This is a genomic window from Stenotrophomonas sp. PUT21 (assembly GCF_052232875.1).
Classification (GTDB): domain Bacteria; phylum Pseudomonadota; class Gammaproteobacteria; order Xanthomonadales; family Xanthomonadaceae; genus Stenotrophomonas; species Stenotrophomonas maltophilia_N.
Window position 1 is genome coordinate 4,306,128 of the sequence record NZ_CP197645.1, and the last position, 101,051, is coordinate 4,407,178.

General features: G+C 67.1%; 92 protein-coding genes, 1 tRNA gene and 1 pseudogene (1 of these 94 only partly in view). 48 read left to right on the forward strand and 46 right to left on the reverse strand.

What is annotated here, in order from left to right:
- The 4 genes from ACTT2I_RS19210 to ACTT2I_RS19225 all read left to right on the forward strand — a co-directional run.
- Positions 1 to 435, forward strand: partial view of a class I SAM-dependent methyltransferase gene (locus tag ACTT2I_RS19210; protein WP_421100119.1) — the final stretch only. The gene continues 639 nt to the left of window position 1, outside the view; only the last 435 of its 1,074 coding nucleotides appear in the window; its start codon lies beyond the left edge, outside the window; the stop codon is at positions 433 to 435.
- Positions 436 to 463: 28 nt separating this feature from the next.
- The gene (locus tag ACTT2I_RS19215) at positions 464 to 1,000 is read left to right on the forward strand and encodes a lipocalin family protein (protein ID WP_293985007.1); all 537 of its coding nucleotides are present in this window, start codon (positions 464 to 466) and stop codon (positions 998 to 1,000) included.
- Positions 1,001 to 1,144: 144 nt separating this feature from the next.
- Positions 1,145 to 3,034 (forward strand): RpoH suppressor, encoded by a 1,890-nt coding sequence (locus ACTT2I_RS19220; RefSeq protein ID WP_421100120.1) that lies wholly within the window; start codon positions 1,145 to 1,147, stop codon positions 3,032 to 3,034.
- 106 nt (positions 3,035 to 3,140) lie between these two features.
- Positions 3,141 to 3,578: a hypothetical protein gene (locus tag ACTT2I_RS19225; protein ID WP_088432486.1), complete on the forward strand. Its 438-nt coding sequence runs from the start codon at positions 3,141 to 3,143 to the stop codon at positions 3,576 to 3,578.
- 15 nt (positions 3,579 to 3,593) lie between these two features.
- On the opposite strand, the gene ACTT2I_RS19230 is transcribed toward ACTT2I_RS19225, so the two are convergent.
- Entirely contained in the window at positions 3,594 to 4,964 is a 1,371-nt protein-coding gene (locus ACTT2I_RS19230; protein WP_421100121.1) for a helix-turn-helix domain-containing protein, read from the reverse strand.
- 111 nt (positions 4,965 to 5,075) lie between these two features.
- Between ACTT2I_RS19230 and ACTT2I_RS19235 the strand changes: the two genes are divergently transcribed.
- From ACTT2I_RS19235 to mmsB, 5 genes are read left to right on the forward strand one after another with little or no spacing between them, the layout of a single operon-like run.
- On the forward strand, positions 5,076 to 6,581 hold the full coding sequence (locus ACTT2I_RS19235) for a CoA-acylating methylmalonate-semialdehyde dehydrogenase (protein WP_421100122.1): 1,506 nt from the start codon (positions 5,076 to 5,078) through the stop codon (positions 6,579 to 6,581).
- A 37-nt stretch (positions 6,582 to 6,618) separates the two neighbouring features.
- Entirely contained in the window at positions 6,619 to 7,773 is a 1,155-nt protein-coding gene (locus tag ACTT2I_RS19240; protein ID WP_443096743.1) for an acyl-CoA dehydrogenase family protein, read from the forward strand.
- Complete coding sequence (locus ACTT2I_RS19245) at positions 7,770 to 8,567, forward strand: enoyl-CoA hydratase (protein ID WP_088432482.1); 798 nt, start codon at positions 7,770 to 7,772, stop codon at positions 8,565 to 8,567. The genes ACTT2I_RS19240 and ACTT2I_RS19245 overlap by 4 nt, the downstream gene beginning before the upstream one ends.
- The gene (locus ACTT2I_RS19250; protein WP_421100123.1) at positions 8,564 to 9,739 is read left to right on the forward strand and encodes an enoyl-CoA hydratase/isomerase family protein; all 1,176 of its coding nucleotides are present in this window, start codon (positions 8,564 to 8,566) and stop codon (positions 9,737 to 9,739) included. The genes ACTT2I_RS19245 and ACTT2I_RS19250 overlap by 4 nt, the downstream gene beginning before the upstream one ends.
- On the forward strand, positions 9,736 to 10,626 hold the full coding sequence (gene mmsB / locus ACTT2I_RS19255) for a 3-hydroxyisobutyrate dehydrogenase (RefSeq protein ID WP_421100124.1): 891 nt from the start codon (positions 9,736 to 9,738) through the stop codon (positions 10,624 to 10,626). The genes ACTT2I_RS19250 and mmsB overlap by 4 nt, the downstream gene beginning before the upstream one ends.
- A gap of 108 nt (positions 10,627 to 10,734) precedes the next feature.
- Here the strand turns inward: mmsB and ACTT2I_RS19260 are convergent, their stop codons facing one another.
- Positions 10,735 to 11,160 carry an organic hydroperoxide resistance protein gene (locus ACTT2I_RS19260; RefSeq protein WP_421100125.1) on the reverse strand — a complete coding sequence of 142 codons (426 nt, stop codon included), beginning with the start codon at positions 11,158 to 11,160 and terminating at the stop codon, positions 10,735 to 10,737.
- Between the two features lie 110 nt (positions 11,161 to 11,270).
- Here ACTT2I_RS19260 and ACTT2I_RS19265 point away from each other — a divergent pair, with 110 nt between their 5' ends.
- Positions 11,271 to 12,107, forward strand: coding sequence for an AraC family transcriptional regulator (locus tag ACTT2I_RS19265; protein ID WP_421100126.1), 837 nt, complete (start codon positions 11,271 to 11,273; stop codon positions 12,105 to 12,107).
- 21 nt (positions 12,108 to 12,128) lie between these two features.
- Here the strand turns inward: ACTT2I_RS19265 and ACTT2I_RS19270 are convergent, their stop codons facing one another.
- Complete coding sequence (locus ACTT2I_RS19270; RefSeq protein ID WP_421100127.1) at positions 12,129 to 13,085, reverse strand: cation diffusion facilitator family transporter; 957 nt, start codon at positions 13,083 to 13,085, stop codon at positions 12,129 to 12,131.
- A 168-nt stretch (positions 13,086 to 13,253) separates the two neighbouring features.
- Between ACTT2I_RS19270 and dusA the strand changes: the two genes are divergently transcribed.
- The 4 genes from dusA to ACTT2I_RS19290 all read left to right on the forward strand — a co-directional run bounded on the left by dusA (position 13,254) and on the right by ACTT2I_RS19290 (position 17,053).
- Positions 13,254 to 14,270 (forward strand): tRNA dihydrouridine(20/20a) synthase DusA, encoded by a 1,017-nt coding sequence (gene dusA / locus ACTT2I_RS19275; RefSeq protein ID WP_421100128.1) that lies wholly within the window; start codon positions 13,254 to 13,256, stop codon positions 14,268 to 14,270.
- Positions 14,271 to 14,482: 212 nt separating this feature from the next.
- Positions 14,483 to 14,851, forward strand: a complete 369-nt coding sequence (locus tag ACTT2I_RS19280) for a hypothetical protein (RefSeq protein ID WP_088432428.1) — start codon at positions 14,483 to 14,485, stop codon at positions 14,849 to 14,851.
- A gap of 77 nt (positions 14,852 to 14,928) precedes the next feature.
- The gene (locus ACTT2I_RS19285) at positions 14,929 to 15,612 is read left to right on the forward strand and encodes a response regulator transcription factor (RefSeq protein WP_019185514.1); all 684 of its coding nucleotides are present in this window, start codon (positions 14,929 to 14,931) and stop codon (positions 15,610 to 15,612) included.
- 16 nt (positions 15,613 to 15,628) lie between these two features.
- On the forward strand, positions 15,629 to 17,053 hold the full coding sequence (locus tag ACTT2I_RS19290) for an ATP-binding protein (protein ID WP_070474511.1): 1,425 nt from the start codon (positions 15,629 to 15,631) through the stop codon (positions 17,051 to 17,053).
- Positions 17,054 to 17,065: 12 nt separating this feature from the next.
- Here ACTT2I_RS19290 and ACTT2I_RS19295 read toward each other — a convergent pair.
- Positions 17,066 to 17,854: pseudogene (locus tag ACTT2I_RS19295) on the reverse strand (zinc-dependent peptidase); the annotation flags it as partial.
- On the reverse strand, positions 17,821 to 18,096 hold the full coding sequence (locus tag ACTT2I_RS19300) for a hypothetical protein (RefSeq protein WP_088432426.1): 276 nt from the start codon (positions 18,094 to 18,096) through the stop codon (positions 17,821 to 17,823). The gene ACTT2I_RS19300 and the pseudogene ACTT2I_RS19295, both read right to left, overlap by 34 nt.
- A gap of 128 nt (positions 18,097 to 18,224) precedes the next feature.
- On the opposite strand from ACTT2I_RS19300, the gene birA reads away from it, so the two are divergent.
- The 7 genes from birA (at position 18,225) to ACTT2I_RS19335 (ending at position 22,644) form a co-directional block, all read left to right on the forward strand.
- A complete protein-coding gene (birA, locus tag ACTT2I_RS19305; RefSeq protein WP_421100129.1) occupies positions 18,225 to 19,190 on the forward strand; it encodes a bifunctional biotin--[acetyl-CoA-carboxylase] ligase/biotin operon repressor BirA in 966 nt (321 codons plus the stop codon).
- The gene (locus tag ACTT2I_RS19310) at positions 19,187 to 19,924 is read left to right on the forward strand and encodes a type III pantothenate kinase (protein ID WP_421100130.1); all 738 of its coding nucleotides are present in this window, start codon (positions 19,187 to 19,189) and stop codon (positions 19,922 to 19,924) included. Before birA ends, ACTT2I_RS19310 begins: the two co-directional genes overlap by 4 nt.
- 9 nt (positions 19,925 to 19,933) lie before the next feature.
- Positions 19,934 to 20,761, forward strand: a complete 828-nt coding sequence (locus tag ACTT2I_RS19315) for an SPOR domain-containing protein (RefSeq protein ID WP_421100131.1) — start codon at positions 19,934 to 19,936, stop codon at positions 20,759 to 20,761.
- Between the two features lie 41 nt (positions 20,762 to 20,802).
- A tRNA-Thr gene (locus ACTT2I_RS19320) sits at positions 20,803 to 20,878 on the forward strand.
- Between the two features lie 93 nt (positions 20,879 to 20,971).
- On the forward strand, positions 20,972 to 21,892 hold the full coding sequence (gene rocF, locus ACTT2I_RS19325) for an arginase (RefSeq protein ID WP_088432423.1): 921 nt from the start codon (positions 20,972 to 20,974) through the stop codon (positions 21,890 to 21,892).
- Between the two features lie 191 nt (positions 21,893 to 22,083).
- On the forward strand, positions 22,084 to 22,221 hold the full coding sequence (locus ACTT2I_RS19330; protein WP_019185522.1) for an entericidin A/B family lipoprotein: 138 nt from the start codon (positions 22,084 to 22,086) through the stop codon (positions 22,219 to 22,221).
- 201 nt (positions 22,222 to 22,422) lie between these two features.
- Positions 22,423 to 22,644, forward strand: coding sequence for a CsbD family protein (locus ACTT2I_RS19335; RefSeq protein WP_019185523.1), 222 nt, complete (start codon positions 22,423 to 22,425; stop codon positions 22,642 to 22,644).
- Positions 22,645 to 22,734: 90 nt separating this feature from the next.
- On the opposite strand, the gene ACTT2I_RS19340 is transcribed toward ACTT2I_RS19335, so the two are convergent.
- The gene (locus ACTT2I_RS19340; RefSeq protein WP_421100132.1) at positions 22,735 to 23,535 is read right to left on the reverse strand and encodes a hypothetical protein; all 801 of its coding nucleotides are present in this window, start codon (positions 23,533 to 23,535) and stop codon (positions 22,735 to 22,737) included.
- Positions 23,536 to 23,642: 107 nt separating this feature from the next.
- Between ACTT2I_RS19340 and ACTT2I_RS19345 the strand changes: the two genes are divergently transcribed.
- From ACTT2I_RS19345 to ACTT2I_RS19360, 4 genes are all read left to right on the forward strand, one after another.
- Positions 23,643 to 24,932: a tryptophan--tRNA ligase gene (locus ACTT2I_RS19345; protein WP_421100133.1), complete on the forward strand. Its 1,290-nt coding sequence runs from the start codon at positions 23,643 to 23,645 to the stop codon at positions 24,930 to 24,932.
- A gap of 118 nt (positions 24,933 to 25,050) precedes the next feature.
- The gene (locus ACTT2I_RS19350) at positions 25,051 to 25,380 is read left to right on the forward strand and encodes a hypothetical protein (protein WP_121044217.1); all 330 of its coding nucleotides are present in this window, start codon (positions 25,051 to 25,053) and stop codon (positions 25,378 to 25,380) included.
- A 40-nt stretch (positions 25,381 to 25,420) separates the two neighbouring features.
- Positions 25,421 to 26,353, forward strand: a complete 933-nt coding sequence (locus tag ACTT2I_RS19355) for an MBL fold metallo-hydrolase (protein ID WP_293983735.1) — start codon at positions 25,421 to 25,423, stop codon at positions 26,351 to 26,353.
- Positions 26,354 to 26,424: 71 nt separating this feature from the next.
- Positions 26,425 to 28,077 carry a M28 family metallopeptidase gene (locus ACTT2I_RS19360; RefSeq protein WP_421100165.1) on the forward strand — a complete coding sequence of 551 codons (1,653 nt, stop codon included), beginning with the start codon at positions 26,425 to 26,427 and terminating at the stop codon, positions 28,075 to 28,077.
- A gap of 19 nt (positions 28,078 to 28,096) precedes the next feature.
- Here the strand turns inward: ACTT2I_RS19360 and ACTT2I_RS19365 are convergent, their stop codons facing one another.
- Both ACTT2I_RS19365 and ACTT2I_RS19370 read right to left on the reverse strand, forming a co-directional pair.
- Entirely contained in the window at positions 28,097 to 28,537 is a 441-nt protein-coding gene (locus ACTT2I_RS19365) for a hypothetical protein (protein WP_343238167.1), read from the reverse strand.
- Positions 28,521 to 29,855, reverse strand: a complete 1,335-nt coding sequence (locus ACTT2I_RS19370; protein WP_019185530.1) for an MFS transporter — start codon at positions 29,853 to 29,855, stop codon at positions 28,521 to 28,523. Before ACTT2I_RS19370 ends, ACTT2I_RS19365 begins: the two co-directional genes overlap by 17 nt.
- Before the next feature lie 177 nt (positions 29,856 to 30,032).
- On the opposite strand from ACTT2I_RS19370, the gene yedA reads away from it, so the two are divergent.
- On the forward strand, positions 30,033 to 30,935 hold the full coding sequence (yedA, locus tag ACTT2I_RS19375; RefSeq protein ID WP_179460465.1) for a drug/metabolite exporter YedA: 903 nt from the start codon (positions 30,033 to 30,035) through the stop codon (positions 30,933 to 30,935).
- Entirely contained in the window at positions 30,932 to 31,852 is a 921-nt protein-coding gene (gene rarD / locus ACTT2I_RS19380) for an EamA family transporter RarD (RefSeq protein WP_088432416.1), read from the forward strand. Before yedA ends, rarD begins: the two co-directional genes overlap by 4 nt.
- A 777-nt stretch (positions 31,853 to 32,629) precedes the next feature.
- Here the strand turns inward: rarD and ACTT2I_RS19385 are convergent.
- The 5 genes from ACTT2I_RS19385 to ACTT2I_RS19405 all read right to left on the reverse strand — a co-directional run bounded on the left by ACTT2I_RS19385 (position 32,630) and on the right by ACTT2I_RS19405 (position 40,510).
- The gene (locus tag ACTT2I_RS19385; RefSeq protein WP_421100134.1) at positions 32,630 to 35,452 is read right to left on the reverse strand and encodes a TonB-dependent receptor plug domain-containing protein; all 2,823 of its coding nucleotides are present in this window, start codon (positions 35,450 to 35,452) and stop codon (positions 32,630 to 32,632) included.
- Between the two features lie 441 nt (positions 35,453 to 35,893).
- Positions 35,894 to 37,204: an ABC transporter permease gene (locus ACTT2I_RS19390; RefSeq protein ID WP_421100135.1), complete on the reverse strand. Its 1,311-nt coding sequence runs from the start codon at positions 37,202 to 37,204 to the stop codon at positions 35,894 to 35,896.
- Between the two features lie 10 nt (positions 37,205 to 37,214).
- Positions 37,215 to 38,375, reverse strand: coding sequence for an ABC transporter permease (locus ACTT2I_RS19395; protein ID WP_421100136.1), 1,161 nt, complete (start codon positions 38,373 to 38,375; stop codon positions 37,215 to 37,217).
- A gap of 14 nt (positions 38,376 to 38,389) precedes the next feature.
- Positions 38,390 to 39,079 carry an ABC transporter ATP-binding protein gene (locus ACTT2I_RS19400; protein WP_088434423.1) on the reverse strand — a complete coding sequence of 230 codons (690 nt, stop codon included), beginning with the start codon at positions 39,077 to 39,079 and terminating at the stop codon, positions 38,390 to 38,392.
- A 195-nt stretch (positions 39,080 to 39,274) separates the two neighbouring features.
- Positions 39,275 to 40,510, reverse strand: a complete 1,236-nt coding sequence (locus ACTT2I_RS19405) for an efflux RND transporter periplasmic adaptor subunit (RefSeq protein WP_293978861.1) — start codon at positions 40,508 to 40,510, stop codon at positions 39,275 to 39,277.
- Between the two features lie 296 nt (positions 40,511 to 40,806).
- On the opposite strand from ACTT2I_RS19405, the gene ACTT2I_RS19410 reads away from it, so the two are divergent.
- Both ACTT2I_RS19410 and ACTT2I_RS19415 read left to right on the forward strand, forming a co-directional pair.
- Positions 40,807 to 42,042: a sensor histidine kinase gene (locus ACTT2I_RS19410; protein WP_421100137.1), complete on the forward strand. Its 1,236-nt coding sequence runs from the start codon at positions 40,807 to 40,809 to the stop codon at positions 42,040 to 42,042.
- A complete protein-coding gene (locus tag ACTT2I_RS19415; protein ID WP_088434426.1) occupies positions 42,039 to 42,641 on the forward strand; it encodes a response regulator transcription factor in 603 nt (200 codons plus the stop codon). Before ACTT2I_RS19410 ends, ACTT2I_RS19415 begins: the two co-directional genes overlap by 4 nt.
- A 30-nt stretch (positions 42,642 to 42,671) precedes the next feature.
- On the opposite strand, the gene ACTT2I_RS19420 is transcribed toward ACTT2I_RS19415, so the two are convergent.
- The 10 genes from ACTT2I_RS19420 to ACTT2I_RS19465 all read right to left on the reverse strand — a co-directional run bounded on the left by ACTT2I_RS19420 (position 42,672) and on the right by ACTT2I_RS19465 (position 51,363).
- The gene (locus ACTT2I_RS19420) at positions 42,672 to 43,238 is read right to left on the reverse strand and encodes a cytochrome b (RefSeq protein ID WP_421100138.1); all 567 of its coding nucleotides are present in this window, start codon (positions 43,236 to 43,238) and stop codon (positions 42,672 to 42,674) included.
- Positions 43,235 to 44,347 (reverse strand): catalase family peroxidase, encoded by a 1,113-nt coding sequence (locus ACTT2I_RS19425; RefSeq protein WP_421100139.1) that lies wholly within the window; start codon positions 44,345 to 44,347, stop codon positions 43,235 to 43,237. Before ACTT2I_RS19425 ends, ACTT2I_RS19420 begins: the two co-directional genes overlap by 4 nt.
- A 158-nt stretch (positions 44,348 to 44,505) precedes the next feature.
- Positions 44,506 to 45,873 carry a leucyl aminopeptidase family protein gene (locus ACTT2I_RS19430; protein ID WP_293978872.1) on the reverse strand — a complete coding sequence of 456 codons (1,368 nt, stop codon included), beginning with the start codon at positions 45,871 to 45,873 and terminating at the stop codon, positions 44,506 to 44,508.
- A gap of 28 nt (positions 45,874 to 45,901) precedes the next feature.
- A complete protein-coding gene (locus ACTT2I_RS19435) occupies positions 45,902 to 46,612 on the reverse strand; it encodes an HAD family hydrolase (protein WP_088434430.1) in 711 nt (236 codons plus the stop codon).
- A gap of 64 nt (positions 46,613 to 46,676) precedes the next feature.
- Entirely contained in the window at positions 46,677 to 47,153 is a 477-nt protein-coding gene (locus ACTT2I_RS19440) for a hypothetical protein (protein ID WP_421100140.1), read from the reverse strand.
- 98 nt (positions 47,154 to 47,251) lie between these two features.
- Entirely contained in the window at positions 47,252 to 48,343 is a 1,092-nt protein-coding gene (locus tag ACTT2I_RS19445; RefSeq protein ID WP_088434432.1) for an AI-2E family transporter, read from the reverse strand.
- Positions 48,344 to 48,479: 136 nt separating this feature from the next.
- Entirely contained in the window at positions 48,480 to 48,953 is a 474-nt protein-coding gene (locus ACTT2I_RS19450; protein WP_088434433.1) for a protein sip-5, read from the reverse strand.
- Positions 48,950 to 49,450, reverse strand: a complete 501-nt coding sequence (locus ACTT2I_RS19455) for a phage holin family protein (protein WP_443096744.1) — start codon at positions 49,448 to 49,450, stop codon at positions 48,950 to 48,952. The genes ACTT2I_RS19450 and ACTT2I_RS19455 overlap by 4 nt, the downstream gene beginning before the upstream one ends.
- 8 nt (positions 49,451 to 49,458) lie before the next feature.
- Positions 49,459 to 49,824, reverse strand: coding sequence for a hypothetical protein (locus ACTT2I_RS19460; RefSeq protein WP_019185548.1), 366 nt, complete (start codon positions 49,822 to 49,824; stop codon positions 49,459 to 49,461).
- 111 nt (positions 49,825 to 49,935) lie between these two features.
- Positions 49,936 to 51,363 (reverse strand): Do family serine endopeptidase, encoded by a 1,428-nt coding sequence (locus ACTT2I_RS19465; RefSeq protein ID WP_088434434.1) that lies wholly within the window; start codon positions 51,361 to 51,363, stop codon positions 49,936 to 49,938.
- A gap of 556 nt (positions 51,364 to 51,919) precedes the next feature.
- On the opposite strand from ACTT2I_RS19465, the gene ACTT2I_RS19470 reads away from it, so the two are divergent.
- The 4 genes from ACTT2I_RS19470 to ACTT2I_RS19485 all read left to right on the forward strand — a co-directional run bounded on the left by ACTT2I_RS19470 (position 51,920) and on the right by ACTT2I_RS19485 (position 56,270).
- Complete coding sequence (locus ACTT2I_RS19470) at positions 51,920 to 52,939, forward strand: histone (RefSeq protein WP_421100143.1); 1,020 nt, start codon at positions 51,920 to 51,922, stop codon at positions 52,937 to 52,939.
- Positions 52,940 to 53,557: 618 nt separating this feature from the next.
- Positions 53,558 to 54,748, forward strand: a complete 1,191-nt coding sequence (locus tag ACTT2I_RS19475) for a reverse transcriptase family protein (protein WP_421100144.1) — start codon at positions 53,558 to 53,560, stop codon at positions 54,746 to 54,748.
- A complete protein-coding gene (locus tag ACTT2I_RS19480; protein WP_421100145.1) occupies positions 54,741 to 55,484 on the forward strand; it encodes a retron Ec48 family effector membrane protein in 744 nt (247 codons plus the stop codon). Before ACTT2I_RS19475 ends, ACTT2I_RS19480 begins: the two co-directional genes overlap by 8 nt.
- Before the next feature lie 102 nt (positions 55,485 to 55,586).
- Positions 55,587 to 56,270, forward strand: a complete 684-nt coding sequence (locus ACTT2I_RS19485) for a hypothetical protein (RefSeq protein ID WP_421100146.1) — start codon at positions 55,587 to 55,589, stop codon at positions 56,268 to 56,270.
- Between the two features lie 16 nt (positions 56,271 to 56,286).
- On the opposite strand, the gene ACTT2I_RS19490 is transcribed toward ACTT2I_RS19485, so the two are convergent.
- Positions 56,287 to 56,646, reverse strand: a complete 360-nt coding sequence (locus ACTT2I_RS19490) for a DUF1428 domain-containing protein (RefSeq protein WP_088432366.1) — start codon at positions 56,644 to 56,646, stop codon at positions 56,287 to 56,289.
- Between the two features lie 660 nt (positions 56,647 to 57,306).
- Between ACTT2I_RS19490 and ACTT2I_RS19495 the strand changes: the two genes are divergently transcribed.
- Complete coding sequence (locus tag ACTT2I_RS19495; protein WP_088432365.1) at positions 57,307 to 57,879, forward strand: OmpO family porin; 573 nt, start codon at positions 57,307 to 57,309, stop codon at positions 57,877 to 57,879.
- 132 nt (positions 57,880 to 58,011) lie between these two features.
- A complete protein-coding gene (locus ACTT2I_RS19500) occupies positions 58,012 to 58,437 on the forward strand; it encodes an NUDIX domain-containing protein (RefSeq protein WP_421100147.1) in 426 nt (141 codons plus the stop codon).
- Positions 58,438 to 58,447: 10 nt separating this feature from the next.
- Here the strand turns inward: ACTT2I_RS19500 and ACTT2I_RS19505 are convergent, their stop codons facing one another.
- From ACTT2I_RS19505 to ACTT2I_RS19530, 6 genes are read right to left on the reverse strand one after another with little or no spacing between them, the layout of a single operon-like run.
- A complete protein-coding gene (locus ACTT2I_RS19505; protein ID WP_421100148.1) occupies positions 58,448 to 59,551 on the reverse strand; it encodes a sugar kinase in 1,104 nt (367 codons plus the stop codon).
- Complete coding sequence (locus ACTT2I_RS19510; RefSeq protein WP_421100149.1) at positions 59,548 to 60,729, reverse strand: GDSL-type esterase/lipase family protein; 1,182 nt, start codon at positions 60,727 to 60,729, stop codon at positions 59,548 to 59,550. Before ACTT2I_RS19510 ends, ACTT2I_RS19505 begins: the two co-directional genes overlap by 4 nt.
- A 30-nt stretch (positions 60,730 to 60,759) precedes the next feature.
- Positions 60,760 to 61,515 carry an SDR family NAD(P)-dependent oxidoreductase gene (locus ACTT2I_RS19515; protein WP_088432361.1) on the reverse strand — a complete coding sequence of 252 codons (756 nt, stop codon included), beginning with the start codon at positions 61,513 to 61,515 and terminating at the stop codon, positions 60,760 to 60,762.
- 43 nt (positions 61,516 to 61,558) lie between these two features.
- A complete protein-coding gene (locus tag ACTT2I_RS19520; protein ID WP_019185568.1) occupies positions 61,559 to 62,851 on the reverse strand; it encodes an MFS transporter in 1,293 nt (430 codons plus the stop codon).
- Positions 62,848 to 65,082: an oligoalginate lyase gene (locus ACTT2I_RS19525; RefSeq protein WP_443096745.1), complete on the reverse strand. Its 2,235-nt coding sequence runs from the start codon at positions 65,080 to 65,082 to the stop codon at positions 62,848 to 62,850. The genes ACTT2I_RS19520 and ACTT2I_RS19525 overlap by 4 nt, the downstream gene beginning before the upstream one ends.
- The gene (locus ACTT2I_RS19530; RefSeq protein WP_443096746.1) at positions 65,079 to 67,262 is read right to left on the reverse strand and encodes a polysaccharide lyase 6 family protein; all 2,184 of its coding nucleotides are present in this window, start codon (positions 67,260 to 67,262) and stop codon (positions 65,079 to 65,081) included. Before ACTT2I_RS19530 ends, ACTT2I_RS19525 begins: the two co-directional genes overlap by 4 nt.
- Positions 67,263 to 67,585: 323 nt before the next feature.
- Here ACTT2I_RS19530 and ACTT2I_RS19535 point away from each other — a divergent pair, with 323 nt between their 5' ends.
- Together ACTT2I_RS19535 and ACTT2I_RS19540 are read left to right on the forward strand one after the other, a co-directional pair.
- Positions 67,586 to 70,477 (forward strand): TonB-dependent receptor, encoded by a 2,892-nt coding sequence (locus tag ACTT2I_RS19535; RefSeq protein ID WP_443096747.1) that lies wholly within the window; start codon positions 67,586 to 67,588, stop codon positions 70,475 to 70,477.
- 33 nt (positions 70,478 to 70,510) lie between these two features.
- On the forward strand, positions 70,511 to 71,254 hold the full coding sequence (locus tag ACTT2I_RS19540; protein WP_088432357.1) for a FadR/GntR family transcriptional regulator: 744 nt from the start codon (positions 70,511 to 70,513) through the stop codon (positions 71,252 to 71,254).
- A 21-nt stretch (positions 71,255 to 71,275) separates the two neighbouring features.
- On the opposite strand, the gene ACTT2I_RS19545 is transcribed toward ACTT2I_RS19540, so the two are convergent.
- Positions 71,276 to 71,665: a DUF6165 family protein gene (locus tag ACTT2I_RS19545; protein ID WP_088432356.1), complete on the reverse strand. Its 390-nt coding sequence runs from the start codon at positions 71,663 to 71,665 to the stop codon at positions 71,276 to 71,278.
- 235 nt (positions 71,666 to 71,900) lie between these two features.
- Here ACTT2I_RS19545 and ACTT2I_RS19550 point away from each other — a divergent pair, with 235 nt between their 5' ends.
- Positions 71,901 to 72,539: a TorF family putative porin gene (locus ACTT2I_RS19550; RefSeq protein ID WP_421100166.1), complete on the forward strand. Its 639-nt coding sequence runs from the start codon at positions 71,901 to 71,903 to the stop codon at positions 72,537 to 72,539.
- 162 nt (positions 72,540 to 72,701) lie between these two features.
- Here ACTT2I_RS19550 and ACTT2I_RS19555 read toward each other — a convergent pair whose 3' ends face one another.
- Positions 72,702 to 73,877 (reverse strand): MFS transporter, encoded by a 1,176-nt coding sequence (locus ACTT2I_RS19555; protein WP_088432355.1) that lies wholly within the window; start codon positions 73,875 to 73,877, stop codon positions 72,702 to 72,704.
- Positions 73,878 to 73,976: 99 nt separating this feature from the next.
- Between ACTT2I_RS19555 and ACTT2I_RS19560 the strand changes: the two genes are divergently transcribed.
- Positions 73,977 to 74,912 (forward strand): LysR family transcriptional regulator, encoded by a 936-nt coding sequence (locus ACTT2I_RS19560; protein ID WP_421100153.1) that lies wholly within the window; start codon positions 73,977 to 73,979, stop codon positions 74,910 to 74,912.
- On the opposite strand, the gene ACTT2I_RS19565 is transcribed toward ACTT2I_RS19560, so the two are convergent.
- Entirely contained in the window at positions 74,878 to 75,348 is a 471-nt protein-coding gene (locus ACTT2I_RS19565; protein ID WP_088432353.1) for a DUF1456 family protein, read from the reverse strand. The genes ACTT2I_RS19560 and ACTT2I_RS19565 overlap by 35 nt on opposite strands.
- 157 nt (positions 75,349 to 75,505) lie before the next feature.
- Here ACTT2I_RS19565 and ACTT2I_RS19570 point away from each other — a divergent pair, with 157 nt between their 5' ends.
- Together ACTT2I_RS19570 and ACTT2I_RS19575 are read left to right on the forward strand one after the other, a co-directional pair.
- The gene (locus tag ACTT2I_RS19570; protein ID WP_253247625.1) at positions 75,506 to 75,985 is read left to right on the forward strand and encodes a hypothetical protein; all 480 of its coding nucleotides are present in this window, start codon (positions 75,506 to 75,508) and stop codon (positions 75,983 to 75,985) included.
- A gap of 97 nt (positions 75,986 to 76,082) precedes the next feature.
- A complete protein-coding gene (locus tag ACTT2I_RS19575) occupies positions 76,083 to 76,832 on the forward strand; it encodes an SDR family NAD(P)-dependent oxidoreductase (RefSeq protein WP_019185578.1) in 750 nt (249 codons plus the stop codon).
- Between the two features lie 107 nt (positions 76,833 to 76,939).
- Here the strand turns inward: ACTT2I_RS19575 and ACTT2I_RS19580 are convergent, their stop codons facing one another.
- The 3 genes from ACTT2I_RS19580 to radC form a co-directional block, all read right to left on the reverse strand.
- On the reverse strand, positions 76,940 to 77,806 hold the full coding sequence (locus ACTT2I_RS19580) for an SPOR domain-containing protein (protein WP_421100154.1): 867 nt from the start codon (positions 77,804 to 77,806) through the stop codon (positions 76,940 to 76,942).
- Positions 77,807 to 77,824: 18 nt separating this feature from the next.
- Positions 77,825 to 79,513: an arginine--tRNA ligase gene (gene argS / locus ACTT2I_RS19585; protein WP_421100155.1), complete on the reverse strand. Its 1,689-nt coding sequence runs from the start codon at positions 79,511 to 79,513 to the stop codon at positions 77,825 to 77,827.
- A 102-nt stretch (positions 79,514 to 79,615) separates the two neighbouring features.
- On the reverse strand, positions 79,616 to 80,305 hold the full coding sequence (gene radC / locus ACTT2I_RS19590; RefSeq protein ID WP_421100156.1) for a RadC family protein: 690 nt from the start codon (positions 80,303 to 80,305) through the stop codon (positions 79,616 to 79,618).
- A gap of 195 nt (positions 80,306 to 80,500) precedes the next feature.
- Here radC and coaBC point away from each other — a divergent pair, with 195 nt between their 5' ends.
- The 3 genes from coaBC to ACTT2I_RS19605 are packed head-to-tail and all read left to right on the forward strand — an operon-like array spanning position 80,501 to position 84,591.
- The gene (gene coaBC / locus ACTT2I_RS19595; protein WP_421100157.1) at positions 80,501 to 81,760 is read left to right on the forward strand and encodes a bifunctional phosphopantothenoylcysteine decarboxylase/phosphopantothenate--cysteine ligase CoaBC; all 1,260 of its coding nucleotides are present in this window, start codon (positions 80,501 to 80,503) and stop codon (positions 81,758 to 81,760) included.
- Complete coding sequence (gene dut, locus ACTT2I_RS19600; protein ID WP_046272982.1) at positions 81,757 to 82,230, forward strand: dUTP diphosphatase; 474 nt, start codon at positions 81,757 to 81,759, stop codon at positions 82,228 to 82,230. Before coaBC ends, dut begins: the two co-directional genes overlap by 4 nt.
- Positions 82,231 to 82,242: 12 nt before the next feature.
- Positions 82,243 to 84,591, forward strand: coding sequence for a phosphomannomutase/phosphoglucomutase (locus ACTT2I_RS19605; RefSeq protein ID WP_421100158.1), 2,349 nt, complete (start codon positions 82,243 to 82,245; stop codon positions 84,589 to 84,591).
- 30 nt (positions 84,592 to 84,621) lie between these two features.
- Here the strand turns inward: ACTT2I_RS19605 and ACTT2I_RS19610 are convergent, their stop codons facing one another.
- The 8 genes from ACTT2I_RS19610 to pyrE all read right to left on the reverse strand — a co-directional run bounded on the left by ACTT2I_RS19610 (position 84,622) and on the right by pyrE (position 94,140).
- Positions 84,622 to 85,341 (reverse strand): response regulator transcription factor, encoded by a 720-nt coding sequence (locus ACTT2I_RS19610; protein ID WP_088432346.1) that lies wholly within the window; start codon positions 85,339 to 85,341, stop codon positions 84,622 to 84,624.
- The gene (locus ACTT2I_RS19615; RefSeq protein WP_088432345.1) at positions 85,322 to 87,982 is read right to left on the reverse strand and encodes a sensor histidine kinase; all 2,661 of its coding nucleotides are present in this window, start codon (positions 87,980 to 87,982) and stop codon (positions 85,322 to 85,324) included. The genes ACTT2I_RS19610 and ACTT2I_RS19615 overlap by 20 nt, the downstream gene beginning before the upstream one ends.
- Positions 87,983 to 88,019: 37 nt before the next feature.
- On the reverse strand, positions 88,020 to 88,682 hold the full coding sequence (gene kdpC / locus ACTT2I_RS19620) for a potassium-transporting ATPase subunit KdpC (RefSeq protein WP_421100159.1): 663 nt from the start codon (positions 88,680 to 88,682) through the stop codon (positions 88,020 to 88,022).
- Positions 88,679 to 90,730, reverse strand: a complete 2,052-nt coding sequence (kdpB, locus tag ACTT2I_RS19625) for a potassium-transporting ATPase subunit KdpB (protein WP_421100160.1) — start codon at positions 90,728 to 90,730, stop codon at positions 88,679 to 88,681. Before kdpB ends, kdpC begins: the two co-directional genes overlap by 4 nt.
- 11 nt (positions 90,731 to 90,741) lie before the next feature.
- Entirely contained in the window at positions 90,742 to 92,460 is a 1,719-nt protein-coding gene (kdpA, locus tag ACTT2I_RS19630; protein ID WP_088432342.1) for a potassium-transporting ATPase subunit KdpA, read from the reverse strand.
- A gap of 12 nt (positions 92,461 to 92,472) precedes the next feature.
- Positions 92,473 to 92,565 (reverse strand): potassium-transporting ATPase subunit F, encoded by a 93-nt coding sequence (locus ACTT2I_RS19635; protein WP_019183961.1) that lies wholly within the window; start codon positions 92,563 to 92,565, stop codon positions 92,473 to 92,475.
- A gap of 234 nt (positions 92,566 to 92,799) precedes the next feature.
- Positions 92,800 to 93,462, reverse strand: coding sequence for a hypothetical protein (locus ACTT2I_RS19640; protein WP_088432341.1), 663 nt, complete (start codon positions 93,460 to 93,462; stop codon positions 92,800 to 92,802).
- 18 nt (positions 93,463 to 93,480) lie between these two features.
- A complete protein-coding gene (pyrE, locus tag ACTT2I_RS19645; RefSeq protein ID WP_046272987.1) occupies positions 93,481 to 94,140 on the reverse strand; it encodes an orotate phosphoribosyltransferase in 660 nt (219 codons plus the stop codon).
- A gap of 207 nt (positions 94,141 to 94,347) precedes the next feature.
- On the opposite strand from pyrE, the gene ACTT2I_RS19650 reads away from it, so the two are divergent.
- From ACTT2I_RS19650 to ACTT2I_RS19660, 3 genes are all read left to right on the forward strand, one after another.
- Complete coding sequence (locus tag ACTT2I_RS19650) at positions 94,348 to 95,148, forward strand: exodeoxyribonuclease III (protein WP_019183958.1); 801 nt, start codon at positions 94,348 to 94,350, stop codon at positions 95,146 to 95,148.
- Positions 95,145 to 96,440: an AmpG family muropeptide MFS transporter gene (locus ACTT2I_RS19655; RefSeq protein WP_293979457.1), complete on the forward strand. Its 1,296-nt coding sequence runs from the start codon at positions 95,145 to 95,147 to the stop codon at positions 96,438 to 96,440. The genes ACTT2I_RS19650 and ACTT2I_RS19655 overlap by 4 nt, the downstream gene beginning before the upstream one ends.
- An 81-nt stretch (positions 96,441 to 96,521) precedes the next feature.
- The gene (locus tag ACTT2I_RS19660) at positions 96,522 to 96,749 is read left to right on the forward strand and encodes a hypothetical protein (protein WP_293979455.1); all 228 of its coding nucleotides are present in this window, start codon (positions 96,522 to 96,524) and stop codon (positions 96,747 to 96,749) included.
- A 65-nt stretch (positions 96,750 to 96,814) separates the two neighbouring features.
- On the opposite strand, the gene ACTT2I_RS19665 is transcribed toward ACTT2I_RS19660, so the two are convergent.
- Positions 96,815 to 97,942 (reverse strand): anhydro-N-acetylmuramic acid kinase, encoded by a 1,128-nt coding sequence (locus tag ACTT2I_RS19665; RefSeq protein WP_421100161.1) that lies wholly within the window; start codon positions 97,940 to 97,942, stop codon positions 96,815 to 96,817.
- A 66-nt stretch (positions 97,943 to 98,008) separates the two neighbouring features.
- Entirely contained in the window at positions 98,009 to 99,472 is a 1,464-nt protein-coding gene (locus ACTT2I_RS19670; RefSeq protein WP_088432340.1) for a M23 family metallopeptidase, read from the reverse strand.
- Positions 99,473 to 99,640: 168 nt separating this feature from the next.
- Here ACTT2I_RS19670 and tyrS point away from each other — a divergent pair, with 168 nt between their 5' ends.
- Positions 99,641 to 100,852 (forward strand): tyrosine--tRNA ligase, encoded by a 1,212-nt coding sequence (gene tyrS / locus ACTT2I_RS19675; RefSeq protein ID WP_088432339.1) that lies wholly within the window; start codon positions 99,641 to 99,643, stop codon positions 100,850 to 100,852.
- Positions 100,853 to 101,051: the final 199 nt, after the last annotated feature.

Sequence of the window (101,051 nt, forward strand, 5' to 3'; positions counted from 1 at the left end):
TACCCGCAGCTGCTGCAGCGCATCCACCGCTGGCTGCGGCCGGAGGGGAAGCTGTTCGTGCATATCTTCGTGCACCGCACGCTGATGTACCCGTTCGAGACCGAGGGCGACGACAACTGGATGGGCCGCCACTTCTTCACCGGTGGCCTGATGCCCGCGGCCGATACGCTGCTGTTCTTCCAGCAGCACCTGCAGCTGCAGCAGCGCTGGCTGCTCGATGGCACCCACTACGAGCGCACCGCCAATCACTGGCTGGCCAATCAGGATCGCGAGAAAGACGCGGTGATGGCCGTGCTGCGTCAAACCTACGGCGATGCCTCTGCCGCGCTGTGGCACCAGCGCTGGCGCATGTTCTGGATGGCCTGCGCAGAGCTGTTCGGCTACCAGCAGGGCCAGCAATGGCAGGTCGCCCACTACCTGTTCAACCGACCGTGATCACCCCACGTTACTGGAGCAAGCCGTCATGTCGATCCGTGCTCTCATCCCTTTGCTGGTCGTCGGCATGATGCTCGGCGGCTGCAGCGGCAACACCCGCCCGATCCCGCCGGTGGCGCATGTCGATGTGCCGCGCTTCATGGGCGACTGGTACGTGATCGCACATATTCCCAGCCGGCCCGAGCGCGAAGCGTTCGACGCGGTGGAATCCTATGCACTGCGCCCGGACGGCCGTATCCAGACCACCTTCCGTTATCGCAAGGGCAGCTTCCAGGCACCGGTGAAGACCATGCACCCGATCGGCACGGTCAAGGAAGGCACCGGTGGCGCCATCTGGGGGATGCAGTTCATCTGGCCGATCCAGGCCGAATACGTGATCGTGGACCTGGATCCGGAGTACCAGCAGACCATCGTCGGCCGCAGCAAGCGCGACTACATGTGGCTCATGGCCCGTACCCCGACCATCTCCGATGCCGACTATCAAGCCGCCATGACCCGTATCGCCGCACTGGGCTACGACCTCTCCCAGGTGCGGCGCGTGCCGCAGTCCGGCAAGGCCGAATAAGCCGTTCCGTGCCGCGCTTCTCAGGCCCTGAGAAGCGCGCAGGCGATACTGTCGTCATCGAACTTCTTGGCCCCTGCATCGTTGCAGGGACAGGCGAGGAGGGTGCGTGGATCGGCCGCGCACGGGCGGACAGAGGGCGGCAACGTGGCGGACAAGTACTGCGATCTGGTCATGAAGGGCGGCATCACCAGCGGCATCGTGTATCCCAATGCGGTGCTGTCGCTGGCCCGCGAGTACCGCTTCAAGAGCATCGGCGGCACCTCGGCCGGCGCGATTGCCGCCGCCGTCGCCGCTGCGGCCGCGCTGGGCGATCGGCGTCGCCACGCGGGTGAACCGGTGGCGGACGCGGTGGGCTTTCCCGGGCTGGCCGAGGTCTCGGCGCAGCTGTCGCGGCAGGGCTTCATCCACAGCCTGTTCCAGCCGGCGTATGGCGCGCGTACCGCGTATCGCCTGCTGGTGATGCTCACCGGCAAAGCCGGCCTGCTGCGCAAGATCGCCTGCCTGCTCGCCGCGGTATTCGCGATTGCGCCGCTGGAACTGCTGGTCTCGCTGGCCGGCCTGCTCGGGATCGGATACCTGGCCGGTGGCATCGACGGCATCTGGGCGACATTGCTGCCCTCGCTGCTGTGCGCCTACGGGGCCGGTGTGCTGGCCTCGGCGCTGCGCGTGGCGCGCGTGGCGCGCCGCAACCTGCTCGGCCTGTGCAATGGCAGCACCCAGCCGAGTGCCTCCTCACCGGCGCTGACCGATTGGCTGCACACCCGGCTGCAGGCATTGGCCGGCAAGCCGGATGACCAGCCATTGACCTTCGGGGATCTGCATGCCGCACCACGTTATCCCGGCGAGCCCCGCGGCGCGCACGCGATCACGCTGCAGATGATCACCACCTGCATCTCGCACAGTGAGCCGCGCACCCTGCCGTTCAACGCGGCGCACTTCTGGTTCCTGCGCGAGGAATTCGCGCAGCTGTTTCCGGCCAGCGTGGTCGCGTGGCTGGTCGCGCGCGCTGGCGCACCGGAGCGGGTCGATGGGCGCAATTACTATCGTCTGGTCGATGGCGAGGATCTGCCGGTGCTGGTCGCCACGCGCATGAGCCTGAGCTTCCCGCTGCTAATCAGCGCGGTGCCGCTGCATGAGCCGGCCCGCCGTGAGCGCCGCTGCGCGCCGGTCGCCGATGCCGAGCCCCGACGCGACAACACCAACGTGGCCGACAGCATGGAAGGGCTCACCAGTGGTGGCCAGAGCTGTGGCCCGGTGATCACCGCGTTCCGTGTGTGCTGGTTCTCCGATGGCGGGATCAGCAGCAACTTCCCGATCCATCTGTTCGACGCCGCGCTGCCGCGCTGGCCGACCTTCGGCATCAATCTGGTGTATCCGCGCCACGCCGAGGCGGTCAGCGTGCTGGCCCACGGCGATGCGCATGCGCGGGCGGAGAAGGCGGTCTTCCTGCCGACCGAGAACCGCCATGGCTGGCAGCGTACCTACCAGTCCATCGCGCAGCCGCTGGCCGCCGCGGAGATGTCCGGCTTTCTGTTCTCGATCGTCTCGACCATGCAGAACTGGCGCGATGTGCTGCAGGCCCGCGCGCCGGGCTACCGTGACCGCATCGTGCATGTGGCGCTGGAGGGCGACGAAGGCGGCATGAACCTGGACATGCCACAGGCCGTGCTCAGCCGCATCGCCGACAAGGGCAGCATTGCCGGCGAGCGCTTCTGCGATTTCTCGTTCGCCAATCACTACTGGATCCGGTGGCGCAACCTGGCCTCGGCCTACCAGCGCTACACGCTGGATGTGGCGCGCACCGACGACCCCGCGCAGCGGGTGGCGGCGTACTCGGATGCGTATCAAAGTGTGGCCACCGGCTCGCCGGTACCGCCCTCCTACCGCCTGAGCTCGGAAGACAAACGCCGCGAATCGCAGCAGTTGTGGCGGCACATGGTCGAACAGGGCCAGATCTGGGAAGACCTCGGGCCGGACCTTACCGACGGTGCGCCACGGCCGCTGCCGCAGATGAAAGTGACGCCGATCTACTGAGACATGGCGCCACGCCACCCTGCGGATGAGCGCGCTGTTGGATGGCAGCTGCGCATGGCCAGCGGCTATGCTCGCCTTCGCACCGTACGCAACCGGAAGGAACGACATGACGCCGCGTCAGGTTTTGCTGCAGACCCTGGAACACCTCGATACCCTCGATCCCGACCATCTGCCGGTGGTGCCGCTGGAGGCGTACTTCGTCGGCAACGATCAGGAGGAATCGATCGCGCCGAACCAGTGGGGCTATGGCCGTCCGGCGATCCGCGACCTGCACGCGCACTTCCAGGCCATTGCCGCCAGGCCGGAGGTGCAGGGCGTATACGTCGGCCTGCATCAAGGCTGGGGTGAGGCGCTCGACAGCGACGACGAATGGCCGGCGGCGGAGAACATCCACATTCTCACCTCGGCCGATGAGCCCACCGTGCTGTCATGGCTGGAGGGTCTGGAATCGGACGGTGCCACGGTGGGGTGGCCGTATGGTCAGCACGCTGCTGCGCCGGTGCCTGCAGCCGGTGCCCAGGTGTTTACCGTCTACTGGGATTAGAGCGGTACGGCCGCATCAGCCGCGTCCCGGCAGCTGCGGGAACGCGCGCTGCATGCAGTCTTCGCGCGGGCACACCCGGCAGCCCGGGCCGATCGAGACCGAGTTGCCCGGGCTCTGGATATCCAGCCCACGTGTGTAGATCAACCGCTCGGCATGCTGCAGATCGCAGCCCAGCGCCACGGCGAAGGTCTTGCGTGGCTGGCCATGCCCGATCGGGCCGCTGCTCACCTGCCGTGCCAGCCAGAAGTGTCGGCGCCCGTCGGGCATGCGTGCGGTCTGGGTCAGTACGCGCCCCGGCTGGTTGAAGGCCTCGTACACGATCCACAGCGGGCACGAGCCGCCCACCTGCGAGAAGTGGAAGTCGGTGGCCGAGTGCCGTTTGGAGACATTGCCGGCGCGGTCCACGCGGATGAAGAAGAACGGCAGGCCCGGTGCACTACGCCGGGCCAGCGTGCTCAAGCGGTGGCAGACCGCCTCGAAGCCCACGCCGAAACGGTGGGCCAGGGCATCGATGTCGTACGCGCTGTGCTCGGCCGCGCGCAGGAACTGCGCATACGGCATCACCAGCGCGCCGGCGAAGTAGTTGGACATGCCGATCCGCGCCTGCGCGATCTGCTCCGCTTCGCCGAACCCCGCGCGTGCGATTACCGCATCGATCTGCGCCGCATACCCGAGCAGGGCCAGCTCGGCCGCCATCTGGAACGCCTGCTGGCCCGGCTCCAGGTAATCGGGCAGCCACAAGGTGCGGCTGCCGCCATCGTAGACGCGCTTCTCGCGCCCGGCCTGCAGCGGCCCCACTTCCACCAGCACGCCATGGCGGTCGGCCAGCAGCTGGCGCAGGCGCGGCGCCACGTGCCCGGCCACCAGCCCCCATTCGCCGAACAGCTGCTCGGCCAGCTCGTCCAGCTCCGGGATGTGGTTGTGCATGCGGTTGAAGAAGTCGCGGACCTGGTCACCCGCCGGCAGCGCCTGCCCGGCATGCACATCGCCCAGCTGGAACTCCAGCGCGGCGGCGTGCTCGCGCAGCATCAGGTGGCGGCGGTGCAGGTCGAGCAGGGCGCGGCTGATCTGCGGCAGGTTGCCGGCCATCGCGCGCAGCTCGGTGCTGCTGACATCGGCCAGACCGAGATCGCGAAGGGTCTCGCCCAGCGATTCCTGCAGCGCGCCGGGGTCATCCACTTCGAACAGCTCGCTGACGTCACCCAGCACCTCGCGCAGCTTGGCCTGCACCGCCGGGGTCAGCGGCCGCTTGTTGCGCTCGATCTGGTTCAGGTAGCTGGCCGACAGCCCCAGGGCCTTGGCCAGCGCCAGCTGGCTGTAGCCACGCTGCTCGCGCAGCTTGAGCAGGCGCAGGCCGATCTGGCGTTGGACGGGCTGGCTATTCACAGAATTAACAAGAATCGTAGCGGGCATTGGCCAGATTAAGCGCATACAGGCCGGAAATCGAGGGTGGCACTGTGAATAATGCCAACAACTTTCGACCCGCCGGGATTGTCCATGACTGTTGTAGCGCCCCGTATCCGCATGTTGATCGATGGCCAGTTCATCGAATCGGCCAGCTCGCATTGGCAGAACGTGGTCAATCCGGCCACCCAGGACGTCCTGGCCCAGGTCCCGTTCGCGACCCCCAGCGAAGTCGACGCCGCCGTCGCCTCGGCCAAGGAAGCGTTCAAGACCTGGCGCAAGACCCCGATCGGCACCCGCGCGCGCATCTTCCTGAAGTACCAGCAGCTGATCCGCGAGAACATGAGCGAGCTGGCCCACATCCTCAGCGCCGAGCAGGGCAAGACCGTGCCCGATGCCGAGGGCGATGTGTTCCGCGGCCTGGAAGTGGTCGAGCACGCCGCCGCGATCGGCAACCTGCAGCTGGGTGAGCTGGCCAACAACGTGGCCAACGGCGTGGACACCTACACCCTGCTGCAGCCGCTCGGCGTGTGCGCGGGCATCACCCCGTTCAACTTCCCGGCGATGATTCCGCTGTGGATGTTCCCGATGGCCATCGCCACCGGCAACACCTTCATCCTCAAGCCGTCCGAACAGGACCCGATGGTCACCATGCGCCTGGTCGAACTGGCGCTGGAAGCCGGCATCCCCAAGGGTGTGCTGAACGTCGTCCACGGTGGCGAAGACGTGGTCAACGCGATCTGCGATCACCCGGACATCAAGGCCGTGTCGTTCGTGGGTTCCACCCGCGTCGGCACCCACGTGTACAACCGCGCCTCGCTGGCCGGCAAGCGCGTGCAGTGCATGATGGGCGCCAAGAACCACGCCGTGGTGCTGCCGGACGCCAACAAGGAACAGAGCCTCAACGCGATGGTCGGTGCCGCCTTCGGTGCGGCAGGCCAGCGCTGCATGGCCGCCTCCACCCTGGTGCTGGTCGGCGAAGCGCGCGAGTGGGTGCCGGACCTGGTGGCCAAGGCCAAGACGCTGAAGGTCAGCGGTGGCAGCGTGGCCGGTACCGATGTCGGCCCGGTGATCTCCTGCGCCGCGCGTGAGCGAGTCGAAGGCCTGATCGCCTCGGGCGTGGAGCAGGGCGCCAAGCTGGTGCTCGACGGCCGCAATCCGCAGGTCGATGGCTTCGAAAAGGGCAACTTCGTTGGCCCGACCATCTTCGCCGGCGTCAAGCCGGGCATGCGCGTGTACGACGAAGAAATCTTCGGGCCGGTGCTGGTGATCCTGGAAGCGGACACGCTGGAAGACGCCATCGAACTGATCAACGCCAACCCGAACGGCAACGGCACCGCGCTGTTCACCCAGTCCGGCGCAGCCGCCCGCAAGTTCCAGGAAGACATCGACGTCGGCCAGGTCGGCATCAACGTGCCGATCCCGGTGCCGGTGCCGCTGTTCTCGTTCACCGGTTCGCGTGCCTCCAAGCTCGGCGACCTGGGCCCGTACGGCAAGCAGGTGGTGATGTTCTACACCCAGACCAAGACGATCACCTCGCGCTGGTTCGATGACGAGACGCTGGGTCATGGCGTCAACACCACCATCAGCCTGAAGTAAGCAACAGCAACAACGGAGTTCGACCATGAGCCACTCGATGACGACGGAACTCGACGAAGCGCAGCAGGCCTATAGAGAGGCAGCGCGTGACTTCGCCCAGGCCGAACTGGCGCCGCACGCCGCGCGATGGGATGCGGAGGGCATCTTTCCGCGCGAGGCGATCGCCAAGGCAGGGGAACTCGGGTTCTGTGGGTTGTACATGGACCCCGAGGTCGGCGGCAGCGGCTTGAGCCGTCTGGACGCCGCCGTCGTCATCGAGGAGCTCGCCAATGTGGATCCGTCCACGGCGGCCTATGTCAGCATCCACAACATGGCGTCGTGGATGGTGGCCAAATGGGGCCAGGAGAGCCTGCGTGCCGAATGGGGCGCAGACCTTTCGTCCGGCATCAAGCTGGCCTCTTACTGCCTGACCGAGCCGGGTGCCGGCTCGGACGCGGCCTCGCTGAAGACCAGCGCGGTGCGTGATGGCGACCACTACGTGCTCAACGGCTCCAAGGCTTTCATCTCCGGCGCCGGTGCCACCGAGTTGCTGGTGGTGATGGCACGCACCGGCGGCGCCGGTGCCGGTGGCATCAGCGCGATCGCGGTGCCGGCCGATCTGCCCGGCATCAGCTACGGCCGCAAGGAAGAGAAGATGGGCTGGAACAGCCAGCCGACTCGCGGCATCACATTCGAGAACGTGCGCGTGCCGGTCAGCCATCTGCTCGGCGAGGAAGGCAGCGGCTTCAAGCTGGCCATGAAGGGCCTGGATGGTGGCCGCATCAACATCGCCGCGTGCTCGCTGGGCGCAGCCCAGGGCGCCGTGGATGCCGCCCGCCGCTACATGGGCGAGCGCCGCCAGTTCGGCAAGGCGTTGTCCGAGTTCCAGGCGCTGCAGTTCAAGCTGGCCGACATGGCCACCCAGCTGGTCGCCGCACGGCAGATGGTGCACACCGCCGCGCGCAAGCTCGATGCCGGCGCCAGCGATGCCAACGTGTGGTGCGCGATGGCCAAGCGCTTCGCCACCGATGCCGGCTTCAACATCTGCAACGACGCGCTGCAGATCCATGGCGGCTACGGCTACATCCGTGAATACCCGATTGAACGGCTGCTGCGCGACTCGCGCGTGCACCAGATCCTGGAGGGCACCAACGAGATCATGCGTGTGATCGTGGCCCGCCACCTGCTCAACACTGAAGAGGAACTGCGATGATGGAGTGGCGCCAGCATGATCACGTCGGCCTGAAGGTCGAGGCCGATGGCCACGTCGCGGTCATCACCCTCAACAACCCGCCGGCCCATACCTGGACCGTGCACAGCCTGTCCGCGCTGCGCGATCTGGTCGGCGCGCTCAATGCAGACCGGGATATCTACGCGCTGGTGATCACCGGCGATGGCGAGAAGTTCTTCTCCGCCGGCGCCGATCTGAAGCAGTTCGCTTCCGGCGACAAGGCCGCCGCACGCGAAGCGGCACGTCGCTTCGGCGAAGCCTTCGAAGCGCTGTCCGGTTTCCGTGGTGTCTCCATCGCGGCGATCAACGGCTACGCGATGGGCGGCGGTCTGGAATGCGCGCTGGCCTGCGACCTGCGCATCATCGAAGAACACGCCCAGGTGGCGCTGCCGGAGGCCACCGTCGGCCTGCTGCCGTGCGCCGGTGGGACCCAGAACCTGCCGCGTCTGGTCGGCGAAGGCTGGGCCAAGCGCATGATCCTGCTGGGCGAGCGCATCGATGCGGACACCGCACTGCGTATCGGCCTGGTCGAAGAAAAGGTGGGGAAGGGCGAGGCCAAAGCACTGGCCCTGGCATGGGCGCACAAGGCTGGCAAGCAGAGCCCGACCAGCATCGCCGCGTGCAAAACCCTGGTGCAGGCCACCCGCACCGGCACCCACGCCTCGGCGCTGGTGGCCGAGCGCGAGGCCTTCGTCGATCTGTTCGACAGTGCCGACCAGGCCGAAGGCGTGAACGCCTTCCTGGAAAAGCGCGCCGCGCAGTGGAAGAACGCATGAGCACCGTCGTCGCCAACGACGAGGCGCCGGTGCTGTTCGAAGAGCGCGCCGCCGCCAATGGCACGCGCATCGGCATCGCCACGCTCAACGCAGCGCGCACCCTCAACGGGTTCTCGCTGCCGATGGCGCACCTGCTGCGCGAGCGGCTGGAGGCCTGGGCCGATGATGACGGCATCGCGCTGGTCGTGCTGCAGGGCGCGGGCGAAAAAGCCTTCTGCGCCGGCGGCGACCTGCACAGCCTGTACCGCAGCATGGTCGACTACCGCGAGCGCGGAAAGACCGACATCCGCGACAACGCCTACGCCGCCGAATTCTTCGACGTGGAGTACCGCGTCGACTACGCGATCCATACCTATCCCAAGCCGATCCTGTGCTGGGGCCATGGCATCGTCATGGGCGGCGGCATCGGCCTGATGTCCGGCGCCAGCCACCGCGTGGTCAGCGAGCGCTCCAAGCTGGCGTTTCCGGAAATCACGGTCGGTCTGTTCCCGGACGTGGGCGGCAGCTGGTTGCTGCCGCGCGTACCCGGCCACGGCGGGCTGTTCCTGGCCCTGACCGGTGCACCGCTCAACGCTGGCGATGCGATCTACGCCGGGCTGGCGGATATCCACATCGCCGAGGCGCAGCGCGAGACCGTGTTCAATGCGCTGGCGGACGTGCACTGGAGCCGCGAGGCCAAGCGCAACCACGAACAACTGACCGCACTGCTGCAGCAACACGCCAGCGATGCGGCCACCGGCCCGCTGCTGCGCAATGCCGCCACCGTCGATGCGCTGTGCACTGGCGACGACGTTGGCGCCATCGTCGAGGCGATTCTCGCCTTGGAGACCGAGGACGCCTGGTTGAAGACCGCGCAGGCCACGCTTGCCGCCGGAGCGCCCGGCTCGGCGCGGCTCGCGTTCGAGCTGCAGCGCCTGGCCGAGGGTGCCTCGCTGGCCGAGGTCTACCGCATCGAGTACATCGCAGCCCTGCACGCGGCCGCCCATGGCGATTTCGCCGAAGGCATCCGCGCGCTGCTGATCGACAAGGACCGCACCCCGCACTGGCAGCCGCGTACGCTGGCGGACGCCACGGCCGAGTGGGCCCGCACCTTCTTCGTTTCGCCGTGGTCCGCTGCCGCGCATCCGCTGGCCGACCTCGGTGCCACCGTCCCTGAAAGGAGCCACGCATGAGCCGTATTGCATTCATCGGGTTGGGCAACATGGGTGGCCCGATGGCCGCCAACCTGGCCAAGGCCGGTCACGCCGTGCGCGTGTTCGATCTGGTGCCTGCCGCCGTGCAGGCCGCCGTCGATGCCGGCGCGACCGCTGCCACCTCGGCGCTGGATACGCTGACCGGCGCCGAGATCGTCATCTCGATGCTGCCCGCGAGCCGCCACGTGGAAGGTGTCTACCTCGGTGATGAGGGCCTGCTGGCCGATATCCCCGGCGGCGCGCTGGTCATCGACTGCAGCACGATCGCGCCGGCCACCGCCCGCAAGGTCGCTGAAGCGGCCGCCGCGCGCGGGCTGCAGATGCTGGATGCCCCGGTCTCCGGCGGCACCGCCGGTGCCCAGGCCGGCACGCTGACCTTCATCGTCGGTGGCGAAGCCGAAGCGCTGGAACGCGCCCGCCCGCTGCTGCAGGCGATGGGCAAGAACATTTTCCATGTCGGCGCCAGCGGTGCCGGCCAGGTTGCCAAGCTGTGCAACAACATGGCGCTGGGCGTGATCATGGCGGTGACCGGTGAATCGATTGCCCTGGGCGTCGCGCACGGGCTGGACCCGAAGGTGCTCTCGCAGATGATGGCGGTCAGCACCGGCCGCAGCTGGGCGACCGAAGTGTGCAACCCGTGGCCCGGCGTGCTCGAAAACGCCCCGGCCTCGCGCGGCTACAGCGGCGGTTTCGGCAGCGACCTGATGCTCAAGGACATGGGCCTGGCGGTGGAAGCGGCGATGAGTGTCGGCGCCTCGATCCCGCTGGGCGAGCTGGCCCGCAACCTGTATTCGATGAATCACCAGGCCGGCCGCGGCAAGCTGGATTTCTCCAGCGTGGTGCAGCTGATCACGCACGACGAATAAAGGCCGGCACTGCCAGAACAAGATGCATCCCGTGGTCAGCCACGGGATCCACCGCGGTGGGATGGGCGGTTGCCAGACGTTTGCGTCAGGCAGCCGCCCATTTTTTTTTCAGACCACCGTCAGCGTCACGTCGATGTTGCCGCGGGTCGCGTTGGAGTACGGGCACACGATGTGCGCCTTCTGCACCAGCGCTTCGACCTGCTCGCGCGGCAGGCCCGGGACCGAGATGTCCAGCGCCACTTCGATGCCGAAGCCGGTCGGGATCTGGCCGATGCCGACCTTGCCGGTGATCTGCGTTTCAGCCGGCAGAGCGACCTTGGCCTGGCCGGCCACATACTTCAGCGCGCCCAGGAAGCAGGCCGAGTAGCCTGCGGCGAACAGCTGCTCCGGGTTGGTGCCCGGGCCGCCCGCACCGCCCAGCTCGCGCGGGGTGGAGAGCTGGATGTCCAGCACGTTGTCGGAAGAAACGGCGCGGCCGTCGCGACCGCCGTTGGCAGTGGCCTGGGCGGTGTACAGAACGTTGGCAATGGACATGGGAATCTCCTGCGGAGTGAAAGGGGTGGGCCAGATGGCAGGTGTACTTTGCGCGCCTGGGCCGTACTTGTGGCAACATTTCGTCCATAAAACTTGATCTGGAGTCCGACATGGTCGACCGACTGCAATCCCTGCTGGACCGCTTCGCGGTGTCGGCCGAGGTGTTCCATGCCGGCGCCCTGTGCGGCATCAACGATCTGCCCGCCGACGGCGAGCGCGGCCAGCTGCACCTGATCCGCGAGGGCGAGGTACGCGTTGAGCACCCGGATGGCAGCACGCTGCAGATCACCACGCCCAGCGTACTGCTGTACCCGCGCCCGCTCGCGCACCGCTTCGTCACCGATCCCACGCGCGGAGCGGATTTCGCCTGCGCCAACCTGCAGTTCGAAGGCGGCGCCAACAACCCGGTGGCCGCAGCATTGCCGCCGATCGTCTGTCTGCCGCTGGAAGGCCTGTACGGCGGCCAGCCGGTGCTGTCGCTGTTGTTCGAAGAAGCCTTCGCGCAGCGCTGCGGCCGCCAGGCGCTGCTGGATCGCCTGTTCGAAGTCGTGCTCATCCAGATCCTGCGCGCGCTGATGGAAAGCGGGCAGATCCGCGTCGGCCTGCTTGCCGGCATGGCCCATCCGCGCCTGCGTCACGCGCTGGTGGCGATGCATGAAGCGCCTGCCGACGAGTGGACGCTGGAGTCGCTCGCGCAGCGTGCCGGCATGTCACGCAGCGCCTTCGCCGACAGTTTCCGCGACACCATCGGCAGCACCCCCGGGCACTATCTGCAGGGCTGGCGCACCCGCCTGGTGCAGCAGGCACTGCGCCGCGGCCATCCGCTCAAGCGCATCGCCATCGACGTGGGCTACGGCAGCGAAGCGGCGTTGTCGCGCGCGTTCAAGGCGCAGACTGGTCAATCGCCGCGGCAGTGGAAGCAGGGCAGTGTGGCGACCGAGCGATAGGGCGATGCACGTTGGCCTCGCTCAGATCGCCCACTCCCGATCCGTCGTGAACATGATCGTCAACCACCGGTCCGGCGACTCCTCGCCCAGTGCCTCACCAATCTCATCGCGCAGCCGGTCCCACTCGATCAGCGCCCGCGGCGGATCATCGGCGCGCACCACGAAGAACAGTTCTATCTGCTCACCGCGCCCGACCTTGGCCACGTAGCTGCGGTATTCCAGGAAACCGTGCCTGGCGACGATATCGCGCGCCACCTCGTCCACGTGGGTCTGCAGATCCAGCGGGGTGATCAGCAGGATGTCCGACAACGCCTGGCGCACCGTGCCCATCGGCGCGACGACCACGAACAGGCACACCACCAGCAGGATCGCCGGATCGATGTACGGCACCAGCCACGCCCACTGCGTGCCGCCCAGCACATAGCCGCCGACGAAGGCGACCAGGTAGGCGGCAGACATGCTCGCCGCGACCACCCAGTTCTTCGCATCGAGCGCGATGAAGTCCGAGCCGATCGCCCGGTTCGCCCGGCGTACGAACAGTGCCAGGCCGGTTTCGGCCACGATCGAAATGACCGCGAACAGGATCGCCGGCCCCAGCGCGATCTCGCGTCCGCCGGACATCAGTGCATCCACCGCATTGACCGCCGCGTACAGCGCCGCGCCGATCATCAATGTGCCGCTGACCCCGAGCACGATCGGCTCCAGGTGCCAGAAGCCCATGGTGAAGCGCTGGTTCAAGCGCGACTGCAGGGTATCCACATGGGTCGACAGGCTGATCAGGCGCACCACCAGCAGCGACAGCCAGGTCATCACCACGTCGATCAGCCCATAGATGCCGTCGAAGATGATCAGCGAGGAGTTGGCCAGCAGGCCGAACGCCACGGCCGCGGCGGCCATCGCCAAGGAGGCGGCGATCGACAGGCGCAGGACGCCTTGTTCGGTGGTGGGGTCGAAGCTGGGAAGGCGAAGTGCGGGCATGGCTGCCTGGGAGGGACGTGCAGGGCTGCATTGTCTACTGCCGCCGTTGCAGGCGTGTACTCCGCATCTGGGCTGGCGGCCGCCTGCGCCTCGGGCAGCGTTCATGGGAAGGGGGTAAACTATTGATTGCGCTGGCATTGCCAGTGAATCCAGATAGTCTCGCGCCCCATGACCCAGCCTGCCACCGACGCCGCCGCGCGTTACGCCGCCTCCCTGCGCCTGTCCGTCGCCCCGATGATGGACTGGACGGATCGCCATTGCCGGTACTTCCACCGGTTGCTGGCGCCCGGCGCACGGCTGTACACGGAGATGGTGCACGCCAACGCGGTCATCCACGGTGATCGTGAGCGCCTGCTCGGCTTCGATGGCAGCGAGCATCCGCTCGCCCTGCAGCTCGGAGGCAGCGATCCGGCCCTGCTGGCCCAGGCCGCGCGCATCGCGCAGGAATGGGGCTACGACGAGGTCAACCTCAACTGCGGCTGCCCGTCCGACCGCGTGCAGGCCGGGCGCTTCGGCGCCTGCCTGATGCGCGAACCGGCCCTGGTGGCCGAGTGCGTGGGCGCGATGGTTGCCGCGGTGGACATCCCGATCACGGTCAAGTGCCGCTTGGGCGTGGATGATGACAACGACTACGAAACCTTCGTCAACTTCGTCGATCAATCGGCCAACGCCGGCAGCGCGATGTTCGTGGTGCATGCCCGCAACGCGTGGCTGAAGGGCCTGTCGCCGAAGGAAAACCGCGAAGTGCCGCCGCTGCGCTACGACTGGGCGCACCGCCTCAAGGCCGACCGGCCGCAGTTGCAGATCGTCCTCAACGGGGGCCTGGCCACGGTCGAGGCAGCGCAGGCCCAACTGCCGGCGCTGGACGGGGTAATGCTGGGCCGTGCGGCCTACCACGACCCCTACGTGCTGCATCAGCTGGAGGCCGCCCAGACCGGTGCCCCGCTGCAATCGCGCGAGGCGCTGCTGCGCGCCATGCAGCCGTACATCGAGGCCCAGCTGGCCCGCGGGCTGGCCCTCAAGCACATCACCCGCCACCTGCTGAGCCTGTTCCACGGTCAGCCGGGTGGGCGCGCCTTCCGCCAGATCCTGAGCGAAGGCTCGCACCGCGCCGGTGCCGACTGGAGCCTGATCGAGCAGGCGTTGGCGGTGACCCGCGCCCAGGCCGAACGCGTTGCGGCGTGAGCCGCGTCACCCTGTCGGCTTGACAAGGGCCCCGCTTTGGCCGCCAATGTTCACTTAGATGAACAGCGCGGGGAGGCAGCCGGAAAAGTTCAGACCGGATTCACTGGCTAAAACCAAGAATTCGCTAAAGATTCGTAAAGCGCCGGCCCAGGCTGGCGGTTGCCGATTCACAACTTTTGAACGTTTAGCCGCGCTCCGCTAGGATCAGACCGATGTTCTCCGTGACCCGCCACCGCCGCATTGCTGCCTTCGCCTTCCTGGCGACGGGCGCAGCTGCTTCCGCCAGTGCGTGGGCGCAGATGCCACCGCCGGAAGCGGCCCGCGCCGAGATGATGCGCACGGCCGAACGCGGTGGCCCGCAGGAGCGCTCGCTGTCCGATGCGGTGCGTCGCGTGCAGCGGACCACCGGTGGACACATCCTCGGCGCCGAGCGCGTGCCCTTCGACGGGCGCGACATCAACCGGGTGAAGTACATGGATGATCGCGGTCGCGTCCGCTATATGGACGATCCGGCGACATCGCGTTCACAGCCCCGCACGCCGCGCTCGGATATGTCATCACTACGCGGCGATAACCCCTGAACAGGGATAGTTGTCCGCAGTCATCTGCATTACCCACTGGCCCCATGGGGCCATACCCAGGACACTAGGGAGAGTTCATGCGTATCCTTCTGGTCGAAGACGAAGCCCCGCTGCGGGAAACACTGGCAGCCCGGCTCAAGCGCGAAGGCTTTGCCGTCGATGCTGCGCAGGACGGTGAGGAAGGTCTGTACATGGGCCGCGAAGTACCGTTCGACGTCGGCATCATCGATCTGGGCCTGCCCAAGATGTCGGGCATGGAACTGATCAAGGCGCTGCGCGACGAGGGCAAGAAGTTCCCGGTGCTGATCCTGACCGCGCGGTCGAGCTGGCAGGACAAGGTCGAGGGCCTCAAGCAGGGCGCCGACGATTACCTCGTCAAGCCGTTCCACGTTGAAGAGCTGCTGGCCCGCGTCAATGCGCTGCTGCGCCGTGCCGCCGGCTGGAGCAAGCCGACGCTGGAGTGCGGCCCGGTCGCGCTGGATCTTGCCGCGCAGACGGTCAGCGTCAACGGCAGCAACGTGGATCTCACCAGCTACGAGTACAAGGTGCTTGAGTACCTGATGATGCATGCCGGTGAACTGGTCTCCAAGGCCGACCTCACCGAACACATCTATCAACAGGACTTCGACCGCGACTCGAACGTGCTGGAGGTCTTCATCGGCCGCCTGCGCAAGAAGCTCGATGCCGACGGCGAACTCAAGCCGATCGAAACCGTGCGTGGCCGCGGTTACCGTTTCGCCATTCCGCGCAACGAAGGCTGAGCGCTGGCGATAGATGATGTCCGGCCGTCTGTGGTTCTTTAAACGCTGGCGGCCGCGCTCACTGCAGGCGCGCCAGCTGTTGGCCGCCTCGGTGGGCCTGGTGGCCTTCCTGGCCCTGGCCGGCTACGCGCTGGACGCCGCCTTCGCCGATACCGCGAAGGCCAACCTGCGCGAGCGGCTGAAGAACTACGCCACCGCCTACGCGGCCGGCATCGACTTCACCCGCGACCGCTCGCTGTACATCCGCGAGCAGCCACCGGATCCGCGCTTCGACGTTCCAGGCAGCGGCCTGTATCTGCAGGTGGTGATGCCGGACGGCAAGGGCAACTCCATGTCCGCCGAAGGCCCGATGCTGCCCACCGTGGGAGGCGGCATGCTGGCCCCGCGCCAGGAAGTCTTCGAAGGCCCGTTGCCGATGATCCAGATCGACGGCAGCGAGGGCTCGGCCTACCGCTACGGCATGGGCCTGGTCTGGGATGCCGACGCCGACCCCGCCACCGAATTTCCGTACACGATCTACGTGCTCGAAGACTCGCGCGCACTCGGCGCGCAGCTGCGCGTGTTCCGCGGGCGGGTGTGGTTCTACCTCGGCGGCATCGGTCTGATCCTGCTGCTGCTGCAGACGGTCATTCTGCAGTGGAGCCTGCGCCCGATGCGGCGGGTGATCAATGAGCTGACCAAGGTCCAGCGCGGTGAAACCGAGCGCATGAGCGAGCGCCATCCGCGTGAGCTGGAGCCACTGACGGACAGCATCAACGCCTTCATCGAGAGCGAGCGCGAGAACCTCGAACGCCAGCGCAACACCCTGGCCGATCTCGCGCACAGCCTGAAAACGCCACTGGCGGTGTTGCGCACGCAGCTCGATAGCGGCGCGCGCGATGAAGATCTGCGCGAAGAGTTCGACGTGCAGCTGCGGCGGATGAACAACCTGGTGTCGTATCAGCTGGCGCGCGCGGCGTCGTCGGGGCACAAGCTGTTCTCCGCGCCGCTGCCGATCGAATCCAATGCCGAAGAGATCGTGCGCGGATTGGAAAAGGTCTACGCGTCCAAGGGCGTGCTGTGCGAATTCGATATCGACCCGGCCGCGCGTTTCCACGGCGAGCCTGGTGACCTGCAGGAGCTGCTCGGCAACCTGCTGGAGAACGCCTTCAAGTGGGCCAAGCGCCGCGTGCTGCTGACCGCGCATCCGTTGCCGGCGCCCGGTGCGCGTCGCGCAGGCCTGGTGCTCTCGGTGGATGACGACGGTCCGGGCATTGCACCGGAAGACATCGCCAAGGTGCTGCAGCGTGGCGTGCGTGGCGACGAGCGTGTGCAAGGCCACGGCATCGGCCTGTCGATCGTGCAGGACCTGATCAAGGACTACCGCGGCGAACTGCAGGTCAAGCGCTCGCCGGAACTGGGTGGCGCACGCTTCGAAGTGAAGCTGCCGCCGGGGCCGTAACGGCCGTGGCGCGCGTAACCGCATCAGCGGTGACGGACCATAGAACCGCTGCAGATGCCCGGCGACCGCCGGCATCTCGCGCGCCAGCAGCGCCGGCGCAGAGAAGTGGTACTCGCTGACCACCGCGAAGAATTCTTCCGGCGCTTCGGACGCATACGGATCGATCAGCGTCTCGCGGCCCTGATCCACCTCGGCGCAGAACGCGTCATAGGCCTGCTGGAAATCCGCCGCCCATTGCTTCTGCCACGCGCGTGGCAACGGGGGCGTGCCGTCGATCGCCCCGTCCAGCGCATCGATCTTGTGCGCCATCTCATGCACCGCCACGCAGAACCCGGCCTCGGGGTCGGCGATGTCGGCCTGGATGTCGGCCCACGACAGAATCAACGGACCGCTGTCCCAGGATTCGCCGATCAGCGCGTCGTCCCACTCGTGCAGCACCCCGGCCGCATCCACCTGGCTGCGATGCACACGGAACGCGTTGGGGTAGACGATCAGCTGCGACCAGCCACGCAGGCCGATCTCGCCCAGTTCCAGCAACGGCAGGCAGCACAGCGCGGCCAACAGCACGCCATCGGCCTCGTCGAGCTGCAGTTCGGCGGCCGGGCTGATGGTCTTTTCATGCAGAAAACGAGCGGCGAGGGCGCGCAGGCGCTCGCGGCGGGCAGGGTCGAGGTGCTGCAGCCATGCCGCGCGGCGGCAGGTGCGGTCCCAGAGGGTGGGGTCGATCTCGCGTGGCGTGCGGCGCAGCCAGCCCAACAGTCGTTCGATCAGCGGAACATACCCGGCAGGAAGCTGTGCCACTTCGGTGCACGCAGGCGCGGCAACACGTCGTCATCGCCGCCGCCACCGGTGCTGGTCCCGCTGCTGGCGCTGGGCTTGACCGTGTTCGGGGCGGACGCGGCCGAGGCCGATGCCGGAGCACTGCGTTCGTTCTCGCCGGCCGTATAGACACACGCGCCGCGGCCCGCCGTGGTGAGCGCATCGGAAGCGTGCGCGGCCAGCGGGGCCATCAGGAGGAGCAGGCAATGGGCGAACGGGCGCATCGTCAACATCCAGCGGCGGGTCAAGTTCCCGATTCTAGCCCGATTCGGCCGGGGGATAGGAAGGCCCCCGGCGGGCGCTGGCGGCGGCTTTCCCGCATACTTTTCCCGTTTACCCGATGGAAGCTGCCGTGGACGACCGCCAACTGCTGGCCAAACTGGGCGCCGGGCGCCTGTCCGGCGACGCGCTGGCGCGCGAACTGGGCCAGACCCGCGCCGCGATTTGGAAGCGGATTCAAGGACTTAGAGCCGCCGGGGTCGATATCGACGGCCGCGCCGGTGACGGCTACCAGTTGCAGCAGCCGCTGGATCTGCTGGAGGTCGACGCCATCCAGGCTGCGCTGCCGGCCCCGGTGTCGGCCGACCTGGTCTCGTTGGAGATCGCCTGGTCCGTCGCGTCAACGAACAGTGAATTGCTGCGCTGCAGCGCGCCGGAGCGCGGGGTGGCGGTGTTGCTGGCCGAGCGCCAGACCCGTGGCCGCGGGCGCCGCGGGCGGGCCTGGGCGTCGCCGCTGGCCGCGCACATCTATCTCTCGGTGCTGCGTGGGTTTGCCGGTGGCCTGTCCCGGTTGGGCGGGCTGAGCCTGGTCGCCGGGGTCGCGGTGGCCGAAGCACTGCGCGAGGCGGGTTTTCGCGATGTCGCACTGAAGTGGCCCAACGACCTCATCGTCGACGGCCGCAAACTCGGGGGCCTGCTGATCGAAGGCGGCGGCGAATTCGCCGGCCCTGCGCGCGCCGTGATCGGCCTGGGCGTCAATGTGCGCATGCCAGCCGCCTTCGCGGCGGAGATCACCCAGCCCTGGACCGATCTGGACACGCTCTCCGGCGAACAGACCTCGCGCAACGCGGTGGTCGCACGCATCCTGGCCGCTCTGCTGCCTGCATTGGACGCGTTCGAGCAGGAGGGTCTGGCGCCGTTCCTTGCGCGTTATGCCGCGCTGGACAGCCTGGCCGGACGCGAGGTGCAGGTGGAAGAAGGCGGGGTGCTGTTTGCCGGCACGGCGTTGGGCCTGGCCGACGACGGAGCGCTGCGCGTGCGTATCGACGGCAGCGAGCGGGTTTTCCATGCGGGCGAAGTGAGCGTGAGGGCGCAATGAGCGACTGGTTGTTTGATCTGGGCAATTCGCGCTTCAAGTTCGCGCCGCTGCAGGGCATGCGCGCCGGTGACGTGCAGGCATGGCCGCACGGCGCCGAGGCAATGCCTGCGCTGGCACTGGAGGCGCTGCCCTCGGGCGATACCGCGTATGTGGCCAGCGTCGCCGCACCATCGCTGACGGCGGCCATGCTGGATGTGCTGCAGGCCCGCTTCCGCCACGTGCGGGTCGCGCGTACCGAGGCCGAGTATGCCGGGGTGCGGATCGCCTACGCCGATCCCGCCCGTTTCGGCGTGGACCGCTACCTGGCACTGCTGGCCGTGGCGGCGCGTGGCCAGGCCGTCCTGATCGCCGGGGTGGGCACCGCACTCACCATCGATCTGCTCGACGCCGAGGGACAGCATCACGGCGGACGCATTGCCGCCTCGCCAACCACCATGCGCGAAGCGCTGCATGCGCGCGCCGTGCAGTTGCCGGCCGCAGGCGGTGACTACAGTGAGTTCGCCAACGATACCGCCGATGCGCTGGCCTCCGGCTGCGATGGGGCAGCCGTGGCGCTGATCGAACGCAGCCGCGCGCAGGGCGGTGAACGCCTCGGCGCGCTGCCGCATCTGCTGGTGCACGGGGGCGGCGCACCGGCGCTGCTGCCGCTGCTCGGCGATGCCGAATACCAGCCCTCGCTGGTGCTGGATGGGCTGGCCCGCTGGGCCGTGCATCAACCGCCATCGGCAGGCTAGGATCAGCCGATGCTTACCCGTGCCCTGATCGTCGTCCTGGTCATCCTCAACCTTGGTGTCGCGCTGTGGTGGCTGTTGCGCGGTGAACCGGTCAGCGCACCACCGGCCTCGCCGGCCGGTGTGGCGCAGCTGGAAGTGCTGCCGGCCACCCAGGCGCCGCCGGCTGCCGCAACGCCGCTGAACGCCGCGCCGGCACTGCAGGACGTCACGCCCGCCGCCGCGCCGGTGGCCCCGCCGGAGGTGACCGCCGCCACACCGGCCACCGCCGTGACTGACGCGCCTGCGCCGACGGCCGTCGCCAGCGCACCGGCCCCGGTGGCCGCAGTTCCCGCACCGGCAGCCGCGCCTGCGGCCGTCACCGCAACGCCCACGCCCGCCCACTGCGTGAGCCTAGGACCGTTCGCGGACCGCGCCGCCGCCCAGGCAGCCCAGTCGCGTGCCGGGGGTGCCCTGCGTGGGGCCAGGCTGCGCGAGGTCGCCGATGCCGGCGCCACCCGTTATCGCGTGCTGCTGCCGCCCGCCGCCAGCCGTGAGGAGGCGCAGGCCACGGTCAAGCGCATCGTCGCAGCGGGCGTGAGCGACTACTACATCATTGCCCAGGGCGAGGAGACCAACGCCATCGCGCTGGGCCAGTACCGCAACCGGGAAGGCGCGGATCGCCGTCTTGCGGCCCTGAGCGCAGCCGGTTTCAAGGCGACCATGGTCGCCAGCGGGGGCGATGGCAGCGCGCAGTGGTGGCTGGATGCGACCTTGGCCGACGGTACCGACGCCGCCGTGGCCCGCCAGCGCAGCGGGGCCGCCCAGCAACGCTCGCTGGAATGCGCACGCTTGCGCTAGAATCCCGGCTCCGCGACGGGTCGTCCCGCCGCGATGCCCATGCCGGCATAGCTCAGTTGGTAGAGCAACCGCCTTGTAAGCGGTAGGTCCCCAGTTCGAATCCGGGTGCCGGCACCATCGATGCACGGTCGCTGACGACTGCTGCAGCGCCGCGAGTCGTATCCCCCCGCGCTGGCTATGCTGGTCCTCTTTGCAACGGAGGCAACAGCGATGGCGATGTATTCCCCGGTTTCCCTGATTGGCGTGCCCACCGATATCGGGGCGGGCCACCGTGGCGCGGGTCTGGGACCGGACGCCCTGCGCATCGCGGGCCTGGGGGACGCGCTCACCGCGCGCGGCGTGGACGTGCGCGACCTCGGCAACCTGGACGGCCCGCGCAATCCGTGGACGGCGCCAGTGCAGGGCTACCGCCATCTCGATGAAGTGGTGGCCTGGAACCGTGCACTGATGGAGGCGACCTACGGCGAGCTGCAGGCCGGGCGCATGCCGATCATGCTCGGTGGCGACCACTGTCTCGGGATCGGCTCGATCACCGCGGTTGCGCGCTGGTGCCGCGAACAGGGCAAGGACCTGCGCGTCCTGTGGCTGGATGCGCATTCGGATTTCAACACCAGCGAGGTCACCCCGTCGGGCAACGTACACGGCATGCCGGTGGCCTGCCTGTGTGGGCTGGGCCCGGACGCGCTGACCCGCCTCGGCGGTGACGCACCGGCGATCCGCCCGCAGCAGGTGCACCAGATCGGCATCCGTTCGGTGGACCAGGAAGAGAAGCGCCTGATCAAGCAGCACCAGGTGGATGTCTACGACATGCGCTACATCGACGAAGCCGGCATGAAGCGCACCATGGAGGCGGCGCTGGCCGGCATCGATGCCAACACTCATCTGCACGTCAGCTTCGACGTGGACTTCCTGGACCCGAGCATCGCGCCGGGCGTGGGCACCACGGTGCCGGGCGGGGTCAACTACCGCGAAGCGCAGCTGGTGATGGAGATGATCGCCGACACCGGGCGCATGGGCTCACTGGACATCGTCGAGCTGAATCCGCTGCTCGACAACCGCAACGCCACCGCCGAACTGGCGGTCGATCTGGTCGAAAGCCTGTTCGGAAAATCGACGCTGATGCGCGATTGAGCAGGGCTGGCTGAACCGTATTGGCGTGCATTCACATCCGCTGCACGCCTCTCCCGCCAGATTGCACTTCACGCGGAGCCGTGTGGTTGAACCCACGGCACTGCAGGTCGGGAAGGGGAGCTGCGCTGGCGTGCTCTTCTGACAGGCGGGACCGGATTTCGGTATTGAATTTGAACAACCAGGAGAACCCTATGAAGCGTGTTATCGCACTGATGCTGTTGTCGATGTTCTCGGTGGCCATGCTGTCCGGCTGCAACACCGTTGCCGGTGCCGGCAAGGACGTGCAGAAGGCCGGTGAAACGGTCGAAGGCGCTGCCAAGGGCAACTGATCCAACGGATCAGTCGTCAACGGAAAAGGCCGGGATTTCCCGGCCTTTTTCATGTTCGGTGGATGACGGCGCAACCCGGTGGGGGTGAATCCATTCAAGCTCGTGAGCGCGCGCTTCATCGCCGCTTGACCGCGCGGCAACGCGGCCTGGCGCAATCTGGTCCCACGGCGAGATGGCCGTTGCAATCAAGGAAGCGAACCCATGAACAAAGACATCATTTCCGGCAAGTGGACGCAGCTCAAGGGCAAGGCGCAGGCCAAGTGGGGCGACCTGACCGACGACGATTTCAAGGTGGCCGAGGGCAATGCCGAGTACCTCGCAGGCCGCCTGCAGGAACGCTATGGCTGGGCACGCGACCGCGCTGAAACCGAAGTCCGCGACTTCGAAGCGGCCATGCGCAAGGATTATCCGGATTACCACTGAGTGGTGATCCATGACGACGGCACCGCCGTCGGGGGTTGAAACCGGAACGGGCCGCGAAAGCGGCCCGTTTTTGTTGTCGTGCTTCGGTGATCAGCGACGGCGATAGCGCGGTGGATCGGGCACGTACTGGCCCGGGAACGCCTCGGGCTCATCGCGCGTCCCGGGTTCCACCCGCGCAATGATCCCGCGGGCCACCAGGTTGCGCTCGCTGTCGTAACGGACCTGCACCTGCTGCGCCGGAGACGCGGTGTCGCGCTCGAACGCGGTGTTGCGCACCCGCGACAGCTCGCGTTCGCCGTGGCCGGTGCCCAGTTGGGGTGCCGGGGCGGTGGACCCGGTCACGCGGGCGTTTTCCATGGCCGACGAGCGTGCCTGCGGGCGCGCCTTGGCATCTGCGGAGCCGGCCACGGCGGGCGCGGCTTCCCATGACACCCGGCCCGCCTCGCGGAACACGGCCACGCCGATCACGCCGATGTTGGCCGGGCGTCCGGTGCGGCCGGCATAGCTGCGCTCCGGATCGGTGAACACGAACTGGGCGACCTCGTCGGCGGATTTGCGCCAGCCGTGGATATCGGTGGTCTGCCACGGGTTGAGCACGTAGCCGGTCTGGTGCGGGGCCGCCACCTCGCCGCTGATGGCATTCAGGCCATCGACCGAGAGCACCACCAGCACGCGCTCGGCGCTGCCGTTGCGCAGGCGTACGCTGTAACGGTGGCCCTGTTGGCCGGCGATCCAGCGCTGGCCGTGCTGGCGGTACTGGGTCAGGGCGTGGCCGCTGTCGCGGTCGATCACGGTCAGGTGCACCGGGCCGGTGTCGTAGCGAAGCGGGACCGCCGGTTTGAAGCCGCACAGGGCCAGCACGGCAAGCAGGGGCAGGATCAGGCGTTTCATGGCAGGGCTCCACAGGGCAGGTGCAGGATCAAACGCACGGGCCCGGCCGACGGGGTCGAGCGCAGGCAGGTAAACTGGGGCGGTTCATCTGTCCGCATTGATTCCCCATGACTACCCGCGTTCTTACCGGCATCACCCCCTCCGGCACGCCCCACCTGGGCAACTACGTCGGCGCCATCCGTCCGGCGATCACCGCCAGCCAGGCCTCGGATATCGAGAGCTTCTTCTTCCTGGCCGACCTGCACAGCCTGATCAAGGCGCAGGAGCCGGAGCGCACCCAGCGCTCCACGCTGGAGATCGCGGCAAGTTGGCTGGCGTGCGGGCTGGATCCGGACAAGGTGTGGTTCTACCGGCAGAGCGACATCCCCGAAACCACCGAGTTGATGTGGTTCCTGACCGTGATCGCCAGCAAGGGCATCCTCAACCGCGCCCATGCCTACAAGGCCGCCGTGGACAAGAACCGCGAGGAACAGCTGGATGACGATGCCGGCGTCAGCGCGGGGCTGTTCATGTACCCGGTGCTGATGGCGGCCGACATCCTGATCTTCAAGGCCAACCGCGTGCCGGTCGGCCGCGACCAGATCCAGCACATCGAGATGGCGCGCGATTTCGCGCAGCGCTTCAACCACGTCTACGGCCAGGAGTTCTTCCCGCTGCCCGAGGTGGTGATCGATGAGCAGGTCGCTACGCTGGCGGGCCTGGACGGCCGCAAGATGAGCAAGAGTTACCACAACACCATTCCGCTGTTCGCACCCCGCGCGGAGCTGAAGAAGCTGGTGTTCTCCATCCTCACCGATTCGCGCGCACCCGGTGAGCCCAAGAGCACCGAAGGCTCGGCACTGTTCCAGATGTATCAGGCCTTCGCCACCGCGGAGCAGACCGCTGCATTCGCGCAGGCCTTCGCCGAGGGCATCAGCTGGGGCGATGCCAAGCAGCAGCTGTTCGAGCGCATCGACAGCGAGATCACCCCGCTGCGCGAGCGTTATGACGCGCTGATGGCCGAGCCGGAAAAGATCGAAGCGCTGCTGCGCCGTCGTGGGCAGCAGCTGCGCGAGCAGTTCGCGGTGCCGCTGCTGAAGGAGCTGCGCCATGCGGTTGGCCTGCGCGATCTGTCCACCGCCGGTGACGTGCCCAGCGAAGAAAGCGGGGCCGCGCGCGCGGCACCGCCGCTGTTCAAGCAGTACCGCGAAAAGGACGGCCGCTTCTACTTCAAGCTGCAGGCAGGTGATGGCACCCTGCTGATCCAGAGCGAGGGCTTCGATTCGCCGCGCGACGCCGGTCAGCTGATCGGCGTGCTCAAGCAGACCGAGCACGGTGACGGGCTGCAGAGCGAACTGTTCAAGCTCGAGGCCGAGGTGGACGTGGTGTTGGCCGCACTGCAGGCACTGCGCGAGTAACGCTGGCCGGCAACCAAGCCACCGCGCCATCCGGCAGGCATCGACGCTTGGTCGGTGCCCTCGCTATGGCATGATGCCCCTGCACGCCGCGGGGCGTGCGCCTGCACGGGAGACTGCGATGGCCTGGTTGTCGTTGTTGTTGTTCCTGCCCTGGTTCGTGCTGTTGGGCACGCTGTACTGGTTGTTCCCCCGCCAGCCGCGTGGCACCGCGCGCCGCCTGTTCGATGGCGCCGCGCTGGTGCTGGCCTTCGTGCTGAGCATCCTGGCGATGCTGTGGGGCCATCACATCGGCGTGGTCCAGAACGATGCCGGGCCGATCTGGCGACAGGTGCTGGCCGTGCTCTACGCCTACGGTGCATTCCTGGCGGTGATGGTGGCCGCGGTGCTGCTGCGTGGGCCACTGCTGAGCGCGACTGCGACCAAAGCCGCATCGAAGCCGCTGCACTGATCGACGTAAGATGGGGGCGTTTCGTGCCAGGGATGTGTTGATGCACTCCGACCCCAGCATTCATACGATCGACACCGCGTTCCAGCGCGATGATTTCGACGCCGCTTACCTGATCGTCGAGAACGGCCGGGCGGCCTTCATCGATTGCGGCACCGGCCTGGCCGTGCCGGCGATGCTCGCCGCGCTGACGCGCGCCGGCTGCGCGCCCGAGCAGGTCGATTGGCTGATCCTCACCCATGTGCACCTGGACCATGCCGGGGGCGCCGGCCTGCTGATGCAGCAGTTGCCCAACGCCACCGTGGTGGTGCATCCGCGCGGTGCGCCGCACATGATCGATCCGACCCGCCTGATCGCCGGGGCCACCGAGGTGTATGGCGAGGCCGAAATCGCGCGCAGCTATGGGCCGATCCTGGCGGTCGCCGCAGACCGGGTGGTGATCGCAGAAGATGGCCACACGGTGGATCTGGCCGGCCGCCCGCTGCTATGCGTGGATACCCCCGGGCATGCACGCCATCACCTGTGCGTGTGGGATGCGCGCAGCCGCAGCTGGTTCACCGGGGACACCTTCGGGCTGTCCTACCGCGAGCTGGACAGCGCGCAGGGTGCGTTCATCGTGCCCACCTCCTCGCCGGTGCAGTTCGACCCGGAGCCGCTGAAACAGTCGATCGCGAAGATGCTGGCGCATGACCCGCAGGCGATGTACCTGACCCACTACGGGCGCGTAGCACCGCCGCGCAAGCTGGCAGCGGATCTGGTCGAGCAGATCGACGCGATGGTCGAGATCGGCCGCCAATGCGATGGGCGCCCGGATCGGCATCGGTGCCTGGTCGCCGCGCTGACCGCGCTCTACCTCGAACGCGCCCAGGCCCACGGCTGCCCGCTCGACGATGCGGCGGTGACCCGGGTGCTGGCGATGGATATCGAACTCAACGCACAGGGCCTGGCCTGCTGGCTGGATCGCGATCGGCGCTAGTGCACGGTCACGGGGGTGTCACGTTACACTCCGGTGTCCTGTTTTCCGCCCTGGTGTCTGCCGTGAATCCGATGCGCATGCTGCTGCTGTCGTCCTGCCTGTTCGTGGGCGGCCTGGCCCACGCCGCCAATGACCTGCCCGGTGGCGGCATCGACCCGCAGGCCCTGTCGCGGCATGTACGCATCCTGGCCTCGGACGAATTCGAAGGCCGCGCCCCGGCCACGCCCGGCGAAGAGCGCACCGTCCAGTACCTGATCGAAGAATTCAAGACGTACGGCCTGCAGCCCGGCGGCGTCGACGGCAGCTGGGTGCAGCCGGTCCCGATGGTGCGTGCGCAGGTGGACGGTCCGGTGCGCGCGCAGCTGCGCCAGAAGGGCAAGCAGCGCACCCTGACCAATGGCGAGGACGTGACCCTGCAGAGCCTGCGCCCGCAGGACGCGGTGGCGATCAGCAATGCCCCGCTGGTGTTCGTCGGCTACGGCATCGATGCCCCCGAGCGTCACTGGAACGATTACAAGGACGTCGATCTGCACGGCAAGATCGCCGTGGTGCTGATCAACGATGCGGACTTCGAAGCCGACCAGCCGGGCGCGTTCGATGGCAAGGCCGTGACTTATTACGGCCGCTGGACGTACAAATTCGAAGAAGCCGCGCGCCGCGGTGCGCAGGGCGTGCTGATCGTGCACGAGACCGCGCCGGCCGCGTATGGCTGGGCCACGGTGAAGAGCTCGGGCACCTCGCCGCTGTTCGATATCGAACGCACCCGCGAGCAGGCCCTGGCCCAGCACGTACCGGTGCGCGGCTGGATGCAGCGCAGCCTGGCCGAGCAGCTGTTCCGCGATGCGGGCCTAGATTTCGAGGCCGAGAAGCGCCGTGCGATGACCCCGGCCTTCAGGCCGGTCGCGCTGGGCGATGCGCAGCTCTCGGTGGACTTCAAGCTCAAGCGCGAGCAGGTGATCACCCGCAACGTGGTGGCCAAGCTGCCGGGCGGCGCGCACGCCGATGAAGCGGTGATCTTCTCCGCGCATTGGGACGCCTTCGGCATCGGCCAGCCCGATGCCAAGGGCGACCGCATCCGCCGCGGCGCGATCGACAACGCCACCGGCGTGGCCACCGTGCTGGAGCTGGGCCGCGTCTTCGCTGCCGGCCCGCAGCCGCAGCGCACGCTGTACTTCGTGGCGCTGACCGCCGAAGAGAAGGGCCTGCTCGGCGCCAGCTATTACGCCGCGCACCCGCTGGCCCCACTGGACAAGACCGCGGCCGTGTTGAACATCGAGATGTTCAGCCCGGATGGCCCGACCCGCGACATCGCCTCGTGGGGCAAGGGCCGGGTCTCGCTGGAAGGGGATCTGGAGCGCGTGGCCAAGGCACGTGGCCGCACCTACTCGCCCGATCCGAACCTGGAAGCCGGGTTCTTCTACCGTGCCGACCACTTTGCCTTCGCCCGTCTCGGCGTGCCGGCGATCACCATCGGGCCCGGGCTGGACATGCGCGAGGGTGGCGTGGAGAAGGGCCGTGAACTGCGCGATGCGTACTTCGCCGCCTGCTACCACCAGGCCTGCGATGCGTGGACCCCGAGCTGGGACCCGAGTGGCCATGCCGCCGACACCCTGCTGGTCTACGACCTGGGCGCGGAACTGGCCAACAGCCGTCGCTGGCCGCAGTGGGAAGAAGGGTCCGAATTCCGCGCCGAGCGCGAGAAGAGCGAATCGGCGCGCCGTTGAGCCGGGCCGCCGGCGGCGCTCAGCGCCGCCGCAACAGGCGCCAGGCGCCCCAGCCACTGGCCGCGAGCGCGGCCAGGTAGCAGGCAATCATCCAGCCGAACCGCGTCGGCTGGGTGGCCGCACTGGCGACATGCCGGCCGAAGCGCAGCTGCAGCACGCTGTGCCCGCTGCCCAGATCAGCCGCCAGTTGCAGCACCAGCGCGGTCACTACCGCCAACAGCGCCACACCGAAGCCGATCCGCGGCCAGCGGGCCTGTGCCGATGGGCGTCGCAGCAGCCACGCCACGGTCGTGCCTGCGGCGAGCACGGCAGCCACCCATAGCAATGCAGCGCCCGCGGGGGCGCTGGTTGCGTGGGCGGAAGGGCTGGCCTGGGCGAACGCCGGGACCAGCATCGCCAGCATCCACCCACCCCGCCTGAGCGCGGGGTGGGCCATGCGGCGGTTACTTGCGCGTGCCATCAAGCCAGTTCGGGCCCTTGTTGGTCAGGAAGAACATGTAGACCACCAGCGACACCGCGATGATCGCCGTGACGTACACCGCGAACATGCCGACCTGGCCGGTCTTCAGCGCACCCTGGTACAGCAGCGGCGCGGTACCACCGAACAGCGAGTTGGCCATCGCATAACCGAAGCCCACACCCAGTGCGCGCACATGGGTCGGGAACAGTTCGGCCTTGACCACCGCGTTGATCGAGGTATAGCCGGTCAGGATCACGAAGCCGATGCCCAGAACCAGGAAGGCCATGAACGGATCGTGCTGGTTGGGCAGTTCGGTGATCAGGTACCAGCTGTACAGCACGCCGCCGATCCCGAAGAACACCAGCAGGCTCTTGCGCCCGACCATGTCCGACAGCCAGCCGCCGATCGGCTGCAGCACCATCAGGAAGGTCAGCACGCCGAGGTTGATCATCGTACCGGTCATGACGTCATCGCCCGCGAACGCGCTCTGGATCATCTTCGGCCCGTTGACCGAGTAGGTGTAGAACGCGACGGTGCCGCCGGCGGTGATCAGGAAGCACAGCAGCAGTGGACGCCACTGGTTGACGAACAGCTCACGCATCGAGCCGGAGGCCTTGGCGCGGCCGTCGCGCGCGGCGTCGATGGAATCGGACTGCAGCGACTCATCCATGCTGCGGCGCAGCCAGAACACCACGATCGCCGCGACGCCGCCAATGCCGAACGCCACGCGCCAGCCCCAGGCGGAGATTTCCGGCTTGCCCCAGAAGGTCAGCATGCCCAACAGGGTCAGCTGCGCCAGCACGTGGCCGCCGACCAGGGTGACGTAATGGAACGAGGACAGGAAGCCGCGGCGGCCGGGAATGGCGGCCTCGGACATGTAGGTGGCACTGGTGCCGTACTCGCCCCCGGTGGCAAAGCCCTGCAGCAGGCGCGCGAACAGCAGGATCACCGCTGCCCAGATGCCGATCTGCGAGGCGGTCGGGGTGATCGCGATCAGGAACGAGCAGGCGGCCATCACCGTGACCGAGACGGTCAGCGCCAGGCGGCGGCCGTAGCGGTCGGCGAAGCGGCCGAAGTACCACGCGCCGATCGGGCGCATCAGGAAGGTGGCGGCGAAGATCGCCCACACATACATCGTGGAGTTCTTGTCGGCGGCCGAGAAGAACTGGGATTCGAAATAGACCGCAAAGACCGAGTAGACGTAGACGTCATACCACTCGACCAGATTGCCGGCCGAGCCTTTGAGGGTATTGGAGATGGAGCGCCGCAGGGCGGCCCGTTCGGGGTGTGCCGCAGTGGCGGGGACGGAAGTGCTCATGCAGGGTAGGGGTCCTGGCTGGGAAGCGTTGATTGCTCTTGTTACCTTACCGCACGTCAAAAACGGGTGCGTGTCAGGCATCACGGTGCGGCCGGATGAAATCAGCGTGCCAGCACAAAGGGTGCCGCGCCATCGGCAACGGCCTAGAATTCGTGTTCCCCCGCACCGTGGTGGCCCATGGCCGTCCTACCCGAATCCCCGTCGGCCGCTCCCCGCAGCGGCCTGGTCGTCCTGGCGCTGCTGCTGGTGTACGTGGTCTGGGGGTCCACCTATCTGGGGATCCGGCTGGCGCTGGAGGGCGGCGCACTGCCGCTGACGATGGTCTCCGGCGGCCGCTTCATCATCGCCGGTTCGCTGATGTACGCCGTGCTGCGCTGGCGTGGCTCGCCTGCGCCGACCCGGCGCCAGTGGCGCAACCTGGCGATCATGGGCCTGACCATGCTGGTGCTGGGCAACGGCATGGTGGTGCTGGCCGAGCGCACGGTGTCCTCGGGCCTGGCCGCCACGGCCGTCGCCTCGGTACCGCTGTGGATGGCCCTGTTCGGCGCCATGCGCGGGCAGAACGCCAGCCGCGGGGAATGGCTGGGTATCGCGATCGGCTTCCTCGGCGTGGTCTGGCTCAACGCCGGCAGCAGCCTGACCGCCTCCCCGCAGGGCCTGATCCTGCTGCTGATCGCCCCGATCGGCTGGGCCTTCGGCTCGATCTGGGCGCGTGGCCTGGACCTGCCCAGCCCGTTCATGACCGCCGCCGGGCAGATGCTCTGCGGTGGCGCGATGCTGATCGTGCTCGGCCTGCTCAGCGGCGAACGCCCGACCACCTGGCCCAGCATGAATGGGCTGCTGGCGGTGGCCTACCTGTGCATGTTCGGCTCGATCGTCGCCTTCACCGCCTACGTGTGGCTGCTGCACAACGTGCGCCCGGCGCTGGTGGCCAGCTATGCCTACGTCAATCCGGTGATCGCGGTGATCCTGGGCGTGATCATCGGCAACGAGCATTTCGGCGGGCGTGACCTGCTGGCGATGGCGGTGATCCTGGCCGGCGTGGTGGTGCTGACCCTGGCCCGGACGCGCGCGAAGTGAGCCTGCCGGCCCCACACAGCCTGCAGGAGCAGCGCCGCGGCTTTGCGATCACCGCTTTCACCTTCACCCTGTGGGGTCTGGTGCCGGTCTACTGGCACCTGCTCCGGGCGATACCCTCGCAGCAGATCATCGCGCACCGCATCATCTGGAGCACGGTGCTGGTGGTGGCCTGGCTGCTGTTGAGCAACGGCCTGGGCTGGTGGAAGGCCATCGCCGCCCAGCCGCGCGCGCTGCCGACGCTGGCGCTGAGCAGCGTGGCGATCGCGTTCAACTGGGGCCTGTACATCTGGGCGATCAACGCCGGGCATGTGATCGAAACCAGCCTGGGGTACTTCATCAATCCGCTGGTAAGCGTGGTGCTCGGCGTGGTGGTGCTCAAAGAGCGCCTGCGGCGCCTGCAGTGGCTCGCAGTGGGGTGCGCGGCCCTGGGCGTGGCCTGGCTGACCGTCGACGCGGGCACGCCGCCCTGGATCGCGCTGGGGCTGGCCTGTTCGTTCGGCCTTTACGGGCTGCTGCGCAAGATGATCTCGGTGGACCCGGTGGCGGGGCTCGGGGTGGAGAGTCTGTATCTGTTCCTGCCGGCGATCGGGTTTGCGCTGTGGAGCGAGAACGGACACGGCGGTGGTTTCTTCAGTGGCTGGGGTTGGCGCAACGATGCGCTGTTGATTTTCGGCGGTGCGGTGACGGCGTTGCCGTTGATCGGGTTTGCGTACGGGGTGAAGCGGATTCCGCTGTCGCTGGTGGGGATCCTGCAGTACATCGCGCCGAGCCTGGGCCTGCTGTTGGGCGTGTTCTTCTTCCGCGAGCCGTTCGATACGGCCAAGGCGGTGGGCTTCGCTGCGATCTGGACCGGGCTGCTGTTGTTCATCGGCGACGGGGTGTGGCGATCGCGGGCGGGTGGTGCGTTGAAGCGCTGAAAGCCTGAAAGCCTGAAAGCCTGAAAGCCTGAAGGCGGGAGCCTTGGTTTGCTGGGCCGCCTGGCCAGGCGGGGTGTGGGTGGGTGCGCGGGACCCGCCGTGAACCCATCCATGGGGGCTCATATGCCGCCATCCATGGCGGCATATGGTCCCGCACACCCACCCACACCCCGCCTCCGACAGGGGGCTGGTGGCCAAGGTCAAAGCGACGGGCGGCTCGGCACTTCGGCGCCATTGCTGTCTCACCGAGCGCATTGATCTGGTGGAAGCAACGCCGGTTGAAGCGTGGACACGACGGAGCGCAGCCACGACAGAGCGTAGCCAAGCAGGTCGAGCGAACTTGCGCGGAGTCTGTGAGGCAGAGCAAAGCAACGCCGAGCCCATCAAGCTGGGCGGATCAAAGTCGAGCAGATCAAAAGCCGCAGCCGGGTTGCCGCGTTTCCGTTGCGCACCAGCCCACTGTCAAAGGGTGGGCACGGGTGGGTTGGCGGGACCATATGCCGCCATGGATGGCGGCATATGAGCTTACATGGACGTACTTGCAGCGGGTCCCGACAACCCACCCGTGACCGCCCAAGCCAGGGCGAGTCCAGCACTAAAGCAGTTGCTCTGAGCGCTGTTGCTCCAACAGCTGTTGCTCTAAGGGCCGCTGCTCTAGGAGCCGTTGCTCCAATAAGATCCAAAAAAAGACGGCGCCCGAAGGCGCCGTCTTACTTCCACTCAGCGGCTTGGAGAGAGTAAGCCGCAGATCAGAAAGGGATGATCAGGCGAACCCGATCAGAAACGCTGCTGGTACTTCATGTACATATAGCGGCCGATATCGAACCCACCGTAGTACGTGAAGCTGCTGTTCGGCTGGCTGTACATGATCGGACCCTGATGGTCGAACACATTGTTCACACCCATCGAGACCGTGCCATTCCACGGCAGCACATAGCGCACCTGGATATCGTGGAAGGTGTTCGACCCCACCTTGTTGACGCCCTGGCGGCCCGTGTACGCCGAACTGAAGCCCGGATTGCTGCACTCGGTCGTGTACGCACAGTTCTCCTTCATGCTGGAGTAGTAACGCGCCGTCCAGCCGAGGCCGAAGTTGCCGTACTGATAATCCAGGTTGAAGTTAGAACGCACGCGGAAGTTGCCTTCCCAGCCCGTGTACTGACGTACCGGCGTGGTATCGACGTTGTCGTTCTTGCGCTCCAGGTAATCCACGTAGGTGGTGTTCCAGGAGACCGCGAACTTGCCGATCGCCATTTCCGGCAGGCGGTAACGCACCGAGAGGTCATAGCCGGCGGTTTCCTGGTAGCCCGCGTTGAGCAGCGTGCGGTCCAGACCGTTGACCTGGCCGAGGGTGCGGCCGGACTTGGCACGGGTGAAGCGGTCGCATGCCGCATCCACGCCCAGCACATAGCACTGGTTGAGCATGTCCGTGGCCGACTCACCGACGATCACGTCGTTGATGCGGATCTTCCACCAGTCCAGGCTCAGGTCCAGGCCCGAGACGAACTCCGGGCTGTAGACCACGCCCACGGTCCAGGTCTTGGCGGTTTCCGGCTTCAGCGCGGCGTTGGAGCCCGAGCTGAAGTCGGTGCCACCCTGCTGGCCCGGTACCGTCGCGGCGGTGCCGTCAGCGGCGAGCTGGCGGAAGTTGGCCGGGACACCATTGGCCAGGCAGCGCGCCAGGACCTGCGGGTTGTTGGCGGCCGCACCGAAGCTGGTGTCGCACGGATCGGTGTACGAGTCACGCGTGCTGGTGGTGCCGCCGTACAGATCTTCCACGGTCGGGGCACGGAAGCCGGTGCCGTAGGTGGCGCGCACCAGCAGGCTGTCGATCGGCTTCCACTTCAGGCCGAACTTGGTGTTCGTGGTCGAGCCGAAGTTGTTGTAGTCCGAGTAACGGCCAGCCATGTCCAGCGACAGCTCGCGCGCGAAGGCCATGTCGGCCAGCAGCGGAACCTGCAGTTCCAGGTAGACCTCGTTGAGCGAGTAATCGCCCTGGGTCGGCTGGCCGGTGGTGCCGGCGATCTGGCCCTTCTGGACCATCAGGTCCGGGGAGTAGCTGGCTTCTTCGCTGCGGTGCTCGACACCCAGTGCACCCAGGATGTCACCGGCCGGCAGGCTGAACAGCGAGCCGGAGATGTTCGCGCTGGCCACCTTGGTGGTGCTCTGCATCTTGTCGGTGAAGCGGGTGAACAGGAAGTCCTGCACGTCCTGGTTGCTCAGCGAGCCCGGGCCGGTGTAGCCCATCGGGGCCAGCGGGTTCCACGGGGTGCAGCCGGCGATCACGTTGCCGACGCTGCCGCAATGGGCGACGTTGTTGGCATCCAGGAACGACGGGCCAACCGACTGGTTCACGTTCGGCTGGTACATGCTGCCCGTGCCGATGCGCTCGCCTTCATTGCGGTTGTACATGTAGCTGACGTTCCAGTCCCAGTAACGCGAACCGGTTTCGAAGCTGCCTTCCAGGCCCAGGCTGGCGCGCTTGGTGGTCAGGTTGTTTTCGGTGCCGCGCGGCAGCTCTTCGGTACGGTGCGCGAAGGCAACGTCACGACCGAACGGGTTGAACGCGCTGTCCTTGGACAGCAGCGCACGCGAACCGGTGCTCTGGTACGGGTAGCCGGCCAGCTGCTTGCTGGACTCGCGCTCGCTGTACAGCGCATCGGCGACCAGGCGCAGGTCGTCGGTGATCGAGAAGCCACCATTGGCGAACACCGATTTGCGCTGCAGCCCGGTGACCAGGCTCATGTTGGTCTTGGTGTTGGCGTCGTTGGCCTTGTCGGCCGGCTTGAAATTGCCCAGCTGGGTCGGATCGCCGCCCGGGCCCACGCTGAGGTTCTTGCCATCCACGGTCGCGTAGCCCCACGGGGTCACGCCGCTCAGGCCGTCGCCGGTGTGGCGCGGGCCGTTCGGGTACGCGGTGAACTCACGCGCGCCGCCCAGGACCGGATCTTCGTCGGTGTATTCGCCACCCACGGTGACCCAGCCACGGTCGAAGGTCTTGCCGAAGGTCGCGCTGTAGGCGGTCTTCTGGCCGTCGCCTTCGCTGTACTGGCCGACGTAGGCGCTGACTTCGGCACCGTCGAAGTTCTTGCGGGTGATGATGTTGACCACGCCGGCGATGGCGTCCGAGCCGTACAGGGCCGAGGCACCGTCGGTCAGCACTTCCACGCGCTCCACGATCGAGGACGGGATCGAGGCCAGATCGGAGTAACCGCCGGCGCTGACGCCCATGCGGCGGCCGTCGATCAGCACCAGGCTGCGTTCCGGGCCCAGGTTGCGCAGGCTCACGTACATGCCGCCGAAGTCGCGACCCGATTCCAGCGAGGAGGCACGGCTCATGCTCGGCGAACCGGCAGCGGTGACGTCCTGCAGGATGTCGGCGACGTTGACGTAGCCCTTCTTCTCGATCTCGGCGCGGTTCAGCGCGACGACCGGCTGGGCGGACTCGACGCTGGCCTGGCGGATGCGCGAGCCGGTGATCTCGATGCGATCCAGGTTGGTGGTGCCGTCATCGGCACTCTGTGCGAAGGCGGGGGCACTGCAGCTGGCGACAAGCGCGATGGCGATCGCGTTGCGCAGCGGATTGGTCTTCAAATACATCCGTGCGTTTCTCTTTCTCTGTAAAAACATTCGCCCGTTCGGGCAGCGTGGGGAACAACACACCACGACGTGGGGGGCGGGAGTCTAATGACTTTTCAAAATTTTTACTTTCATTTGAAAGCTTGAAAACAGCGATAAATGAACGATGGCTGACAAAACCACGCATTCAGACGAAACCTTTTTCACATCGTCGTGCCGCGCGCAGAAAAACGTGGCGCCGCGTTGGGCAGAGGCACCGATAGCGGCGCCGTGCGCGGCAACTTGAGGGCGTGCGACCGGGCGTCGCAGCGGGCATACAGGTACGCACGCCGGCGTGCGCGCCGCAATTAAACGTGCAGTGAATAGCGCACGCAAAAAAACAACCGCATGCTTGCGAATGCGGTTGCAGGATTGCTAGTTGCGTGCGCGATCACGCGCACGCGCGTTGTTCAAACGTATCGCTCAGGTCTCGCGCAACGCCGTTGTGATCGGCAGACGGGCGGCACGCAGCGCCGGGAACAACCCACCGACCAGGCCGATGCCGAGCGCCCACTTCAAGCCTGTCCACAGCAACTGCGGGGAGACCTGGAACTGGAACACCACCTGGCTGAAGTTGTTGCCCAGGGTGGAGACGGTGTAGTTGTTGAACACCAGCCAAGCCACCAGCCCGCCGAGCAGGCCGCCAAGCAGGGCCAGCAGCATCGTCTCCAGCATCACCGCGGTCACCACCGGCACGCCGCGGAAACCGATCGCCCGCATCGTCGCGATCTCGCGGGCCCGCGTGGCCACGGCGGCATACATGGTGTTGAGCGCGCCGAACACCGCGCCGATCGCCATGATCGCGCCGATCACCGTACCCAGTATGCTGATCAGCTTGCTGAGCCCGCCGGACTGCTTGCGGTAATAGTCCCGGGTGGTCTCCACGTCCAGCTTCAGGCGCGGGTCGGCCTCCATCGCCGCCTTGAACCGCGTAAAGCCCGCCGCCCCTTCGGTACGCACGTTGACCGACTGGTAGGCACTGCGGTTGTAGGTGGTGGACAACGTCTGCGTGTCCGACCACAGCTCCGACTCGTGCACATCGTTGGAGGCGAACACGCCGACCACCGTCCATTCCTGCTTGCCCAGCTGCAGGGTCTTGCCGATCTCCAGGCCCTCGAACTGCGCCTGGGCACCCTTGCCGACCACGATCTCGCGCAGGCCAGGCTTGAATTTACGCCCGGCAATGATGCGCACGTTGTCGCGTACCGCCCACGCCTGTTCGCCGACACCGCGGAACTGCACGTTGGTATCGCTGTGGTCGCTGCGCGAGAGCAGGCTGATCACCTGCGAAAGCTCGGCGGAGATCAGCGGCTTGCCATCACTGCCGCGCGCCACGCCGGGCAGGTTCTCGATCAGCGGGACCTGGTCGCGCATGATCACCGAGTTGGTTTCCGCCTGCGAGCCGCCGCGCAGCACGATCGCCACGTCATCGCTGCCGCTGCGCTCCAGGGTGGCCTTGAAGCCATCGCCCATGGCCAGCATCGCCACCAGCACCCCGACCACGCCGGCGATGCCGACCACGATCACCGAGGAGGCGCCCCAGCGCTGCGGCAGGCTGGCGATACCGATCCGCGCCGCCGCCAGCGACAACCGCCCACTGCGGGTCAGCACCAGCCAGGCCGCCAGCAGCACGGCGAGCGCCAGTACCATCCACCACGGCAGCACGATCCACACCACCAGGGCGACCAGCAACGCCACCACCGTCAGTACGTTCCACATCCATTGCGTTTTCATGGTGGTCTCCTCAGCGCCCGGCCAGTGCATCGACGATCTTCAACCGCTGTGCGCGCAACGCCGGCAACAGCCCCACCACAACCCCGATCACCGCCATCAGGCACAGCGCCATCACCCACGTCTGCGCCGGTACGCCGGGCAGGCTGATCATGCCTTGGCTGCTGGTACTGATCACCGGCATCACGATCGAGGCCAGGCCCATGCCGATCAGCCCGCCGAGCACGATCAACAGCACCGACTCGACCATCACCAGCACCAGCACGGTGCCGTCCTTGAAGCCCAGCGTCTTGAGGATCGCCAGCTCCGGGATGCGCTCACGCACGGCTTGGGCCATGGTGTTGCCGGTGAGCAGGACGAGGGTGAAGAACACCGCGGCCATGATGCCGGTGACGATCAGGCCGATATCGGCGAACTGCTTGGCGAAGGCCTGCGAGAACGAGGCCTCGGTCTGCGACTTGGTTTCGTGATCGGAGTTCAGCGACAGCGCATCGATCGCCTGGGCCACGCGTGAGGCATGCGCGGGGTTCTCCAGCTGCACGGTGTAGAAGCTGACCTGGTTCTTGATGTAGTCGTTGGATTCATCGAAGTAGCTCCAGTGCAGCATCAGCTGGTTTTCCGCACTGGCGTTGTTGCGGTCCTTGGCCCGGTAGATGCCGCTCAGCTCCAGCGGCCAGTCGTTGCTGCCCTTGCGCGGGAAGATCGTGGCCTGCATCGGAATGGTGTCGCCCACCTTCCAGCCGAAGCGTTTGGCCAGGGCTTCACCGACCAGCGCGCCGGTCCGGGTGTTCTTGAACGCCTCGGCCTGCTCGGGCGGCAGCTCGAACTCCGGGTACAGGTCCATGTAGTTGTCCGAGACCGAGAAACTCGGGAAGAAGTTCTTCTGGTCCTGGTAGATGCCGCCGAACCACATCGCGTAGTTGACCTTGCGCACGCCCGGGGTGGCTTCGATGTCGCGCAGCAGCCGCAACGGCAGGCTTTGGGTGATCGACAGTTTGGAGGAGACCACCAGCCGCTTGGCGCCTTCAATGGTGTCGCCGCCGGAGTTGAACGCCACGCGGACCGAATCGAGCATGCCGAACAGCAGGAAGGCCGCCACCACCGACAGCAGCGTCAGCAGGGTGCGGGTCTTGCTGCGGAACAGCTGTGCCCAGACCAGCGAGAGATATTTCATCGCCGCATCCTCCGTCAGTGGGCCGCTGGCACGCCGGCCAGTTCGCCCTTGTCCAGGTGCACCGTGTGGGTGGCGTACTCGGCGGCCTTGGGATCATGGGTGACCATGATGATGGTCTTGCCGTGTTCGCGGTTGAGCTGCTGCAGCAGCCCCAGGATCTCCTCGGCGGACTGGCGGTCCAGATCGCCAGTGGGTTCATCGCAGATCAGGAAGGTGGGGTCGGAGACGATCGCGCGGGCGATCGCCACGCGCTGCTGCTGACCACCGGAGAGCTCATTCGGGCGGTGGCTGCGGCGGTCGGCCAGGCCGACCAGGGTCAGCGCGATCTCGGCATTGCGCTTGCGCTGCGCGGCGCCCAGGTGGGTGAGCAGCAGCGGCAGCTCCACATTCTTCTGCGCGGTCAGCATCGGCATCAGGTTGTAGAACTGGAACACGAAGCCGACGTGGTGGCTGCGCCAGGTGGAGAGCTGGCCACCGCTCATGCGGTCGATGCGCTCGCCTTCGATCTCGATCTCACCGCCGGTGGGCGTGTCCAACCCGCCGATCAGGTTCAGCAGGGTCGTCTTGCCCGAGCCGGACGGGCCCATCAGCGCGACGAAATCGCCGGCCTGGATGTCCAGATCAATGCCGTGCAGCACCTGCACTTTCTCGGCGCCGCGCTGGTAGGTCTTGGTGATGTTGCGGAGCGAAACCAGGGTGGACATGGGTGGTTCTCCGTGGATCGGAAAGGAAGGCGTACGGCGTGTCCGGGAAAGCTCCCGGACGCCACGGTGACGGGCAGCCGCCACCGTGCGCGCCGTGAGGGCACGAGGGAATCGCACTTGCCGCGAGCGTGAGAGCGGCTCGCGTACCGCATGGGCGCAGGCCGGTGGCGCAATGCCCACGCAGCCGGTTGTCCGTCAGGGGGTTTCGGTGACCTTGCTGCCGTCGTGCAGCTCGGCCGGTGGGGTGGTCACCACGACGTCGCCGGCACTCAGGCCCTGGGTGACCTGGCGGTCGTTGTTGAGCGTGGTGCCCACGGTGATCGCCCGCTGTTCCACCCGCGCATCGTCCTTGACCACGAAGGCGACCGTCTTCTGATCGCGCTCCACGATCGCCGAGGCCGGCACGCGCACGCCCTGTGGCTTGGCGGCCTCGGCAGGTCGGGCGCTTTCCAGGAAGCTGACCCGCACACCCATTTCCGGCACGATGCGCGGGTCTTTGGTCTTCAGCGCCACGCGCACTTTCACGGTGGCCTTGCCGCGGTCGGCGGTGGGAATGATCGCGATCACCTCGGCCGGAATCTTCCAGTCCGGGTAGGCATTGAGGGTGGCTTCGACCGGCATCTTCGGCTGCACGCGGCCGATGAAGGATTCGCCGACCTCGACTTCGATCTCCAGTGAATCCATGTCCACGATGGTGCCGATGCCGGTCCGGGTGAAGCCGCCGCCGGCCGACAGCGGCGAGACGATCTCGCCCGGCTGTGCGGCCTTGGCGGTGACCACGCCGGAGAACGGCGCACGCACGATGTTGTTGTCCACGCCGAGATCGGCGATTGCCAGCGAATCGCTGGCCACGGTGGTGTTGCGCTGGGCGGTCCTGAGCTGGGCGCGCAGGTTGTCGCGCTGGGCGATGGCCAGGTCGTACTGCGAGCGCGAGACCAGTTGCTGGCCGACCAGTGCCTGCAGGCGACCGGCTTCGGCATCGGCCTGGGCCACCTGTGCCTGCAGACCGGCCAGCTGGCTGCGCGCGGCCTCGAGCTGGGAGGCCGACAGGCTGCGCTGGGCGTTGGCGTCGATCGGGTCGAGCGTGGCCATCACCTGGCCTTCTTCCACGCGCATGCCTTCCTCGATCATCACTTCGCGGACCTTGCCGGTGATCTTGGCCGAGACCGTGGCCATGCGCCGGGCGACGACGTAGCCGCTGGCGTCGAGCACCGAGCTGCTGGCACCGCCCTGTTGGATCGCCACGACGGGCGCGGTGGTCACCGCGATGGGGCGCTCGCGGCCGAACACGACCCAGGCCAGGCCAGCCAACACAATGAAAAGGACGATCGCCAGCACGATCCAGCGGCCACGTCGCGAGGGCGACGGCGGCGGCGAACCGGCCTTGCGGTCGATGCGGAGTTCCTTGAGCAGTTCAGCGGATGCGTTCATCGTGAGTCTGGACGGGGAATCGGGCCGAGTGTGACCGCATCGGCGGCCGAGGGGCAAACCGGCACGGTGGCCGGGATGGGCACAGCATGCCCGGCGGTCTGACGCGGCGGCAGTGACAGCTGTCACCTGCATGGGCTGACGACGGCCACTGGGGCCGGGCCGCCCCGGGGCCGAAGCTGTGGGTGTCTTCTCCGGGAATCGGTCATGCCCACCTCCACCATGTCACCCCTGGCCTGCCTGCATTACGTGGAGATCCACGACGGCGGCGCCGCCTGCGGCGCATCGGCTGAAGTGGCATGATCGCGCCTGTTCGTTCTGCCTTGGAATCGTCCGTGTCCTTCAGTCGGCTCGCCTCCCTGCTGCGCCCCGCGCCGGATTCGGCCGTGGCCGAGAACCTGCGGCGCGGCAAATCGCCGTGGGTGGATGCGATCCACCTGCTGTGGACGCTGTGGGTGTTCCTGACGCCGTTGTTCGGCGGTGGCTACACCTGGCGCTGGGCCGCGCTGACGCTGCTGACCTATCCGGTGTTCCTCGTGCTGTACGCCGGGGTGCTGCTGGCACCGCGCTGCCATGCGCCGCGCTACGCGCTCTCAATGGTCGTGCTGGGGCTGGTGCCCCTGGCGTGGTACCCCTCAGCGGTGAGCTACTTCATCTTCGGCTGCGTCACCCTGCGCGTCTCGCGCCGCAGCGGCTATGGGCGCTACCTGCTGCAACTGGCCGGGTTGAACGCGCTGTTCGTGGTGGTGGGCTTGCTGGCCCACTACCCGTGGCAGGCGCTGATCTGGATCCCGAGCATGGCGATGATCATCAGCCTGGTGGTCAATTTCGAAACCGCCAATCATGAAAAGGATGCGGCGCTGCAGCTGTCCCAGGACGAGGTGCGTCGGCTGGCGGCGACCGCCGAACGCGAGCGCATCGGTCGCGATCTGCACGATCTGCTGGGCCATACGCTGTCCCTGATCACCTTGAAGCTGGAGCTCTCGCGCAAGCTGGCCGACCGCGATCCGGACGGCTCGCGCCGCGAAGTGGCCGAGGCCGAAACGATCGCGCGCCAGGCGCTGGCCGAAGTGCGCAGCGCGGTCACCGGCATCCGCGCCAGCGACCTGGCCGCCGAGCTGGCCTCGGCCCGCTTGCTGCTGGAGTACCAGCACGTGCATCTGCACTACGCGCCGCCGCCGCCCATGCCGGTCGATACGGAGCGTGCGCTGTCGCTGGTCCTGCGCGAAGCGGTGACCAATGTCGCCCGCCATGCACAGGCGCGGCAGGCGTGGGTCACCTTCGAGCAGGACGGGCGCAGTCTGTTGATGCAGATCCGCGATGACGGGCGTGGCGGTGCCCACGTGGATGGCAATGGCCTGACCGGCATGCGCGAACGCGTTGCTGCCCTGCGCGGCACCTTGGTGCTGCAGTCGGCAAAAGGGGAGGGCACCTGCGTGACGGTCCGCGTCACCTTGCCGGCCGCGACCACGGCGGTGGTGGCGCCGGTGGCAGTGCCGACCGCGCCGTCGCTGCCGGCCGGGGGCGCATCATGATCCGCATCGTGCTCGCCGAAGACCAGGCGATGGTGCGCGGCGCGCTGTCAGCGCTGCTCGGGCTGGAGCCGGACATCGAAGTGCTGGGCAGCGCCGCCGATGGCGAGGCCGCATGGCGGATGCTGCAGCAGCTCAAGCCGGACATCCTGGTCACCGATATTGAAATGCCCGGCCTGTCCGGGCTGGAGCTGGCCCAGCGGATCGCCCGCCAGGGCCTGCCGATCAAGGTGGTGATCGTCACCACGTTCGCGCGGTCGGGTTTCCTGCGCCGTGCGCTGGATGCCGGCGTCTGCGGCTATCTGCTCAAGGATGCGCCGGCCGAACGCCTGGCCGATGCGCTGCGCCAGGTGCAGCACGGCGGCCGTGCGATCGACCCGCAACTGGCGCTGGATGCCTGGTCGCAGGCCGACCCGCTCAACGACCGCGAACGCCAGGTGCTGCGCCTGTCCGGCGATGGGCGCTCGGCCACCGAGATCGCCACCCAGCTCGGCCTCTCGCACGGCACCGTACGCAATTACCTGTCCGAGTGCATCGGCAAGCTCGGCGTGGCCAACCGCATCGAAGCGTACCGGCTGGCACGGCAGAAGGGCTGGTTGTAACCGCCGCCTCCACCGGCCAGTCGTCGGTGGCTACCGGGGCTCGGTATCGCGGGGGGAAGGGCGCCCCGGTCCCTTCGCCATCGCCTGGAACACGCCATCGCGGCGCACCCAGAGGTGGAACAGCGCGGCCGACAGGTGCATGATCACCGTGGCGAACAGCACATACGCCAGCAGGCTGTGGGCATTGCGCAGCGCTGCATACAGCGCCGGATCGTGTGGCAGGATCGCCGGCAGGTGCACGCCGGCCCCCATCACGATCGGATAGCCACCGGCCGACAACATGGCCCAGCCGATAAGCGGCATCGCCAGCATCAGCCCGTAGAGCACCCAGTGCGAGGCATGTGCGGCGAGCGCCTGCCAGGCCGGCAGGTCGGCCGGCAGCGGCGGCGGGCGATGGCGCAGGCGGTTGTACAGCCGCACCAGCACCAGCAGCAGGATCGCGATGCCCAGCGGCCGATGCAGGTCGATCAGCATCGGCCGCCAGTGCAGCGAGGCGACCATGGTCACGCCCACGAACAGCATGGTCAGGATCATCGCGGCCATCAGCCAGTGCAGGACGCGGGCGAGGAGATTGAAATGGCCGGCATCACGGTTCATCGCGCACCTTCCTTGCCCGTGGCGGCGGGCGCTTTGCCGCTGGCGATTTCGCGCTCGCGACGATTGAACGATTGCGAGTACACCGCCGAGCGTGCGGCCAGGATCGGATCCTCCGTGCCGGCCACGCCGCTGGGAAGGATCAGCGGATCGTAGTTCAGATCGCGGCAGGCGCCGGTGGCCTGCGGCTGCATGCTGCTCAGGGTCAGCGTGCCGGCCTTCACCTGGCGGCGGTCCTCCGGCCAGACCTGCGAGGGGTCGTTGATCGGGTCGCCGTCGTTGGCGATGGTCACCCACATGTCCCAGCGCATCGGGCCCTGCGCCAGGCGCTGTGCGAACTCCTCGCTGAGGAAATCGTCGTCGGACTGCGCGCGCTGCTCCGGCGTCATGTCCTCGAACGGCGCCTGCGGCCGCATGCTCCAGCGCACGAAACGGTGGCTGCCATCGGCGGCGGTGAAGCGGAAACTGTTGACGCCGTTGTAGGCGGTGTTGGCCCAGCTGTTCGACCATGGGGCGGTCTTGGCCCACTGCTGGAAGGCACGTGCGGACGGGTACTTTTCCAGCACGGCGGCCATCTTCGCCGGGTCCGGCTTACCGGTGGCCGGGTCCGGGATGCCGGCGCGGGTCTGCTCCAGGAAGGCCTCGGCGGTGGGCACCGCGAAGAACGGGAAGCTGTTCATCGCCATGCGCCATTCCTGGCCGTCGTCACTGACCAGCTGCAGCGCCATGCTGCGTACGCGGGCCTTGTTGTCGGCGCCGTGCGGGTCGCCGCCGCCGATCGAGAGGCGGCCCAATACCGGGACCTGGCGCTGCCGGAACACGCGTGCCGAACTCAGCGCCGCGCCTTCCGGCGTGCCCTGGAACACACCGTTGACGCAGACACCCTTGGTATGCGCGCGGCGGAAGCCGGGCTGCGGCGGACCGGTCGCCTCGATGGCATCGGTGAAGGTCTGCGCGGTGACCCGGTCGCGACCGATCCAGCCGGCCAGCCAGGCAAACGCCAGCACCAGGCCGCCCGCGATCAGGGCGATCAGCGCGATCCACAACAGCGGTGAGGGAGGGCGTGATCCGCCCGGTTCGCGACCAGCGCGGGTATAGCCGAAGAGCGACATGTCCGGGTTCCTGCCTTCACGATGCGTGTGGGTGGGCGACAGCGGGCATCGTCGCAGAACGCGGCGCAAGCCGATATTCACATTTTCGACAACTCTTCAAAAACGACGATCCCCGCCGCAGCGGGGATCGTCGGGTTCGGCGTATGCCGGGCGCAGACTCAGGCGTAGCGCGCCTTGAGCATCGCCCACGCCGAACGCAGCGCCAGCGCCTCGCCACCGGCCGGGCGGCCCGGGCGTTCGCCGTCGTTCCAGGCGTACACATCCAGGTGCGCCCAGGTCTGGCCTTCGGCGATGAAGCGCTCCAGGTACAGCGCCGCGGTGACCGAGCCGGCCATGCGCGACCCGGCGTTGGCCAGATCGGCGATGTTGCTGTGCAGGTAGCGCAGGTACGGGCGCCACAGCGGCATGCGCCAGACCGGATCGCGCACCGATTCACCGGCTTGCAGCCACTGCTGGGCCAGGGTGTCGTCGTTGCTGAAGAGCGCCGGCAGGTCCGGGCCGAGCGCGATGCGGGCCGCGCCGGTCAGGGTGGCGAAGTCGAGCACGATCTCCGGCTGCTGCTCGCTGGCATAAGTCAGCGCATCGGCGAGGATCACGCGGCCTTCGGCATCGGTGTTGTCGATCTCGATGCTCAGGCCCTTGCGGGTGGCGATGACTTCGCCCGGGCGGAACGCATCGGGGCCGATCGCGTTTTCCACCGCCGGGATCAGCAGGGTCAGCTGCACCGGCAGCTGCTGGGCCATGATCAGCCCCGCCAAGCCGAGCGCGTGCGCGGCGCCGCCCATGTCCTTCTTCATGTTGCGCATGCCATCGCCCGGCTTGATGTCCAGCCCGCCGGTATCGAAGCACACGCCCTTGCCGACCAGCGCCACGTGCGGCTGGCCCGCATTGCCCCAGCGCAGCACGATCAGGCGCGGGGCCCGATGCGAGGCGCGGCCCACCGCGTGGATGGACGGGAAGTTCTGCTCCAGCAGCGCATCGCCGGTGATCACCTCGATCTGCGCGCCATGGGCGCTGGCCAGTTCGCGCGCGGCGTCTTCAAGCTGCTGCGGACCCATGTCTTCCGTCGGGGTGTTGACCCAGTCGCGCACGCGCAGGCTGGCGGCGATCACGTCGCGCACTTCGGCCGAGGGCGTGGCGGCCAGCTGGGCCGGTGCACGATTTGGTTTGCGATAGCGCGCGAATCGGTAGCTGCCCAGACCCCAGCCCAGCTGCAGCAGGGTCTCGATTTCCGGTGCCAGTGCATCGGCCAGCGTCCAGACGGTGCCTTCCGGCAGCGCGAACGGCGCATGTGCGTAGCTGTACGCATCGCCCGGGTCACCCACGCCGATGATCGCGCCGGCCAGGCCGTGCTCGCCCGGCAGCAGTACCACGCTGCCACCGCTGCCGTTGAAGCGCTGCGCATCCAGCCACGCGCCCAGCGCGTCGGACTGCTGTGCGCGCCAGCCGGTGTACTGCTCGCGGGTCATGACGTGCAGCGGCAGTGCGTTGCTCGTTTCGGAAGTGAAACCGTTGATCTGGGACATGGGACTCGAAGGCTCCTTGGGCGGCGGCTTACGCGTGCTGGGCGGATGCGTTCGCATCCAGCCAGTCGGCCAGCCCGGTCAGGGTGTCGAACTGCAGATCGGGCTGCAGTGAAGGATGGTTCCAGGCGTGCTCTTCGCGGTTGATCCAGCAGCCGCGCAGGCCCGCCTGCATCGCACCGACCACGTCCATCTCGGCGTGGTCGCCCACATGCAGTACCTGGGCGGGGGCGACGCCGAGACGCTCGCAGGCGGCGTGGAAGATGCTGGCGGCCGGCTTGGCCGCGCCGTGCTCGCGCGAGCCGAGCTGGAAGGTGAAGTGGTGGGACACGCCGATCCGCTGCAGGTCGGCATTGCCGTTGCTGAGCGCGGCCACGGGCACGCGCGCGGCGATCCGGGCCAGCGCGTCCATCGCATCCGGGTAGAACTCGACCTGGTTGCGCGCGGCATAGAACGCCTCGTACGCCGGTTCGAGCAGGGCCGGGTCGGCGCCGCTTTTCTCCAGCGCCTCGCTCAGCGTCAACCGGCGCAGTGCGCTGAGGTCGTAGTGCAGGTGCGGGTTGTCATGGAAGGAGCGCTCGCGCAGTTCGCGCATCGCCGCCACCGGGTACATCGCGGCGGTGGCGGGGCTGTGCTGGAGCATCCACTCGTACAACACCTGGTCGATGCGGGCGCCGATGGGGGCGAACGGCCACAGGGTGTCGTCGAGGTCGAGGGTGATGGCTTGGACGGGGAAATTCACCCCGCCATTCTACGCCTGCGCGCGCGGGCTTTCATCGCGCGCAGGCAGCGCAGGCGCAGGTCCTTCAGCGCAGGTCGTAGGAACAGCCGATGGATGCCTGCCCGTCCTGCTGCCGCACGTTCAGGTCATGTCGACCGACCTCCAGGGTGTAGTCGCCGGCCACGTTGTCCCGCATCTTCGCCAGCGCGGCGATCTGCTCGACACTGGCCGTGCTGAAGTACGCGGTGTAACTGTCGACACCATCCTCGCCGCTGGCGCCGTCGTACAGGTACAGGCGGTCCACCGGCTGGCCCAGCACGAGCAGCGGTGTGGTCAGCGCATACTCGCCATCGGTCAGTTCGCCGTACGCCTGCAGCTCGGTCGGCTTGAGCGCCTTCGCCAGCGCGGCGAACTGTGCAGGCGTCAGGTGGCGCTTGCAGGTGACCGCCTCGACCAGCTGGCGGCTGGCCACCTCTGCGCTGGCTGGGGTGGCGGCGAACGTCGGCGCGGCGAGGGCGACAAGGCCGGCGAGAACAAGACAACGGGCAGCGAGGGAAGACATCAGCGTCGGGATCCATCCGAAAAAGTGCCGGTATTCTGGCAGCAATCGGGGATTGCGCGGCCAGCCATGCCTCCGCCCGAACCGATGACTCCAGCAGCTTATTCCAGCAGCTTGGCCCAGCCTTGGGTGCCATCCAGCCGCGCCAGCACCAGCTTGATGCAGACCAGCAGCGGCACCGCCAGCAGCAGGCCGATCATGCCCCACAGCCAGCCGAACACCATCAGCGCCAGGATCAGGATCAGCGGTGAGATCGCCATCCGGCGGCCGAGCACAATGGGCGTGACCACCTGGCCCTCCACGGTATGCAGGGCCAGATAGCACGCGGCCGGCAGCAGCGCCTGGAACGGATCGCTGAACTCCACGAAGCCCATCAGCAGCATCAGCGCCACGCCGATCAGCGGCCCCACATACGGCGCGAAGTTCAGCAGCGCCGCCACGGTGCCCCACAGCAGCGCCTCCTGCAGCGAGATGCCGAGCAGCAGCAGGATGCCGGAGAACACCAGGCCGACCAGCGTGTTGATCACGGTGATGGTCAGTACATAACGGGAGACCTCGCGCTCGATCGAACGCAGAATGTCGGTGGTGAAGCGTTGCTGCTGGCGGCTGGGGAACAGGGCGATGGCATGTTTCTGCAGGCTCTGCCCGTAGATCATGAAGAACAGGGTCAACAGCACCACCGCCAGCACCGAGGCGGCCAACCGGGGTGCCCGGGTCAGCACCTTGTAGGGATCATCTAGCTGGGTGCGCACGATCTGCACCCGGCGGCTGCCTTCGCCACCGGCCACGCGCGCGAAGTTCTCGGCGGCCTGGTTGGCCTGCTGCACCGGCTTGGTCAGGTTCTGCACCTGGCGGGCGACCTTGCGCAACTGCTGCGGTGCTTCCTGGGCCCACTCCATCGCCGGGCCGACCAGTTGCACGCCCAGCGCGGCGGCGCCGCTCAGGCCAATGCCGAGCACCAGCACCGCGCCGAGGAACCGGGGGATCCAGATCTTCTGCAGCACCCGCAGGATCGGGTTGCCGACCAGGGCGAAGAACATCGCCAGCAGGATCGGCAGCACCACGTCCTGTGCCGCCCACAAGGTGAACGCGACCGCCAACGTGGCCAGGATCACCAGCGACATCGGGGCGCGGGGGCGCGGCGGGGAGGGTGCGACGGCGGCTTCAGCGGAAGGGGGAACCGGAACGCTCATGCAGGTCGCACACTGGAAGGGAGCGCCATTATTGGGCAAGCCGGGTGCGCGTGGCGTGTGGGGTGCGTGCAGACGAAGAAAGGCCCCGCAGCAGATGCCGCAGGGCCTTCGGATGCTGCGGCCGAGCGCGGTGCGATCAGCGTTCGGACAGGTCCGTGGCCGCTTCAGCCGGTTGCGGCTGATACGGCGAGGCCGGGTCGGCACGCCGTTCCGGGCTGAGCCGTGGCGCTGCGGGTGCGGCAGCGGCAGCGGGCTGACGCGGTACCTCATCGGCCGCGTCATCTACCTTGTCCGCGGCCTGCTCGGCGGTATCAGCCGCTTCGCTGGCCTGCATCGAGGCAAACGCGGCCTGGGTGCTGGCCACCAGATTGGACACCGAGCCGATCATCTGCAGCCAACGCGCGCCCTGCACTTTCGCACCAAGACCGGTCGGCTCCAGCTTGCCGGCCAGGAAGCCGCCGGCCAGGCCCACCGTGATGATGCGCATGGGTGTCCACCCGGAGCGCCAGACGGTACTCAGGGTGAACCAGCTGCTGCGGGTTTTCTCGACCCGCACCGCGACCACCAGCTCGGCACGCTGGACGCGTTGCCGCAAGGCTTCGAAGTTCATCGCTTCACCCCCGTGGTGTCCACGTCGGCATCGGGATCTTCATCGCTGGGTTCGTCATACAGGCCCAGCCGCGACAACTGGCGGCGAGTGGCATGCATGCCGGTATGGCGGAAGAAGAACGACACGCGCCACATGGCGTAACCGGTGACCAGCAGGCTGACGACCGAGGTGATCAGCAGCGAATGGAACCAGGACAGGCCCCACCGCTGCATCAGGGCGATCAACGTGCCGGCCAGCAACAGCCAGGCCGACGCGCCGAACACGATCGCCACGCCGGCCCAGGCAAGCGCCCGGCCAAACGCACTGCGGGCCAGTGCGAAATCGGCCGAGGCCAGACGTCGCAGGGAGCGCAGCGTGTGCTTGGCCGAATCCACCGTCTCACGGCCGGCCTCACCGACCTGGCGGATGCTTTCGTCCAGGCGTGGTGCTTTTTCACCGCTGTCCGGTGGCGGGGTATCCGCGCCACCGGTGGCGGTCGACTGGGCTTGATCGCTCACGCCGCTGCTTACTTGTCGCCGCCGCTGCGGGCCAGCTTGGCGATGATCCAGCCCGCCGCGAAGGCGACGCCGAAGGAGGCCAGCGGACGCTCACGAATCAGCTCGGCGGCGCTGTCGACCAGGTCCTTGCCCTTGTCCATCAGTGCATCGACCTGTTCCTTGGCAGCAGCGCCACCGAACTCGGCCGCGGCCAGGCCGGAGAGCGCGGTATCGGACAGTTCGGCCTTGACGTTGGCCTTGCCGATGCGCAGCTCGTCACCGGCAGCACCGGTGGCGCCCTTGATGGCACCGCCGGCAGCGGTGGCCGCCGACTTCAGGTGCGAGCCGGCTTCGCCCAGGTGTTCCTTCAGGTTCTCGGTATTGGTGGGGCTCATCGTGTATCTCCTGCTATGCGATGGGGAAGGTGACCGCGGACGATCCGACGGCAACGAACACAAGGTAATAGCACCGGCCGGGTGTAAGCCACGTTACGGCTGTCGCCGCGTTCAGCGCATCACCAGCTGACCACCGCCGTTTCCACGGAGGATCCGCAGCACCAACTGGGCCGGACGCTGCTGGAAGTTGGCGCGCCAGCTGGCGAGGTCGGCAAACTCACCCGCCGTTGCCGCGGTGATCACGTCACCCTGCGCAAGTCCGGAGGCTGCCGCGCGGCTGCCGCGTTTGACGTCACTGACCAATACCCCGCTGACGCCCGCCTGGCGCAGCGACTCGGGCAGGTCCACGAAGGTGGCCCCGCCCAGGCGCGGATCGAGCGACTCGCCGGTGACCGCGCGTGCCTGCTCCTTCAGTGTGGCCTTGATCTGCAGCGGCTTGCCTTCGCGGCGCACGTCCAGGGTCAGCGTGCTGCCAACCGGCTGCAGGCCTTCCACGTTGTGCAGCGCCTGCGCGCTGTCCACGCGCTGGCCGTTGGCCGACACCACCACGTCGCCCGGCTTGAGGCCGGCGGCCGCGGCACCGGAACCGGCCAGCACGCGGGTCACCAGCGCGCCGCGCGTCTCGGTCAGGCCCAGGCCCTGCGCGATCTGCTGGGTCAGGTTCTGCGCCTCGATGCCGAGCGTGCCACGCACCACCACCCCGTGTTTGACCAGCTGGTCGACCACGTCGCGCGCCAGGTTGGAGGGAATCGCCAGGCCCAGGCCGATGTTGCCGGCCATGCTGCCCTGCGGGTTGAAACTGGCGGTATTGATGCCGACCAGTTGTCCCTGCAGGTTGACCAGCGCGCCGCCGGAATTGCCGGGGTTGATCGAGGCATCGGTCTGGATGAAGTTCTGGTAGCCCAGCCCGCGGATGCCGCTGCGGCCCACTGCCGAGACGATGCCGGAGGTGACCGTCTGGCTGAAACCGAACGGGTTGCCGATCGCCACCACGAAATCGCCGACGCGCAGCTGCGCGCTGTCGCCGAGCTTGATCTCGGTCAGGTTGCCGGTCGGAATGCGGATCAACGCGACATCGGTATCGGCATCGGAGCCGATGAATTCAGCCTTGACCGTGCGCCCATCGGCCAGGGTCACCTGCACGTCGTCGGCGTTGTCGATGACATGGTGGTTGGTCAGCACCAGGCCCTCGGCGGCATCGATGATCACCCCCGAACCCAGCGATTCGTTGATGCGTTCCTGCGGCACTTCCGGGAACAGCCGGCGGAAGAAGGGGTCATTGAAGTAGGGGTTGCGCACGCGCACCACCTGCTTGGTGTTGACGCTGACCACTGCCGGCATCACCCGTTCCAGCATCGGTGCCAGCGATGGCACCGCCTGCCCGGCGACTGCGGCGGGCAGCGCGGCCGTGGTCGGGATCGTGTACGCGGCCGGCGCTGCCTCGGCCCGGTTGTCCAGGTGCGCGTTGATGGCCGTGGCGGTGAACCCGCCGAAGGCGGCGGCGAGGGCAAGCGTGAGCAGGGTCGGGAGCGGTCGCATGGTCCGGCGGTTCCGTGTCGGAGGGGACGGGGCAGGGAAAAACACATATACGGTAATTCAACCTGAATGAGTGTGTCCGCACTCGGCTAAACCCCGGATGAAATTCATTGCCGGCTGAGGTCCCGATGGGCGGCTGGCCGGCGCGGGCGGCGGCGGCGAAAGGCGGCGGTGGTCGGCTTCAATGTGGGTGCGTGGCGATGCACGCGGCATGGGCAGACCGCATCGGCGCACACGTCCATCGGCTGCGAGCGCGTCATCCAAACCAGCGCAAATGCGCGGTGCGGAGGCAGGGAATGGATCAAGTACGACGATCCATCATCGGATCGCTGGACGCGCCGGCCATGCGCATCCAGACACATCGCGCGTGCCAGGCGTTGGAACGCCGATGCTGTTTTCAAGGGGTTTCGTGCACGCAACCGGTACGTTGCTTGCTGCCGCCGATGAGGGTGCTACTGTCGGCTTGGCACGTGCATCGCATCAAGACCGTTCCACGATGGACCGCGCCGGTATAGCATCGCCAGCGATTTGACTAACCAGGCCCCTTAGGAGGCACTCAATGAGCAACGGTAATGGTGTGACCACGGTTCTCTCGCAGACCGTCGAAGATGCAAAAGAAACCGCCACCAACGTCGGCGAGACCATCGCACACGTTGCGGAAGATGCAGTCGCTTCGGTGAAGAAGACCGCCAAGCGCGCACGCAAGGCTGCCACCACCCAGGTCGCCAAGGTCAAGAAGGCCGTGACCAAGGTCGAGAAGACCGTCGCCAAGAAGGCTGACAAGGCGGCCAAGTCGGTCGGCAAGACCCTGGCCACCGCCAAGCAGAAGCTGGAAGCGGCCAAGAAGAACGCCAAGGCCGAGGCCACCGCGATCAAGAAGCAGGTCGCCAAGAAGAAGGCCGCCGCTGAAAAGGCCGTGACCAAGACCACCAAGGCTGCCGGCAAGAAGGCCACGACCGCCACGAAGGCCGTGACCAAGAAGGCTGCTGCTGCCAAGAAGACCGTGACCAAGAAGGTCGCCACCGCCAGGAAGGCTGTCGCCAAGAAGACCGCGACCGCCAAGAAGGCCGTGACCAAGAAGACCGCCGCCGCCAAGAAGACCGTCGGCAAGAAGGTCGCCGCTGCCAGGACCGCTGTTGCCAAGAAGTCGGCGACCGCCAAGAAGGCCGTGACCAAGAAGACCGCAGCGGCCAAGAAGGTTGCCGGCAAGAAGACCGCCGTCGCCAAGAAGACCGTCGGCAAGAAGGTCGCCACCGCCAAGAAGGCCGTTGCCAAGAAGTCGGCGACCGCCAAGAAGGCCGTGACCAAGAAGACCGCGACCGCCAAGAAGGTGGCCGGCAAGAAGACCGCCGTCGCCCGCAAGTCGGTCGGCAAGAAGGTCGCCACCGCCAAGAAGGCCGTGACCAAGAAGACCGCAGCGGCCAAGAAGACCGTCGGCAAGAAGGTCGCTACCGCCAAGAAGGCTGTGGCCAAGAAGGCCCCGGCGAAGAAGGCTCCGGCCCGCAAGGCCGCCCCGGCCAAGCGTGCTGCCGCCAAGCCGGTTGCCCGCAAGACACCGGCCAAGCGCGCGCGCAAGTAAGTAAGTTGTAACGTGCTGCTCCTGCCTGAGGGCGGGAGCGGCATGGTGGGAACGGCCTGTCCCCGTCCCCGGTCATTTCGGCATCCCCGGTCGAGCGCATCGCGTCACTGTGCGATCAGGCTCCCGGCAATGCTACGCAGCATGCGTTTCATGAAGCAGCTAATCCGCCGCCAAGTGAATTGGGATTCGCTACATCTCCGCGTGTGGCCGTCGATCAGGCCATGCCTGCAAGGTCCTGGGCTGTACCTGAAGGAGCACTGTCAAAAGCGGGTCAGATCGTCCAGTTCTCGAATGACTGTAGAGGCCTTGAAATCAAAGGCGCAATGTCCTAATAATGAGACTGCTCAAGCGTATCGCTTGACCGAGGCAGTCTAATCAAAAAAAGAGATTCAGACCTTGCGGATAGATTTCATGTCCGCGCCCGTGGAAGCACGGGTACGAGAGGAGGCGGTCGCCGCGCCCTCCGGAAACCCGGAGGAGCTCTTCCCGAGGTGGGTCAAGTCAGCAGGAGAACGGCAGTTTCTGAATCTTGATTGGATGTAATCGGCGTTTGATAGTTAAAAACCAGTCTGACTTGGCGGACTTGACCCACACCTAATCTGTGTAGTTTCGAAACATATGGATCATGTTTCAAAAGTAAAAAAGCTTGCTAGCCAGTCAATCGGTTCTGTGTCGGCATTGTGCAGGGCGCTTGGCGTGGAAGAGCGTGAGATGGAAGAGCTGTTGAAATGGTCGTCGGCTATGAAGTTCAGGCTGAAGACCGTGCTCAAATCTGACGGTGGATTGCGCGAAGTTTACATACCGCATTGGCGGTTACGTCTCATCCTTCGCAGGATTAACAAAAGAATTCTTGCTGATCCTGCGACCATCGTCTGGCCGGACTATCTGTTTGGTTCAATTCCTGGGAAGTTTGCTGCCGAGCAAGGTTTGATTGGCAGGGATTACATCGCTTGCGCTGCTCGACATTGCCGGGCGAAAAGCGTCTTAAAGGTCGATGTTGCAAATTTCTTTGGCAGCATCACCGAATATCAAGTATATGAAATATATAGAAAATTCTTGAAGTTTGGCCGCGGCCCTTCACTCGCTTTGGCCAAGCTTTGCTGCCTTGACGGTTTTCTGGTTCAGGGTGCCCCCACTTCTAGTTACATTGCAAATCTGATCTTTTGGAAGGATGAACATCGTCTGGTGGGAAGGCTATTACGTAAAGGGTTGACCTATACCAGATATGTTGATGACATCACCGTCTCATCTTCGTTGTTCTCCCAGGATTATAATCTGGCACTTCGTCATATAGACGATCTTCTAACCTCAAGAGATCTTTCAAGGAGTGAGCGAAAAACCGCAATATTGCGCTCCGGTATCAAGCCTGTACTTGTTCACGGGCTGAGAGTGGAATATGAGAAACCTAGAATTCCGAGGGACGAGCTTTGTCGGATAAGATCTTCTGTGGATACATTGGAGAACTTCTCGACAGAATCGAATTTTAGGACTCGAAGAAAATTCAGAAAGATGTTCAATAAGTGCATGGGGAGGGTGAACAAGCTATCCAGGGTCAACGAGATACAACACCGAAAACTCGTATCTCGCCTGAGAAGAATTCAGCCGCTCCCGCACCCCAAGGATGTTGGGGACTGCAGGCAATGGGCTAATCGACTTGTTAAGAGCTATCCTACGAAGAACGGACAGTACTTCTTCATGAAGAGTTGCTTTCGCCTCAGGGAGCGCCTTAATTTAGTTGCTCGTACGTTCCGGCATGAGGCTAAAGAGATCCGGAAGATGGTTTCATTTATTCCAAATTCATATGAATAATGATTCAGTTGATTGGATTCAGCGCCTTGAACGTATCTCTTTTTGGGGTGGCATCGCTGCAATTGGCGCTCTGGTGGCACTCATAATAATATCTCTATTCACCGTCGGGATGGGCGCGGGTTCTGAGGTTGGTATGTTTGATAGGTCGTGGTGCTTTGAAAGCACGTGCGTGGAGAGGGCTACAAAAGCATATGGGCTAACGATTAGCTTGCTTGTTGCATTGTTCCAAGTTGCTGCGGGATATGCGGCGGTACTTGGGATAATAGTTTCGGCGAAAACATATGTCGTTGGTCATGCAGGATCAAAGCTGCACGCCCATATGTCAAACTTGAACTCGTTCCGAGACTATGTTGAAAAGCAACTCCAAAGCCATGATCGAATCACCTCTTCGTCTTTGGATGTATACCTCTGGTACGCACTTATGTTTCCAAATTCGGCTAACGGTGACGTGGGCGTTGGCGTTGATTACAAAAGCAAGCTCACGGGTATTGCGAAAGAGATCGCCAGATCTAATCTGGCATTCGCAAACAATAAAACATCAGGATTCTCACACAAGATGCATCAAGATGTGATGATTCCGATTCTAAGTTCGATAGGATTTAGGGTGAGAGTGATACCGCGGTTGGAGTATTTTTCTGCCGAGGATGAGATTCTAAAGTTAATTTCCAGAGTAAACGAAGTGTTTGATCCGACGGCAGCGAAGTTTCCTGAGAGGTCCTATAGAAATCTCGGCTGATACCGCCTTCCATGCGAATCATTGGTGACATTTAGTTCTGTGCGTGTAGTTGCAGATACGTAACCTTGGTAGCTTGGTTGCTGCCTTTTGAGAAGACGCCACATGCGCGACCTCGACTTCAGCTCCTGGCAGGCCATGCTCTCCACCCTGGTCGGGTTGGCGATCATTACGTTGATCGGCGTCGGCATCCGGCTGCTGGTCATGCAGGCCATGCAGCAGCGTCGCGAGCGCGAGAATCGTCAGATCAACGAGCGGCTGCGCACGCTGATCGCCGCTTACAAGGTCCTTGGCGGCTCGTTCACCGGCACGCTCGATGTCGATCCTCGCCATCGTCGGGATTTCCGCGCGCTGCCCGACGGCAGCGAAGCCGGCGATGCGCTGCACCTGCCGGCGGAGGCCGAGAACGGTGGCGAGCGCGCGCGCCGGATCCGTGACGCGGTGGAAGCAGCGCTGTCGGACATCATCCTGCTGGGCACCGATGAGCAGGTACGCCTTGCCGCGCACGCCGCCAACGAGATGGCCCAGGGCCGCCTCGTTCCCACCGCCGAACTGGTGGTGTCACTGCGTGACTTCATCCGTCAGGCGCTGGACCTGGATCCGATCCCGGCCTCGGTCACCATCCCGCGCCAGGGTCCCGCACGGCCCTCGGCCGGTGCGAAGGGCAAGGGCGATGCGGCTGACAAGGGCGGTGGTAAAGGCGGTGGGGGTGGAGGAATGGGCGGTGGAGGCGGGGGTGGCATGGGTGGCGGATTCCAGAACGACGACGAATCCGCGCACCCACGCTGAGCGGCAGCCGCGTTGCTCAGCCCTTGAGTTCCACCACCGGCACGAAGCCGCCGTAGATCATCCGCTTACCGTCGAACGGCATCGGATTGTTCTCCGGGTTCATCCGCGGGTCCTCCATCATCTTCTGCATGCCGGCATCGCGCGTGGCCTTGTCCGGCCATTCGATCCAGGAGAACAACACGGCCTCATCGTCCTTGGCCGCCACCGCGCGATGGAAGTCGGTCTGCTTGCCATGCGGGACATCGTCGCCCCAACACTCCACCACGCGCAGCGCGCCATGCTCGATGCAGATCGCATCGCCCATGTGCGCGTGCTCCAGGAATTTCGCTTTGTTCGCGTTCGGCACGGCAAGTACAAAACCATCGATATAGGCCATGGCAGAGCTCCAGATGACGCGCCGGGATGGGCGCCTTCATGACATACGACGAACCGGGGGACGGAACCTCGACACTGCGCGCGGGCGCCTTTGCAGCCGGTGAGCTGTCCAGGCAGGTCAGGAAGTGAACGGATTCAGCATCCACTCGGACATTTTCGGCCACCTTCGCGACAAACGTCAGAAAACTCTGAGTCATTGTGCGGAACATCCTGATAGGCCCGCTGACGTATTCAGCACATGATGGGCTTGCCGGGCAGGACGCCCCACGGCGCCCTGCGGTCCAACGCCCCACGGCACGGACCTCGGTGCATCCAGGAGGATGGACGCGTTAGCCGATAACTCCCCAAGAGCGGCTTCCCCAGCGCGTGACGCCCCGAAAGGGCACCGTCGTGACCAGAATCCCTTTCCGGCCCGCCCGTCGCGCCTCCCCCGCATGAAGGCCACGCGTGATCATTCCGCCAAGCCGCACTCACGCCGTCATCGCCTGAAAAAGGCCACGCGCGTATGCCAGAGCGCGTCTGAACGCCGCCCCAAAATTCACTTTTGCGCACGCGGTCAACTTCAGGGCGGGTTGTGTCGAATAACGGAGAATTTACATTCCCGATGCAGTCCGGCCTCCATGCCGGGTGCAAGTAGTCCAAGACATAAAGGTGTACCCCCATGAAGACTTCGTTGATTGCTCTGGCGCTGGCCGCCGCCCTCCCGTTCACCGCTTCGGCGGCTGAAGGCCTGTCCTACAACTACGCGGAAGCCGACTACGTCAAGACCGACGCAGATGGCGGCAAGGCCGATGGTTGGGGCGTGAAGGGTTCCTACGCTTTCCACCCGAACTTCCACGCTTTCGGTGAGTACAACCAGCAGAAGACCGACATCGGCAACTTCAAGGTTGACCAGTGGCGCGTGGGCCTCGGCTACAACCAGGAAATCGGCAACAGCACCGACTTCGTGGGCCGCGTTGCCTACAACAAGTTCGACCCGAAGGAAGGCCTGGACTTCAACGGCTACAGCGCTGAAGCCGGTATCCGTACCGCGTTCGGCCAGCACGCCGAAGTCTATGCCATGGCCGGCTACGAGGATTACAGCAAGAAGCACGGCGTCAATCCGGATGGCCAGTTCTACGGCCGCCTGGGTGGCCAGGTGAAGTTGAACCAGAACTGGGGCATCAACGGCGACATCAAGATGGATCGCCACGGTGACAAGGAATGGTCGGTCGGCCCGCGCTTCAGCTGGTAATCCCAGCGTGACCGCATCGCCACGCGCCTGATCGGCGTGGCAGGAAAGGCCCGGCATTGCCGGGCCTTTTTCGTGGGCGCCATCCAGGCACGGGGCCCGAGGGATAATGAGGCACCGCCATGGAGATGCCCGATGCCCCAGCCCCCTGATGTGCAGCACCCCCGCCTCGGCTGTGGGGCCGTGATCCAGCGCGCCGATGGCGCGATCCTGTTGGTCCAGCGCGGGCGTCCGCCCGAGCAGGGGCATTGGGGGCTTCCCGGCGGCAAGGTGGACTGGATGGAGAAGGTCGAAGCGGCCGTGGTGCGTGAGGTGCTGGAAGAGACCGGGCTGCAGGTGCGCGTGGAACGGCTGTTGTGCGTGGTGGATCACTTTGAACCTGCGTTGGCACAGCATTGGGTCGCGCCGGTGTACCTGGCGCGCGTGCCGGCAACGGCGCAGGTGATGCTGCTCGAACCTGAGGCGATCCTGGCGCTGGGCTGGTTCGAGCTGGACGCGCTGCCCGCGCCGCTGACCGTCTCTGCGATCCAGGGCGTGGCGCAGTTGTCTGCGCCCCGCTGATCCGCACCCTTCAGCGCCGCGCCGTCGCCCCATCGCCGCGCGCCACGGCCTCCACTTCCGCCAAGCGGGTGACAGCGCAATCGCCCGGCGTGGACATCGCCAGCGCGCCATGCGCAGCGCCCAGGTCCACCGCTGCCTGCTCGCCCTTGCCGCTGAGCAGGGCATGCACCACGCCGGCCACGAAGGCGTCGCCCCCGCCGACGCGGTCGAGCAGGTCGACTTCGCGCGCCTCGGAGACATACAGCTGCGCTCGCGTGCGCAGCGCGCCGGCCCAGCCATGCCGGGCCGCCGTGGCGGCGTCGCGCAGGGTGAAGGCCACCGCCTGCAGCGTCGGGAACCGGGCCAGTGCACGCAGGGCAGCGGCCTCGGCCGGGCCGACATCCATCGGGGTGTGGCGGCGACCCAGATCGCTCAGATCCATGCCCAGGCACGCGGCGAACGAGTACTCATCGCCGATCAGCAGATCGCATTCGGCGGCGATGGCGCAGTTGGCATGGCGCGCCGCGTCCGGGTCGGGATGACTGTTCCAGAGGCTGGCGCGGTAGTTGAGGTCGTAGGAGACGGCCACGCCGTGGCGCCGCGCGGCACGGACTGCCGCGATGGCGGTCTGCGCGCTGTGCTCGGACAAGGCGGCAAAGATTCCACCGGTGTGCAGCCAGCGCACGCCGTGCTGGCCGAACAACGCGTCCCAGTCGAACGCCTCCGGCGCCAGTTGCGAGGCCGCCGAGTACGCGCGATCGGAGATGCCCAGCGGCGCACGTACCCCAAAACCACGCTCGGTGAAGTTCAGGCCCATGCGGGTGTTGCGGCCGATGCCATCGTAGTCGCGCCACACAATCTGGCTGGCATCCACGCCACCGGCCTGGATCAGCTGCTGGGCGAGCAGGCCAAGTTCATTGCGCGGCAGGGCGGTAAGTACCCCGGTGCGGTGTTCGAACGTGCTGCACAGACCGCGTGCGACGTTGTACTCGCCGCCGCCCTCCCACACGGTGAACTGGCGCGCGCTGCGGATCCGGCCTTCGCCGGGATCGAAGCGCAGCATCACTTCGCCCAGCGCCAGTGCGTCCCAGCGCTGGCCGTTGTCGGGCGCAACGACGAAGCTCTGGGCCGTCATCGTACCGGGCACCCGAGCATTGCCAGATCGATGCCGTCGGCCATGCGCCGGTAGCCTTCATCGTTGGGATGCAGGTGGTCGCGGGTGATCTCCTCGGGCAGGTTCTCCGGATTGGCCGGGTCGCGCAGGATCTGGTCGAAGTCGATCAGCCCATCGAAGCCGCTGCGGCCGCCGCGCATCCAGGTGTTGAGGGTAGTGCGGGTGGCCGCCGCGATCGGCTCGTAGCGGTCCGAACCACCGAAGGGGGTGATCGTGGCGGCGATCGGGCGGATGCCGTTGCTGTGCAGGCGCTCGGCGATCTGCCGGTAGCCCAGCACCATGTCCTCGGCGTTGCGGCCGGCCACGGGTGGGGTGCCGCCGTCGTGGCGGATGTCGTTGATGCCTTCGAACAGGATCACGCGGTCTACGTTCGGCAGCGCGATCACGTCGCGGTCCAGCCGCGCCAGCGCGCTGTGGCTGCGGCCATGGTCCATCACCTTGTTGCCGCTGATGCCGGCGTTGACCACCACCACCTGGTCCGGGCAGGCCTGCTGCAGGCGGGCGGACAGCCGTGCGGGCCAGTCGCCGTTGCTGCCGCGGGTGGCGGTGGCGCCTTCGGTGATGGAGTCGCCGAGGGCGACCACCACGATCGGCTTGCGGGTGCGTTCGGCCAGCACGGCCGAGACCACGTTCTGCCGGTAGGCGAGTTTGACCGCATCGCCCACGGTGGCTGCGCGGCCCTCGACGATGCGCAGCGCGGTGCGGCGTACGGCCGGGCGGGTGGCGTCGGGGAAGTACACGGTGAGCGAGACGTCGGCCAGCGCCGGTGCGGTGATCGCGACCGGGTCGCTGAGCAGGGCAGCGCCGACCGGCACCACCACCTCGCCACGCCCATTGAACGTGACCGGCCTGGCCGCGGTGGCGGTGCCGGTGAGGTGGGCCGAGGCACTGCCGATATGCAGCGGTGCCTGGCCGAGTTCATTGCTGATGCGGAAGCGCAGGGCGCGCGCCGAACTGGCCAGGCGCATGTCCTGGCGCACGGTCTGGTTGGCGAATTGCACCGGGGCGTCGGGGGTCCCATCGAGCCGGTCCGGGGCCGGCGAAGCGGTCCAGGCCGGCACCCAGACCTGGGCCTGGGCGGGCAGCGCCGCGGCGCTGGTGGCAAGTGCAAGAGAGAATGCAGTGATCCAGCGCAGCATGGCGGCCCTCCCAGGCGGTCAGCGGGTCAATCAGGAGAAGTAGGTGCCGCCGTTGACGTCGACGTTGGCACCGGTGATGAAACCGGCCGCATCCGACGCAAGGTACACGGCGGTATCGGCGGCTTCCTGCGGACGGCCCTGGCGGCGCAGCGGCGTATTGCCTGCCACCGCGGTGCGCACTTCCGGCTTGGTGAACTCGTCATGGAAGCGGGTGGCGATCATGCCGCAGCACAGGGCGTTGACGCGGATGCCGCGCGGGCCCAGCTCCTTCGCCATGGCACGGGTGAAGGTCATCACCGCGGCCTTGGCGGTGGCGTAGATCGCCGCGCCCGGGCCACCGCCATCGCGGCCGGCCTGCGAAGCGAAGTTCACGATCGCGCCGCCTTCGGGCATGTGCGGTACCACCGCATGGGTGGTCAGGTAGACCGAACTCATGTTGAGGTCCATCACCTTGTGGAAGAACGCCTCGTCGATCTCGGCCAGCGGACGGCGCTGGACCATGCCACCGGCCACGTTCACCAGCACATCGATCTGCGGGCCGAACGCGGCCTGGGTCGCGGCGACCATCGCCGCCACCGCCGTGGCATCGGTGACATCGGCGCGATGCACGATCGCGGTGCCGCCGGCGGCCTGGACCTGCTGGAGGGTCTCCTGCGCGCTGGCCTCGTCGTTGGCGTAGTTGATGCAGACCTTCGCGCCGGCGGCAGCCAGCTTGAGCGAGATCTCGCGGCCGATGTCACGGCCGCCACCGGTGACGATCGCCACCTTGTCCTTGAATTGGGTCATGAAACACTCCTGTGATGCGTTGGGGGAAAGGGAAGAAGAAGGTTCAGCGGCGTTCGACCGGGCCGTGGATTTTTTCCACGCGACCGGTGACCAGCCACAGCGCCAGAAGGGAGGCCGGCACCAGGGCCGCCACCAGAATGAAGATCGGTGCGTAGGAGTCGTGCGTCATCGCCGGCACCAGCCAGGTGGTGATCAGCGTGCCCGCCACCGCGGCCATGCCGCCCAGGCCAGCCACCGAGCCGACCGATTTGCCGCTGAAGATGTCGCCGGGCAGGGTCTGGATGTTGCCGATGGCGATCTGGAAGCCGAGCAGCACGAAGGCGATGGTGATCACCGCCCAGACCGGATCGGTGGCCAGCACCGCACCGATCAGCGCCGGGGCCATGATCGCGCCGCCCAGGGTGATGACTACCTTGCGCGCCTTGTCCACGCTCCAGCCGGCACCGATCAGACGGCCGGACAACCAGCCGCCGCCGAGACTGCCGATCATCGCGCCGACGTAGGGCACCCAGGCGAAGATGCCGATCTGCTTGATGTCGAAGCCGAAGGTGTCGGCCAGGTAGATCGGCAGCCAGGAGACGAACAGCCACCAGATCGGGTCCAGGAAGAACCGCGAGATCAGGATGCCCCAGGTCTGGCGATGGCCCAGCAGCTGGCGCACGTTCGGCACGTACTCGGCCACCGGCACGGCCGGCTGCTCGGTCGGCGCGTCCAGGATCAGTGCACGCTCGGCCGCGCTCACCCAGGGGTGCTTGTCCGGACCGGCGCGGTAGATGATCAGCCACGGCAGCAGCCAGATGAAACCGATCGCACCGATCAGGATGAAGGTCCCGCGCCAGCCCAGCCACAGGAACAGCACGGCGATCAGCGGCGCGGAGATGATCGCGCCGATCGAGGCGCCGGCGTTGAACACACCCTGCGCCAACGCACGCTCCCGTGCCGGGAACCACTCGGCATTGGCCTTGACCGCGCCCGGCCATGCACCGGCTTCGCTGATGCCGAGCATGGCGCGCACGATGCTGAAGGACAGGATGGAGTGGGTGACCGAGTGCAGCGCGATCGAGATCGACCACACCGCGATCGAGAGCGCAAAGCCCAGCCGCGTGCCGATGATGTCGAACAGGCGCCCGAACACGAACTGGCCGGCGGCGTAGAACAGCATGAACACCGTGACCAGCAGCGCGTAGTCCTCCTTGGTCGCGCCGACATCCTGCGAAATCTGCGGCCACATGACGGCCAGCGCGTTGCGGTCGATGTAGTTGATCACCGTGGCGACGGCGATCAGCGCCACGATCAGCCAACGGACATAAGTGCGGGCCTGCGTGGTGACCTTCATTTGCTGTCCTTGCCGGTGGCGGTATCGAAGCGCTTCCAGCCACCGTCCCAGCGCCAGCTCTGGCCATCGCCGCTCACTTCATGCGATCCGCCCTTGGTGGGGTCATCGGCGATGCCCAGCGCCAGCCGCTTGCCGCCGGCCAGGTCGAGCACCAGCACATCCGCATCCTTGCCGCGGTAATGCGACAGGCGATCGATGCGGCTGTTGGCGCCGCGCACGGTCTCGGCGGTGCCGTCGTATTGGCCATGTGGTTCGAGCACGCCATAGAAGGTAGTGGCGGGCTGCCCATCCACGCGCTGCAGCAGCATCGGCTCACGGCGCAGGTTGAACGAGGGATCATTCGCACCGCTCTCGCCGATCAGGGCGCGCGAGGGTGCGGTGCTGGCGAACCGGTAGGTATAGAAGCGACCCTCCAGCAGCCAGGTCAGGCTGCGCGCATCGCGGGTCGGCTCGCTGGCCGCATCGATCCACACATGCTGGTAGCCGTTGGCCTTGCCCAGCACCGGACGCGTGGCCACCGCGGACTGGCTCTTGAAGCCCACGTCCATGATGTGGCCATTGAAGTGCAGCGGCAGGTCATAGCGTGCCGCCTTGGTGCCGGTGACGCGCAGCAGGTCCAGCACCACCGGCTCGCCCAGCGCAGGGTGCGAGAGCAGGGCCTGGGTGCGGGTGAAGCTGACACCGTCGTAGGCGCCTTCCATCCGCGCGGAGGCGATCTGGGTATCGTCGCTGACCGCAAACAGCAGCGGCGTCGGCGCCAGCGGCTGGCCCTTCTTCCAGTCGCCACCGAAGTGGCTCTGCTCGTTGACCACCAGCGTGTTGTGGGCGATGGTCTGCCGGGCCCAACTGTTGTTTTCCGGCAGGTAGATGCCACCGGCCTTGGCTTCGATGTTGAGGAAACGCGCGGCGCCGTAATCGGTGACCACACGCTGGCCGTTGTCGTAGAACAACCAGTTGAGCTTGTCGAAGTGGCCGTGGCCCATGCCCTGCTTGGTGTTCTTCATCACCAGTGCCTGGCCGTTCTCGCCGCCCATGCGCAGGATCGCCAGTGCGCCTTCGGTGCCGTCCGGGCCATCGCGCAGCAGGGTCGGTACGAAGGCAAACGGCTTGGCCTTGTTCTCCGCCAGCGCCTGGGCTACCTGCAGGCCTTCGGGCGAGAGCAGCACGCGCTTCTGTGTTTTTGCGACCGACAGCAGGCGTGCATCAGCGGTCTGCGCGTAGGCGATATCGACGCCGGCCACCAGTTCTTCGGTGTCCAGGCCCTTGTCGAGAATGGCGTCGTTGATCGGGAAGAAGTAGCCGCCGTAGCTGCTCTGCACCAGCGCATCGACCGCCTTGAGCAGCACGCCGTCGCGGCGCTTGAAGATGCCACGCTGCGGTTCGTTGCGCTCGATGGCGTTGGCGAACAGGATGAACGGGGCCAGCGCATAGCGCTGGTAGTACGGGCCTTCTTCGTAATAGCCGTCCGGCGAGAACAGCTGATCAACCTGTTTCAGGAAGCCGGCACTGCCATCGCGCTTGCTGCCCTGCAGGGCCTTGTCGACGTAGGTGGTGTCGCGCAGCACGTAGCCGGTCATGCCGACGGCAGCGACCGCCCAGGTGGCGTGATTGTGGATCTTGTCGAAGTTCTCCGGCGTGCCGGACAGGAAATCGGCCATCGCGCGGAACACGTTGTCGTCGATCGTTTTGCGGTCGGCGTCACTGAGCGTGTCGCGGATCGCGTCGTAGCCCTGCGCCGCGCTGACCAGCCAGACCGAATCGTTGAGGGTCTGCCAGAACAGCCGGCCGGGAATCTGGCCGCGGCCCTGCGGGTGCGCGCTCAGCCCCGGGTAGAGCTTGGCGTAGCCCAGCAGCAGGTCGCGGGCGAAGGTGGCATAGGCCTTGTCACCGGTCAGCCGATACAGCGCGCCGGCGGCCTGGATGGCCTGGTAATTGCGCTTGTGCTGTTCGTGCGTGTAACCGCCGCCCTTGTCCTTGGGCACCGGCACGTCGATGCCGGCCTTCATCATCGCGCGCACGCGCTGTTCGGCACGCTGCTGTTCCTTGGCGAACAACGGCGATCGCGCACCCTCGGCACGCATCTGCGTCCACTGCGCGGCGGTGACCAGCACCGGCGCGGTGGCGGCATCGGCGGGCGCCTGCCGGGCGGCGGGTGCGGCCTGTGCGGCGGGCAACGCAGCCCCGCCAAGCGTGGCGGCGAGCAGCAGCATCAGGGGCGGGGCATGATTCATGGCAGGGCCTCAACAGGGGTATCGGACAGCAACGGCGCGGTGGCCGTCAGCGGGTTGTCGCCCATGCGCAGGGTCGGTTCCCCGACGCGATGGCTGAAACGGATGCGGCCGCTGCGGTCGAAGCGGTTGTCGCGGATGCTGGCGAACTGCACGCCATGCAGGCGCAGGCTGGTGTCATCGGCTACGCCCACCTGCTCGAACTGGTTGCCGTGCACCTGCAGTGCCGGGCCGAAGGTGCTTTCGTCGGTGCCACCGCGATACAGGCTCAGTACCGGCCCGCCGATCCGGCGGAACGTGGAGTCCAGCAGATCCACCTGCTCGGCGTTGTAGGTGCCCAGGTCGTCGGTCTCGGCGGCCGCGGCGATCACGCTGCCGGTGATGTCCTCCACCGTCACGTTCGAGAGCGCGATCCGCGCGGCCAGGCTGCCCTTGCCGGTGGTGATCACATCGAAGGCCTTGTTGGCGGTCAGCCCGTGCACGTGGCTGTCTTCGAGCAGGAGGGTGTAGTTGAAGGCCTGTCTGCCCGGTGGCACGCGGATCACCGCGTTGCCGGCGGCATCCGGGGCAAGCGCGCCGTCGATGTCCAGCCGCGCCAGGCGCAGCGAACCGCGCGCGCCGATCTCGAACAGGCTGGGCCGCGAGAACTGCACGCTGGCCTGGCCACGCGAGGGGCCGACCACGCTCAGTGGATGGTCCACCGCCAGTACCTGGCTCACGGTGTAGCGGCCGCGCTGCAGCTGCAGGCGGTCGCCGGGGGTGCTGGCGGCCACGGCGGCGGTCAGGGTGTCCTCGCCCGGTGCGACCGTGTGCACCGCGCCGCTGTCCAAGGCGGTGGTCGGCAGGGTCTTGGGATACCAGTCGACGCCGACCTGGTCGCGGGCAATCGGGTTCAGATCGCGCGGGGCACCGGCATCGACGGCCGCGGTGGGGTAGAGCAGGCCGTTGGCCGCGCGCTGCAGGGTCAGGGTCTGGCCGCTGACACCGCCGGGGAAGCCGGCAGACGCGGCAGGGCTCTGCACGTTGGCGGCGAACGTGATGCCGGACAGATCGCCCTGCGTGCGCAGCAGCTCGCGTTTCCCATCGCCGACGAAGAGGTTGCCGGCGATGCGGCTGTTCACCGGCATCGCGTTGCGCTCCTCATCCAGCCCCGCGCCCAGCAGCAGGGTGCCGACCTGGATGAAGCTGTTGCGTTCGATCACCGCGTGATCGATCTGCTCGTACCGGTTCAACGGCGCGTTGTGGGTACCGGCCATCACGCTCAAGGCCGCAGCGAAGTTGTCGCCGGCAATGCCTTCGAAGTAATTGTCGCGCACGGTCTGGTGGCGGTTGATCACCCGCACGCCGCCGGTATGCGCCTTGCCATGGCCGAGGAACACATTGCGTTCGACCCGATTGCCGTGGCCGTGGCGCAGCACCAGCGAGCCGCGCGAGTCCAGGAAGACGTTGCCACGGTAGGTGTTGCCGCCGGACTTGTTGGAGACGATCTCCACCTCGCCATCGCACTGCTCGAACCAGTTGTTCTCCACCATGGTGCGCGAATCGGACTGCGAATCGTGGCTGGTGCCAATGCGCATCGTCTCGCCGCCGTTGGAACCGAGGTTGGGGCGCGGGCCGAACCAGTTGTGGTCGATGCGGTGCTGGTTGTCCAGGCCGCTGGTGGCGTTGCGCACCACCACCAAGGTGGTGCCTGCATTGGTCTTGCCGACCAGCTGGTTGTGGTCGAAACGGTTGTGCTGCCCGTACAGCGCCACCCAGTGATCGGACTGCTGGCGGTCCGGTTTGTTGTAGCGGTCGATCACGACCCCGGTCACCCGGCTGTGGTTGGCCCATTCGCTGGCCGATCGCCGGAACGAGACCACTTCACCGCCCGGCGCCCAGCCATCGCGGAACACCAGGTTGGACACCTCAAGATGCTCACCGGCCAGACGCAGCTGGGATTGGCCGCTGAGGATCACCTTGCCGGGGGTCTGCGCCGTCAGCTTAATTGGTTGACCAATTTTGCCGGTGCCCCGGAAAAGCAGGTCCACGTCGCGCCAGACGCCGTCGGCCAGGATCACCGTATCGCCGGGGGCAAGCGCGCGGGTCGCGTTGGCATAGGCAACAGCGTCGCGTACCAGATAATCGGCCGCGACGGCAGGGAATGCCGCCAGGGACAGGCTCAACAGCAATGCCTTGGCCATGGGACGCCGCGCCAACGGCGCATGCGAGTGTTGCAAAGTCACGGGCTTACCCTCCCAGATGAACCGTGGCGACTGACGCGAACCACGATCCTAACAGGTTGCCGGGCGCGAGCGTCAACCACAATCGCATACCACTTTAGGCGCATGTGGTCTGCAGTTTGCGCATTTTTCTGCTGCGTCCGCACATTAATTCCGCGCAAAGTGGTCTGGACGGTAGTGCGGGGTAGACTTTAGTACCAATTCATTGACATTGGTTCATCAGTCGTGAATCTTCCGGATCGAATCCGTGTAATCGGACGATCCATCCTGGGAGGGAGATCACGATGTTGCATGACCGCCGCACGGCCTCGCCACGAGGCCTCCGCCACACCGCGCTGCACAGCGCGCTGTTCTATGCCCTGTGTGCCACCTCGGCCCTGCCGCTGGCCCATGCACAGGACGCCGATACGCCGCCCACCCCGCCGGCCCAAGCCACCACGCTGGATCAGGTCCAGGTGACCGGCATCCGCGGCACCATCCAGACCTCGATCGACAAGAAGCGCGAGGAGACCGTGGTCTCCGACGTGCTGGCGGCCGACGATATCGGCGACCTGCCGGCGCTTTCGATCGGTGAGGCGATCGAAACCATCACCGGCGCCTCCACCCACCGTGAAAAAGGCGGTGCGTCGGAAATCTCGATCCGTGGCCTGGGCCCGTTCCTGGGTTCGTCCACCTTCAATGGCCGCGAGGCCACCAATGGCAGTGGCGACCGCTCGGTGAACTTCAACCAGTTCCCCTCCGAGCTGATCAACACCGTGGCGATCTACAAGACCCAGCGCGCCGATTTCGTCGAAGGCGGCGTGGCCGGCACGATCAACATGGAGACGGTCAAGCCACTGGAGTACGGCAAGCGCACGTTCCAGCTCGATGGTCGCGGCACCTGGCAGGACTACGATGACCGCCTCAAGGACAAGGACGGCGTCGGCTGGCGCGGTACCGCCAGCTACATCGACCAGTTCGACATGGGCAACGGCGGCAAGCTCGGTGTCTCCATCGGCGTGCAGGCGCTGGAAGGCAGCAACCCGGAAGAGATGTTCTCCAGCAGTTCCACCTGGGTGGCCTGCGATGGGCGTGAAGTGGTCGGCGCGACCCGCAACTGCACCCAGGTCAACGGCAACCAGGTCGCCAACGGCGTGCCGTACTACCTGGTGCCCAGCAGCCGCATCTATCGCCAGTTCATCGAACACGACAAGCGCGATTCGCAGTTCGCCGCGCTCCAGTGGCGCCCCAGCGACCTGGTGGAAGTGAACCTGGACTACCAGCACTCCAAGCGCGATTACACCGAAGACCGCTCGGATCTGTCGCTGTCCTCGATGATGCGCAACCTCAACAACCGCGTGGTCAGCGACGATGGCGCGCTGCTGCACCACACCGGCAGCACAACCGTCGATTCCACCGGCAATTTCCTGGAGCGGCAGGAGGAATACACCGGCGGCGGGCTCAACGTGATCTTCCGGCCGAGCCCGGCGTGGACGTTGTCCACCGATCTGTCCTACTCCAACACCGAGCGCGATCAGATCGAACGCAGCACCCGCCTGCGCGCCGGCCGCACCGACGTCAACGGCAGGCCGGTCGGCGGCATCAAGAACACCCGCTACGTGGATTACACCTACGATTACAGCGGCGATGTGCCGAGCATCTATCTGGATCCGGCGTTCGACGTGAACAACCCGGACAACTTCACCGACTCGGCGCTGGTGCGTCGTCGCCAGCAGCACCGTGAGCACACCATCCGTGCTGGCCGTTTCGATGCCACCTTTACCCCGGAAAGCGGCTTCTTCACCGCGATCAAGGGTGGCCTGCGCCGTTCCGAGGCGACCTACACCGATTACACCGATACCGTGGATGTGACCACCACGAACGTCGCGGCGATCCGCGCCGCCAACCTCGCCTGCCGCCAGGCGTTCCCGCAGGACGATTTCCTGGCCAATGCCAGCGGCAACACCATCGACCAGTGGGCCAGCTTCGACAGCCGCTGCCTGTTCAAGGCGTTCACCGGCATGGACGACACCGGCCTGAGCGCGGACCTGCGCAACCCGGCCAACAACGATGTCACCGAGAAAACCAGCGCGCTGTACCTGATGGGCGATTACAGCGCCGAATGGTTCGGCCTGCCGGTGACCGGCAACATCGGCGTGCGTGGGGTGCGCACGGAAGTGCGCTCGGTCGGCCTGCGCAGCGGGCTGGATGTGATCAACAATGCCGACGGCACCGTGACCCTGGAGCCCACCGGCGATTTCACCTCGCAGGTGCTCAAATCCAGCAACACCGAATGGCTGCCCAGCTTCAATGCAGCGTTCGAACTGCGCCCGGACCTGCTGCTGCGGGTCGGTGCGTATCGGGCGATGTCGCGCCCGGACTTGGCCGCCGAAGGCTTCGGCCGCACCTTCAACCTGGGTGAGGTGGATACCGAGTTCAACAGCGTGGGCGATGCGCTGCGAAGCATCACGGCCACCGGCAACCCGCGCGCAAAGCCGTTGATGTCGTGGAACGGCGACCTTTCGCTGGAGTGGTATGCCAACGAAGACACGATGCTGTCCGGTGCGCTGTACTACAAGCAGTTCAACGGCGGCTCGATGCCGGTGATCGTCAACGAAACCTTCGATATCGACGGCCAGAGCGTGACCGTGCCGGTGGAGCAGCTGGCCACCAGCGACCAGAAGAGCGATCTGTTCGGCGTGGAATTCACCGCCTCGCACAGCTTCTCCTACCTGCCGGGCATTTTCTCCGGGCTGGGCGTGAAGGCCAGCTACAACTACGCCGATTCCAACTTCAAGACCGAAGACCTGCGCTTGGGCGAGTCCACCGACCCGGCCACCGGCGTGGTCACCCCGGGCATCGTCGAGCCGGCCAACATCTTCGGTTTGTCCAAGCACGTGGCCTCGGCGCAGGTGTACTGGGGCCTGGGCAAGCTCGATCTGCAGGCGATCTACAAGTACCGCTCCGACTATTACCAGCAGTTTGTCGGCGACCCGTCGCAGAACCGGTATGTGCGGGACAATGGCTCGCTGGACTTCCGCGCCACCTATAAAGTGAACAAGCACCTGTCGCTGTCGCTGTCGGCCAGCAACCTCACCGATGAGCCGCGGGTGTCGGATATGCCCATCCTCGGCAGCTTCCGCGAGTACACCACGTACGGGCGGCGGTATTATCTGGGGGTGCGCTACCGTTTCTGAGTCCCCAGCCACCTGTCAGCCAGGCCTTTGATGATGTCCGAACCCCGTCTGTACCAGTCCATTGCCGCCGAAATCGTCGCGCTGATCGAGAAGGGCGAATTCCCGCCGGGCTCGCGCCTGCCCGGCGAACGCGACCTGGCCGAACGCCTGGGCGTGAGCCGGGTGACGGTGCGCGAGGCGGAAATCGCACTGGAAGCGCAGGGCCTGATCACCATCAAGACCGGCTCCGGCGTGTACGTGAAGGCCAAACCGTCGCAGGCGCCGGGCGCACTGCCCGACGTCTCGGCGTTCGACCTGACCGCCGCCCGTGCGGTGATCGAGGCTGAGGCGGCCGCGATGGCCGCCAGCCGCATCACCGATGCCGAACTGGAGGACCTGGCCGGCCTGATCGCGGCCATGGTCGACCCCAACTCGGGTGAAGCAGCGGCCAGCGAGGCGGACCGCCAGTTCCACCTGTCGATCGCGCGGATCGCCGGCAACCCGGTGGTGGAGCACTGCGTGCAGCTGATCTGGCGGATGCGCAACGAACTGCCGCGGGTCAAGCAGGTGTATGCCAACGTCTGCCACAACGACGATGACACCCGCGACGAGGAACACACCCGGATTCTGGATGCACTGCGCCAGCGCGACCCGGCAGCGGCGCGGTCGGCCATGCGCAACCATTTCCAGCGGCTGTTCGAATCGATGCTGGAAGCCACCGAGAACGAAGCGCTGGCGGAAATCCGCCGGCGTACCCAGCAGGACCGCGAACGCTTCATGGCCGCGACCGGGCACTGAGCCCGGCGCGTTCCGGCGGGCTTATTCGCCCTGGTACTGCTTTTCTTCGACCAGCTGCGAGCCGGCGATGCGGTTGATCTCGTTCTTCACTTTGACCCGCTCGCCATTGGTGCCATAGACACCACGCGCCAGCTGGATGAAGGCATCGTCGAAGACCTGCGCTGCTTCCTTGTCGCGCAGCTGGTCCTGGATCTCCCACATGCGCTCGTTGATCGCCTTGAGCTGCGACTTCAACGCCTCCAGACCGGGCTGCGCGCCGACCTGCTGCTGCCACAGCGGCCACAGCCCGTCGAGTTCCTTGCGGACGTTGGCATTCTTGCCGGCATCGGCGATGCGTTCGGCCTTGATTTCCAGGATGGTGATCTTGTCGATCAGCTCGCCAATCGATACCGGGGTCAGGATCGCGTCCACGCCATTACTCGCAACAGGTCAGAGCGGCCATGATACCGCGCACCCCCGGGCACCACCCCGACGCAGGATTTACAGAAACGTTGCGCCGATCGCCCGGCAACGCCATGGCGGCTTTACGCGGTGCCTGAGGACACTGTCGCTCTCGACGGCGCGGCCGTCATCTGGAGCGGGACACGTGGTGGGTAATCAAACAAAACGGCGCCTGCGCGGCGGCGTGGTGCTGGTGGGGCTGGTCATGAGCGGGGCGGCAGCGGCCGCGGTGGAAGGAAATGCGACGCTGACCTCGGACTATGTCTGGCGCGGCAGTTCCCAGAGCGACGGCGATCCGGCCGTGCAGGCCGGCGTGAAGCTCAGCGCGGCCCATGGCTGGTACGCCTCGGCCTGGGGCTCGGGCGTCTCGTTCCGGCCGGACAACGGCGCACGCAGCGAGTTCGATGTGGTGGCCGGCTGGAGCGGCGCGGTGGCGCCGGACTGGAGCGTGGACGTCAACCTGACCCGTTACGTCTATCCCTCCAGCACCGTCGATCTGGACTGGACCGAGCTCAACGGCGCCGTGACCTGGCGGCAACGCGCCTGGCTGCAGGTCGGGGTGTCCGACAACGCACTGGCCGGTGGCCACGGCGGCACCTATGCCCAGCTCGGCGCACGCCTGCCGCTGGGCGAGCAGTGGCGTATCGAAGGCGCGGTGGGCCACTACTGGCTGGACAGCGCGCAGGCCGATGACTACCTGCATGGACAGCTCAGCGTAGTGTGGCGCGTGCACGGGCCGTGGGAACTGCGGGTGACCGGGCACGACACCGACCGTGCCGCGAAACAGCTGTTCCCGGGCAATGCGGGATCGCGCATCGAGTTCGCGGTGCAGACCGCCTTCTAACGGAGCGCCCACCAACCCCGCGCGGTAGAGCCGACCGTTGGTCGGCTGCTTGAGCCAACCTCACCCGATATTCCAAACGTCGGGTGCAAACCCCACCGGGTAGAGCCGACCGTTGGTCGGCTGCCCCAGGCGGCGCACAATGCAGCCGACCAACGGTCGGCTCTACCGGCGTACTACCGCCACCGCCCACACCGCGATGGCCACCATCGCGACGCCGGCACCGGTCACGCACACGCCGGTCCAGCCGAAGCGATCGAACACCTGCGCCGAGACCAGTGAGCCCAGCGAGCCGCCGATGAAATAGCCGGTCATGTAGCCGGCGTTGAGCCGGTTGCGTGCTTCCGGACGCAGTGCGTACACCACGTTCTGGTTGCTTACATGCAGCAGCTGCGCGGCCAGATCCAGCACGATCACACCCACCACCAGCGCGATCAGCGAGTGCGTGGAAAAGCCCAGCGGCAGCCATGATGCGGCCAGCAGGACCAGCGCCACGGTCGTCGCCAGCGCCGCCTTGCCACGGTCGGCCATGCGCCCGGCCACACCGGCCGCCAGCGTGCCGGCCGCACCCACCAGCCCGAACAGGCCGATCGTCGCATCACTGTAGCCATACGGTTCGGCGGCGAGCAGGAACGCCAGTGGCGTCCAGAAGATCGCGAACATCGCAAAGCTCAGCGCACCCAGCACGGTGCGCAGGCGGAACACCGGTTCCTGCGCGAACAGCGTGCCGATCGAGCGCAACAGCTGCAGATAGCCCAGCCCGGCGGTCTGATGGAAGCGCGGCAGATGCCGGTACAACATGCCCGTGGTCAGCACCAGCGCGGCCGCGGCGATCCAGTACACGGTGCGCCAGTCGCCCAGCGAGGAAAGTGCGCCGGCCACGGTGCGTGCCAGCAGGATGCCGAGCAGCAGACCGCTCATCACCGTGCCCACGACCTGGCCGCGTTCTTCGGGCCGCGCCAGCGTCGCCGCGAACGGCACCAGCACCTGCGCCACCACCGAGAACAGGCCGGTCAGCGCGGTGCCCACCAGCAGCCACACGAACTGATGGCTGAGCGCGCTCAGCACCAGCCCCGCCGCCGACAGCAGTGACATCACCACGATCAGCCGGCGGCGTTCGAACAGATCGCCCAGCGGCACCAGCAGGATCAGGCCGGCCGCATAGCTCAGCTGGGCCACGGTCACCACCGTGCCCGCCCGCGCGAAGGACACGCCGAACTGGCCGGCGATGGTATGCAGCAGCGGCTGCGCGTAATAGTTGCTGGCCACGGCTACGCCGGTGGCGAAGGCCATCAACAGGACCTGCCAACGGCTGAGCGGTGAGGGCACGTCGTTACTCATGACGGGCTCCGGGAGAGAAGGGGCGCCAGTGTCCGCCTGATGAGCAAATGAGGGAAATGAATAGTTATCATCCGATGCATCTGAAAATGAGATGGCGCGATGAACCTCAAGCAGCTCGAGTTCGCGGTCGCGTTGGCCGAGGAGGGCAACTTCACCCGTGCCGCGCAGCGCTGCCACGTCGTGCAGTCGGCGCTGAGCCACCAGATCGCCCACCTTGAAGACGAACTGCAGGCAACGCTGTTCGAGCGCCTGCCGCGTCAGGTCAGGGTAACGCCCGCCGGTGAAGCACTCTTGACGCACGCGCGCCAGGTGCTCGCCTCGCTGCGGCATCTGCGCGAGGACGTTGCCGCCGTCGGTGGCCAGGTGCGCGGCATTCTGCACATCGGTCAGATCACCTCGCTGACCGCGGTGGATCTGGTCGCCTGCCTGGCGGCGTTCCACCGGCGCTACCCGCAGGTGGAGTTCCGACTGCGCATGGACAAGAGCGAAGTGCTGATGGCCGATGTGCGCGAGCGGCGGCTGGATGTGGCGCTGGTCGGGTTGTCGCCGGATACCCCGATCGAGGGCACCCAGCATCAGTTGCTGGCCGAGGAGGCGATGGTGGCCGTGCTGCCCCCCGACCACCCATTGGCGAGCCGTAAACGGCTCTCGTTGGCGACGCTGGCCGAGCTGCCGCTGGTGGACTTCCCGCATGGGAGCGGTGCGCGCCGCCAGACCGATGAAGTCTTCGCCGCTGCAGGGCTGCCGCATCGGGTGCCGTTCGAGATCAATCACATGGCGCTGGTCGAGCGCTTCGTGCAGCAGGGTCTGGCGGTCGGCATCGTGCCGCAGGCCATCGCGGCCGGTTTCAGCGGCGTTGCCTGTGTGGCGATCCAGGGAGCACCGACGCGGCGCGTGCATGCAGTCTGGTCACACCTGCCCACGCCAGCGGCGCGGGCCTTCATGGAGGAACTGCTGCAGCACGTGGCCCCGGCACCGGAGCCACGCACCAAGGCTTCACTCAGGCGCCGCGCACGCGCAGGGTCAGGCCCTTGAGGAAATTGCGCAGCATCTGGTCACCGCAGGCGCGGTAGTTCTTGTGGTCCGGCTGGCGGAACAGCGCGGACAGTTCCGGCTTGGAGACCGAGAAACCGGCGGCGTCGAATACTTCGTGCATGTCCACATCCTTCAGCTGGAAGGCGACGCGCAGCTTCTTCAGCACCAGGTTGTTGGTGATGCGCTTTTCCACCGGGCGCACCGGCTGGCTCTCGTCGCGGCCACGGAAATGCACGATCAGGCCATCCAGGAAATGCGCCAGGGTGCGATCGTCGCAGGGCACGAAGCCTTCTTCGTCTTCCTTGCGCAGCCAGCCGGCCACATCGGCCTTGTCGACCACGAAGGCCGGATCGGCCAGGGCACAGGTGTCGGCGATCATGCCGTCGCTGAGGTCGAGCATGTAGCGGATGCTGCGCAGTACATCGTTGTTGATCATGGGACGTCCAATACCGCCGGCGCGGCTGCGCGGCTGGCGGCCATTTTACCCCGTGCCGGGCGCGTGGCCGGCTGCGACCGGTGGTCGCTGTCATCTGGCTGCCATGAAAGTGAAGCACAGTGCCGCGATCAGGCATCGACAGGCAGTGGAGCAGGCAATGCGCAGGTGGCAGGTACTCGGGTGTGTGGGCATGTTGCTGGCGGCCCCGGCATGGGCGCAGGCCCCCTATGTGGCGCTGGAGCAGCGGCTGGATCCGCAGGCGCTGGCCGAGGTCGGGCTGACCCCGGCCCAGCTGCAGGCCCTGAACCGCCTGTTGCGCCAGGCCGAGGCCGATGCCCCGGCGCCGGTGGCTGGTGCGGCGCCGTCGGCCGGCGGAGCGGGGGCGCCGGCCCCGATGTTCCCCGGGTTGGATGACGGTCCCATCAACGCCAAGGTCACCGGCCAGGTGGACGGCTGGGCACCGGGCACCGTGTTCACCCTCGACAACGGCCAGCAGTGGCAGGTGCTCAAGGGCGATATGAAGCTCAAGACGGCCCGCAGCAACCCCGAGATCGTCGTGGTGCCGGGCATCGCCGGGCGCTGGTTCCTGCAGGTGGACGAAGACCTGCCCAAGGCACGCGTGTTCCGCATCCGATGACGGGACGACCCGTGGCGCCGGTCAGCCGGGCGGCGCCCGGCGCTACACCGGGCGCGCATCGGTGCGAAAATGGTCGGGATCTCCACGGAGTACCTCGATGACCCGTACCGCTTTGATTACCGGCGCCACCTCCGGCTTTGGCGCCGCCGCTGTCCACCGTTTCGCCCAGGCCGGCTGGCGCGTGATCGCCACCGGGCGCCGTGCCGAACGCCTGCAGCCGCTGGTCGATGCCTACGGTCCCGAGCGCGTGCACGCGGCGGTGTTCGACGTGCGCGACAGCGTGGCGATGGAAGCGGCACTGGCCGCCCTGCCGGCTGGCTTCGCCGACATCGACCTGCTGGTCAACAACGCCGGCCTGGCCCAGGGCACCGCCCCGGCCCAGAGCGCCTCGCTGGAAGACTGGCGCACCATGATCGACACCAATGTCACCGCCCTGGTGACGCTGACCCATCGCCTGTTGCCGCAGCTGGTCGCGCGCAAGGGTGCGATCATCAACATCAGCTCGGTGGCCGGTGTGTACCCTTACCCCGGCGGCAACGCCTACGGCGGCACCAAGGCCTTCGTCAGCCAGTTCTCGCTGGGCCTGCGCTCGGACCTGCACGGCAGCGGCGTGCGCGTGACCACGATCGAGCCGGGCATGGCCGAAACCGAGTTCACCGTGGTCCGCACCCATGGCGACCAGGCGGCCTCGGACAAGCTCTACACCGGTGCCAACCCGATGACCGCCGACGACATCGCCGAGCAGATCTTCTGGGTCGCCTCGCTGCCGGCGCACCTGAACATCAATCGCCTCGAAGTGATGCCGGTCAGCCAATCGTTCGCCGGCTTCCAGGTCGCGCGCGACTGATCCAACCGGACCCCCACCCGGTAGAGCCGACCGTTGGCCGGCTGCTCTGGGCGATCAAAAAAAACGCCGGGCAATGCCCGGCGTTCCTGTATCCGTCGCAGCGCGCCTTACTGCGCCTTGATCGCCATCGCCTGCAGCCCGGTGCCATCCAGCTTCTGCTTGGCTTCGGCCAGTTCACCGGCGCTGCCATACGGCCCCATGCGCACGCGGTACACCGTCTTGCCGTTGATCTGCGCCGATTCCACACGCGCCGCCAAACCGATCATCGCCAACTTGGCCTTGGTCGCTTCGGCATCGCCGGAGGCACCAAAGGCGCCCGCCTGCAGGATGTAACGCACGTTGCCCGCGGCCGGATCGGCGGCGGCGGCGGCCGCCGGTGCGGTGGCCGCAGGTGCATCCGGCTTGGGCACGGTGGCCACCGCCGCCGGTGCCGCGGCAGCCGGCGCGGGCGTCGCGGCCGGACGTTCATTCACCGGGGCCGGCAACGCCGCGGTACTGACCGGCGCAGGCGTGGTGGTCGCGGCGGTGCTGGTCGGCGCCGGTGCGGGCGGCAACGGACGGCCTTCCAGCGCGGCCTGCGCGCGCTGCGCTTCGGCCTTGGCACGGCGCTGGTCTTCGGCGCGTGCGCTGGCGGCCAGCTCGGCATCGGACATTTCCACTTCCTTGCCGGGCAGCAGGGTGTAGAAGTCGTACTGCGTCGCTGCCGGCTTGGCCGGTTCGGCAGGCTTGGCGGCACCCGGCTTGGGCAGCTCGGTGCCCACATCGGTGTCGGCATCGCTCACCGGGGCTGGCTGGGCGTTCGGGTCCGGCTGCGGGCCGACCCGCAGGAAACCGTCACCGTCGTTCTTGAACAGATTGGGTGCCGCCAGGAACACCACGGCCGCAATCGCCACACCCGCGACCAGCCACACCCATCCCGGGGTGCCCTGGTTGCTGTTGCGCCGTGCCTGGCTCTTGCCGCGTCGTGCTGCCATTTACTGCTTCTCCACTGCTTACATTTTTTCCGGGGCGGATACGCCCAGGATGTTCAGACCATTGGCCAGGACCTGGCGCGCGGCGCAGGCCAGCGTCAGCTTGGCGTTGCGTTCGCTTTCGTCGGCCACCAGTACCTGCGTGCCGTGATACCACGTGTGGAAGGCGTGCGCCAATTCACGCAGGTACTGCGCGATCAGGTGCGGTTCCAGCGCCAGGCCGGCCGCTTCGACGACTTCCGGGAACCGCGACATTTCCACCATCAGCCACAGCGAGGCGTCATCGCCCAGCGAGGACAGACCGGCCAGCCCTTCGGCCGGCGTGTAGCTCAGGCCCTTCTCCTGCGCCTGGCGCAGCAGGCTGCAGACGCGGGCATGCGCGTACTGCACATAGAACACCGGGTTGTCGTTGCTCTGCTGGCGGGCCAGATCGATATCGAAGGTCAGCTGCGAATCGGGCTTGCGCGCGATCAGGAACCAGCGGGTCGCATCGCGGCCGGCTTCTTCAATCAGATCGCGCAGGGTCAGGTAGCTGCCGGCACGCTTGGAGAGCTTCACTTCCTCGCCGCCGCGCATCACCGTCACCATCTGGTGCAGCACGTATTCCGGCCAGCCCTTCGGGATGCCGACGTCCAGCGCCTGCAGGCCGGCACGCACGCGCGCCAGCGAACCGTGGTGGTCCGCGCCCAGTTCGGTGATCGCGCGCTCGTAGCCGCGCTGCCACTTGCTCAGGTGATAGGCCACGTCCGGCAGGAAGTAGGTGTAGGTGCCGTCGGACTTGCGCATCACGCGGTCCTTGTCGTCACCGAAGTCGGTCGAGCGCAGCCACAGCGCGCCGCCTTCCTCATAGGTGTGGCCGGCCGCATTGAGCTGGGCGACCGTCTCTTCGACCTTGCCGTCCTTGTACAGCGAGCTTTCCAGGAAGTAGATGTCGAAGTCCACGCCGAACGCGGCCAGATCCTGGTTCTGCTCGTTGCGCAGGTAAGCGACCGCGAAGCGACGGATCGCATCGAGGTTGTCCGGGTCGCGCTCGCCGACCACCGAGTGGCCTTCCAGCTCCACCGTCGCGCCGGCGAGGTAGGCCTTGGCCACATCCTCGATGTAATCACCGCGGTAGCCCGCTTCCGGCCAGCCGGCGTCGTCGGGCTTGAGGCCCTTCGCACGCGCCTGGGTGGACAGCGCCAGGTTCTCGATCTGCACGCCGGCGTCGTTGTAATAGAACTCGCGCTTGGCGTTCCAGCCGTTCACTTCCAGCAGGCGCGCCAGGCAGTCACCGATCGCCGCCGCGCGGCCGTGGCCGACATGCAGCGGACCGGTCGGGTTGGCCGACACGTATTCCACGCCCACGGTACGGCCGTTGCCGCTCAGGTTGTGGCCGTAATCGGCGCTTTCCTTGAGCACGCTGGTCGCCTCGCGCTGGTAAGCGCTGGGGGCAAGGTGGAAATTGATGAAGCCCGGGCCGGCGATCTCGACGCGGGCCACGTCATCGCTCTTGGGCAGCGCATCCAGCAGCGCCTGCGCCAGGGCGCGCGGGTTGCTGCGCGCCGGCTTGGCCAGCAGCATCGCGGCATTGGTGGCGAAATCGCCGTGCTCACGGGTCTTCGGGCGTTCGACCACGAATTCCGGGGTCAGGGTATCGGCCGGCAGAGTGCCGTTGGCGCGCAAGGCTTCGATGCCTTGGCTGATCAGGGCGCGGAGGAGATTTTTCACAAGGCCTGCTTTGGGACTGGAGCGGCGGAATCGGCAATTTTAGCCCAGAAGCCACCCCGATCCATTGAACCGGGACCGAGCGGCGCCGTTTTCCGCCCCGGATCAGGCGGTTCCGGCGCCCATCCAGCCGCGCGCAGCCATCGATACCGGTGCCCCGTCGCCGATCACGACATGGTCGAGCAGCCGGATATCCACCAGCGCCAGGGCCTGCTGCAGCAGCGCGGTGATCCGGCGGTCCTCCAGCGAGGGCTCGGCGCTGCCGGAGGGGTGGTTGTGGCTGACGATCACCGCGGCCGCGTTGTGCAGCAGGGCGCGGCGGACCACTTCACGCGGGTAGACCGGGGCTGCATCCACCGTGCCGCTGAACAGCTCCTCGCATGCCAGCGTGCGGTGCTGGTTGTCCAGGAACAGGGCGGCGAAGACCTCGTTGGGCCGCGCCCGCAGCCGCTGCTTGAAGTACCGCCCGGCGGCGGCCGGGTCGCGCAGGCTTTCGCCCCGTGCCAGTTCCGCCGCCAGATGCCGATGCGCCAGTTCCAGCCCGGCCACCAGCTTGCAGCTGCGCGCCGGGCCCAGGCCGGGCAGGGCGGCCAGCGCGCTGGCAGGAAGGTCGAGCAGGTTGCGCAGGGGACCATGGGACTGCAGCAGGTCGCGCGCGGTCTCCACCGCATCGCGCCCGCGCAGGCCCGAGCCCAGGAAAATCGCCAGCAGTTCGGCATCGGACAGCGCGCCGGCGCCCTGGGCCAGCAGCTTTTCGCGGGGACGCTCGGCCGTGGGCCAGTCTCGGATCGACATGGCCTCAGTCTCCATCGGGGGCCGGGCGGGCCACCATCGGTGAACCGGGCGGCATCGTGTCGGTAAATGCAGGGCATCGTGCCAAGTCCGGCGGTTGCTTATGACGAAAACCTGCCTCCTTATGCCGCTGGCGCATCAGGCGGCTTACGGACCATCGGGTAAGCTAATCGCCTCGGTTCGACAGGAACACCCAAGGTGGCTGACTCCCCCCAGGCTTCTCCGGCGGCCGCGCGCCCGTTGGAAGGCCAGAAGCTGTTGTTGTGCGTTGGTGGCGGGATCGCTGCCTACAAGTCGCTGGAACTGGTGCGCCGCCTGCGCGATGCCGGGGCCCAGGTGCAGGTCGCGATGACCGCCGGGGCCCAGCAGTTCGTCACGCCGCTGAGCTTCCAGGCGCTGTCCGGCCAGCCGACGCGCACCACCCTGTGGGACAGCGCGGCCGAGCAGGCCATGGGCCATATCGAGCTGGCCCGCTGGGCCGACCGCATCGTGGTCGCCCCGGCGACCGCCGATCTGCTCGCGCGCCTGGCCAACGGCCACGCCGATGACCTGGTCACCACGTTGTGCCTGGCTACCACCGCGCCGCTGACCGTGTGCCCGGCGATGAACCACCGCATGTGGCTGCACCCGGCCACCCAGGCCAACATCGGCCTGCTGCGCGAGCGCGGCGCCCAGGTGATCGGGCCGGAAGACGGTCCACTGGCCGAAGGCGAATCCGGCCCCGGCCGGCTCACCGAACCGCACGCGATCGTGGCCGCGCTGGCCGGATTGCACGCGCCAGCCCCCGCCGAGCCGCCGGTCACCAGCGAACTGAAGGGCCTGCGCGTGCTGATCAGCGCCGGTCCCACCTATGAAGACATCGACCCGGTGCGCTACGTCGGCAACCGCAGCAGCGGCAAGATGGGCTATGCCCTGGCCGCCGCGGCCGCCCGCCTCGGCGCGCAGGTGGTGCTGGTCAGTGGCCCGGTCCAGCTGGCTACGCCCGCCGGCGTGCAGCGTGTCGATGTGCGCTCGGCCGCACAGATGCGCGAAGCGGTGCTTGGTGCATTGCCGGCCGACATCTATATCGGCGCCGCCGCGGTCTCCGATTACACCCCGCGCCAGGTCGCCCCGCAGAAACTCAAGAAGACCGCCGGCACCCAGAGCCTGACCCTGGAGCTGGTGCGCACGCCGGACATCCTGGCCGAGGTCGCCGCGCAGACCAACGCGCTCAAGCTCGTGGTCGGCTTCGCTGCCGAAACCCACGATGTGGAGAAGTACGCGCGCGGCAAGCTGGTCGACAAGCGCCTGGACCTGGTGATCGCCAACCAGGTCGGAATCAGCACCGGCGGTTTCGAAAGCGATGAAAACGCGGCCACGGCCTACTGGCAGGGCGGCGAACAGGTGTTCCCCGGCACCTCCAAGGCCGTGCTGGCCGAACAACTGTTGTCCCTGATTGCCCAGAGGTTGCACGCATGACCATCGATTCCTCCCTCCAGCCCCTGCAGGTCAAGCTGCTCGACCCGCGTTTCGGCGACGAATGGCCGCTGCCGGCCTACGCCACCGAACACAGCGCCGGGCTCGATCTGCGCGCCGCGCTGGAGACCGAGCTCACCCTGCAGCCGGGTGACACCGCATTGATTCCCAGCGGCATCGCCATCCACATCGCCGACCCGAACCTGGCCGCCGTGGTGCTGCCGCGCTCCGGGCTTGGCCATCGCCACGGCATCGTGCTGGGCAACGGCACCGGCCTGATCGACGCCGATTACCAGGGCCCGTTGCTGATCAGCGCCTGGAACCGCGGGCGTGAGCCGTTCACCCTGCAGCCCGGCGATCGCATCGCTCAGCTGGTGGTACTGCCGATTGCACGCGTGGCGCTTCAGGTAGTGGATACTTTCACCGACAGCGCCAGGGGAACGGGTGGATTCGGCCATACCGGGGTGCGCTGACAGGGGAGCGTCATGAGCAAGGCGAAGGCGGAAGGACGGCCGCGGTTCACGACAGGGCGCTCGGTGCCGCTGTTGGCCGTGCTGCTGGTGCTGTTGGCGGTCTGGTTCGGGTGGAGTGGTGTGCGCCAATGGCGCCAGGCAGCGGTGGGCGCCGAGCTGGAACAGTCGCGCGACCGCATGGTCGAGGGGCTGCAGACGGCCCTGACCGGACAGCTGGGCAAGCTTGCCAGGATCATCAAGACCGAGCGCGTTGCCAGTGCACTGGCCAGCGGCAACGCGCAAGGGGCGGCCGTCGCCATCCGCGAAGGCTGGCCGGGTGTGGAAGATGTCCAGATCCTCACCGCCGATCTCGATGCGGCCTACGCCGATCCCAAGGCCTTCGGCTACTCGCGCCTGGCGCTGCTCGAAGCCGCCATCGCCGATGACAAGCCGGTCGGTCGAGTGGTGCGCGATGCGGGTGGACAGCGCCTCGGCCTGGCCGCGGCGGTGGAGCTTGGCCCGCAGGGGGCGGCCGTGGTCTATGTGCGCCAGCCGCTGCTGCGGCTGACCGGCGTGTTCGACCAGGTTGCCGTGCCGGGCGAGGGTTACCTCGCGCTGCGCCAAGGCAACCACAACGTCGTTGAACAGGGCAGCCGCGCCTTGTCCGGCGGTGCCGAAGCGCTGGCGCGTCCGATCGGCGCCAGTGGCCTGCGCCTGTCTGCCGCGGTGCCGGACATCGAGCCGGGCCCGTTGGGGCTGGGCGCGATCTCCAGCGCGGTCGTCGCCGTATTGCTGCTGCTGATCGCCGTGCTGCTGGTGCTGGGCAAAGGCAAGGTGCCGCTGCCACGCCGCCGCGGCGCCGCCGACAGTGCCGCCGACACCGGCCCGACCTTGAGCGAAAGCCTGGCCCAGGCCCCGCTCGCGGTGACCGCCAGCGAGCGCACCGATGACACGGCAGCGGCAACGCCGCCGCCGGCCGTGCCGGGCGAAACCGTCGCCGCCGAGATCTTCCGTGCCTACGACATCCGCGGCGTGGTCGGCCGCGAGCTGACCCCCAAGGTCGCCGCCCTGATCGGGCAGGCGATCGGTTCGGTCCTGCAGGTCCAGGGCCTGCGCGATATCGTGGTGGGTCGCGATGGCCGGCTGTCCGGCCCGGAACTCACCGCTGGTCTGATCGAAGGCCTGCGCCGTGCCGGCTGCAACGTTACCGACATCGGCCTGGCGCCGACCCCGGTGGTGTATTTCGCCAGTTACCACCTGCGCGCCGGCAGCTGCGTGGCGGTGACCGGCAGCCACAACCCACCCGACTACAACGGCTTCAAGATCGTGGTCGGTGGCGAAACGCTCTCCGGCGATGCGATCACCGAGCTGTACCACCGCATCCGCGATGGGCAGCTGCACGTGGCCTCCGAGCCGGGCAGCTTCCAGACCCGCGAGGTCAACGCCGATTACATCCAGCGCATCGCCGATGACGTGCAGCTGGACCGCCCGCTCAAGGTGGTTGCCGACGCGGGCAATGGCGTGGCCGGCGAGCTGGCCCAGCCGCTGCTGGAAGCGATCGGTGCCGAAGTCATTCCGCTGTACTGCGATGTGGATGGCAGCTTCCCGAACCACCATCCGGACCCGAGCGATCCGCACAACCTGGAAGACCTGATCCAGACCGTGAAGCGCTTCGACGCGGATATCGGCCTGGCCTTCGATGGCGATGGCGACCGCCTTGGCGTGGTCACCCGCGAAGGGAAGATCATCTACGCCGATCGCCTGCTGATGCTGTTCGCGGCCGACGTACTGATGCGCAACCCGGGCGCCCTGGTGATCTACGACGTGAAGTGCAGCGGCAAGCTGTCCGACTACGTGCTGCGCAACGGTGGCAGCCCGCTGATGTGGAAGACCGGCCATTCGCTGATGAAGGCCAAGATGCGCGAAACCGACGCCGAGCTGGCGGGCGAGATGAGCGGGCACTTCTTCTTCAAGGAGCGCTGGTTCGGCTTCGACGATGGCCTGTACGCCGCCGCACGCCTGCTGGAGATTCTGGCCCAGCGGGACGAGACGCCTTCGGAGGTGCTCGACGAACTGCCCGACAGCATCTCCACTCCGGAGCTGAAGGTGCCGGTGGACGCGGGCACGCCGCACGCGCTGGTGTCGTTGTTCATTTCTTCGGTGCAGGTGGAGGACTCGCCGTTCGCCGGCGCCCGCCTGTCCACCATCGATGGCCTGCGTGCCGACTTCCCTGATGGCTGGGGTCTGGTGCGCGCATCGAACACGACACCGGTGCTGGTGCTGCGCTTCGAGGCCGATGACGAGGCGGCGCTGGAGCGCATCAAGGCACTGTTCCGCGCGCAGCTGCAGCCGCTGCTGCCGGGTGTGGAACTGGGCTTCTGATCGGCGTGGGTACCGGCCAGCGGTCGGTACCTACCCCTTGAAGCGCAGGCCCACGCCCGGCTCGGTGAACAGATAGCGCGAATCCAGCGCCGAATCGCCCAGCTTGTGGCGCAGCTTGCCGACCAGAATCCGCAGGTAATGCGTGTCGTGCTGGTGGGTCGGCCCCCAGATCTCCTGCAGGATCTGCGGCTGGGTCACCACCCGCCCGGCATTGCGCAGCAGCAGCGACAACAGCGCATATTCCTTGCGCGTCAATGCCACCGCCGCACCGTCCAGCGTCACTTCGCGCCGCACCAGGTCGATATGCAGGTGCCCGTCGTCGAACTGCGGCAGCACGCCCTCGCTGGACACCGTGCGCGAGCGCAGCAGCGCCCGCACGCGCGCCATCAGTTCCTGCGTGCCGAACGGCTTGGTCACGTAGTCGTTGGCGCCGGCATCCAGCGCCCGCACCTTCTCGGTCTCGCTGGCGCGCACGGTCAGCATGATCACCGGCACCTGGCTCCACTGGCGCAGCTCGCCCAGCACGTCATGGCCTTCCATGTCGGGCAGGCCGATATCCAGGATCACCAGATCGGCCCCTTCACCGACCAGGGCTTCCAGTCCGGCCTGACCGGTCGCGGCCTGGGACACGCGATAGCCCTGCGCGCGCAGGCTGATCTCCAGGAAGCGCCGGATCTGCGCTTCATCGTCGATCACCAGCACGCGCGCCGGGGGCACGCCGTGGGAAGCCTCAGGAATCGTCGTTGTCATCGGCAGGATGGGGGTGCAGCAAGGGCAGGGTGATGCGGATCAGGGTACCGCGTCCGTCGCGGCCCGGCAGCGCCTGCACACTGCCGCCATGCGCGCCGATCATGCCCTGGCAGATGGTCAGGCCCAGCCCGGTGCCATGCCGGCCGCGATCGCCGCGCTCCACGCTGTAGAACATGTCGAAGATGCGCGCGCGCTCGTCATCGGGAATGCCAGGGCCGGCGTCAAGCACGTCGATGCGCAGCTCGCCCTCGACCAGCCGCGCCTGCACCTCCACCGCCGCACCGGGCGGGGAGAATTTGGCCGCGTTCTCCATCACGTTGAACACGGCCTGCTCGACCAGCGCCGGATGCACCCAGATCGGCGCCAGCTCAGCGGGAATATCCAGCTTCAGCAGCACATCGGGCTGATAGCGCTGCAGGCGGCGCGCGGCCGAGCCGACCAGTTCGTCCACGCCGATCCAGTCGCGGTTGATCTGCAGCCCGTCATGGCCGAGCCGGGTCATGTCCAGCAGGTTCTGGATATAACGGTCCAGGCGCTCGCCTTCCACCAGGATGGTATCGAGCAGGGCGCGCCGGTCGCTGGCGTCCATCGCATCGGCGTAGCTGGAGAGGCTGTCGGCCGAGCCGATCATCGCCGCCAGCGGCGAGCGCAGGTCATGCGAGACCGACGACAGCAACGCCGAGCGCAGCCGCTCGGTCTCGTTGCTGACATGCGCCTTTTCCAGGTCGGCCACCAGCTGGGTGCGCAGCGCGGCCTGGGCGATGTCGTCCACCATCGCCTCGGCCAGTTGCCGCTGCTCCGGCGTCAGCCGCGGCGCCTCGCGCGGGAAGCGCATGCCGGCCACGCCGATCGCCCGGTCGTCGCCATCCAGCAGCGGCAGGAACCACCAGCCTGCACCGGCCAGGGTATCGGTGAAGCGGCCGCTGGGCTGGCCATGCCGGTGCGCCCAGTCGGCCGCGGCCAGATCGGTGTCGCCCGGTGCGGCGCTGCCGCTGGCACTGGTGTACTGCCCGATGCGCAGCCATGCTGGGGCGTCCATCGCCTGTTCCAGCGCCTCGCGGCCGGCCTGCGCCACCTGCTCGTTGCTGGGCGCACTGGCCAGTTGCCGGCCCAGGGCCTGGCGCGCATGCGCGTGCCGGTTGGCCGCGCGCAACGCCACCACCTGCATGCGCAGGCGCGAGGCCAACCGCCCGGCAACCAGTGCCGCCGCAAGGAACAGGAAGACCGTGATCACGCCCTGGCGCGCGCTGATCGCAAAGGTGAAGCGCGGTGCGATGAAGAAGAAGTTGTAGGCCAGGAAGCACAGCGCTGCTGCGATCACCGCCGCGCTGGTACGGCTGCGCGCGGCGACCATCACCACCGCCACGATGAACACCATCGACAGGTCGTACAGCCCGATCCAGCGCTCGGCGACCAGCGCCACCAGGCAGGCCGCCGCGGTGGCGCCGAGCGCCAGCAGCGCATCCTTGCCGGCGCTGCGGCTGGGCATCGACAACCCGGACCGGCGCGCCCGCGCCCGTGCCTGCGGCGTGCCGATGATGGTGATCTCGAAATGCGCACCACGCCGGATGAGCTGCTGGGTCAGCGTGCGGTTGAGCATGCGCGCCAGCGGCCGCTCGCGCGTGCGGCCCAGCACCAGCGTGGACACGCCGTTGTGCGCGGCATGGTCAAGCAGCGCATCGGCGATGCTGGAGCCATGCAGCAGTTCGGCCTCGCCACCGAGGCGGCGGGCAAGAGCAAAGGCGGCATCGATTTCGCGCCGGGTCTGCTCGTCATGCGCGCGCGTCTGCACGGTCACCACCGTCCACGGCGCATCGCGGCGCTCGGCGATGCGACGGCCGACCCGCACCAGGTATTCGCTCTGGCCGCCGCCATCGATCGCCACCAGCACACGGCGGCGCAGCGGCAGGTTGCCTTCGCCGCGCGCGGCACGGGTCTCGCGCAGGCTGCTGTCCACGCGGTCGGCGGCTTCCTGCATCGCCAATTCGCGCAGTGCGGTCAGGTTGGCCGGCGAGAAAAATGCCTGCAGCGCCTGCGCGGCCTGCTCGGGCACATAGACCTTGCCCTGCTGCAGGCGCTCGATCAGCTCGCGCGGCGGCAGGTCCACCAGCACGATGTCGTGCAGGCGGTCGAGCACCGCATCGGGCACGGTCTCGCTGACCCGCACGCCGGTGATGCGCATGACCACGTCGTTGAGGCTTTCCAGATGCTGGATGTTGACCGTGGTCCACACATCGATGCCGGCATCGAGCAGCTCCATCACATCCTGCCAGCGCCGTTCGTGGCGGCTGCCGGGCACATTGCGGTGGGCCAGCTCGTCCACCAGCACCAGGGCGGGGCGACGTGCGAGCACCGCATCCAGGTCCATTTCTTCCAGTGCGTGCTGCTGGTACTCGCGCTGCAGCAGTGGCACCTGCGGCAGGCCCGCCAGCAGCGCCGAGGTCTCGGCGCGGCCGTGGGTTTCCACCAGCCCGATCACTACATCCACACCGCGGCGCAGCTGCTCATGCGCGCGGGTGAGCATGCTGAAGGTCTTGCCCACGCCGGGCGCCGCGCCCAGGAATACGGTGAGCTTGCCGCCGGCCTCGCGCTGGAGGGTGTCGACCAGGGCATCGGCCTGGCGGGTTCGGGAGTCGCTCATGGGCAGGGATTGTGCGCCCGGGATGGTGCGCAGCGCATCAAGGCATGCCGTACAGCCGGGCAGTGCCCTGCTGCGCGTCCAGCGCGACGTTCAGGGTCATCACGTTGACCCGCGGCTGGCCGAACACGCCCCATTGCGGGCCCAGCGTGTGGGCCTGCACCAGGGCGCTGACACGCTCGACAGGCAGGCCACGGCTGCGTGCCACACGGGCGATCTGCACCTGCGCGGCGGCCGGGGAGATCTCCGGGTCCATGCCGGCGCCGGACTGGGTCACCAGATCGGCGGGCACCTGCGCAGCAGGCACGCCTTCGCGTGCGGCCACCGCAGTGATCGCCGCCTGCACCCGTTCCTGCAGCGCCGGATTGGTGCGCGCCAGGTTGCTGCCGGCCGCGGCCATTGGGTCGTAGTTGGCCGCCGAGGGCCGCGCCTGGAAGTAGCCATCGCCGACGAACGGCTGGGCGATCAGCTGCGAGCCACGCACCTGCCCGTCGCGGATCAGCAGGCTGCCATCGGCCTGCGCCGGGAACAGCAGCCGGCTCACGCTGGTCGTGGCCACTGCATAGGCCAGGCCGAGCAGCAGCAGGCTGCTCACGCCGAGCACGAGGGCCGGGCGCCAGGCGCTGTCCTGCTGCAGGTGGAGGGAGGCGGCCGCGCGACTGCGCGCCGAACGGGGAACAGAAGCAGCTAGCGAGCGGTTCATGCGCCGAACACCGAGACAAGGAAGAGGTCGATCAATTTGATGGCCGCAAATGGCAGCAGCACGCCACCCAGGCCGTACACCAGCATGTTCCGGCGCAGCAGTGCGGTCGCCGTGGCCGGGCGGAAACGCACCCCGCGCAACGCCAGCGGGATCAGTGCCGGGATCACCAGTGCGTTGAAGATCAGCGCCGCCAGCACCGCATTGCGCGGGCTGGACAGGTGCATCACGTTCAACGCCGGCATCGCCGGCAGGGTCGAGGCGAACAGCGCCGGCAGGATCGCGAAGTACTTGGAGACATCGTTGGCCAGCGAGAACGTGGTCAGCGCACCGCGGGTGATCAGCTGCTGCTTGCCCACTTCCACCACCGCCAGCAGCTTGGCCGGATCCGAATCCAGATCGACCATGTTGCCGGCTTCCTTCGCGGCCTGCGTGCCGGAGTTCATCGCCAGCCCGATGTCGGCCTGGGCCAGCGCCGGCGCATCGTTGGTGCCGTCGCCGACCATCGCCACCAGCCGCCCGCAGGCCTGCTCGGCACGGATGCGCGCGAGCTTGTCTTCGGGGCGGGCCTCGGCGATGTAGTCGTCCACGCCTGCCTCGGCGGCGATTGCCGCGGCGGTCAGCGGGTTGTCGCCGGTGATCATCACCGTGCGGATGCCCATCGCGCGCAGCTGCGCGAACTTCTCGCGCATGCCGTGCTTGACCACGTCTGACAGCTCGATCACGCCCAGCACATGGCGGCCTTCGCACACCACCAGCGGGGTGGCACCGTTGCGCGCCACCTGCTCCACGCGGCCCGGCAGCTCCGACGGTACGGTGCCGCCCAGCTCACGCACATAGGCGGTGATCGCATCGGACGCACCCTTGCGGATGCGGCGGCCGCCGTCCAGATCCACACCGGACATGCGGGTCTGCGCAGAGAACGCGAGATAGTCCGCACGCTCCGGCTCGGCGGTGGTGCAGCCCTGCTCACGCGCGAGACGTACGACCGATTTGCCTTCCGGCGTCGGGTCGGCCAGCGAGGACAGCAGCGCTGCTTCGCGCAGCTGCGTGGCATCAATCCCCGCCAGCGCATGGAAGTGCGTGGCCTGGCGGTCGCCATGGGTGATGGTGCCGGTTTTGTCGAGCAGCAGCACGTCCACATCGCCGGCCACTTCCACCGCCTTGCCGGATTTGGCCAGCACGTTGGCAGCCAGCGCACGGTTCATGCCGGCGATGCCGATGGCCGGCAGCAACCCGCCGATGGTGGTCGGGATCAGGCACACCAGCAGCGCGATCAGCAGCAGCGGATCGACCTGCACGCCGACGAATGCGCCGATCGCCGGCAGTGTGGCCACCACCACCAGGAAGGTCAGCGTCATCGCCGCCAGCAGCAGGGTCAGGGCAACCTCGTTCGGGGTCTTCTGGCGGTTCGCGCCTTCCACCAGGGCGATCATCCGGTCCAGGAAGCTGTGGCCCGGCTCGGCGGTGATGCGCACGATGATCTGGTCGGAGAGCACCTTGGTGCCGCCGATCACGCCGCTGCGGTCGGTACCCGCTTCACGCAGCACGGGGGCCGATTCACCGGTCACCGCCGCTTCGTTGATGGTCGCCAGGCCCTGCACGATCTCGCCATCGGCCGGGATCAGCTCCCCGGCACTGACGATCACATGGTCGCCCGGGCGAAGTTCGGCGGCCGGGACCTGGGTCTCGCTGGCCCCGGCATGCGCGGCGGCCAACCGCCGCGCGCTGAGGTCCTGGCGCGCACGCCGCAGCGAGGCGGCCTGGCCCCGGCCGCGCGCTTCGGCGACGGCCTCGGCAAAGTTGCCGAACAGCACCGTCAGCAGCAGGATCGCGGTGACCGCCAGGCCGAAGCCCAGCGGCGCATTGCCGGTCAGCGTGACCAGCGCGCTGACCACCGTGCCGACCATCACCACGGCCATCACCGGGCTGTGCAGCAGATGCCGCGGCGAGAGCTTGATCACGGCATCGCGCAGGGCACGGCGCCAGCCGGCGCCATCCAGCAGGCGCTGGCGGCGGTGGGAAGAAACGTTCAACGGATACGTACTCATGGGCGGCGGTCTCAGTGCAGCGTCAGCGACAGGTGGTCGGCCACCGGGCCAAGGACCAGTGCCGGCATGAACTGCAATACGGTGAGGATGACGATCAGCGCGATCAGGGTCAGCGCGAAGGTCGGGGTTTCGATCTGCAGCGTGCCGGCCGATTCCGGCGCCCGCCGCTTGGCCGCCAGCTGCGCGGCAACGATCAACGGGATCACCAGCACCGGGTAGCGGCCCAGCAGCAGCACCAGGGTGCAGCTCAGGTTCCACCACACCGTGGCATCGCCGAGGCCTTCAAAGCCCGAGCCGTTGTTGGCAAACGCCGAGGTGTACTCGTAGAACACCTGGCTGATGCCGTGGAAGCCGGGATTGGAGGTGCCGGTGATCGACGGGATCGCCAGGGTCAGCGCGGTGAAGCCCAGGATGGTGATCGGCTGCAGCAGCACCAGCAGCGCGAGCAGGCGCACCTGCGGCGTCTCCAGCTTGCGGCCGAACAGTTCCGGGGTGCGGCCGGTCATCAGGCCGGCCAGGAACACGCCCAGCAGCAGGTACACGATGAACTGCTGCAGGCCGCAGCCGATGCCGCCCCAGATCGCGTTGACCAGCATGTTGACCATCGGCACGGCGCCGGCCAGCGGGCTGAGCGAGTCATGCATGCCGTTGACCGAACCGTTGGACACCTGCGTGGTGATCGCCGCCCACAAGCCCGTGCCATCGGCACCGAAGCGCACTTCCTTGCCCTCCATCAGCAGCGGACTGGCCGCTGTGGCCGAGTGACCTTCCAGCCACACCGTGGCGGCGATCGACACGCTGGACATCGCCAGCATGCAGCCGAACACCAGCCCGGCCAGGCGCTTGCGCCCGGTGAAGGCGCCGAGCATGAAAATCACCGCGATCGGGATCAGCAGGATGCCGATCAGTTCCAGCGCGTTGGACAGTGGGGTCGGGTTCTCCAGCGGCATCGCGCTGTTGGGGCCGTACCAGCCACCGCCGTTGGTGCCCAGCTGCTTGGCCGCGACCATCGCCGCGACCGGGCCGAGCGGCAGCTTCTGCGTCTCCATGCCGGCGGCGGCATCGATCGGCGTCGCCTGCGGACCGCCGGCGAGCGTCGAGGGCACCCCCTGGCTGGTCAGCAGTACCGCCCACAGCAGGCACAGCGGCAGCATGAAGCGCACGCACGAGCGCACCACGTCGGCGTAGTAATTACCCACATCGACACGGCGGTCCGCACTGAGCAGCGCGGCCTGGTCGGCCGGCACATCCTCGGGGCGCGCGCCGAACAGCGCACGCAGGGTGGCCACCACCAGCGCCAGGCCCATCATCGGCGTCACCACCTGCAGCCCGGTGATCGCGGTCATCTGCGAGAAGTAGGACAGCTGCGCCTGACCGGAATAGTGCTGCTGGTTGGTGTTGGTCAGGAAGGACACCATCGTGTGCAGCGCGGTATCCCAGCGCATGTTGGGGATCTGGTCGGGATTGAACGGCAGCCAGGCCTGGGTCATGAAGACCGCCTGCACCAGCACCGCGATCACCACGTTGCTGAGCAGGAAGGCACCCACGTAGCCGCGCCAGGACATGCCGCGCGCCGGGTTGACCCCGAGCAGCCGGTACAGCGGTTTTTCAATCCACCCGAACAGCGCGTCGCCGCGCATCGGGCCACCGCGCATCACCCGGGCCAGGTACAGCCCAAGCGGAAAGGCCAGCACGATGCTGGCCAGCAGGATCAACAGGATCTCGGTCATGGTCAGCTCCGGTCAGAAGGTTTCGGGCCGAAGCACGACGTACAGCAGGTAGGCGGCGGCAACGAGCACCAGCACGCCGCACAGCAGGGAAAGCCAGGCAGACATGGTCGTGGCCTCAAACGCGGGAAAGGGGGCACCCGGTGCACGGGGCACCGGCGGGGAAGACAGGCAGATACGGGCTCATGGGACGTCCAGGTGGAACCACTCCACGTCAGGCGCTCATGGTCTGCCTGCCCGGCATAAACGCTCCACGCCCCAAACCTGCGCCCCGCGTAAAAAGTGCATAAAAAAAGGCGACCCCAAGGCCGCCTTCGTTTCAACGCCATCGCACCTCCGCCCTTACCCGCGCGGATCGCTCCCCACACCTTTGAGCAACCGATAGCGCTGCAACGTGCTCTCGATCTCCACATCCAGCGCCCGGCGCTGCTGCTCGAACGACGCCTGCATGCGCCGCTGCGCGACCAGCTCGGCGTGCCGCTCGCGGATGCGCTCGGCCTGCTTGTCCGGCACCGGCTGCCCGTCCAGCTCGCGGTTGCCCGCGCTGGCCAGCAAGGTGACCAGCGCATCACGCACGCTGGCCACGTTGTAACTGGCGGTATGGATGTTGTTGTCCAGGATGCCACTGCGCTCGGCGAACACCCGGCGCAGATCGTCCTCGCTCTCGTACGTGGCCAGCATCGCCTGCTCGGTGCGCTGGCGGGTCTGCTCGGCGGCCAGGTCCAGCCGCTGCTGCGCGGCTTGCGCAGCGGCATCGGCGCGCTCTTCGTCGGTCAACGCGCGCTGCACTTCACCACTGCGCATGCCGCTGCGCAGGTTGAACTCCTCGCGCGCGCTGTTCACCGCCTCCTGGGGCAGGGCATCACTGCAGATCCGCTCGCTGCCCTTGTTCCAGCAGTACAGCTTCTTCGGCGTCGCATCGGCCGTGCGCTTCTGCGCCTGGGCAGGCAACAGCGGCACGGCCAGCAGCAGGCCGACAACGGTGAACGTGGCAAACCTGGACATGGTGAAAGCCCCCTGCTCTCAACGCGTAGGACGGCTGCCGTAGCGGGAACGATAGTCCTCCAGCGGCTGCCGGTAGCCGACAAGTTCCGGATTTCCAGAGGCAAAATCAAGCAGGTCGGCCAGTGTGGCCACGGCGACCACCGGAATGCCGGCTTCTTCGGCCACGGCCTGGGCGGCCGAACGGCGGTCGGTTTCCGAGGCGATCTCCTGGCGGTCCAGCGCCACCACGATGCCGGCCGGGGTGCCACCGGCGCCCTTGATGATCGCCAGCGCTTCGCGGATCGCGGTGCCGGCGGTGATCACGTCATCGACGATCAGCACGCGCTTGCCGTTCATGTCCGCGCCGATCAGGTTGCCGCCTTCGCCGTGGTCCTTGGCTTCCTTGCGGTTGAACGACAACGGCAGGTCGCGGCCGCGCTGGGCGAATTCACAGGCGGTCGCGGTGGCCAGCGGAATGCCCTTGTAGGCCGGGCCGAACACGACGTCGAACTTCAGCCCGGTGGCTTCCACGGCATCGGCGTAGCAGGCGGCCAGCTGGGACATGCGCGCGCCGGAATCGAACCGGCCGGCGTTGAAGAAATAGGGGCTCAGGCGGCCGGACTTCAGGGTGAACTGGCCGAAACGCAGGGCATCGGCGGTCAGGGCCAGTTGCAGGAAACGGTGGCGATGGTCGCTCATCAAGACTCAATTCAATTCATTTGGAGCGCAAATCCTAATGCATGCCCGCACTTTTCCGCTCGGCGGGACGTGCGGCCCGGTGTCGCACGGGTTGGCGAGACGGCATCGTCAGCTGCCCGCGGGTGGTACCACCGTCCGTTTCCAGCCAGCCCCTGCAAGGGCCGAAACGGTATGCTCTTGCGGGTATCGTTCCAGACCCGGGTCAGCATGCGCATCATCAGTTTCAACGCCAACGGCATCCGTTCCGCCGCCACCAAAGGCTTTCTCGAGTGGTTCCGCGCCCAGGACGCCGACGTCCTGTGCATCCAGGAAACCAAGGCCCAGGAAGACCAGCTGACCGACCCGATGTTCCGCCCGGACGGCCACCACTGCTTCTACCGCGACGCCATCACCAAGAAGGGCTACAGCGGCGTGGCGATCTACAGCAAGCGCGAGCCGGACCAGGTGATCACCTCGCTGGGCTGGGCCCCGTTCGACGATGAAGGCCGCTACATCGAGGCCCGCTACGGCAACCTCAGCGTGGTCTCCTTCTATATCCCCTCGGGCAGCTCGGGCGATCTGCGCCAGGGGTTCAAGTACGAGGTCATGGAGTGGCTGCGCCCGATCCTGGCCGGCTGGCTGGCCAGCGGCCGCGACTACGTGCTGTGCGGCGACTGGAACATCGTGCGGTCCGCGCTGGACATCAAGAACTGGAAATCCAACCAGAAGAACTCCGGTTGCCTGCCGCCCGAACGCGACTGGCTCAACGGCCAGTGCGTGGACGCCGACCAGGCGCTGGACATCGCCGCCGGCCAGGGCTGGACGGATGCCTACCGCCTGCTGCACCCGCAGGGCGAGGACTACACCTGGTGGAGCAACCGCGGCCAGGCGCGCGCCAACAATGTCGGCTGGCGCATCGATTACCAGTTCGTCAGCCCGGGCCTGCGTGACCGCCTGCGCAGCTGCTCGGTGTACCGCGATGAGCGCTTCTCCGACCATGCGCCGTTCACGGTGGACTACGCCCCATGACCGAAGCGGTCGAGCCGGTGTCCTACAAGGGCTGGGCCGGGATCAAGCGCGCCTTCGGTACGCCCTCGGCGCTGACGATGGCCTTCCTGGGCTTCGGCAGCGGCCTGCCGTTCCTGCTGATCGCCTCGCAGACCCTGTCTACGCGCCTGCGGGATGTCGGCCTGGACCTGGGCAGCATCGGGCTGATCAGCCTGGCCAGCTTCTTCTATCTGATGAAGTTCGTCTGGGCGCCGCTGATCGACCGCTACGCGTTCCCGCTGATCGGCTTCCTCGGCCGCCGCCGCTCGTGGCTGCTGGCCTCGCAGATCGGCGTAACCGGCGGGCTGTTCGCGCTGGCTTTCGTCCGCCCCGAGCTCGGCGTCACCCCGCTGGTGCTGTGGGTGCTGGTGGCCTCGTTCGCCGGCGCCACCCAGGATTCGGTGGTCGATGCCTACCGCATCGAGATCGCACCGGAGAGCGCCCAGGCGGCGCTGGCCGCGACCTATACGCTGGGCTATCGCATCGGCCTGATCCTGGCCGGCGCGGGCGCGTTGTACCTGGCGCAGTTCGAGAGCTGGATCGTGGCCTACCTGGCCATGGCCGCGTTGATGATCCTGCCGATCATCACCACGCTGTTGTGCCGCGAGCCGGAACAGCCGGAAGTGCGCATCCAGCGCCGGATCGATTTCTTCGGGGCCTTCTGGCAGCCGATCGCCAGCTTCTTCAGCACCAATGGCGTGGTGCTGGCGCTGGTGCTGCTGGCCTTCGTCGGGCTCTACAAGTTCCCGGATCAGGTGATCGGAGTGATGGCCGGTCCGTTCTACCTGGATTCGGGCTTCACCAAGGCCGACATCGCCACCGTCTCCAAGCTCTTTGGCGTGTGGATGGGCATCGGCGGTGCCTTCCTTGGCGGCATCGCGGTGGCTGCATTCGGCTTCCGCCGCATGCTGCTGGTCGCCGCGCTGGGCGTGGCACTGTCCAACCTGGCGTTCCTGCTGATGGCGCACAACCCGGGCCAGCTGTGGGCGTTCTATGCGGCGCTGAGTGCGGACAACCTGTTCCAGGGCTTCGCCGGCACGGTGCTGGTCGCCTTCATGTCCTCGCTGACCGACCGCAACTTCACCGCCACCCAGTACGCGCTGCTGGTCTCGCTGGCCAACCTGCCGGGCAAGTTCGTCGGCGGCGTCTCCGGTTACATCGTGGAGGCGAGCTCCTACAGCACCTTCTTCATCCTCAGCGCCACCACGGTCATCCCGACCCTGCTGCTGCTGATCTGGCTGTGGCCACGGATCCGGGACCGCAGCACGGCCTGAGTGGTTTGCGTGCCGGCAGAGCCTGATGGATCATGCCGGCAGAGCCGCCGCGGGGAGGGCGGCGCGCCAACGGGGAAAACGATGGCTGATCTACTGCTGCGGGATGTGGACCCGCTGTTGCTGGAACGTATCCGCCGGATCGCGGTGGCGCGCGGCTGGACCCGCGAGGACACCTGCGTGGCGCTGCTGGAACAGGGCCTGTTCGCCAGCGAACTGGAGGTCCGCAGTGGCTTCCACGATCCTGAAGTCGATGCGCTCGCCGATGCGATCGCCGCCCTGCAGGCGCTGCCGGACGCGCAGGGGCTGTAACGGCGGCACCCGCCGAGCCGCGCATCGGCAATCACCGCCGCACGCGGCGCCCGGCACCACGCCCCTCAGGCGGGGTGGATCGCCCCCAGAATCCGCGGTCCCCGCGCGCCACTCACGCTCGGCAGATTGCCCGGCAACCCCGCCAGCGTGCGCTGCGCCAGCCACGCAAACCCCATCGCCTCCAGATAATCCGGATCCAGCCCGTGCACCGCGCTGGACTCGATCACCACGCCCGGCAGCCGCGCACGCAGGCGCCGCAGCAGCTGCGGATTGCGCACGCCACCGCCGCAGACCAGGATCCGCTTCGCGCCCGGCAGGTGCGCTAACAGCGCATCGGCCACGGTCGCGGCGGTCAGTTCCAGCAGGGTCGCCTGTACATCCGCGCCGGACACCTGCCCCTCACCCAGCTGCGCCTGCGCCCAATCCAGGTGGAACTGCTCGCGCCCGGTACTCTTGGGCGGCGGCAGCGCGAACCACGGATCGGCCAGCCAGCGCGCCAGCAACGCCGCATCGACCTGGCCGCTGGCTGCGAACGCCCCATCGGCATCGAACGGTTCGCCGCGATGGCGCTGGCACCAGGCATCCATCAGCGCATTGGCCGGGCCGGTGTCGAAGCCGCGCGGTGTGCCCTGGCGCGGGATCAGGGTGAGATTGCCGATGCCGCCCAGATTGAGCACGGCGCGGTCTTCGTCGCTGTCGCCCAGCATCGCCAGGTGGAAGGCCGGCATCAGCGGCGCGCCATGGCCGCCGGCGGCCACATCGCGGCGGCGGAAATCGGCCACGGTGGTGATGTCGGTCAGTTCGGCGATGCGGTTGGCGTCGCCGATCTGCATCGTGAAGGCGGGATCAGCCAGCGGCCGATGGCGCACGGTCTGCCCGTGCGAACCGATCGCGTGCACCTGGCCGCGGTCGATGCGCGCGCTGTCCAGCAGCCGGTTTGCGGCTGCGGCGAACGTGATCCCGACCTGGGCATCGAGCCGGCCGAGTGCGTCCAGTGAGGTGATGGTCCCGCCTTCGCCCAGGGCGATCAGCTCGGCGCGGATCGCCGGATCCCATGCGTGGGTGAGGCCGTCGACAAAGCGGCAACCGCCCTCGGCGGGGAACTGCACCAGCGCGGCATCGATGCCGTCGGCGCTGGTGCCGGACATCAGGCCCAGGTAGAGCGGGGTAGTGGGATCAACAGCAGAGGTCATGGCCAGGCGGTCCAACGGGTTGCGTGCAGCTTCCGCGCAACCCGTTGCCGCCGTCAATCGATGCGATCAGCCGCGGTTGGACTTGGCCGGCTTGCCGGCCTTCGCCGTGGCGGTATCAGCGGCCTTCGCATCCGGTGCCGGGCTGGCATCGGCGTAGATCAGCTTCTCCATGCCCTGGATGCGCGCCAATGCCGGCGCGGTCTGCGCACGGAAGGCGGCCAGCTCGGCGCCCTGCAGCGGCTCCGGCGGCGGCATCGTCACCGACAGCGGGTTGCGGTGCACGCCGTTGACGCGGAATTCGTAGTGCAGGTGCGGGCCAGTGGCCATGCCGGTCGAGCCGACGTAGCCGATCACCGTGCCCTGGGCCACGCGCTGGCCGGTCTTGATGCTGCCAAAGCGCGACATGTGGCCGTACAGCGTGGTGTGGCCGCGGCCGTGGTCGAGGATCACCACGTTGCCGTAGCCGCGCTGCACGCCGGCGAACTGCACGCGGGCATCGCCGGCGGCCATGATCGGGGTGCCGGTGCGCGCGGCGTAGTCCACACCTTTGTGCATGCGCATCTTGCCCAGCACCGGGTGCTTGCGCGCGCCGAAGCTCGAACTCAGGCGCGCGAACTGGATCGGCATGCGGATGAAGCTCTTCTTCAGCGGCCGGCCGCTGGCGTCGAAGTATTCGGACTTGCCGTTGCGGTCGAAGCGGAAGCCGCTGTAGGTCTTGCCGCCCGAGCTGAAGGTCGCCGCGAGGATCTTGCTGGTGTCGACCTTCTCGCCTTCGCGCCAGGTCTCATCCATCACCACGCTGAAACGGTCGCCCGGCTGCAGGTCCTTGGAGAAGTCGATGTCGTACTTGAAGATCTCGTCGGTCATCGTCGCGATCGCCGAGGGCGACAGCCCGGCCTTGCGGGCGGCGGCATACAGCGAGCTGGTGATCTCGCCACTGGCGACCACACGGCGGGTCGAGGTCTCACGCTTGCTCACCGTCTCGGTGATCTTGTCGCCGGCCAGGGACAGCTCGACGCGGTTGTCGGCATCGCGGTCGAAGCGGATCGTGCGCAACTCACCGGACAGCGGCAGGTCGAAGGCGATCTCCGCGCCGGGGCGCAGCTTGGTCAGCGAGTCGCGCACACCCGGGTGCTCCAGCACCTGGTGCATCACGGTGGCCGGGATGCCGGCCTGGTCGAACAGATTGCTCAGGGTCTGGCCGCGCTGCACGCGCAGCACCTGCCAGCTGTCGCCCGGGGTCTGCTGCTGGCGCTCCAGCGACAGCGGCGGCAACGGCAGCGCCAGGGTCGAATGGCTGACCGAGTAGGGCGAATCGATGGTGTGCGAGAAGCCGGGGACGATCGTGGCCACCAGGGCGCCGATGGTGGCGAACAGGCTGGCGTGCATCCAGTGGCGGCGGGTCCAGCGCTGGTTGAAGGCCGCGGGAAGATGCTGTTTGAGCTTCCGATGGAGGGCGGTGTCGTGGAGGACGTGGAGACGTTCCTTGAAGCGCTGCTTGCGCGCGCGGCCTTGATCGGAATTGAGCATCGTCGGTCTGTTCCTGGCTGGCCCGGGAGCGCGGGCCCAAACGTCGGTAACATAGACAGGTATAAATACCGCGTCAAACCCTTGTGCCTATTGGTTTTTGTGAAGCACCTGCGGTTAACTTGTACTTAACGTCATTCATATAAATAAGGCATTGCCGGGAGTTGTCACGTGTCCTCGATTGAAGAAGCCATTGCCCTGATCGGGCGAGGCGCCGATGAGATCCTCAAATCCGACGAACTGCGCCAGCGTCTGGAAAGCGGCCGTCCGCTGCGGGTCAAGGCCGGCTTCGACCCCACCGCCCCGGACCTGCACCTGGGCCATACCGTGCTGCTGAACAAGCTGCGCCAGTTCCAGGACCTGGGCCACCAGGTGATCTTCCTCATCGGCGACTTCACCGGGATGATCGGCGACCCGTCCGGCAAGAACGTCACCCGCAAGCCGCTCACCAAGGAAGATGTGCTCGCCAACGCGCGTACCTATGAAGACCAGGTCTTCAAGGTGCTGGACCGCGAAAAGACCGAAGTGCGCTTCAATTCGGAATGGTTCGGCAAGATGGCCGCCGCGGACATGATCCGCCTGGCCGGCCAGCACACCGTGGCGCGCATGCTCGAGCGCGACGACTTCGCCAAGCGCTATGCCGCCCAGCAGTCCATCGCGCTGCATGAGTTCCTGTACCCGCTGGTGCAGGGCTATGACTCGGTCGCGCTGGAAGCGGACGTCGAACTGGGCGGTACCGATCAGAAGTTCAACCTGCTGATGGGCCGTGGCCTGCAGGAGCACTACGGGCAGAAGCCGCAGATCGTGCTGACCATGCCGCTGCTGGAAGGCCTGGACGGCGTGGCCAAGATGTCCAAGTCGCTCAACAACTATATTGGGATCAGCGAGCCGGCCATCGACATCGTCACCAAGACCATGAAGATCGGCGACGACCTGATGTGGCGCTGGATCGAGCTGCTCTCCTTTGATATCAGCCAGGCCGAGGCCAAGGCCCTGCGCGGGCAGGTCGAGGCGGGCGGGCTGAACCCGCGTGAGGTGAAGCTGCGCCTGGCGCGTGAGCTGACCACCCGCTTCCATGATGCCGCCGCGGCCGAGCAGGCCATCGCCGGCTGGAATGCCGCGGTGACCGGGCAGGGCGATGTGACCCTGCTGCCGTTGCAGGAAGTGTCCATTCCGGCCGAAGGCCTGCGTATTGGTGCGCTGCTGACCGCTGCCGGCCTCACCCCGAGCAACTCCGAGGCGTCGCGCAAGCTCAAAGAGCGTGCGGTGAAGGTCGATGGCGAGGTGGTGGACGACGCCCAGCAGGTGTTCGTGCCCGGTTTTGAAGGCCTGCTGCAGGTCGGCAAGCGCACCTTCGCACGCGTGTTGCTGGTCGCGGCCTAAGCGGCACAAGGGGTTCGGGCGATCCGGACCCCTTCCAGCATGAATGGGAGGGAGGCGACGTGAAAAAATGTCGTCTACCCCCTTCACAAACGACCCCGATAGGGACATACTTTCCCTCCCCCGACGCAGGGGCCGCCGCAAGGCGGCAACCGCGAAGGAACAGGACTTCAACTTCTTCGAAAGAAGGTGTTGACGGAAA

Coding starts and splice junctions, on each gene's coding strand:
- ACTT2I_RS19215 (WP_293985007.1), top strand. CDS start 464: ATGTCGATCCGTGCTCTCATCCCTTTGCTGGTCGTCGGCATGATGCTC.
- ACTT2I_RS19225 (WP_088432486.1), top strand. CDS start 3,141: ATGACGCCGCGTCAGGTTTTGCTGCAGACCCTGGAACACCTCGATACC.
- ACTT2I_RS19235 (WP_421100122.1), top strand. CDS start 5,076: ATGACTGTTGTAGCGCCCCGTATCCGCATGTTGATCGATGGCCAGTTC.
- ACTT2I_RS19240 (WP_443096743.1), top strand. CDS start 6,619: ATGACGACGGAACTCGACGAAGCGCAGCAGGCCTATAGAGAGGCAGCG.
- ACTT2I_RS19245 (WP_088432482.1), top strand. CDS start 7,770: ATGATGGAGTGGCGCCAGCATGATCACGTCGGCCTGAAGGTCGAGGCC.
- ACTT2I_RS19250 (WP_421100123.1), top strand. CDS start 8,564: ATGAGCACCGTCGTCGCCAACGACGAGGCGCCGGTGCTGTTCGAAGAG.
- mmsB (WP_421100124.1), top strand. CDS start 9,736: ATGAGCCGTATTGCATTCATCGGGTTGGGCAACATGGGTGGCCCGATG.
- ACTT2I_RS19260 (WP_421100125.1), bottom strand. CDS start 11,160: ATGTCCATTGCCAACGTTCTGTACACCGCCCAGGCCACTGCCAACGGC.
- ACTT2I_RS19265 (WP_421100126.1), top strand. CDS start 11,271: ATGGTCGACCGACTGCAATCCCTGCTGGACCGCTTCGCGGTGTCGGCC.
- ACTT2I_RS19270 (WP_421100127.1), bottom strand. CDS start 13,085: ATGCCCGCACTTCGCCTTCCCAGCTTCGACCCCACCACCGAACAAGGC.
- dusA (WP_421100128.1), top strand. CDS start 13,254: ATGACCCAGCCTGCCACCGACGCCGCCGCGCGTTACGCCGCCTCCCTG.
- ACTT2I_RS19280 (WP_088432428.1), top strand. CDS start 14,483: ATGTTCTCCGTGACCCGCCACCGCCGCATTGCTGCCTTCGCCTTCCTG.
- ACTT2I_RS19285 (WP_019185514.1), top strand. CDS start 14,929: ATGCGTATCCTTCTGGTCGAAGACGAAGCCCCGCTGCGGGAAACACTG.
- ACTT2I_RS19290 (WP_070474511.1), top strand. CDS start 15,629: ATGTCCGGCCGTCTGTGGTTCTTTAAACGCTGGCGGCCGCGCTCACTG.
- ACTT2I_RS19300 (WP_088432426.1), bottom strand. CDS start 18,096: ATGCGCCCGTTCGCCCATTGCCTGCTCCTCCTGATGGCCCCGCTGGCC.
- ACTT2I_RS19310 (WP_421100130.1), top strand. CDS start 19,187: ATGAGCGACTGGTTGTTTGATCTGGGCAATTCGCGCTTCAAGTTCGCG.
- ACTT2I_RS19315 (WP_421100131.1), top strand. CDS start 19,934: ATGCTTACCCGTGCCCTGATCGTCGTCCTGGTCATCCTCAACCTTGGT.
- rocF (WP_088432423.1), top strand. CDS start 20,972: ATGGCGATGTATTCCCCGGTTTCCCTGATTGGCGTGCCCACCGATATC.
- ACTT2I_RS19330 (WP_019185522.1), top strand. CDS start 22,084: ATGAAGCGTGTTATCGCACTGATGCTGTTGTCGATGTTCTCGGTGGCC.
- ACTT2I_RS19335 (WP_019185523.1), top strand. CDS start 22,423: ATGAACAAAGACATCATTTCCGGCAAGTGGACGCAGCTCAAGGGCAAG.
- ACTT2I_RS19340 (WP_421100132.1), bottom strand. CDS start 23,535: ATGAAACGCCTGATCCTGCCCCTGCTTGCCGTGCTGGCCCTGTGCGGC.
- ACTT2I_RS19345 (WP_421100133.1), top strand. CDS start 23,643: ATGACTACCCGCGTTCTTACCGGCATCACCCCCTCCGGCACGCCCCAC.
- ACTT2I_RS19350 (WP_121044217.1), top strand. CDS start 25,051: ATGGCCTGGTTGTCGTTGTTGTTGTTCCTGCCCTGGTTCGTGCTGTTG.
- ACTT2I_RS19355 (WP_293983735.1), top strand. CDS start 25,421: ATGCACTCCGACCCCAGCATTCATACGATCGACACCGCGTTCCAGCGC.
- ACTT2I_RS19360 (WP_421100165.1), top strand. CDS start 26,425: ATGCGCATGCTGCTGCTGTCGTCCTGCCTGTTCGTGGGCGGCCTGGCC.
- ACTT2I_RS19365 (WP_343238167.1), bottom strand. CDS start 28,537: ATGGCACGCGCAAGTAACCGCCGCATGGCCCACCCCGCGCTCAGGCGG.
- ACTT2I_RS19370 (WP_019185530.1), bottom strand. CDS start 29,855: ATGAGCACTTCCGTCCCCGCCACTGCGGCACACCCCGAACGGGCCGCC.
- yedA (WP_179460465.1), top strand. CDS start 30,033: ATGGCCGTCCTACCCGAATCCCCGTCGGCCGCTCCCCGCAGCGGCCTG.
- ACTT2I_RS19385 (WP_421100134.1), bottom strand. CDS start 35,452: ATGTATTTGAAGACCAATCCGCTGCGCAACGCGATCGCCATCGCGCTT.
- ACTT2I_RS19390 (WP_421100135.1), bottom strand. CDS start 37,204: ATGAAAACGCAATGGATGTGGAACGTACTGACGGTGGTGGCGTTGCTG.
- ACTT2I_RS19395 (WP_421100136.1), bottom strand. CDS start 38,375: ATGAAATATCTCTCGCTGGTCTGGGCACAGCTGTTCCGCAGCAAGACC.
- ACTT2I_RS19400 (WP_088434423.1), bottom strand. CDS start 39,079: ATGTCCACCCTGGTTTCGCTCCGCAACATCACCAAGACCTACCAGCGC.
- ACTT2I_RS19405 (WP_293978861.1), bottom strand. CDS start 40,510: ATGAACGCATCCGCTGAACTGCTCAAGGAACTCCGCATCGACCGCAAG.
- ACTT2I_RS19410 (WP_421100137.1), top strand. CDS start 40,807: ATGATCGCGCCTGTTCGTTCTGCCTTGGAATCGTCCGTGTCCTTCAGT.
- ACTT2I_RS19415 (WP_088434426.1), top strand. CDS start 42,039: ATGATCCGCATCGTGCTCGCCGAAGACCAGGCGATGGTGCGCGGCGCG.
- ACTT2I_RS19420 (WP_421100138.1), bottom strand. CDS start 43,238: ATGAACCGTGATGCCGGCCATTTCAATCTCCTCGCCCGCGTCCTGCAC.
- ACTT2I_RS19425 (WP_421100139.1), bottom strand. CDS start 44,347: ATGTCGCTCTTCGGCTATACCCGCGCTGGTCGCGAACCGGGCGGATCA.
- ACTT2I_RS19430 (WP_293978872.1), bottom strand. CDS start 45,873: ATGTCCCAGATCAACGGTTTCACTTCCGAAACGAGCAACGCACTGCCG.
- ACTT2I_RS19440 (WP_421100140.1), bottom strand. CDS start 47,153: ATGTCTTCCCTCGCTGCCCGTTGTCTTGTTCTCGCCGGCCTTGTCGCC.
- ACTT2I_RS19445 (WP_088434432.1), bottom strand. CDS start 48,343: ATGAGCGTTCCGGTTCCCCCTTCCGCTGAAGCCGCCGTCGCACCCTCC.
- ACTT2I_RS19450 (WP_088434433.1), bottom strand. CDS start 48,953: ATGAACTTCGAAGCCTTGCGGCAACGCGTCCAGCGTGCCGAGCTGGTG.
- ACTT2I_RS19460 (WP_019185548.1), bottom strand. CDS start 49,824: ATGAGCCCCACCAATACCGAGAACCTGAAGGAACACCTGGGCGAAGCC.
- ACTT2I_RS19465 (WP_088434434.1), bottom strand. CDS start 51,363: ATGCGACCGCTCCCGACCCTGCTCACGCTTGCCCTCGCCGCCGCCTTC.
- ACTT2I_RS19470 (WP_421100143.1), top strand. CDS start 51,920: ATGAGCAACGGTAATGGTGTGACCACGGTTCTCTCGCAGACCGTCGAA.
- ACTT2I_RS19475 (WP_421100144.1), top strand. CDS start 53,558: ATGGATCATGTTTCAAAAGTAAAAAAGCTTGCTAGCCAGTCAATCGGT.
- ACTT2I_RS19480 (WP_421100145.1), top strand. CDS start 54,741: ATGAATAATGATTCAGTTGATTGGATTCAGCGCCTTGAACGTATCTCT.
- ACTT2I_RS19485 (WP_421100146.1), top strand. CDS start 55,587: ATGCGCGACCTCGACTTCAGCTCCTGGCAGGCCATGCTCTCCACCCTG.
- ACTT2I_RS19490 (WP_088432366.1), bottom strand. CDS start 56,646: ATGGCCTATATCGATGGTTTTGTACTTGCCGTGCCGAACGCGAACAAA.
- ACTT2I_RS19495 (WP_088432365.1), top strand. CDS start 57,307: ATGAAGACTTCGTTGATTGCTCTGGCGCTGGCCGCCGCCCTCCCGTTC.
- ACTT2I_RS19500 (WP_421100147.1), top strand. CDS start 58,012: ATGCCCCAGCCCCCTGATGTGCAGCACCCCCGCCTCGGCTGTGGGGCC.
- ACTT2I_RS19505 (WP_421100148.1), bottom strand. CDS start 59,551: ATGACGGCCCAGAGCTTCGTCGTTGCGCCCGACAACGGCCAGCGCTGG.
- ACTT2I_RS19510 (WP_421100149.1), bottom strand. CDS start 60,729: ATGCTGCGCTGGATCACTGCATTCTCTCTTGCACTTGCCACCAGCGCC.
- ACTT2I_RS19515 (WP_088432361.1), bottom strand. CDS start 61,515: ATGACCCAATTCAAGGACAAGGTGGCGATCGTCACCGGTGGCGGCCGT.
- ACTT2I_RS19520 (WP_019185568.1), bottom strand. CDS start 62,851: ATGAAGGTCACCACGCAGGCCCGCACTTATGTCCGTTGGCTGATCGTG.
- ACTT2I_RS19525 (WP_443096745.1), bottom strand. CDS start 65,082: ATGAATCATGCCCCGCCCCTGATGCTGCTGCTCGCCGCCACGCTTGGC.
- ACTT2I_RS19530 (WP_443096746.1), bottom strand. CDS start 67,262: ATGGCCAAGGCATTGCTGTTGAGCCTGTCCCTGGCGGCATTCCCTGCC.
- ACTT2I_RS19535 (WP_443096747.1), top strand. CDS start 67,586: ATGTTGCATGACCGCCGCACGGCCTCGCCACGAGGCCTCCGCCACACC.
- ACTT2I_RS19540 (WP_088432357.1), top strand. CDS start 70,511: ATGTCCGAACCCCGTCTGTACCAGTCCATTGCCGCCGAAATCGTCGCG.
- ACTT2I_RS19550 (WP_421100166.1), top strand. CDS start 71,901: ATGAGCGGGGCGGCAGCGGCCGCGGTGGAAGGAAATGCGACGCTGACC.
- ACTT2I_RS19555 (WP_088432355.1), bottom strand. CDS start 73,877: ATGAGTAACGACGTGCCCTCACCGCTCAGCCGTTGGCAGGTCCTGTTG.
- ACTT2I_RS19560 (WP_421100153.1), top strand. CDS start 73,977: ATGAACCTCAAGCAGCTCGAGTTCGCGGTCGCGTTGGCCGAGGAGGGC.
- ACTT2I_RS19565 (WP_088432353.1), bottom strand. CDS start 75,348: ATGATCAACAACGATGTACTGCGCAGCATCCGCTACATGCTCGACCTC.
- ACTT2I_RS19570 (WP_253247625.1), top strand. CDS start 75,506: ATGCGCAGGTGGCAGGTACTCGGGTGTGTGGGCATGTTGCTGGCGGCC.
- ACTT2I_RS19575 (WP_019185578.1), top strand. CDS start 76,083: ATGACCCGTACCGCTTTGATTACCGGCGCCACCTCCGGCTTTGGCGCC.
- ACTT2I_RS19580 (WP_421100154.1), bottom strand. CDS start 77,806: ATGGCAGCACGACGCGGCAAGAGCCAGGCACGGCGCAACAGCAACCAG.
- radC (WP_421100156.1), bottom strand. CDS start 80,305: ATGTCGATCCGAGACTGGCCCACGGCCGAGCGTCCCCGCGAAAAGCTG.
- dut (WP_046272982.1), top strand. CDS start 81,757: ATGACCATCGATTCCTCCCTCCAGCCCCTGCAGGTCAAGCTGCTCGAC.
- ACTT2I_RS19605 (WP_421100158.1), top strand. CDS start 82,243: ATGAGCAAGGCGAAGGCGGAAGGACGGCCGCGGTTCACGACAGGGCGC.
- ACTT2I_RS19610 (WP_088432346.1), bottom strand. CDS start 85,341: ATGACAACGACGATTCCTGAGGCTTCCCACGGCGTGCCCCCGGCGCGC.
- ACTT2I_RS19615 (WP_088432345.1), bottom strand. CDS start 87,982: ATGAGCGACTCCCGAACCCGCCAGGCCGATGCCCTGGTCGACACCCTC.
- kdpC (WP_421100159.1), bottom strand. CDS start 88,682: ATGAACCGCTCGCTAGCTGCTTCTGTTCCCCGTTCGGCGCGCAGTCGC.
- kdpB (WP_421100160.1), bottom strand. CDS start 90,730: ATGAGTACGTATCCGTTGAACGTTTCTTCCCACCGCCGCCAGCGCCTG.
- kdpA (WP_088432342.1), bottom strand. CDS start 92,460: ATGACCGAGATCCTGTTGATCCTGCTGGCCAGCATCGTGCTGGCCTTT.
- ACTT2I_RS19635 (WP_019183961.1), bottom strand. CDS start 92,565: ATGTCTGCCTGGCTTTCCCTGCTGTGCGGCGTGCTGGTGCTCGTTGCC.
- ACTT2I_RS19640 (WP_088432341.1), bottom strand. CDS start 93,462: ATGTCCAGGTTTGCCACGTTCACCGTTGTCGGCCTGCTGCTGGCCGTG.
- pyrE (WP_046272987.1), bottom strand. CDS start 94,140: ATGAGCGACCATCGCCACCGTTTCCTGCAACTGGCCCTGACCGCCGAT.
- ACTT2I_RS19650 (WP_019183958.1), top strand. CDS start 94,348: ATGCGCATCATCAGTTTCAACGCCAACGGCATCCGTTCCGCCGCCACC.
- ACTT2I_RS19655 (WP_293979457.1), top strand. CDS start 95,145: ATGACCGAAGCGGTCGAGCCGGTGTCCTACAAGGGCTGGGCCGGGATC.
- ACTT2I_RS19660 (WP_293979455.1), top strand. CDS start 96,522: ATGGCTGATCTACTGCTGCGGGATGTGGACCCGCTGTTGCTGGAACGT.
- ACTT2I_RS19665 (WP_421100161.1), bottom strand. CDS start 97,942: ATGACCTCTGCTGTTGATCCCACTACCCCGCTCTACCTGGGCCTGATG.
- ACTT2I_RS19670 (WP_088432340.1), bottom strand. CDS start 99,472: ATGCTCAATTCCGATCAAGGCCGCGCGCGCAAGCAGCGCTTCAAGGAA.